Here is an 87,152-nt window from a genome sequence, read left to right as displayed (position 1 = left end):
CTGCGGACGCCTGTGCATGCACCGGAAGAAGATCAACATCTCCTCAGTCCTCGCCGGTCAACGCGTCGGCCTGAAGGAAGTCGATGACGGAATATGGCTCGTCTCGTTCATGCAATATGACCTCGGATATGTTGATCTCGAGGCAAGGACACTACAGACTGTAGACAACCCGTTCGGGGCGAAAGTGTAACCTATCTCTCCGGAACAGTCTGTTACCTATGTGTCCGGGCCGGACAAGGGAGAAGTGGCTCCGCGAGCAGGACTCGAACCTGCGACCGGGCGATTAACAGTCGCCTGCTCTACCAACTGAGCTATCGCGGAACAGCTGGAGACGGGGGAATAGCCAGACCGGCTTTCCGGTTCAAGAGGCAAATAGCGCCTTCTGCAGAAAATCCGCTGCGACAGGCTGCAGAATTGTGGATAGCGCCGCCCCGCCGGCAAACCTCACCCCAAAAGAAAAGAGGCGGGAGACAAGCTCCCGCCGAAGGCGTTGGGTGATGGTGGGTGTCTCCAAGAGAAGACATGCCCAAATTCGCCCGAAATGGTTAATGCCGGGTAAACGATTTGCAATAAATGCGCAAAGCGGCGTTCAGCATTGAATGCTGGCTGCAAGGTGGCTGGATTTTCAGGGAAAGTTGATGGAGGCCCCACCCGGAATCGAACCGGGGTGCACGGATTTGCAATCCGCTGCGTCACCACTCCGCCATAGGGCCTCAGGAGAAAGGCCCTCTAGCAGCGCTTGGGCGCGGAGACAATCGGCCTTTCATCACCTTTCACAGAAGAAGCATGTCGCGGCGATCCTGCGCATTGCGCGGCGCAGCCGCCGTGATACAGGGGGCATACCTATCCAGCGATTCAGAAACGGCGTTTTGAGATGGACTTCGACCTTGCGCGCGAAATCATGGTGGACAGCCAGATCCGCCCGAATGATGTGACCGATCCGGCGATTGTGGCCGCCTTCCTGCGCACCCCCCGCGAGGAGTTTGTGCCCAGCTCGCGCCGCTCTGTGGCTTATTCCGAGATGGAAATCGAAACAGCGCCCGGCCGGTCCCTATGGACGCCGCGCGATACGGCCAAGCTGATCAAGCTCGCCCAGATCAAGCCAACAGATGTGGTGCTGGTGATTGCGGCAGGCTCGGGCTACGAAGCTGCCCTCATCAGCCATCTGGCGGACACGGTTATCGCGCTGGAAGACAAGGCGGGCCTCGTGGACGCGATGGGTACCCGCTTTGCCGAGCTCGGCCTTGATCGCATTGCGCCGGTAGAAGGCCAGCTGGCCAGCGGCCTTGCCGAACAGGCGCCGTTTGACGTCATCTATGTATGCGGCATGGTTGAAACCCTGCCCGAAGCATGGGGCGCGCAGCTTTCCGAAGGGGGGCGCCTCGTTGCAGTGGTCGCCGATGATGGGCGCCTGGGCCGCGGCAAGGTCTTCACCAAGGCCGGAGATACCCTCTCCTCGCGCGATGGCTTCGATGCCTGCCCGCCACGCCTTGTGGAATTTGACCGCAAACCGGCCTTCACCTTCTGAAGGCGCCCTGCGTCCATATGTTTTGGTGAACAGCGTTCACCTTATTAAAAGAAAAGCTTATATACCCTGCTGACAGGACCAACAGGGTATTCCATCATGCGTAAGCTCACGCCCCGGCTGCTGATTGGCACCAGCCTTCTTTCTTTCTTCTTGGCGACACCGGCGCTCGCGGAGACCTTGCCGGAAGCGGTTGCCTCTGCGTTTGCGACCAACCCCCAGCTGGAAATCGAGCGCTACCGCACGGATATCGCCCGGCAGAACCTTGAGGCCGCGCGCGGCGCCGGACGGCCCACCGTCAACCTGACCGCCGGCGGCGGCTATGAATATATCGACACGACCAGCCCGTTCGCCTTCGGCGTGGGAGACCGCCCGGTCGCTTCCGCCCAGCTGCAAGCCATCCAGCCCCTCTACACGGGAGGGAAGATTTCCGCCGGCATCCGGCAGGCTGAAGCGGGCATCAGCTCTGCTGACCTCGGCTTTGCCGCCGCCCGCCAGGATCTGGTTCTCCAGGTGGTCACGTCATACATGGATGTCGTCCGCGATCGTGAGGCCGTTGCCATCCGCAAGAACAATGTGGAGGTCACCAGCGAACAGGTGCGCGCGGCGCAGGACCGGTTTGATGTCGGCGTTGTCACCCGGACGGATGTGGCACAGGCCCAAGCCCGGCTCGAAGGCGCCCGCGCGGCACTCGCCGGCGCTGAAGCCACGCTCCAGGCCAGTGAGGCCAATTATCAGTACCTGACCGGGCTGCGCCCCGGCGATCTGGCCCCGCCTCCACCTGTGCCGCCGCTTCCGGAAAGCCTCGAGACAGCGCTGGTGACGGCGATCAAGGACAATCCCAGCATCGCTGCGGCGCGTGAAGATCTCCGCGCGGCAGACGCCGCCGTCGATTCCGCAAGAGCCGACGGCCGCCCGCAGGTAAACCTCGTGGGCACTGCCTCCCTTCAGGAAACATTCGGCAGCAATGATCAGCGGGACACCAGCGTTTCCGCGCTCGCACAGGCGCGCATTCCCCTGCTCACCGGCGGGGTGGTGAAGGCACAGACCGAAGGCGCCAAGCTGCGCCGCGAACAGGCGCGCCGGTTTATCGATAATCTGGAAACCCAGGTGCGCGCCCAGGTCACTCAGGCGTGGTTTACCTATGAGGCCGCCCTGCGCTCAATCGAAGCCTCGCGCCGCCAGGTCGAAGCGGCGGAAATCGCCTATGAAGGTGCTCAGGAAGAACTCGCCGTTGGCGTGCGCTCGACCCTCGACGCCCTGGATCAGGAGCAACAGCTGTTCGAAGCACGCTTGGCACTAGTCGCGGCGGAAAGAGACGCCTATGTTGCTGCCCACAACCTGCTGCGCGCAACCGGCGCACTGGGCACTATTGGCTGATCCACTCGCCTCTCAGGCGTTAACAATGTCAAACGCTTGTTAACCCCGGCGGCCTAACGGTGGTATTCAGACATTGTGATTCCGCCAGCGAGGGGCTGAGATGGCCAACGAAGCACATAAAGAACCCACGATGGAGGAAATCCTCGCATCGATCCGGAAGATCATTGCCGATGACGGTCCTGCGCCTACCGCCGGGCGGCCCGTCATGCGCGAAGTGACAGCTGAGCCGTCCAGCAGCCGTCCCAACTTCTCGTACGACAATGATGCTGACGATCTCGGCATGTTCGAGGGCGACGAGTCGGATCTGGCAGACGAAATCGCCGGAGAAGTGGCTGAAGAGTTCACCACCCAGATCAAGGGCCCGGAATTTTCCTTCGAGGCAATTCTCGGCGCGTCGACGGCACGGGAAGCCGTTACGCCCGCCCCGATGCCGGAGCCGGAACCCGAGATCGACCCGCCTTTCCAGCCTACGCCCCGCCCCGCGCCCCGCGCTGTTCAACCCGCCCCTCAACCGGAGCCGAAAATGCCTGCCGCACCGCGTTATGCAAATGAGCCTCTGACGGACGCACAAACTGCCGAATCAGCTGCCGGCGCGCTCGGCAAGCTGATCTCCAAGATGGACCTTGGCAGCGACAACACGCTGGAAGGCCTGGTGCGCGAGCTTCTCAAGCCTATGGTCAAGGAATGGCTCGATGCCAACCTCGCCCGGATCGTCGAAGAGAAGGTGGAAGCCGAAGTACAGCGGATTGCCCGCATGGCGCGCTAGCCTCATCCCTCAAACTTGCTATAGGGAACGGCGCGCCTTAACCGGCGCGCTTTTCTTTTATGCCCTGCCCGCAAAGCCCACACGAAAACGATGCTTGATCAGAGATTTGACCCCGCCGAAGCCGAACCGAGGCTCTATAAAGCCTGGGAGGAAGCGGGTTGCTTCCATCCTTCGGGCGATACCAGCGCCCAGGCCTATTCCATCGTCATTCCGCCGCCGAACGTTACCGGCGTGCTGCATATGGGCCATGCGCTCAACAATACGCTTCAGGATGTGCTGATCCGGTTTGAGCGGATGCGCGGCAAGAATGTGCTCTGGCAGCCGGGCACGGACCATGCGGGCATCGCCACGCAGATGGTGGTTGAGCGCCAGCTGGCCCAGGAAGGCAATCAGGACCGCCGCACAATGGGCCGCGAAGCCTTCCTTGAGCGCGTCTGGAAATGGAAAGAACAATCGGGCGGCGCCATCACCGGCCAGCTCAAACGTCTCGGCGCCTCCTGTGACTGGAGCCGCGAGCGCTTCACCATGGATGAAGGCCTCTCCAAGGCTGTCACCAAGGTGTTCGTGGAGCTTTACCGCAAGGGCCTGCTCTACCGCGACAAGCGCCTTGTGAACTGGGACCCGCATTTCCAGACCGCGATTTCCGACCTCGAAGTCGAGCAGAAGGAAGTCGACGGGCATTACTGGCACCTGCGCTATCCCCTGGCTGATGGCGCTACCTATGAACATCCGATCAAGGATGAAGACGGCAATCCGGCTGGCACAGAGACGCGCAACTATATCGTGGTTGCCACCTCGCGTCCCGAAACGATGCTGGGTGATACCGGCGTTGCCGTTCACCCCGAAGACGAGCGCTATAAGGGCCTTATCGGCAAGTTTGTCGAGCTGCCCATCGTTGGCCGCCGCGTGCCGATTGTGGCGGATGAATACGCCAATCCGGAAAAAGGCTCCGGCGCGGTGAAGATCACCCCGGCACACGACTTCAACGACTTTGAAGTCGGCAAGCGCGCGGGCCATACGCCGTTGAATATTCTCACATCCGTTGCCGCCATCGTCAGCGGCGCCGAGGCTGATGCAGCTGGCATTCCGGAAGATTTCCGTGGACTCGACCGGTTGAAGGCGCGCGACAAGGTAGTTGAAACCTTCGAGGTCCTGGAACTCCTTGAGCGGATCGAAAAGCTGAAGATTGAGCAACCCTTCGGCGACCGCTCCGGCGTGGTCATCGAGCCGTGGCTGACGGATCAGTGGTATGTTGATGCGGGCACGCTGGCCAAGCCGGCGCGCAAGGCGGTTGAAGACGGGCTTACGCGCTTTGTGCCCGAAAACTGGACCAAGACTTATTACAACTGGATGGACAACATCCAACCCTGGTGCGTCTCCCGCCAGCTCTGGTGGGGCCACCGGATTCCTGCCTGGTATGATGAAGACGGAAATTGCTTTGTTGCCAACTCTGAAGCAGAGGCGCAGCTGGCTGCTGGGCCAGGCAAAAAGCTGGTTCAGGATGAAGACGTTCTCGACACCTGGTTCTCCTCCGCGTTGTGGCCCTTCTCCACGCAGGGCTGGCCGGAAGAGACCGAGGCGCTGAAAACCTACTACCCCACGGCCACGCTGGTCACCGCCTTTGACATCATCTTCTTCTGGGTCGCCCGGATGATGATGATGGGCATCGAATTCACCGGCCAGGCTCCGTTCAAGGACGTTTACATCCATGCCCTCGTCCTCGACGAGAAGGGCCAGAAGATGTCGAAGTCCAAAGGGAACGTCATGGACCCGCTGGACCTCATCAATGAGTATGGCGCCGACGCGCTGCGCTTCTCGATGAGCCGTCTGGCGGGACAAGGCCGCAACATTCGCCTGTCGAAACAGGTGGTCGAAACCAACCGGAACTTTTCCACCAAACTCTGGAACGCCGTGCGCTTTGCCGAGATGAACGAGTGCGGCGCGCCAGGTCAGATTGATCCGTCCACAATCGAACGCCCGGTCAACCGCTGGATTCTCAGCGAGCTCTCGGCCTGCGTGGAAGACGTTACGCGCGGACTTGAGGAATACCGCTTCAACGAAGCGGCTGGCGCGCTTTACCGCTTCATCTGGAACACGCTGTGCGACTGGTATCTGGAACTGATCAAACCCTTGCTCGCAGGCATGGATGACGGCGCAAAATACGAAACGCGCATGGTCTGCGGTTATGTTATCGATGAAGCGCTGAAACTGCTTCATCCCTTCATGCCCTTCGTGACCGAAGAGCTGTGGGAGCGCCGCGCCCCTGGGCGGGCAAACGATCAGGGTTTCCTGATGCTGCAGACCTGGCCGAAAGCCACCGGTTGGCGCGACGCGGCAGCTGCTGAAGAGATTACCTGGCTGATCGACCTCATCACCGAAATCCGTTCCCTGCGGAACGATCTCGGCGTGCCGGCCGGCGCCAAGGTGCCGCTTGCTTTCGTCAATGCCAGCAATGGCGATATCATGCGCGCCGAGGCGCATGGGGAAATCCTTCGCCGCATGGCGCGCGTGGAAGATGTGACGCTGCCAAATGAAATGCCGGCAGGCGCCGTTTCCGCCGTGGTCGGATCAACGGTGGCGGCCCTTGTCATCGCAGATCTGATTGATGTGGCCGAGGCACGCAAACGCCTCGACAAGGAAATCGCCACGCTGGACAAGGACATCACCAGCACCGAAAAGAAACTCGGCAATGCTGACTTCGTGGCCAAGGCGCCCGAAGAAATTGTCGAGGAAAACCGGGAGCGCATCCGTGATTGGACCGCGCGGCGGGAGAAACTGAGAGCGGCTCGCAAGAGCCTTGAAGGGATCTGAAAATGAAGACACTGACGCAGCTCGCCCTCGCCTTTGGAGGATTGATCATGACCGCCTGCGCCAGTGTCTCCGCCGAACCTGCCCCTACCCCGGAAGCGACAGCGCCTGAGTGGCGCCTCGTCATCCATGGCGGCGCAGGCGTGATCCTTCCGGGCAGCATGACGCCGGAACTGGAAGCCGCTTATATCGCCGCGCTGAATGTCTCGCTGGAAGCGGGCGCGGCCGTCCTCCGCGAGGGCGGCAGCGCGCTCGACGCGGTGGAGGCTGCCGTGCTGACGATGGAAGATGACGCGCTGTTCAATGCTGGCCATGGCGCAGTGTTCACCGCCGCGGGCACCCATGAACTCGACGCCGCGATTATGGACGGCCGCGACCGGAATGCCGGCGCCGTTGCGGGCGTGATGCGCGTGAAAAATCCGATCAAAGCCGCCCGGGCCGTCATGGAAAAGTCCGAGCACGTCATGTTCGCGGCCACGGGCGCCGATGAATTTGCCCAGGCACAGGGCCTCGAAATGGTCGAGAACAGCTATTTCGACACCGACCGGCGCCGCGATGCGCTGGAGCGTGTCCTTCAGGAACGCGCCCGCACCGCCGCCGACCGTCACGGTACCGTCGGCGCGGTCGCCATCGACGCCAACGGAGACCTCGCCGCCGCTACCACCACCGGCGGGATGACCGCAAAGGCCGCAGGCCGCGTCGGCGATACACCGCTGATCGGCGCGGCCACTTATGCCGAAAACGGTGTCTGCGCCGTCTCTGCCACCGGCCATGGCGAGTATTTCATCCGTGTGGCTGTCGCCAAGACGATCTGCGACCGTGTGAAACTGGCAGGCGAAGACGTGAAAATGGCAGCTGGCGTGGCGCTAGATGAAGTCGCCGCGCTCGGCGGCGATGGTGGCGTCATCGTGATTAGCGGCAATGGCGACTATGGCTTCGTTTTCAACTCCGCCGGCATGTATCGCGGCTGGATCGATGCCGCCGGTTCCGGCACCGCCATCTACGGCCAGAGCGATGCAGACTGACCATGCCGCTTCGCAACTGACGGTTCGCCACGCAGTTCCGGGCGATCTTTCGGCGCTGGTTGCCTTGTCCCAGAAAACCTTCACCGACAAATTCGGGCACCTCTACCACCCCGAAGACCTCGCCAGCTTTCTCGAAGACTCCCACGGAACGGCCGCCTATGCCGCCTGGCTCACCGATCCGCGCAACCTGATCCGCGTGGCGGAGACGGAAACCGGCGCGTTGGCGGCCTACCTTCTTTGCAGCCCGCTCTCGCTGCCTGCGGAAAATGCACAGCCCGGCGCTCTGGAACTCAAACGCCTCTATGTCGACACGCTGCTGCAGGGGCGCGGGCTCGGCTCGCGATTTGTAGACGAAGCCCTCTCCTGGGCCCGCGGCCAGCGCGCGCCGGAAATCTATCTCAGCGTCTATTCGGAGAATGAAGGCGCGCAGCGGCTCTACGCCCGCTATGGCTGGGAAAAGGTGGGAGATTTCATTTTTCCCGTCGGCCGGCACGAAGATCTCGAATATCTGCTGCGCCTCACCCTCTGATGCCGGAATCGGGGCCTTTCAGCCCCGGCCAACTCGCCCTAGACTTGACGGACCAATTGACAGTTCGGGACAGCTGGCATGACCGATACCTCCCCTTCCACGGACACTTCCGCAGGCAATCTCGCCATCCGTCAGGCGCTTGCGGGTCTTCCCAAGGAGTTTCAGGGCTTCGACCAGATCTTCGAGGAGCGCATCCGCCCCGCCCTGCTGGCGCGGGAGGAAGAGCGGATAAAGGTCACCAAGCGCGCCATCCTGATGCGTTGGATCACCGGAGGCGTGATCGCGGCGGGACTGGCGATTGCCTTCCTCTCGCAGATGCTCTGGATCGCCATCGTCGCGGGGTTTATCGGCATAATCCTCTTTGCCGGCGGCGAGCATGGGGTGAGCCAGCTTGCCAAGGAAGCCAAGGGCCTGATCGTCGTGCCGATCGCCGAACAGTTCGGCCTGAATTTCACTTCTGAACCTGGCCCTGTGGAGTCGATCTATCGCCACAAGGAAGTCGGCGTCGTTCCTGGCTGGGACCGTTCCAAGTATGAGGACTATATCACCGGCGTGCGCCGCGAGGTGAACTTCGAACTGTTCGAAGCCCATCTTGAGGAAAAGCGTACCACGACAGACTCCAAGGGCCGCACACGGACCACCTGGGTCACGGTGTTCAAGGGCCAATGCCTGCGCCTCGACTTCCACAAGACCTTCTACGGACGAACGCTGGTGACCCGCGATGCTGGCTTCTTCAACCGCTTCGGCGGGGGGAAAGGCATGCAGCGCGCAGGCCTTGAAGACCCGACCTTTGAAAAGATCTTCGAAGTCTACACTACTGACCAGGTTGAGAGCCGGTATCTGCTCACCCCCGATGTGATGCAGAAACTCGTAGACCTCGAACAAGTGTTCAAGGGCGGCAAGCTGAAAGCTTGCTTTGACGGCGGTGAAGTACTGATCACAGTCCAGGGCGGCAACCTGTTCGAACCCGGCAGCATGTTCAAACCGCTCGACAGCGCAGACCGCGTGCGCGAGCTTCTGGAAGACTTCAACGCCATCTTCAACATCATCGATGAAATCACCGCTGGCCGCATCCGGGTGGAACAGAACCACAGCTGAAATGCGGCGGTGAGGTGGCAGACCTGTTCAGCCTCGCTTCATCGCCGGCCCGGATAATCAGGCCGATTGCAAGGAGCCCTCAATGATCCTGTTTCGTCCCCTGTTTCTGGCCACACTGATGATTGCCGGCCCCGTGGCGGCCGCACAGGCCAATGGCACGGCGGACATGCAGGCCTGCAAGGCCATGGCTGCCACACTGCCGCCAAAGCAAGCCGAGATCACGCAGCTGACGACAGAGCGTGATGCGGCTGCAGAAGCCGTGGAATCCACCGGAGAGGCCTGGGAAGATACAGAAATTCACCGCCGCGCCTCTGCTGGCCATGCCGCAGCTGCCGACGCCGCTCGTACCGTTTATGACGAGGCAAAGAAGCGCCTTGCCCGCCATGAACTGGCGCTGCAGGCGAGCGTCCGCCAGTACAATGATGACATTACGGCCTTCAATAGCCGCTGCGCGACGAAATAGGCTTCTGAGACTACTGCGAGAACGAAAAAGGCCGGGCTCAAGACCCGGCCTTCTGCTTACGGCGTTACGATTTCGAAAGGTGGGCCGGTATCGGCCGGATCGAACACGGACATCAACGCCGCCGTGGCGCCCGGCTCGCCCTCCACCTTCATGATGCCCGCTTCCATCAGCGCGGCGGCGGTCTGCCCGGCAAACAGCATTGCCAGAAAAGCCGGGCGCGGAATGGTAACCGTTGCGTCCACGGGGCCTGCCGCACCGTCTTCATGGATCAGCACGGAATTGCGGATGGAAACACGGCGCGTCTCGCCCCGGTCCGGGAAGACAAATGCCACAGACGTTGCAATCCCCTCGGCCTTGGCCGGATCAACGCGAATGGCCAGCATGTCGAACACCTGCGGCGTTGTGATCGCGCCGATCATGTCCGGCGAAACGGTCGTGATCTGACGATCGGCCGGGGTTTCTCGCGCCTCGGCGGCGCCCGTAAGGTACATGTTCCGCCACAGTGACCCTTCCGCCTGATAGCCCATCTGCTCGAACGCCTTCGCCAGAAGTTCGCGAGCCTTCATGTTGGTGTCGTCGGAAAAGACAATATGGCTCGCCACCTGCGCCGCCCAGCGATAGTCGCCGCCATCATAGGCCTTCTGCGCCACCTTCAGCGCCTTTTTTGCCCCGCCCATCGCCGCCACATAGCGCTTGCCGGCTTCTTCCGGCGGCCAGGGGTTGAGGTTGGCCGGGTTGCCATCATACCAGCCAAGATAGCGCTGATAGACCGCCTTGGAATTGTGAGACATCGTGCCGTAATAGCCGCGATTGTACCATTTGCTTGCAAGGCTATTGGGCAGAGCAATCACCTCGGCAATCTCGCTGGCCACATAACCCTTGTTCATCAGACGGATGGTCTGATCGTGCAGGTATTTGTAGGCGTCGCGGTGATGCGACATGTATTCGGTGATCTCCGCCTGCCCCCAGCGTGGCCAGCCATGAGACACGAACATCACGTCGGTCTTGTCGGCATAGAGGGCGATCGACTCGGTCAGATAATCCGCCCACGCCTTGGAGTCGCGCACCAGCGCGCCGCGCGGCGGCAACACGTTGTGCATCGTCGCATTGGCATTCTCTGCCAGACAGAGCGCGCGGAGATGCGGAATATAGAAGTTCATTTCCGCCGGAGCCTCGGTGCCGGGCGTCAGCTGGAATTCGATCGCGATGCCATCGATAACCAGCGTCTCGCCGGTCTCCGTGATAGAATGCGTCGGCGGGATAAGGCTCATCGAACCGCGCGGAATGCCCGTGCCGATGCCCGCGCCGCCCTGCCCCGCCGGGCCGGGTTCGAGGCGTGACCCAAACTGGAAATTCGCCCGCCGGCTCATCGCTCCGCCTGCGATCAAGTTCTCGCTGACGGCATGCTCCATGAAGCCTTCCGGCGCGATGATCTGCACCTTACCGGCAGCCACATCCTCCACCGTCACAATGCCTTTGACGCCGCCAAAATGGTCGGCATGGCTATGGGTATAGATTACCGCATGGATAGGCTTGTCGCCCAGATGCTGCTTCACAAGTTCAAACGCCGCCGCCGCAGATTCGGTCACTGTCAGCGGATCGACGATGATATAGCCCGTCTCGCCTTCGATGATGCTCATCACCGAAATATCGAAGCCGCGGATCTGCCAGAGCCCGGGAGTCACTTCGAACAAGCCATGCTGCTTGAGCAGCCCCAAATGCCGCCAGAGGCTCGGGTTCATCGTTTCGGCAGTGGGGCCGTCGGTAAAATCATAGGCGCTGAGATCAAACACCTTCTCGCCGTCCGCGCCAAGGATCACCGGATCTTCCCGCGTTACCAGGAATCCGCGCGCGGCAAGTTCAGCCTCTGACGTATCGTCCCAGGGCAGCCCTTCGGCGAACGCCTTGTTGGCGTTGATTGTTGCCTCAGTGGCTTTACCAGGCTCAGCGATCGCGCCCAGCGCAGGAACCAGCAGGGCCGCAAAGCCTGCAACAAGATGACGGCGCATGTGTCTCTCCCCGGAATGCGTGTCATCTCTTTTGACACGTCTTGTGCAACATCTGCTATCGCCCGAAGGCGGAGTTGCCAAGTCCGGTATTCACCCCGTTTGCAGGATCAGGTTCCGGAGCGTCGCCACCGTATCGGCTTCGGCTGCCGGTTTATCCCAGCGGATACGGCTGATCCGGGGGAAGCGCATCGCCAGCCCGGATTTGTGCCGGCTGCTCGCCCCGATGGAATCAAACGCCACCTCCAGAACCAGTTCCTTGCGAACCTCCAGCACTGGCCCATAGCGCCCGGTAATGTTTCCGCGCACAAACTTATCGAGGCGCACCAGCTCTTCATCGGTAAAGCCGGAGTAAGCCTTCCCTACCGGCACTAATTGGCCATCCTCTGTCCAGCAGCCGAAGGTGTAATCAGAATAGAACGATGATCGTTTGCCTGATCCGCGCTGCGCGTACATCAACACACAATCCGCCGTATACGGATCTCGCTTCCACTTATACCACAGCCCCGAAATCCGCCCCGCCATATAGGCGCTGTCCCGCCGCTTCAGCATTACGCCCTCGATGGCCGGCGCGGGTGGCTCCCGGCGCATTGCCTCCAGCATGACGGCATCCGTCACCGGCACCAGCGGCGAAAGATCAAACCGGTCCGGCGGCAAACGCTGCACAAACATCTCCAGTATTCGCCGCCGCTCAACCCAGCTCTGAGGGCGCAGATCTTCACCCTCATGCTCCAGCAGGTCATACACCCGGATGAAGGCCGGGGAGGCTTCCAGCAGACTGCGCGGCGGCGCTTTGCGCCCGAGACGTTTCTGCAATTCCGAGAAGGACGCCGTCCGATACGGAACGTTTTCGTCCGCTACCAGAAGCTCGCCGTCCAATGCCGTGCCATGCGGGATCGCTCCGGCAAATTCCGGAAAGGCTTCGGAGATGTCCTCCCCGCCCCGGCTGTAGAGGCGCGCTTCGCCGCGGGCCCGCGCCAACTGCACGCGGATGCCATCCCATTTCCATTCTGTGGCAAAGTCCCGCAAGTCCGGCGGCGCGCCCTCCACCGGTACAGACAGCATGAATGGCCGGAACCGCACCACCGCGCTCACATCCGGCGCAGGCGCGGCGCCGGTTGCCCAGGCAAGAAGATCGTCATGCGGCGCCGGGCTCGCATGCCAGAATTCCTCCACATCCGCGAGCGCCAGGCCGAACGCTTCGGCAAAAGCGGTCTTCGCCAGCCGTTCGGAAACACCGATCCGGAAGTTCCCCAGCGCCAGCTTCAGCAGCGCGAACCGCTCCTCCACCGTGGACTGATCAAGCCACCTCGCCAACAGGCCTGGCGCCTCCCCCCGTCGCGCCGTCTGGAGCGCCGTCACGACCCCGCGCAGCGTCAGCGGCGCGGCCGCCCCGACGTCCTGGGCTGGCCAGATCAGCGCAACCGTCTCTGCGGTATCCCCCACAAACTCCCGGCTGAGGCGCAGCAATTCCTCGTCCACCCGCTCTGCCGCCATCTTGCGCACCACGCTGGAGGTCAGCTGCGGCAGGTCCAGCGATCCGCCCAGCGCCGCGAGCGCCCAGCCCCGGTCTTCGGGATCAGCCTCCCGCAGATAGCGCGCAATCAGGCTCAGCTTCTCATTGCGAGAGCGCGTGATGATCAGCCGGTCCAGCAGGCGGGCAAAGTCGGCAATCATGCCTCGCCCTCATCCGTTCGCCCCACCATATGCAGCGCCCGCGCGCGGATCTGATTGAGCTCACACCAGCGCAGCAGCCCCGCCTCGCTGCCATGCGTCACCCACACTTCCGAAGGCGCCACCTCGCGGATCGTCTGCGTCAGCTCTGCCCAGTCTGCATGATCAGAGATCACCAGCGGCAGATCGATATTGTTTTGCCGCACCCGCTGGCGCACCTGCAGCCAGCCGGATGCCATCGCGAGCACGGGGTCTGGCAGGCGCCGTGTCCATCGATCCCGCAGTGCGCTTGGCGGAGCCACCACCACATGTCCCGCCATTTCCTCTGCTTCCGCGCCAGTCGCCGAGCGCAGCTCTCCCAGCTTCACGCCATGGGCCTCATAGAGCGCGCAAAGCTTCTCCATCGCGCCGTGCAGGTAAACCGGCCGGTCATACCCCGCCTCGCGCAGATGGCAGATCACGCGCTGCGCCTTGCCCAGCGCATACGCGCCGATCAGCACGCTGCGCTCCGGTGCTTCAGCCAGACGCTCCATCACCTTGGCCACCTCACCCGCCGCCGGCGGATGCCGGAACACCGGCAGACCAAAGGTCGCCTCGGTAATCAGCACATCACAAGCAACGGGCACGAAGGGCGGGCAGGTCGGGTCCGCCGCCCGCTTGAAGTCGCCCGTCACGATCACCCGCTCGCCGCCCCGCTCCAACAACACCTGCGCCGAGCCCAGAACGTGCCCCGCCGGATAGAGCGTCACGCGCACATCCCCGATCTCCACCGTCTCGCCATAGGCCACCGCCCAGCCCGCCGTTGGCCCATACCGGGCCTCCATGATCGCCAGCGTCTCGGGCGTGGCGATGACGCGGCCATGCCCCGACCGCGCATGATCGGCATGGCCATGCGTCACGATTGCCAGCGGCCTCGGCAATGACGGGTCCACAAACGCCGCCCCGCCCGCCACCTCAATCCCGCCCGCGCCGGGCCTTATCCAGTCAATTGGCAAACTCATCCTCACCGTCAAACGCGCCGGCGCGCCGGAAGGTTCAATCTGGACTCTTCCGGCGCGGTGGCAAGCCGGACGCAGGAATCAATTGACGCGATGCATGTCATAATGTCAGATGGATGTAACGATAAGATGAGGGAGGGTTTCATCATGAGGCGCAGGCTGTTTGCTGCCTTGACTATCCTTGTGGCCGCCGCTGTGCCGGTATCGGCACAGGCCCAGAGCCAAAAACCCAACTTCGTGGTGATGGTGATCGATGATGCCGCCCTGATGGATCTCGGCATCTATGGCGGGGAAGCGGCCACACCCAATATTGATGCCCTCGCCACCTCCGGCGCGATGTTCACGCAATACCGCTCCTCCCCGCTCTGTTCACCCTCGCGCGCCATGCTGCTCACAGGGGTCGATAACCACCGCACCGGCATCTCCACCATCCCGGAAGTCCTGCCCCCAGAACATGTCGGCAAGCCCGGCTATACGATGCGCCTGGAACCTGGCGTCACCACGCTCGCTGCGCGCCTGAAGCCGCTGGGATACCGTACCCTGATGACCGGCAAATGGCACCTTGGCAGCGGCAAGGGAGACCTTCCCGATGGTCATGGCTTTGACCGGTCCTTCGCGCTCGATGCGTCGGGGGCGGACAATTGGGAAGACAAATCCTACATGCCCTTCTACGCGGATGCCCCGTGGTATGAAGATGGCGAGCCCGCTTCCCTGCCAGAGGATTTCTATTCCTCCACCTTCATCGTCGACAAGATGATCGACTATATGGACGAAGGAGACACGAGCGCGCCCTTCCTCGCTTATCTCGGCTTTCAGGCGCTCCACATCCCGGTTCAGGCCCCGCCGGAATTTACCGCCAACTATCTCGAAACCTACCGCGACGGCTGGGAAGCGCTGCAGACGCGCCGCTGGCAACGTGCCCAAGAACTCGGCCTTGTGCCTGCGGGTGCCGCCCAACCCGCCCTCCACCCGGACCTGCGCAAATGGAACGACCTTTCGGAAGACCAGCAGCGCCTCTTCGCAGCCCGCATGGCCGTCAATGCCGGCATGCTGGAAGCGATGGACCATCATGTCGGCCGTCTGATCCAGCATCTCAAGGAAACCGGAGACTACGACAACACGGTCTTCGTCATCACCTCGGATAACGGGCCTGAGCCTTCCACTGCAGAAGACCCGCGCTTCGGCCCCTGGCTGGCCGCCAATGGCTATCATATCGGCCTTGAGCGCATCGGCGAGAAAGGCAGCTACGGCTTCATCGGCCCGGAATTTGCCAGCGCAGCATCTTCCCCCAGCTACCTTTTCAAGTTCTACGTTTCCGAGGGCGGCCTTCGCGTACCGCTCATCATGTCCGGCCCCGGAATATCTCCCGGACGGGTGGACGCCTTCGCAATCGTCACTGACGTTGCGCCCACCCTGCTGGAAATGGCAGACGCCGGCCCTGCGCCAGAAGGCAGCATCTCTATTGATGGCCGCAGCCTGCTGCCCCTGCTGTCTGGCGATGCCACACATGTCTACGCGCCCGATGATGCCATTGGCATCGAGGTGTCCGGCAACGCAGCTCTTTATAGAGGCCCCTGGAAGATCGTCCGCAATCTCCAGCCCTGGGGCGATGGCAACTGGCGCCTGTTCAATCTGGAAAACGACCCGGGCGAGACTCAGGATCTCAGCGCCGACCATCCGGAAGTCTTCGAGCAGCTTCAGGCAGACTACGCCGCCTATGCAGACCGGGTGGGCGTGCTCGAAGTGCCCGCGGGCTACAATTCCGTTGCCCAGGTGGAAAAGAACATGACCGCCGCCGTGCTCAAGCGGAACATGCCGAAAATCATCACCTTCGGCATTATCGGCCTGCTGCTCCTTGGCGGCCTCATCTGGCTGATCATCAAAGTCCTCCGCAGCCGGAAAAAAGAGGCCTGATCCATGCTCCGCAAGATCCTTATTGCACTGGTCATACTGATCGCCGGCTTGGGCGCCTTGGCCTTCTTCAATCGCAAGGAAATCATCCTCCACCTCGTCACCCGCGCCGAGCGCCCGCCGATTGCCCCCAATCGGCCGGTCGAGTGGATGAAGGGCCCGGAAACGGCGGACACGACCGTTGCTGACCGCCCGCCCAACATCGTCTTCATCCTCGCCGACGATCTCGGCATCAATGACATCTCCACCTTTGGCGGCGGCGTCGCCGGCGGGCGTGTGCCCACGCCGAACATAGACCGTCTGGCCGCAGAAGGCGCCCTCTTCTCCACTGCCTATTCCGGCACCGGCACCTGCGCGCCCTCGCGCGCCATGCTAATGACGGGCCGCTATCCCACCCGCACAGGCTTTGAATACACACCGACTCCGCCCGGCATGTCCCGCATCGTGCCCATGTTCGCCAATGACATGCGCACAGGATTGCCGCCTACGGAGCATGTGAGGGAAAACGAAAAGATCATGCCCCCCTTCGCCGAGCAGGGCCTGCCGAGCGAAGAGATCACCATCGCCGAAGTGCTCAAACAGCGCGGCTATCACACCGTCCATATCGGCAAATGGCATCTGGGCAACGCCGCCCCTTTCCGCCCCAACGATCAGGGCTTTGACGAAAGCCTCGACATGGCGAGCGGCATGTTCCTCCCCCCCGGCGATCCGCGCGGTGTGGATGCAAGGCTGGATTTCGATCCCATCGACAAATTCCTCTGGGCACGCATGGATTTCGCCGCCAGCTATAATGGCAGCGACTGGTTCGAACCGGGCGGCTATCTCACCGATTACTGGACCGACGAATCCCTGAAAGTCATCGAAGCCAACCGCAACCGGCCCTTCTTCCTCTACCTTGCCCATTGGGGCGTCCACACGCCGCTCCAGGCCACCAAGGAAGACTATGAAGCCGTCGGTGATATCGAGCCCCACCGCCTGCGCGTCTACGCCGCCATGCTGCGCGCCGTGGATCGCAGCGTCGGCCGCATCATGGAAAAGCTCGAGGAAGAAGGCCTCGCCGACAACACCATCATCGTCTTCTCAAGCGACAATGGCGGCGCCGGCTATATCGGCATTCCGGAGGTCAATGAGCCTTATCGGGGCTGGAAGATCACCCTGTTTGAAGGCGGCATTCGCGTGCCCCTCTTCATGAAATGGCCTGCCGCCATCCAGCCGGGCACAGTCGTCGATGAGCCCGTCGCCCATATCGACATGATGCCGACGCTCGCCGCGGTTGCGGGCGCGCCTCTCCCCGCCGGCGTTGAAATCGACGGGCAAAATCTCTTGCCCCTGGCAATGGGAGCCGATGGCTTCTCTCGCCCAGGCGACGCCATCTTCTGGTCCAGCGGCTACTACAAGGTGGTTCGCGCCGGAGGCTGGAAGCTTCAGGTCAATGGCCGCCAGAACAAGTCCTGGCTGTTCGATTTGAACAATGACCCTACCGAACAGACGAACCTCGCCGCTTCCGAGCCGGAAAAACTGGCAGAACTGCAAGCCCTGATCGATGCGCACTGGAAAGATGCGCGCCCGCCGCTCTATCCGTATACGATTGAAAGCCCGATCAAGATCGACCACACCCTGGCCGACGACTACGTCGAGGGCGAGGAATACATCTACTGGCCCAACTGAACCCTGCTATTCGGCTTCCAGATCCTTCACGATCCGGAAGCCGATATGGTTTGAGGAGAAGTCCACCTCCTGCGGGTGGCGTGCGGCGGGTCGATACCGGCGGCAGAAATTATCGGCGCAAAGATAGCTGCCACCCTTGATCGTGTTGTTGCCGGGCGCAAACGGCGTATCCGTCCACTCCCACACATTCCCGATCATGTCGTAAAGGCCCAGCCTGTCCGCCGGGAAACAGCCCACCGGCGCAGCCCCTGCAAAACCGTCATCCCCGGTATTGGCGACCGGAAAAATGCCCTGCCATGTATTTGCGCGCGGCTTACCGTCATCGGTAAAAGCGCCGGAAGTGTCCCGCTCCGGGTCGGGCAGGCCGAGGCGCGCGGCATGCTCCCATTCCTCTTCGCTGGGGATACGCCCCCCTGCCCAGGCCGCATAAGCCATCGCATCCGCCAGCGACACATGGATCACCGGCCAGTTGCCCTTGCCTTCAATGTCTGTTCCCGGACCATCGGGCGCCTTCCAGCTTGCGCCGGAAATCAGATGCCAGCGCGCATTGCGAAATACCGCCGAGCCTGCCCCCGGCCGGTTCTCGATCAAGCCCCGCTCGGCATCGGTCACATAACCCGTCGCCGCCACAAAAGCCGCAAACTGATCATTCGTCACTTCATGCATCTGGATGCGGAAGCCGTCGACATGCAGTTCCATCTCTGGCCGCTCTTCCGGGTAGATCGCGTCACGCCCCTTCTGCAGCACGCCGCCAGGCACGGTCACAAACTGTCCCACCGCACTAGCTTCAAGCCCGCAGCTTCCCGCAGCCGGATCATCCGAAGGTGAAGCCCCACAAGCTGCCAGCGCGCACAGCGTCAGAAGGGCAAGGCGGGCGCGCATGGGATCAGATCAGACAGACGCCAGCAGCGCTTCAACCAGCTTGCGCACCGCTGCCCGCGCTTCCTCAACCGAAAGCCCGCGATCCTGACGCAGCCGCCGCCAGGTATCAAAGCCCAGAACGCTGTCGAACGCGGCCTCAAGCACCACATTCGAGCGTATCTCCTCCGGCAGCACCGAATCGAGGATCGACCGTTCCATCGCCACGAAATCCTGATGCCCCTGCATCAGATAGGCGGAGCGGAACCGCCGGATGCTGCCGCACACGCGGTAGGGCATGATCCGCTCGAACACTTCAGACCGGCGATCGACAAGTTCCAGTACCGTGTCGCGCCAGTTGGTGCTGCTGAACGGCGCCTTGACGATCGGCATCACCTCCTCTTTCACCCGGCGGTTCATCTCCTGGTAGAGGCCATCGACTTCTTCGAAGTGCCGGAACACCGTGCGCAGGCTGACATTTGCCACCTCTGCGATCCGCGCGGCGCCAGGATCAAGCTCGCCCTGGGCCACAAGCTCGAACATCGCTTCGATGATCTGCTCCCGGCTGCGCTCGGAGCGGCGTTTGCGGCCGTCTTCGCTTTCGGTTGCCGCGTCCACGAGTTCGGGCTCATTTTCGAGAAGGTCTGCCATTCCGCTTCCTTGCTAGGCCAGTTTTCTGGCGCTTTAATAGCGGTTAAGTCCGCGCCTGCCTATGCCTTGATGCCCATTTGTGACAGCATGACCTCCTTCATGCTCTCCTGAAGCACCGTTTCAATGTTCAACTGCCCTTTGAGGCCAGCGGTGCGGTGGACAGCCGCCGCCTGCCACTCGGTCGACATCGACATGCGTACCATATCGGCACGTTTGGGATACATGGCGATGGCCACCTCATCCCAAAGCTCCTCAGCCTTGCCCAGCGACAGGAAAGTCACGTCTGCGGCGAAGATCGCCTTGCCGCCAAACTTGGGCAGAATCTCGGTCACCGCCCGCCCATAGATCATGTAAGCATCTCGCCCGGAAAGGTCGCTCGCGCGCCCATCCTCATACTCGGCCTTCTCCTTGAACTTCAGGAGATTGACCATGAAGATCGGCCCATCCGGCCCCGGCTTCATCAGCTCCTGAACTACTGCGGGATCTGTCGGAAACACTTCATTGGTAACCTGCATTCATTCCTCCCTGTACGGATTTTCCTGTCTATTTCGCCAGCGCGTCTTCAATGATCCACATACGGTCCTGCCCCCAGGTGGCAACATCGCCCACCCGGAAACTCGGCACACCCCAGATGCCCAGGCCCATCATCTCCGCCCGGTTGGCCTCTGCCTCCGCGCGCCAATGGTCCCCGCCGATCAGGGCGCGTGCCTTACCCCAGTCCAGCCCCGCACGTTCAACAATCTGCCGCAGGCCGGCATCGCTTCCCGCATCAATCCCTTCAGCCCACACGCCTTTCAGGAATGATTGGCAATATTCAAACCCCACACCCGCCTCCATCGCCATCGGCAGGATGGCGTAGCCCCGCTCCACAGGCGTGCCGACCGGATCAGCAATCTTGCCGAACGGAATGCCCATCCGGCGCGCTTCCCGCGCCACATCCTTGGTGATGTACATGCCCTTCATCCGCGGCACCGGCAGGCCCCGCATCACCATCGGCAGCACAAAGCGCAGCTTCAGCTCTGCCCCATAGGCCTCCGCCAGCGCCCGGATGCGCTCGGCCGCAATGTAGGTGTAGGGACTGCGAAAGGAGAGATAGAAGTGAACCTCTTTGGCCGCCCCGCCAGGATTTGCGTCCGCCTGCGGACTATCAGGCTGAACAAACAGAAATGCTTCCGGCGCCCCCGCCTTCTTCGCGCCCAGCTCCCGCAGGCGCCGCTCCAGATAGTGCAGCCGGTCGACACCCCAATACCATTCACCCTCATAATGGAGCATCCCGCCCAGATAATGCCCCAGCGCCTCGCGCCGGGCCCCGCCCTCGGCCAGCACCGCCGCTGCTGTCTCGCCACCGGGAGGTAGCGGCGCGCCAGCCCACAGCGCCTCGCTGATCTCCAGCGCCCGCACGGCAAAGCCCGGCGCATCGAGGATGCCTGCCAGCGCCGCTTCGGCCTGCGCCAGCCGCGCAGCTGAAGGCTGCGCCCCCGGATCGGTAAAGCGCAGGCCCGCCTTTGCTGCCAGCCGCCCGGCATCTTCGCGTGAATAGTCCTCCAGCTTCGTCCGCTCCGGCGCGGCCCAATCGGGCGGCGGCGGCGCCAGCCTCGGCTTCACCTGGATTTCATAGCGCGCAGCCAGCAGCGGCAGAACTTGCAGCATCAGATGCGAATAGGGGTCACCCGCGACATGGAAATACTCTGCCTGATGCATCCGCCCGTCCCTCTGCCTCTTGCGCTCGGCGGCGGCGCGCAGCTTTGACTGGCGCGCCTCCCCTGTCACATATTGCGTCACCTGCGAGACCAGCTGCGTTTTCAATGACATTCTGGCCTCCCCCGGCGATGCCGCATGCCCCATACCGGCACGCGGCCAGGGCGGTTGTTATTCCGGAAACGGTATCTATTGACACTCGTGGTGTCAATTGGCCTGCCCACGCCCACCCGCCGCCGATTTTCCGTTAATTTTCGGCCCCGGAAAATTCACCAATGGCACGAAGATCGCCTGCCCAGGCTCGCGTTTCTGGCGCCGGACTTGCAACGCCAGGGCAGAAATCCTGCCGGTGCGCCCACCGGCCCTGCTGTATGTGAATGCTGGAAAGGACACGCCGTGCGTAATCAGATTGTGCCTCGCCTCAGCGGAGCCGCGCCCCGGCCGCTGCGCCACACGCTCGACCGGATCGCGATCCTCAACAATTCCGGCCATGCGCCCGGCCATCGCACACACCTCACAGACCTTCTGGCCGAACATTGGCGCGCCAGCGGTGTCGAAGTGATCGAGCTTTCGGGCACGCGCGGCTTCGTGGAGGCAGATCTCCTTTTTCTCAATCTCAGCCGGCCGGTCGTGCCGGAAGAGTACAACCGTTTTGCCGCGCAATACCCGGTCACCTTCAATGCCGGCGCGGGCGACCTGCGCAAGCATCGTTATTCCAGCGGCCTTCTGCAGGCAGGCGCCGCTTACAAGGGCGCTGTCATCGTCAAGTCAGACCAGGGCTATATCGGCCCGTCCACGTCCGAGCGCGCCAGCCTCCTGCGCCGCCTCACCGGCCTCACCCGCACCGCTGCCCCGCGTGAAGCCTTCGCCAACGACAATTATCGCATTTACCCCTCCATCAACGATGTTCCGGCCGAAAAGTTCGTCCCCGGATATATCGTCCAGAAATTCCTGCCGGAAGAAAACGCCGGTCGCTACGTCCTGCGCCAGTATCATTTCCTCGGCGACCAGCATTTCCTCAGCCTACAGACTTCCGGCGCCGCCATCATCCGCACATCCGTTCCGCAAAGCCTCGAAGAATGGACCCCGCCGCAAGAACTTCTCGACCTGCGCGCGCGTCTCGGGCTCGACTATGGCCGCATCGATTTTGTCGAGGCCGAGGGCAAGCCCTTCGTCATCAGCGTCGCCCGTTCGCCCGCCTTGCCGGTCAGTAAGGAACCCGGCTTCGTCCCACCCGCCTATTTCCGCCTCGCCGAAGCCTTCGCTGACGCCATGGTCGACATCTACAGCACCACGGAAAAAGCCGTCTTCTGAGGCCAGCCCCGGCCGTCGGCTTTGTGCTGCAGAATGAGGATTGCCCGCTGCCCGCCTGCCAGCCAGTCTGACAGGCGCGCCGCCAGCCGATCTGCCAGCGCCTTGTCCAGTCCAGCAAAAGGCTCGTCCAGGATCAGCAGTTCCGGCCCTGCCAGCAGCGCCCGCGCAAGCCCCAGCCGCCGCAGCTCGCCGCCCGAAAACCCTGCCCCGCCCTCGCCGATCAGGCTCTCCAGCCCCTCGGCCCGCGCAAATACAAATTCATCGGCCAACGCCGCTTCCAGCGCCGCGCGCATCTCCGCCTCGCTCGCCTCCGGCTTTGCCAGCCTCAACTGATCGGCCACCGTGCCCGGCAGGAAGGCCGGCATCTGCGGGCTCATGGAAATCCGCTCCAGCACCGAAGCAATCCGTACACCGCACGCGTCCACCCCGCCATAGCTCAGCATATCCGGTGCCACCGGATGCAGCCGCATCAGCGCCTCCGCCAGAGTAGACTTTCCCACGCCCGACGACCCGGCCAGCTGGGTCACGCTGCCTGCTTCAATGCGGAAACTCACCACCGGCGTCTGCGGCGCGCCCGGCGCGGCGGATACCGTCAGCCCACGCACTTCCAGTGGAAACACGCTGTCAATCGCCTGCGCCGTCTCGGGCGCCGCGTCCCACGCCGCTGCCCCGCCTTCCAGCCGGTCTGCCAGCCGGTCAGATGCTGCCTTAGTTTTCGGCGCGGCCTCCATCACCTTCAGCATGGCTGACGCGGCTTCAAACGCCGCCATCAGCGCCAGCGCCGCCCCGGCCGCCATAGGCAGGTCGCCCTGCGTCACGGCGGCCCGCCACAGAGCCAGCACGCCCATCCCCACGCCCACGGCGCTGAGAATGGCCGAAAGCCCCCGGAAAGGCCGCTCCAGCGCCTCGCTCTCTTTCTGCCAGTGCGCCAGGGTCGCTTCAGCCTCCCCGGCATAGCGCCTCAGCGCGCCATACACGTCCAGCTCCGTTGCATTCTCGATCAGGCGCGCCACGTCCCCGCGCGCGGCGTCCGCCTGAAGGCTCAGAACGGCCGCGCGCCGCTGCGCCGCCTGCACGGCCAGGAAGGGCAACGCCCCTGCCGCCAGGGCTGCGGCCAGCACCGCCAGAACAAACAGCACCACATCGCTCGCCAGCGCCAGGCCCAGCGCGACCACGAAGCCGGAAATCACCCCGATCCCCGGCAGCACCACTTTCAGGAACGCGCCCTCGGCTGCGTCCATGTCATCCACCAGCGCCGTCAGGTCTGCTGATGCCATCGGTGACAGCCCTCTGCGGCTGCGGGCCCCGGCCTCGAAGACGCGCGGGCGCAGCCGCGCTGACAGGCTGAGGATCGCGTCATGCCCGGTCAGTTGCTCGCCATATCGTCCCAGCACCCGGGTGAAGGCGGCCCCGCGCACACCCGCGCTCGGAAACAGGTGGTTGAAGCTGTGCCCCGCCCCCGCCACGCCGGCCAGCGCGCCGGCAACCAGGAACCAGCCCGACAGCCCCATCAGCACCACGCCGGCGATCGCGGCGACCGCCGCCAGCCCCATCGCCAGCCCGAACTGAAGACGCCCCGGCGCTCCAAGCGCTGACCAGAGCTTCATCATGGCGCCGCCTCCTGCCGATGGGCGGTCAGATCGACCACGTGGTCACACGCTGCGCGCAGATTGTCCGAATGTGTCCCCAGAATGACCGTCCTTGTCCGGGAAATGTCCCGAAGTGTCCGGATGAAGTCCTCTTCTGCCGCCTCATCAAGGTGCGCGGTCGGCTCATCCAGCAGCAGAAGGCCAGATCCTCGCAGGATCACTCTCGCCAGCCCGATCCTCTGCCGCTGTCCACCCGAAAGCCCGCTGCCGCCCCGCCCCAGCTGCCGCGCCAGCAGCGCATCTGCCTCTCCGGCTTCCGCCAGGCCCACCGCCACCAGCGCCGCGCGCAGGTCAGCGTCCCCTGCCTCCGGCGCCGCCAGCCGCAGATTGTCGGCAACACTGCCCTCAATCATCCAAGGCGTCTGGCTGATCCAGGTCGCGCTTTCGGCCAGGCTCGCCCCCGGCGCCAGCACTGCGCCATCCACCCGCACTGCGCCGCCGGTCACACCGCCTTGCCCCACCAGCAGTTTCAGCAGCGTCGTCTTGCCTGCGCCCGAGGGCCCAGTCAGCGCCACCATCTCCCCGGGCCGGGCCGTAAAATTCACGCCCTCCAGCCGCGCGCCATTGCCGAACGCCACCGCCACATCCTGAAACGCAATCTCCGGCGCCGCCCGGAGTGCGGGTAACCGCTCCGGCAGAGGCCGCGCCGCCGCCGCCTCCAGCCAGTCATCCAGAAACCCTGCCGCAGCCGTCCCGTCTGCCCGGTCATGGTGCAATGCCGACAGCTTGCGGATCGGGGCAAAGAATTCCGGCACCAGGATCAGGATCGTCATCCCTTCCGCCAGCGTCAGCGTCTCGCCGGTCGCAAACGGAAACACGCCGAGCAGCTTGAACCCCACATACACCGCCACCATCGCTACAGAGATCGAGGCAAAGAACTCCAGCACCGCTGTAGAGAGGAACGCCACCCGCAACACCTTCATCGTCCGGCCACGGAGGTCTGAGGAGGCTTCCGCCAGCGCCGCCGTTTCCCGCGTCACGGCCCGGAACGCCCGGATAATGCCCGCCTGCGCCGCCCGCGCCTGGAATGCGCCCGACAGCTGATCCAGCGATGTCTGCTGCGCCCGCGCCACCGCCGTCACCTCGCTCAGCGTCAGCCAGATGAACGCCGGCAACACCAGCACCGACACCAGCAACAGCGCCGCCGCCAGCCAGCTCTGCGTCGCCACCGCCACCAGCACGATCACCGGCCCGGCAAGTGCCATCCGCTGCCCCGGCACCCAGCGTGCGGCGTACCCGGCCAGCTTCCCTGTACGATCTATCACCTGTGACGTGCGCATGCCCGCCCCGGCGCCTTCCAGCATTCCGGCCCCGCGGGCTTTCAGTGTCTCGAATATCTCGCCGCGCGCTGCTGCCACGGTTACCAGCCCTGCGCGTGCCGCAGCGCCGTCATGCAACCATCCGGCAAGCGCGCGCACCATGGCGCACCCTGCGGCCAGAACCAGCAGCCCCCCAGCTGGCTCCCCATCGGACAAATTGTCCACCCCGTAGCCGATGCCGAACGCAATCCCCACCCAGGCCAGAAGCCCGAACATCTGCAGCAGGAATGCCTGCCCCGACGCCGCTTTTGCCGCGCCGCTCCAGCGCTTCAAGCGCGTCCTTTTCTGCAGTCCTGACGATGCCATGTACGTAGTTTTACTGTGGACGCTCCAAGTGACGCATGCGACTTATCGCGGCGTGACTTCACCCACGGATTACTTTAGAGATTCGTGAAATACGCAGCATGGAGCTGCCTCACAACGGAGCTGGGAAATGCCCGATCTCCTCGTAGCAGACCTGTCGCGCTGGCAGTTCGCTCTCACCGCAATGTACCACTTCCTCTTCGTGCCGCTCACGCTCGGCCTCTCGATGATCCTGGTGATCATGGAAGGCGCGTATGTGATGACCGGCAAGGAAGTCTGGAAGCGTATCACCAAATTCTGGGGAACGCTGTTCGGCATCAATTTCGTGCTCGGCGTCGCCACCGGTATCACGATGGAGTTCCAGTTCGGCATGAACTGGTCCTACTATTCCCATTATGTTGGCGACATTTTCGGCGCGCCCCTCGCCATCGAAGGCCTGATGGCCTTCTTCCTTGAAGCCACGCTCGTCGGCCTCATGTTCTTCGGCTGGGACAAGCTTTCCCGCCCGGTTCACTGGCTCGTTACCTTCCTAGTAGCGCTGGGGTCGAACCTCTCGGCGCTCTGGATTCTCGTCGCCAATGGCTGGATGCAGAACCCCGTCGGCTCGGAGTTCAATCCCGAGACGATGCGGATGGAAATCACCAACTTCATGGAAGTGATCTTCAACCCCGTCGCCCAGGCCAAATTCGTCCACACTGTCAGCGCCGGCTATGTCACCGCCTCGGTCTTCGTGCTCGGCGTTTCGGCCTGGTATGTCCTGAAGGGGCGCCATCTTGGCCTCGCCAAGCGCTCCATGGCGGTTGCCGCCAGCTTCGGCCTTCTCTCTGCCTTCTCGGTCGTCGTCCTCGGCGATGAAAGCGGCTACGCGCTCACCGATAACCAGAAGATGAAGCTCGCCGCGCTCGAAGCCATGTGGCACACGGAGGAAGCGCCCGCGCCCCTGACGCTGATCGGCATTCCGGACCAGAGAACCCACAAAACCCACTTCGAAGTGAAGTTCCCGTGGATCCTCGGCCTGATCTCCACCCGCTCGCTGGACGGTGAAGTCGAAGGCATCCTGCCGCTCGTCGCTATCGCCGAAAGCCGCATCGAGAATGGTCTCCACGCCTATGAAGCCGTGCAGCGCCTCAACGACAATCCGGAGGATATCGCTGCCCGCGAAACCTTCGAGCAGACCAAGCAGGATCTCGGCTACGCCCTCCTTCTGCTGCGCTATGTCGATGATCCGTTGACGGCAGACAAGGAAACCATCACCAAGGCCTCCTTCGATACGGTGCCGAATGTGATGATGGCCTTCTTCTCCTTCCGTATCATGGCAGGGCTGGGCTTCCTTTTCATCGGCATCTTCTCGCTCGCCTTCTTCTTTGTCAGCATGAAACGCAAGGTGCCCAGATGGTTCCTGCGGGTGGCGATCCTGGCGATCCCGCTGCCTTGGATCGCGGCAGAACTCGGCTGGGTCCTCGCCGAAGTTGGCCGCCAGCCCTGGGTGATCGACGGCGTGCTGCCCACCTTCCTGGGGGTCTCCAGCCTGTCGGCTTCGCAGGTCATCATGACGATGGTGGGCTTCACCCTCCTCTACGGCACACTCGCCGTGATCGAGATCAGCCTCATGCTCCGCGCCATCAAGGCCGGGCCTGGCGGGCGGATCCTTCCCGAGGGTGTGACCAGCGAAGGCCCCACCGGCGGGCGCTCTGTCCAGTTTGACGTCTGAGGGAGAACAACAATGGATATCCCACTCGACTATGCCACTCTGAAAGTCATCTGGTGGGCGCTCGTCGGCATCCTGCTGATCGGCTACGCCCTGACCGACGGGTACGACCTGGGCGTCGCCACCCTGCTGCCCTTCGTCGGCAAGACGGATGCGGAACGCCGCCTCGTGATCAACTCCATCGGCCCGATGTGGGAAGGTCACCAGGTCTGGCTGATCACCGGCGGCGGCGCGCTCTTCGCCGCCTGGCCCTTTGTCTATGCGGTCAGCTTTTCGGGCTTTTACCTGGCAATGTTTGTGGTGCTTGCCGCGCTCATCCTGCGTCCGGTCGGCTTCAAATACCGCTCCAAACGCGCCAGCAAGGAATGGCGGCGCAACTGGGACTGGGCGCTCTTCATCGGCGGCTTCGTCCCGGCACTGATCTTCGGTGTTGCGCTCGGAAATGTCCTTCAGGGCGTCCCGTTCGACATCGACCGCACCATGCGCGCCACTTATGACGGCGGCCTCTTCGGCCTGCTCAACCCCTTCGCCCTGCTGGCAGGTCTCGCCTCGGTCGCCATGCTGGTGGTGCACGGCGCGTCCTGGCTGGTGGTGAAGCTCGAGCATGGCCCGGTGATGGACCGCGCGGTAAAATATGGCCGCATTGCCGCCCTCGCCGTCATTGTCTTCTATGCGCTCGCCGGCATCTGGCTGTGGCAGTCGGGCATGGGCTACCGTATCGTGTCGGATATCGATCCCCACGGCCAGGCAAACCCGCTGCGCAAGGAAGTCCTCGTTGAGGCAGGCGCCTGGATGGGCAATTACGGAAGGTATCCCTTCCTCATCCTCGCCCCGCTCGCGGGCTTTGTGGGCAGCCTGCTCGCCTTCTGGGCGCTGGGCCGGAAGTCGCCGCTGGCGATGGCGGGCTCGGGCCTTGCCGCAACCGGCATTATTGCCTCTGTCGGCGCCTCGATGTTCCCTTTCATCCTGCCCAGCAGCGTCAATCCCACCGCCAGCCTCACTGTCTGGGACAGCTCGTCGAGCCATGTCACGCTGTTCATCATGCTGATCGCCACGGCGATCTTCCTGCCCATTGTGCTGGCTTACACGGCCTGGGTCTTCAAGGTGCTCTGGGGACGGCTGACCATCGAAGAAGCCACCAGCGAAGGCAAATACTGAGGAGTTTGAACAATGTGGTATTTCACCTGGATTCTCGGCCTCGGCTTCGCGCTGACCTTCGGCATCCTCAATGCGCTCTGGAACGAATTCTCCATGAGTGAGGCGGGCGAGAACGACCTGGAAATCGATCGCTGACGGAAATTTCCGCGGATAGGCGCCCCGCCTGTCCACGGGGCTTCTGCCTGCTTCCATCGGGGATCTGACGGCAAATCAGGCCTCCTTATCCGCCTGCCTTCCGTAGCGGGCAGACTTTGCGGCATGATCACCAGCCGCCCTTCCTCTGCGCCCCGGCGCCCCGCCCACCCGGCAAGGCCGTGTGGGTCGCAGCGCGCATGGTGCTCCTTATGCTGATGGCAACGGCGGCCTGGGCGCGGCAGATGGCGCCGGGCAAAACCCGTAACGGCGTCCTGCGTTTTGCCGCCGCGCGCACGCGCTGGCTGGAACATATCTTCCGCTGCCTGCTGATCGTGCTGCGCGCCCGCCCGGCGGCGGCCAACCCCGTCCCCTTTGTGGTAAGCCGCCCGCTAGCCCCCGGCGGCCGCACGCGCCGTCCGCGCCGCGCCTCAAAACAGCTTTCGCTCAGCCTCTGGAGCCTCGCCCGGGGCTTTGAGCAGGCCGGCAAGGCCGATCCCCTGCTGGAAGACTGGAAGGCACGCCAGGCTCGCGCGCGCCCTGCGGCGCGCCCCCTTCTGCCGCGTCCCGGCCCCGCCCTATGTCCGGCTGATCCCGCCGCCCTGCTCGAAGCGCGCCTCGCCGCGCTCAAGGCCGTGCTGGATGATCCTCACCCCCATGCCGCCCGTATGGCGGCCATTCTGAAGGCGGCCGGCCTCTGCGCGCGCCGCCTCAAGCCCGTCATCCCGAATGGCGAAATCTGGGCGTTCTTCAATCACACTTCTGCCCACGCGCCCGCCGCTCCGTCTTCGGGCCTGCGCGCGGATACATCCTGACGCCGCTGCAGCAAATCCGCAGTCAGTTGCATTTGCCGGCCACGCCACTCGCGTTTTCCGGGCAAAGCTGCTGGCCGCAACGCCCTTCCACCTTCCCTTGCGCCACCTCCGGCTAAACTCACAGAGGAGTTGACTGGATTAACCATCGCAGCGAAAGGACACCGCCAGAACCAAGGGGCGCGCTGTCTCTGCCGGAAAGCCCGGCAAAAGAGGCTGCACGGGTTAGAAAGTCTGGACGGGGAATGAACACCAAACAGTTAGCAAATGGCCCGGCGGAAACCCCGCAGGCCACTCAGCCGCAAGCGGTCCGGAAGCCGCGCGAAAAGGGCGCCCTGAAGGTTGCCCGCGAAATCGTCCGCCATATCCATGAGGAGCGTATCGCCGCTGGCCAGAAATACCTCTCGGAGGCCGAAGCGCTGGAGAAATACCGTGTCGCCCGCGGCACGCTGCGCGAAGCGCTCCGTTATCTCCAGATCCAGGGGGTTCTGGAAATCCGCACAGGCCCCAATGGCGGCCACTTTGTCGCCTTTCCTCATTGGGAAAGCCTCGCTTCCACGATGGCGCTGCTGCTGCAGTTTTCCGATGCCACCATCGAGTCGTTGATCGAGGCCCGGATCGCCATCGAGCCCGGCATGGCCGCCCTGGCCGCCCAGCGCGCCACCCCGCAGGACATCGCAGAGATGAATGCCCTGCTCGATGAGCTCAGAGCCAATCTTGGTGACTATGATGCCTATTACGGGCTCTATCTGGAGTTCTGGGAGCAGATGACGCTTTCCGCCCGCAACCCGTTGTTCCTGTTCCTGTTGCCCGCTTTGCGCCGCATCACCTGGACGGCCGGCATCCGCCCGAACGAAGCCCAGCGCGAAGCTGCGCTTGATGGCCTCTGCCTCATCCGGGATGCCATCGCAGCGGGCGATGAAGGGCTCGCCGCCAAAACCTTGCGCAGCCTGGAAAGGCTATACCTCACTACGATGCGCGCGGAATATCCCCGCGAAATCGCACGGCCCATCCTCTGGCACGAGCATCGCTGAAGGCCTCAGCGCCAGTTCTTGAGCCGGGATGTCTTGCCGATGCCGGGATTGAGCGAGTTGGTGGGATCCAGGTCGCGGTAAAACTCTGCCAGCGCGGGTTTGGCTTCGTAGAGATGCCCCACATTATGCTCCGCCGGGCATTCGGCCCCGCGTGAGGTGTAATGGCGCAACATCCCGCGCTTGAAGACTTCGGCATCTGCGTCCTTCTTCAGGATGAAATCCTGATGGAACACATGGCAGAAATAATGTCCGTAAACGAGGGTGCGGTCCACCATCTCCCGAAGGTGGTCGGGCAATACATACCACCAAACCTTGTCGTTCCGGCGTAGCGCCACATCCAGCGCAACCAGTCCGCCAGCGGAGCTTCCACGCAGCAGGGCATAACGGATGGCCGCGCCCGCCGCCACGAAGCGGTGCAGGAAAACCTTCCGCCCCTCGCGCGGACTGCATTCATTCACCTCGCCCCTTTCTGCGGGTAGCCTGGCAGCCAGAAGCTCGCGGACGGCATCCACCTGCTCCCCATCCACCCGGATCAGTAGATGATGCTCATAGCGCGCGCCCATCTGGCGAAACCGGTCCGGCAGATGCTGCGGCGCCAGCCGGCTCAGCCATTGCAGCGTCCGGTCGCTGACATGCAATCCGCCAAACCCCATCCGCACCGCCAGCCCGTCCACCGCTGCCTTCAGCCGGAAAAGCATCGGCAAACGGTCAACGCCCAGCATCCGCACCGCCAGGAATGTATCCTTCCCATAGCGCTCTGCCATACGGAACACATCGCGGTGCATGTATTCTGCCGCAATCGGAACCAGCGCCGCATCCTTCAGCATCCGCCGGCGAATATCGCTCAACACCGTCGGATCGTCCGTCGCCAGATGGAATGCCCTGCAGTCCACCGGCTTGGGAAATGTATCCAGCCGCACGGCAAACACCACGACCCTGCCCGCGCTTCCGCTTACGCCCTTGAGGAAGCGCGGATCGGCGTTGTACCGCGCAGGGCTGGCAGCATCCACTTCGCGCACATGGTCCACATAAGCCTTTGCCGAACAGGCGCGCTCATGCATATCACTCAGCACACGCGCAAAATTTCCGCGCTCCAGATTCTCCAGCTGTTTCTCCGGGTCCCGGCCCAGTTCGATACCGAGTTCGTTTACCAGCCGCAGGTCGCCTGTCTCGTCAACCCGCGCATAGATTGCTGCCTCGGTATAGGCAGGCCCCCGCCGCACCAAAGCGCCGCCGGAGCTGTTGCAAACCCCGCCCTGCACCGATGCGCCCAGGCAGGATGATCCGATCTCGGAATGTGGCTCCCGGTTAAGCGGTCTGAGTTCCCGCTCCAGTTCGAACAGCGTCGCGCCCGGAAGGCAGACAACCTGCGCCCCGGCATTGAGCATATGGATGCCCTTCAGCCGCATCGTGTTGATCACCACCACGCCGCGGTCATACACGCCGTCGGGCGTAGACCCGCCCGTCAGCCCTGTATTGGCGGCCTGCATGATGATGATCCGGCCTGCCCTTACGCAGGCCCGCGCTATGCGCCAGAGATCAACCAATGATCCGGGCAGCACGACCGCAACCGCCCGCCCCTCTCCATGCCGGTATCCCGTCACGAACCGCCGAATTCCCTGAGCGCCGGTATGCACATGCCCGGCACCAGCAATCGTCTTCAAATCTCGAATCAGGGCGGCATCTGAAATCATGCCGATTTGTTATCATCAATAATTGTACAGGCATCCACGAGACTGCAAAACTGCCAGTGCAATGACGCCGGATCAGCAGAATTCCCCAGAAAAACAACAGGCACCCGCGATGTACGGGTGCCTGCCGGGAATTCCGGAATGATGATGCTGAAGAAAGCGAAGCGCTTTTCCGCCCCCCTCAGAAGCTGAGATTGACGCTCACCCAGAAACTGCGGGCCTTGTCCTTGTTGTTGTAGTCGTCCTCGGTCGAAAGGCTCCAGCTGCCATCGCCATTGTCGGTGAAGCTATACTGATACGAGGTGAAATCCTCATCCAGCAGATTGTTGACACGCCCACTCACCGTGACCCGATCATTAAGACGATACTGCGCGCCCAGATTATAGACGACATAATCCTTGTAGTAGAGATGCTCGCCGGTAACGCTGCTGACGCCGCGATACCGTTTGGAGCGCAGCTCCGAGGAAAGCTGTGTACTGAACTTGTCGGTAACGCTCCAGTCCAGTGTGGCGTTGGCCATATGCTTGGCCGTGTTGGTCAGCGGTTGGCCGGCATTGGCGCCGCTTTTCTGCTCACTGTCGGTATAGGTGTAGTTGCCGCGTAGGCTCAGGCTGTCGAAGATCATGTACCGGCCGGCGATCTCCGCCCCTTCGATCACCACCTTGTCGATGTTCACCGTCTTGCTGCTGTTGGCATAGCCGAGATCGGCATAGTCGCCCGCGCTGACACAGCTGAGCGCAAGGCTGCCACCGCAGGGCTGGGAAGCGATCTTGTCCTCGAACTCATTGCGGAAGATCGTCGCGTTGAAATTGTGACCGCCAGAATGCTGCCAGTAGACAGCCAGTTCGGTGCTGGTGCTTGTTTCCGGCTTCAGGTCCGGGTTACCAAACATCGGTGAAGTGCCCTGCCCGCCGAAGCCGACGACACCGGCATAAAGCTGGGTCGTTTTCGGCGTTTTGAAACCCGTGCTCACACCGCCCTTCACCGTCAGGCTGGGGGAGACAGTGTAAACGCCGTAGAGGCGCGGGCTGACATGATCGCCGAACACCTCATGATCGTCATAGCGCACGCCGCCCGTGATCGCGAAGGGAGCAATCGGGGTCCAGGTGTCCTCGACGAAGAGGGAATACATATTGTGCTCCTGAGCAGCGCCCGAGCGGCCCTCCTCAAGGCCGAACACGCCATCTGTCAGTTCACCCTGGATCACCTGGGTGCCAACGACGACGATATGCTCCCCGGCATACTGGAACGGCATGTCGAGCTTGGCATCAAACGTGTACTGCGAGCTTTCCAGCGTCCGTTTCGAGCGCGGCAGGTTGGCGAGAAGCGCCGTATATTGATCTGCCGTCAGATTAGCCTGCATGAAAGCGAGTTTGGCTTCTTCAGACTGGTTGTTCCAGGCGTTGACATTGGCAAAGCCGGTGCCTGCGGTCGGGCAGAAACCATTGCCATTCACTGTGCCGCCGGCATTGGCGCAGGCCACGTTCCACAGGCCCTGCAGCGCCTGGCGCTCATCCACGCTGAAAGGCAGTGTACGGCCATTATTGTTCGTTTCGATATAGGCGAGCGAAACAAAGCTCTTGCCGAAACCCCAGCTGCCATTGTGCGTCAGAGCCCAGCTGTCGCGGGTAAACTCCTGCGTTTCGGAATAGCCTGCGCGCGGCTCAATCCGGCCGGTGCTGCCGATCCGGAGCATGGCGCCGTAATCATCCACAGTGCCGAGCGGGTATTCGAGAGCGCCCGAAGAAGTCACGGTGGGCGTGTTGTCATAGTCCTGCTTGGAGCCGTCAAAATCGAAGCTGAGGGTCTGGTTTTCAGCAATCAGCCAATCAAGCGTGAAGCCATAGCTGATATTGGTGTTGTCCACGGTCTTGCCGCCGCCGCCGAAACCGAGGGATCGGGTCTGCACCACTCCGGCGGGGTCGGTCACGGGTGCGTATTCCGGATTGGAGGCTTCCCGGTCATACCAGCTGCCCCGGCCGCTGAGGTTGAGCTTGCCAGGAACAAGCGGGCCAGAGACGAAAAGGTCGGCCGTCGTGTCATCGCCGAAATCGTCGTTCGACTGAAAACTGCGCCCCACCGTGGCCGAGCCGCTCCAGCGATCGAGCGTTTTCTTGGTGATGATGTTGATCACCCCGCCGAGGGCATCAGACCCATAAAGCGTGGACGCCGGACCGCGGATCACTTCGATCCGCTCAATCGTGTCGAGAGGCGGGATATGGTTGAACTGGTTACCGCTAAAGCTGTTTGGATAGATATCGCCATGATTGTTCTGGCGTTTGCCGTCAATCAGGACCAGGGTGTAGTCAGATCCCATACCCCGCATACTGATGGTTTTCTGTCCGGTCTTGTCGGAGGTTTCGCCAACATCCACCCCTTCCAGATCGCGGACCGCGTCGATCAGCGTCATATAGGGACGTTCTTTGAGTTCCTCGTCGGTGACGATGCTGATGCTGGCCGGAGCGTCGACGAGCTTCTGTTCGAAACCGGTCGCGGTAACAACGATTTCATTGAGGCGCATCAGGCGTTCGGCGCCTGCATCATCTTCGCCGGCCGCAACTTCTGTTTGGGCAATGGCAGTCTGGCCAGAGAGAACGGCAGCGAGGATAGCGCCGCTGAGAACGGCTTTCCGGGCGAGATAGGATTTCATGGCAGACCCCTGCAATTGAGAATTAGTCTCAATCTCCCTATAGGGGCGGGCCGGAAGACTCAAGTTTAAATGACTATCATTCTCAAATATTAAGTCCTATTTTTTCAACGCACTATGCTCAGTTTTGGATAATAGTGGATATTTGTCCATTTTGACGCAGGTAGGCTGGCCGCGCAAAATTGCCCTCCGGCCTTTGAAAGGCCCCTCGCCTCTTCAGTCTTGCCAATCCGCGAGACGGGCTGAAGCGCGCGCGGGAGCGTCGCGGTATTGAGCGAGAACGGCGAGCCCCAGACGGTCTGCCAAGACAAGGGCGGCCGCATCGCCCATGGCAAAGAGGGCCGTCGCCCAAGCATCCGCCAGAGCGCAGGTTTTGTCGATCACGGAGAGGCTGGCGAGGTCACCGAACCTGCAGGCTCGGGACACAGCGGGGACAATATGGGACAGCGTGTGACAATCCCGGACAATCTGCTGACGATAATCGCCAGACGTGGCTACGCCGTGGCTTACCAGGGCGAGCCGCCAGGGCGCCTCCCCCGGTGACGGGTTTTCCAGATCGACCCACCAGGGAGAGCGGTCCGGCTTGACGCCCCGGCCCACAAACTCACCGCCGATCTCGACAAGGTATTGGGTGATGCCGAAACGCTCCAGTGTGGCGGCCATCTGGTCGACCGCATATCCTTTGGCGACGGCGTTGAGATCGAGCGTCACGCCGCCCGGCTGGTAAAGGCGGGCAGGCTCCGGCAAGAGCTGATCCCAGATGACGGGGCCATGCGCCCTGCCCTCTTCTCCGGCGCCGATGCCGGCGGGCCCAAAGCCCCGGCGCATCACTTCGCCGCCCAGGCAGGGATCGAGCGCGCCGCCGCTGGCCCGCGCGACGTCCAGCGCAATGGCCATGACTTCCGTAAACGGAGCATCGATGGACAGGCTTTCACCGGGGGTGAGGCGATTGTAGCGGGAGATGAGAGAGAACGGCTCCCATGGGCTCATCGAAGCGATCATGCGGGCAAAGCCAGCCTCAAGCGCAGCCCTGACGGTTTCTTCCGGCAGGCCCGGCGCGGAGCACCAGCTGGCCGACCAGTTTGTGCCCATCGTCTGCCCCTGAAGGCGCAGGCCCATAAAAGCATCCGGCCGCGGCGTAATCTCGCCGCGGCCGAAATCGTCTGGGATCAGGAGGCGAACCTCACTCAAAGAGGCAGAGCCTCGAAGGTGAAGACGTAGCTGGAGCGAACCTGGATTTCCTTGCCGTTCAGCATGCCCTTGCCTTCGCTGTCGGTGCTGAGCCAGTAGGCGCCCGCTTCTTCCGGCGTGAATTTGATCGTGCCGGTGGCGTCGGTGGTGAGTTTCAGGCCGTCCTCGGAATTGCGGTAACGGTCGCTACCCCGGATGATGTCGACCTCGATGCCCGCAGCCGGCTTGCCATCCATCAGCAGCTGGAACGTCACTTCTTCGCCGGCGAACACGTCGTTGGGATGGGTGACCGGCTTCAGTTCAAGGCCGGTGCCTTCAGTAGCGAAGACCGTGGTGGTGGGAGAGCCGAGGGTCACGAAAGTTTCGATGCGGCGCACATTGCCCGACACCTGAACACCGGGCTTGGCTTCGATGGCTTCGGATTTCAGTGTCTCGGCATTGCCGCGCCAGCGCTTGCGCTCGCCGCCCTCTTCCCAGCTGGCCATGTAGCCGGCGCCGCCGGAGGAGATGCGGTAGGTGCCTTCCTTTTCCAGCGCCACATCGAACACCGAGCGGTATTTGCCAGACGCCTTGTTCTGCGCTTCCACCGGTTTGCCATCCGGGCCGAAGACGGTGACCGTATCGAGGTTCATCGCGTGGTGGTTGGGATAGAAGAGGTTGTTGGAGATGGCGCCATCCACCGTCACCCACTGGTTTTCGCCGGAAAGCGTGAAGGATGACGGCAGCATCCAGGCGCGGTGGGCGCTGGCAGAGCTGGCAATGGTGAGCGCCAGGGCGGCGACGGCGCAGGCTTTGAGAAAGGTCGGTTTCATTTCGTGACTCCCGTGATGGTGTTGCCCGGCTGGGCACTATTTGCCCGCAAGGCGGAGGGTGACTTTGCCGAGTTCGCGCTCGCCCGCGGCGGTCTGGGCAGCGCCTTTCAGCGGCCAGGTGAACGGCACGCTGACGAGTTCGCGGCCACCAACTTCGCGGGCGGCTTCCACGACAAGCTGGTAGTTTCCGGGTTTCAGGTCTCCGAAGGGGCCTTTGTCCGTTGGCAGAACGATTTCGTGGGTGCCTGGCGCCTTGGTGGGGCCGGACACGCCGTCGACCGGCATGGAAAGCTCGCGGCCCGTGCGGCGCCACCATTGGCGGATGTCCTTCAGCCAGGTTTCGCCCTTGCCCTCACCTGTTTCGCCGGCCTGATACCAGACGGCGATATTGGAGACGACCGAGTGATCGGGATTGGCAATCCAGATGGCGACATAGGGGCGGTGATATTCGGCCACATCAAGGCGGGGAATGCCGACTTCGATGGAGACATCCTCCGCCATCGCCTGCCCGGTAAGCAGGGAGAGACCGGCAATTGTCAGAACTGTACGCATACAGAGCACCTCATATGTGAAGGAAGAAGAGAAGGATGACGACGGGAATGGCGAGCCCGCCCAGAACGAGCGGCCATGTGGATCCGCGCCGCTGGGAATGGATCTGGAGAAGCCACAGGCCCGTCATGCAGAAAACGATACAGGCAACGGCAAACACATCGAGGAACAGCGACCAGATGGCCCCGGCGCTGCGCCCTTTGTGCAGGTCGTTCAGATAGGAGATCGGGCCGCGGGAGGTGACTTCGTAAAGCACGTCGCCGGTTTCCCGGTCGATGCTGAGCCAAGCATCACCGCCGGGGCGCGGCAGGCTGATATAGACGTCTATATCGGTCCATTCGCCCTTCTTGCCAGAGAGATCGGCGCCGAGCTGGCGCCGGATTTCGGCGGCGGCCTCAACGGGCACGGTGGCGCCGTCCGCGATGTCGATCTCAGACAGAAGCGCAGCGAGGGCAGCTTTGGAGAGGACCATCTCCACCTCCTCCACCTTCGGCTTGGCGGGGATCTGGTGGGCATGGTTGAGGGTGATGCCGGTGAGCGCAAACAGCAGCATGCCGATCAGGCAGATGGCGCCAGACATCCAGTGCCAGGTGCGCGCCTGCCGCTTCCAGAAGGCATAGGTGGACCACTTCTCCAGATGGCGGAGAGGTGACTTGCTCCAGGCGGAGGAAGAGCGTGCGGCGGCGATAATCTGTTTCAATGCGGAAGGCCCGAACCCTTGGTGATCTGAGACAGCCAGTGCCCGAGTTTATCCGCAATTGCAAGTCATTCTCATGTGCAAAATTGCATTTGTGCAGGGTGTCGCAGAGGATTTGGGCAGCCCTCGTCCCTACCCGCTCAGGCGCGCATCTGGCTGGGCCTTCCGGGGCGGAGCTGAGGGCTCAGTAGCCGCCGCCCACCGCGACGTAGAGGTTGATGGCGGCTGTCAGACGGTCGAGCCGGCCGAGGACATAGGTGTTGGCCGCATCGAAATAGTTCTGCTGAGCGTTCAGAAGGCTGGTGAGGTCGCCCGTGCCCGCCTGATACTGGATTTCAGCGGCGCGCAATGCTTCCTGGGCCGCATCCCGGGCGATGAGAAGCTGTTCCTCCCGCGCGGCATTCGCCTCTATCGCCTTGAGGCTGACATCGACGTCGCGCAGCGCGCTGAGGATCGACTGGCGATAGGCGGCGAGTTGAGCTTCGCGGCGGGCCTGCGCGCTTTCCAGCTGGGCATCGAGGCGGCCGCCGGAGAAGATCGTCTGCGCGACGGAGGCCGACAGCGAACCGATGAGATTGGTGCCGCCGGTCAGCGCGGTGGAGAGCCCTGCCCCGAGATCGATACTGGGGAAGAAGGCTGCGCGGGCGGCGTCAATGTTGGCATTGGCGGCGCGCAGGCTGGCTTCGGCCTGCATCAGGTCTGGCCGGCGCAGCAGCAGGTCTGACGGCAGGCCCGGATCGGCCGTGGGCAAATCAATGGTCAGCACATCGGACTGCGGCGCGGTATATCCCTGCGGGACGCGGCCGAGGAGGATAGCTAGGGCGGTTTCCTGGCTGGTGATCTGAGATTCCAGCTGCGGGATGCGCGCGCGGGCATTGGCCAGCTGGGCCGACTGGCTGGATACATCAAAGCCGGAGATCGTGCCGGCCTCGTACCGCACCCGGACGATTTCGAAGATGCGTTCGGAGATTTCGAGGTTGCGCCGGGCGACGGCGAGCTGTTCGCGGGCAGAGAGCAGGTTAAACCAGCCAGCGGCGACATCTGACTGGACCGTCAGCTCCAGCGCGCGCTGGGAGAAGACGGCGGCATCAAGGTTGGCGAGCGCGGCATTGCGGCTGGCTGCGTTGGCGCCGAACAGGTCGAGCTGGTAGCTGGCCGAGAGGCGGGCACTAGCATCCACATCATCGAGGCCTGCCTCGGTGTTGCTGCTGGATGAGAGACTGCCGCTGGCCTGCGGAAGGAAGGCGGCGTTGGCCGTCTTCAGCGATGCACGGGAGGCATCGACATTCGCAAGGCCCTGGGCCAACGAATTGTTGGCCGCGAGCGCCTCGGTGATGAGGGCATCGAGATCAGCGGAGTTGAAGCCTGCCCACCAGGCCTGTTCCGGCGCGCTGAGGGCGGCAACTTCGGCGGCATAATCATAGCCATCGGGCATGGTGACGCCGGCCTCCGTGGCAGTTTCCCGCTGGATGGGGTTGATGCTGGCGCAGCCTGCGAGGGTGAGCGCGGAAGCGGAGATGAGCAGCGTGCGGATCATGAAAACTACTCCGAAGCGAGCGCGGCGACAGGGTCGAGGCGCGATGCCTTTCGGGCTGGCAGAAGGCCGAAGACGAGGCCGGTGCCGAGCGCCGAGCTGAAGGCGAGGATGGCGGGAAGCGGGGTGACGGCGACGCTCATGCCGGACTGAGCCAAGATGAAGACAATGCCGAAGCCGATGGCGACGCCAGCGATGCCGCCGAGGCCGCCGACGACGAGGGATTCCACGATGAACTGGGTGAGGATATCTGACCGCCGGGCACCGGTGGCCATACGCACGCCGATCTCGCGGGTGCGTTCAGACACGCTGACCAGCATGATGTTCATCACACCGATGCCCCCGACCAGCAGCGAGATGGCCGCGACAGAGCCGAGCAGGATGGAAAAGGAGTTCTGCGTTTCCTCGACCGAGGCGAGGATGGAGGCGGTGTTGCGGATCTGGAAATCTTCCGTGCCGTGACGGGCAAGCAAGAGCGCCTGCGCTTCGGCTTCCGTTTCGGCGATGCGCTTCGTATCATCCACGGCAATGGTGATCGAGGAGAGGTAGCTCTGGCCGAAGAGGCGCATCATGCCTGTGGTGATCGGGATCAGGGCGATATCATCCTGATCCTGGCCCCAGGAGGAAGCGCCTTTGGATTCGAGGATGCCGGCTACCTCGAACGGCGCGCCGCCGAGGAACACATATTGGCCAACGGCGCTCTCGATATCGTCGAAGAGATTGCCCGCGGTGGTGGTGCCGAGGACGACAACGCCCATGCGGCGGTCAACGTCATCCTTCTCAAAGAAGGTGCCGTGGAGCATGTCGCGGTTCTGGGCGATGGGCCAGGTTTCCGAAACACCCTCGATGGAGCTGGAATAGTCCTTTCCGCCATTGCGGAGGGTGGCGCTGGTGGAACGCGAGGGCACGGCAGCAAGGATGTTTTCGAGTTCACCGAGGGCCTGGGCGTCTTCCAGTGTCAGCGTGGCAATCGCCCCGCCGCGCATCCGCGTGCCGGGGGCGCCGGGGCGGACGAACAGGAGGTTTGGCCCCATCGACTCAAACCGCGCCATCACATCTGCGCGGCTGCCCTCCCCGATGGCCAGCATGGCGACCACGGCCGAGACGCCGATCACCACACCGAGCAGCGTGAGCGCTGTGCGGAAGAGATTGGCCCGCAGTGAGCGGAACGCCATCTTGACCGACTCTACCACCTGAGCCAGCGGCGACGGGCCTTTCCTGTCGTAGCGATACTGGGGCGCTTCTTCGGCAGCGGCCTGATGATTGCCGGTATCGGAGACGATCTTGCCGTCGCGGATCTCGATCACCCGCTTGGCGCGGGCGGCAACTTTCTGATCGTGGGTGATCAGGATGATGGTGCGGCCGGAAGCGTGGAGTTCCTCCAGCAGATTCAGGAGATCGTTACTGGAGCCGGAATCGAGCGCGCCGGTGGGTTCATCGGCGAGGATGACTTCAGCATCATTGACCAGCGCACGAGCAACGGCGACGCGCTGCTGCTGACCACCGGAAAGCTGGCCGGGTTTGTGGTGGATCCGCTCGCCCAGGCCAAGCTTGGCGAGGAGGCCTGCGGCCTTCTCCCGCCGCTCAGAAAGCTTGAGGCCCGCATAGACAGCGGGGATTTCCACATTCTCCGATGCCGTGACGCTGGCGAGCAGGTTGTAACGCTGGAAGATGAAGCCGAAAGTCTGGCGGCGCAGGGCTGCGAGCCGGTCCGGATCAAGATCAGATACATTCTGTCCACGGATAGAATATACGCCGGTGGTTGGCCGGTCGAGACAGCCGAGCATGTTCATCAGCGTCGATTTGCCGGAGCCGGACTGGCCGACGATGGCGACGAACTCGCCCGTCTCGATGGTCAGCGAGACGCCGTCCAGTGCGCGGACTTCGGTATCGCCGGACCCGTAATAGCGGGTCACATCTTTCAGTTCGATCAGAGGAGGAGTCATCAGGATACCTGCTGCCTGCGGGTTACCGGGTTGGGCCTACATACGGCCCGGCGGCGGCCCCATCGGCCCCTGTTGCGCGCGCTGCTGCGATTGGCTGGTTGCGGCAGTGTTTCTGGCCGACACTTCGCCCGTCACAACCGTCTGCCCCGGCTCAAGCCCGAAAAGAATTTCGGCCTGGGTGCGGGTTTTCAAACCAACAAGCACAGGGCGCGGACGCGGCGTGCCGTCTGCCCCCATGATGAGGACAGTGGCGACTTCGGCATCCGGATACGCGTTGCGGGCTTCCATGAAGGCGCGGCGCTGGCTGTCATCCTGCGGCGGGCCACCGGCGCGCTCGCTGGCTTCAGCCTGCATCATGCCTCCGCCGGTACGGCCTTCCCGCGCGCCGCCCTCGGCACGCTCGCGGCCACCTTCACGGTTCTGCCCCTGCGGGCGCTGGCCGCGCTGGGGGGCGGACTGCAGCGCCGTTACCGGCACGAGCACGGCATCCCTGGCAGAGCCGGTGATGAAGAAGACCTGAGCGGTCATCTCCGGCTTCAGCAGATTGTCCGGATTGGCGATGTCGAGCATCGCCTTGTAGAGGACCACATCGTTCAGCACTTCCGGCGTGGGCAGGATCTGACGGACCGAGGTTTCCCAGCGGCGGGTAGAATCTCCCAGCGTCGAGAACCACGCCGCCTGCCCCGGCTTCACTCGCAGGACATCGGCTTCGGACACATCGGTCTCAACCGTCATGATTGTGAGGTCAGCCAGCGTCAGGATGGTGGGTGCGGTCTGGTTGGCGTTGAGCGTCTGACCCTCCACCGCTTCCAGAGACACGACTGTGCCGGAAATCGGGGCATAGATGTTTGTGAATTCCAGCGTGGCCTGCTGGGCGCGCAGGGTGGAACTCTGGCGGGTGATCTGGGCCTCGATTGCCTCGAGCCGGCCGATAGCGATGGTGTATTCGGCCTGCGCGCTTTCAAAGTCGGCACGGGCGATGGCGTCATTTTCGAACAACATCTTCGCACGGTCTGCATTTGCCTTTGAAAGCTCCAGGGAAGCTTGCTGCTGCCGGCGGCTGGCCCGCAGTTCCAGAAGCTGGGCCTGGCTGCCTTCCACATTCGTTTCGGCGATGGTGGCGTCGATGCGTGCCAGAAGCTGTCCCTGCTCCACAAGGTCGCCTGCTTCCACCAACAGTTCAGTCAACTGGCCGGAAACCTGCGCGCCGACGGCGACGGTATCTTTCGGGGCCACCTTGCCGGCTGAGGAGATCGACACCTCAATATCACCGCGCGTGACCTCGGCGGTCTGGTATTCGGGGGCTTTCTCACCGCCCCAGATGGCCTGCCAGGCCAGCCACGCAGCCAGCACGGCGACAGCGGCAATAATGATCCAGGTCCAGCGGGTTTTCAGCAGATGGGTCTTTGACATGGAGGCTCAGCTTCAAATGATTTCTCTGGGCTTTAACGCGGGCCCGGCGGTATTCCGTCGCGCGCAACTGCCAGAAGTCTGCAATTGTGTCGCTGGTGTTCGCGCCATAGCCGATTTCACCTGAGATTTTATTGTCACGAATGCGGGAATTCATGGCGAACACGCCATAAATGCCTGCATCTCCCCGTCTCTGGAGGGGAGATGCAGTAAACCGGAGGCTGGCTGAATGCGCCGCAACCGCTCGTTTCGAGCGGCGGCGCAGGATTATTCGGCCGGGCCGCCGCCAGCGGCTGCGGGAGACGGCGCGTTCGCCGGTTCGCGGCGCTGAGACAGGAACCAGCCCAAAACGAGCGGCACGAGAATGCCCGGCAGCCCTTCATAGATGCTCTCATGCCAGCCGAGGCCGAAGCGCCAGAAGAGTGCCACGCTGACCCCCAGCACAAGCATGAAGATCGCCGCCGGCTCCGACACCCGGCGGCGCAGGGCATAGAGCGCGAGGAGCGGCGCAAAGGCAGAGGCGAGCGTAGACCAGGCGAGGATGACCAGGCTGAAGACACTCTGATTGCCCGACAAAGCGAGGCCGAGCGCAATGAGAATGGAGGCCGCCGTTGCTGCCTTCAGCATGAAGGCCGTCTCCAGCCGCTTGGGCGCCAGATCGTGCGTGAAGGCGGCCGAGCAGGAAAGAACGAGGGAGTCGGCGGTCGACATTGTGGCCGCGAAGATGCCCGCCAGGATCAGCCCGACGAGGACCGGAGGCAGTAATTCCGTTGCCATCATTGGCAGGGCGAGTTCCGGGTCGATGTCAGCGAGGTCTGGCAGATAGAGGCGCGAGAGCATCCCGACGCCCGTAGCCAGCAGATAGAAGATCGTGAAGTAACCATAATACCAGGCGCGCGCACGGCCCATATTCCGGTCATCATCGAGCGCCATGAAGCGGACCATCACATGCGGCTGACCCACCACGGAGAAGCCGGCAAACAACCAGCCGACAATGAACAGCGCCATGCCGAGCGCGCCGGGGAAGAGAAGATCATCCGGGAACGGATTAAGAAAGCCGGGGATCGCGCGCCATAGCTCCATTGCGCCGCTGACCCCGCCCACGCCCGCGAAGGCAGCAATGAGCAACAGCGTCATGGCGGCCATCATGGTGATGGATTGAGCGCCATCAGTCCAGATCGACGCGCGGATGCCGCCGACGATGGAGTAAATCAGGACCATGGTGGCGACCATCACCGCGCCCGTCCACGGATTGATGCCGAGCACGCCTTCGAGCGCCTTGCCGCCCGCCGAAATCTGCGCGGCGGCATAGGCAATCAGGAAGATGACCATGATGACAGCAGCAATCTTCTGCCAGACACCGAATTTTTCCCCATACCAGCGGGCGATCACCGCGGCGAAGGACGCCTCGCCCGTCCGGGCGGTGGCCTGGCGCAGGCGGCGGTGAATGAAACTGGAACCGATGAAATCCCCCACGATCCAGCCGAACATCAGCCAGATGGCAGCAAGGCCGGTCTGGTAGGTGAACCCGATGACACCAATGAACATGTAGCCGGAATTGTTGGTGGCGACCGCGGAGAGCCCGGCGAGCCAGGGGGCAACGCTGCTGCTGGCGAGGTAGTAGTCCTTGCGCTTGCCGGTTGCCTTTCGGCCGGAGGCCAGACCGATTGCCACAAAGGAAAGCAGTATAAGGACGAAGCTGATGGCGGTGATCATGGGGCGGCCTCCTGTGGGCCGGAGGCGGGCCCGGAAAACAGATCCGGTTGCTCAGGCTCGCCGCGCGGATCGATCTCTGCGATGGCAAGGCTGGTGGCCGGGGATACGGAAAAGGGTTCGCGCGCCTGCGTGGGCACAGGCGGCGAAACGGCGGCGCGGGAGAGGCAAGCGATGGCCAAGCCCGCCAGCGCAAGGCCGGCAAACAGGAAGAGGCCGCCCCCACCTGGAATGATCTGGAGAAAGCCACCGGCAATCAGCGGGCCAATGACCGACCCAATACCCCAGACGACAAGGATGCCTGCCATCATCGGCGTGATTTCCTCCGGGGCCGCACGATCTGCCGCATTCGCCACGGCAACAGCGTAGTAGCTGAGCGAGCCGGCGCCGAAGATGGCGGCGAGGAGGAGCGTGATCTGTGGAATATTGATGGCTGCGGTGATGAAGAGGAAGATAGCCGCAACGGCCCCGATGCCGGCAGCCGCAGCGATGACGATGCGGCGATCAAACCTGTCGGAGACCAGACCGATCGGCCAGAGACCGATCATGGCGCCGGCAAGGATCGCGCCATTGAGCTGCGCGGAGAAGGCGGCGGCATCTTCAGGCCGGATGGCGGCGGCGAAAACGGGGTACAGCTGGGCGACGGAATTATTGACCGCGCCCGCACAGAAGGCCGCGAAAACCGAGGCGGGCGCAAGGGAGAGCAATCGTCTGGGCCCGAATGGTTTGGCGGCGACGAGTTCGGGCTGCGTGCGATTGGTCGCCGCGACGGGCAGCAGCGCGGCGATGAACAATCCCGCCACCACCATGAAGGCGCCAAGACCCGCGAGCGCGGCGGCAACAAGAAAAGGCGCCGCGATGGCGCCGGTCTTGGAGACCATATGATAGAAGCCGAGAATGGCGCCGCGTTTCTGAGGCGGAGCGGCATTGGCGATCCAGCTTTCGCCCGCCGTGAGCATCCCCGCAGCCCCTGCTCCGGCCAGCGCCAGCAGCAGCGCCCAGCCGGCAATTTCACGCCCCGCAATTGGCAGGATCAACGCGGCCAGCGCGCAGATGCCCGCCAGGAGGGTGAAGGTGCGGATATGCCCGATGCGGCGAATTTCGTGGGGCGCAATCAGCGTTCCCCCCAAAAACCCGGCGGAATAGGCCGAGGCGACGAGGCCGATGCCCGCCCCGGCGACGCCGGCTGCAAGCAGTTTCAGCGACATCACCATCGCCAGCGCCGCCATGGCGCCCTGAAGCAGCGTCAGCGCGGCCACCAGAACAAGGATGTTCCGGTAAGCCGCAAAGCTGCCGTGTCCCGACAGGACCAGCCCCGGCCTGCCGAGGAATTGCATCACGCCGCCGGGCGCAGCGGCGCGGCCGGCCTGACAGAAACGCCCGCCCGCTCCACAAGCGTCTCATGCAGCGCGCAGATGGCGGTGTCAAAATCCTCCTCCTGGATGACGGCCTGAATGTCCGTTTTCCGGGAGACCTGCTGCAAGCCGATGAGCGGCACGCCAGCGTCATGCAAGGAGGTGAGCGCCCGCGCCGTGATGCCGGGCACGTTTATGTCCGCGCCGATGACGGAAACGATCGCCACGCGGCTGGTAGAGACGGCCGCCCCTGTGAGGCGGGCTTCAATGTCAGCGGCGGCGCGCTTGAGGGCCTTGCGGCTGCCTTCGACATAGTGGGTGATCGTGTTGGCGTTGGAACATTTCGACACGATACGGATGGAATGACGGGTCAGCGCTTCCAGTACGGCCGCGTCATAGCCCTTCTCCCCCACCATATCCTGATCGAACACTTCCAGAGCGAACACGCCTTTGAGGCCAGTGACGATTTCCGCCCGCGGCTTCTCCGGCGCATAGTCTGCGCAGATGACCGTGCCGTCATCCTTGGGATCGAAGGTGTTCTTCACCCGCAGGGGAATGCCCGCCTGACGCAGGATCTTGGCCGCTTTAGGATGGACTGCTTCCATACCCATGTTGGAAAGCTGGTCGGCCACGTCAAAATTCGTCAAGCCGATCTTGCAAACCTTGTCGCTGCCGACGAGGTTTGGATCAGCGCTGGAGAGGTGGAACTCCTTGTGGATGATCGCTTCATCCGCGCCGATCAAGGCGGCAAGGCGGGAAAAGGTTACTTCCGTATACCCCCGGCCAAACTGGCGGACAAGACCGTCGCGGCAGCTAGCATAGCCAGTGACGATGGGCAGTTCTGTTTCCAAGTCAATCTTGTCGAGCGCGTCCTGCATCCGCTCTTCCATGGTGAGATTGCGCTCGTCCCGCCAGGCGGTGAGATCTACAGCCTTTGCATTTACACCATGCTTCTGAAGCAGAAGGGCCGTGTTGAAGGCCGAATGCGCTTCCCCCAGTGAGGAGAGCACTTCCTTCACGGTGGCGAGGTTTTCATCCAGCCGGAATTGGCCGTAGGAACAGAGACGGTGCAGATCAATCAGGCAGTTACGGACGTCTTCAATCCGTTCCCGCACGAAATTGTCCGCAACGGCCTGCTCGGGCTCGCCGCCGAACATTTCGGCGTTCTTCTCTTCCATGGCAGCGGCTACCGCGCCGAGCGCCTCGGTCCACGCCCATTTGTTGCCAGCGCCGGAGAACAGGCTGAACACGCCCGCCTCACCGGATTTTTTGTGTTCAAGCAGCCGGTTTGTCATGCCCGAATAGGCCGAGACGACGAAGATGCGGTTATAAAGCTCTGCGCCCTTGCGGCCACCGATCAGCACATTTTCCAGCACGGCCTGCGTATTGGAGATCGACGTGCCGCCGATCTTTTCCACGGTACGTTTCATGTTAGCGGCCTCCCACGGGGAATGGCGGCAAGGTCTTCAGGGCTCGGATGGGCTCCTTGACCTGACGGTGGGCCACGAATTCCGGACGCGGCTGTGTATTCCCGAACGGATCGCGAAGGCGGTTACTCCAGGCATTGAACACGAAGAAGGCATTGATGCGTTCATAGGGCGTGATGTTGCTGTTGGAGCCGTGCATTGTATTGCAGTCGAACACGACGACAGAGCCAGCCTTGGGCGCCGGGCCCTCGATACCGCCGAGCTTTGCCAGACGGGCGAGACTATCCCCATCAGGCACACCATATTCCTGTTTCTTCAGGGACTCGCGGTAATGCTCGTCCGGCGTTTCGCCCACGCAGGTCACATAATTCATATGGCTGCCCGGCATGAACATCGTCGGACCGGAATGGGGGTGATTGTCCGTCAGCATCACCGACATCGAGATCGCCCGCATGCGCGGCATACCGTCTTCCGTGTGCCAGGTTTCAAAATCCGAATGCCAGTAGAAATCCTTGCCGCGGAAGGCGGGCTTATAATTGATGCGCGATTGATGGATGTAGACATCATCGCCGAGGATAAACTGGGCAAGACCTGACAATCGCTCGTCCGCCGCCAGACGCTCGAAGACGTCTGACTGGCGATGCGGCGCGAAGACAGAGCGCACAGCGTCTACCCCCTCCATTCCGCGTTCACTGATCCGGCTTTCGGGGATCAGGCCGCCACGCTCGCGCAGGGCGTTGGCTTCGCGCGTCAGGGCTTTCACCTCTTCGGGCGAAAAAACGTCTTCCAGCACGACAAAGCCATCCCGCACGAACTGATCAATCAGCTCACGGTCTACCGGTGGCTCCTGCCCCGGCTGACCGTGCACCACGGGGTCGCGGCGCTCCAGCCATTCGGGCCGGGGTTTCTGGCGGGAAGGATATAGATCCTGTTCTGTGTCCGTCATCATGGAATATCTCCCTTCAGGCAGAGTTTTCGAGGGCGGCATCGGCAGGATAGGCGCCATCTGCGCCATGCACTTCCTTGCCTGTGACCGGCGGATTGAACACGCACGCCATCATCATCGGCGCGCCGGCATCAGCCCGCAGGATGTGCTTGTCGTTCTTGTTCAGGGCGTACATCACGCCGGGGCGAATGGTGTGCGTCTCACCGGTCGCGATGTCGGTGATCGACCCTGTGCCTTCCATGCAGAACACGCTCTCAAGATGGTTCTTGTAGTGCATGTGGAGCTCGGCACCGGCATGGATGGTGGTGATGTGGAACGAAAATCCCATACGATCATCTTTCAGCAGCAGGCGGACGGAAGACCAGCCATCGCTGTCGACGCGGCGTTCTGTGAGGATTTCCTTTGCGAGGTCTCTTACAATCATTTTTGTCTCCTTCAGGCTGCGGATTTCTGCTGACGCGCATTCACTGCGCGCACGGCATCCGCGAGAATTTTGAGGCCGGCATCGAGTTGCGCATCACTGATGGTGAGGGGCGCCAGCACCTTGACCACCTCATCCCGGCTGCCGCTGGTCTCAATGATGAGCCCATTGGCAAAGCAGGCCGCGCAGATTTCTGCGGCAACTTCGCCGCTTTCCATCTCGATGCCCGACATCATGCCCCGGCCCTTGAGATGGCCGGCAAACGGCGCCGATGCAGCAATTTTTTCCAGCCCTGCGCGCAGACGCGCTGCCTTGCGGGCCGTTTCCTTCTCGAAAGCGTCATCGGCCCAGAAGAGCTCCAGCGCTTTGGTGGCCGTCACGAAGGCGTGGTTGTTGCCCCGGAAGGTGCCGTTATGTTCGCCCGGCTTCCATTGGTCATGCTGGGGACGGATGAGTGTCAGCGCCATCGGCAAGCCAAGCCCGGAAAGGGATTTGGCCAGAGTCACGATGTCCGGCGTGACGCCCGCCTTCTCGAAACTGAAGAAGCCGCCCGTACGGCCAATGCCGGCCTGGATGTCATCGATGATGAAGAGCGCGCCATGCTTGCGGGCGATCTTCTCGATCTTCCGCAGCCAGGCATCCGAGGCGACATTCAGCCCACCTTCGCCCTGCACCGTTTCCACGATGATGGCTGCTGGCTTGTCCAGACCCGAAGAGGGGTCCGACAGGCGCCGGTCCAGCTGTTCCGCCGTATCGGTGTCTTGGCCGAAATAGCCGTCATAGGCTTCGTGCGTTACGCCGGTCAGCGGGACGCCTGCTCCGCCGCGCTTGCCGGAATTACCGGTGGCGGCCAGCGCGCCCAGCGTCATTCCATGGAAGCCATTGGTGAAGGCGATCACATTCGTCCGTCCCGTGACTTTCCGTGCCGTCTTCAGCGCCGCCTCAACTGCGTTGGCACCGGTCGGCCCCGGAAACAGCGCGCGATAGTCCATACCGCGAGGCTTCAGAATGCAGCGCTCGAAAGTCTCAAGGAAGCGCGCCTTTGCGCGGGTATGCATGTCGAGACCGTGGGCCACGCCATCCGCCTCGATATAATCGAGCAGCGCACGCTTCAGTTCCGGATGGTTGTGCCCGTAGTTCAACGTGGAGCAGCCAGCCAGAAAATCGATATAGCGGGTGTCATCTTCGGCGATCAATTCTGCGCCACGCGCAGAGCGGAACACCGCCGGGAATGAGCGGCAATAGCTGCGCACGCGGGACTCGCGGCGTTCAAAAATATTCGAGGGTGCAGATGCATGTTCATAGGCCATTGATGGCTCCTTTTTGCTCTGATTTGACAGGGGGCTGACGGTCAGCCCGAAGCCTTCGGCGCCTGGAATGGGCCAATGGTGACGAGAAATTCGGTATCGTGCTGGCCAGCGAAGTGCCGGTTACGATCGAACCAGGGCTCTTCTCGCAGCGGCGCCGACAGCCAGCCCGCGACGCTGCGGAACAATCCCCAGGAGGCCTCATTGGCGCGCGTGATGGAGGTTTCGATCTGCGAGACGCCCGCCTGCGCGCGGCGGGAGAGAATGTCCGCCAGCATCCGGCGGGGCAGCTGTTGACCGCGGGCATCCGCGTGTACAGCGACCTGCCAGAGGAAGTAGGTGTGATCCTTGCCGGGCGGGCGATGGCCGGAAATCCAGCCCACAACTTTGCCATTCAGGCGCGCAACAGCGGAAGATGCAGCAAAGTGGGTACACTGGATCAGGTTCGCATAAAGCGAATTGGTGTCGAGTGGCGGACAGGCGGCAATCAGCGCATGAATTTCAGCCGCATCTTCCGGCACCGGTGATCCGATCTGGATCACGGCACCTGCGGTCTGACTTCGGTCCGGGACGGAATCATTTCCATCCATTGTGGTGGCCTCATCGGGCATGACGGCTCCCATTGGTTTATTATTTTGTTTGTCAAATTATTATCCTGACAGGAATGTCAACCCTGAAGCCCGCGATTGGCTGCATTGTTAACGAGCATAATCGCTGGAAATGACAGGGTATCTGGCAGATATTTAGATGTACAAATTATTTGTTGATCAATGGAATTGACTTAGATTGAACCTCATGATCGCCGCAGATGACTCCCTCGAATCGACCCATCCCGCCTCCGAAATGGCGCTGATTTCCCTCCGCCGGATTCTCAAGGCCGTGGAGGCACAATCACGCTCCCTCGCGCGCGACACCAGCCTTACCCCCTCCCAGCTGGTTGTGCTGAAAGAACTGGCGCAGCGAGATGGCGCGCAGCCGGGCGAACTCGCCCGGGCGGCGGGACTGAAACAGGCGACCATCTCCATCCTGCTCGACAAGCTTCAGGCACGCGGTCTTGTTCTGCGCAATCGGGGAGATGCCGACCGCCGCACCGTAAGAGTCCAGATCACGCCAGAAGGCCGCCAGGTTCTGAAGGCGGCGCCGGATCTTCTGCAGGCGGAGTTTGGCACACGGTTTGCGCAGCTGCCCGATTGGGAACAGGCTTATGTCAACGCGGCGCTGACGCGGCTTGTCTCATTGCTTGGCGCCGCTGACATTGACGCCTCCCCCGTTCTGGATGTGGGCCCGGTGACAGATCTGCCCGCCGGCCCGGCTGAGCCGCGCTGACCCGATCAGCCCGTCTGTAACAAGCGCGGCTGGCTTCTGCTTACGCGGTTACTTTCCGCGCAAGCGATCCCTGAAGTCGCGCTTGGCTGTTTCCAGATTGCTGTTGAGCTGACTGCGCAGGCCTGTTCGCAGGCTCTCCAGTTTGCGGGCCCGGGCTTCGAGCAGTTCGGATGACACACCCACGCCTTTCATGGACTCGGTGAGACTTGGTCCCATCAGGGTGAACCCTTTCGCATCCTCGATAGCACCGATCGTCCAGAAATCTTCTTCCATCGACCAGGCATCCATCGTTTCGAACGGGATCCAGCAATAGCCCTGCTCTGCCCAACCAGCGCTCCAGCTATTGCGGACGAGATAGGCGCGCTCATTCATGTCGTAGCCGACGATGAGCATCGCATGGCCTGATGGCGGACGCTGAGGCACCACCTGGTCCGGGCGCGGCATACGGCCACTTTTTGCGGCAGCATCGTAGTATTCCCCCGGCACAAAGATGCCGAACACGATGGGCAGACCATGCGCCAAGGCGGTGAGCGCGGGGACGCCGCGCGGCGTGCGGGCATATTGGACCGCTTCATAGTTGCGGGCGTTCTGATAGCAGGTTTCCGGCGGCAGGGCCGTAACCATCGTTTCATTGAAGGGCCAGAGCGCCGCCTCGCACGCGCCATAAGCCAGCACGGCGGCCATGCCATGATGAATGAAGCTGCCCTGGTCAAGATGTGTCGAGTCCGACAGCTTCCGGGCATTGTAGTAGACGAACAGGCGGGAAAGATCCGTCAGTGAACGGCCGGCTTTGAGATGGTGATATTCCAGCGCGCCGATAACGGCATTGGCAACGCAGGAGTTCGTCTGCAGCTGATTTTCGACCGGCGAGCAATGGACGCGCAGGTCAACCCGGTCCGGCAGGCGGACGGTGGGCGCGGCGAGGGTCGGCGCGGCAGACGGCTTGGGCTCGAAGCGGCAGCCATTGAGGCTGAAACCAGACCAGTTACCAGACATTGGACTTCTCCGTTCAGGATTTGAGTGGCTAGGCAAAGGGGTAGCGCTGACGGCAACCCCGGCTTTCAGTGTGCAGAGTTGCGATGATCATCAGGGGCATGGCGCGCCCGGAGGGTGATTTACGTGGATCTGGCCCTGCGCGGCGAACGAGCCGGACATGTCATAGGTCTGGTAGCTGATGTGGCAGCCCTGATCCCAATGCATCCGCCCTTGATAGTTCAACCCGGCCCCTGGCGCGCTGAGCGTGAAGTCCCCGGCTGTGCCGTTCAGCTTGCCAGTGATCTGGAGGTTGTAGCCATAACTGCTCTGGCCGGTTCCGGAGAAGGCACCGTTGCCGGAAACGCTGACATTGTAGATGTTTCCGGCGCCATCGTCCCAGCGGCCACTGAGGCTGGCATAGGGAGAGTTGGCGCCGCCTTCGCCGCCATTCCCACCGCCGCCATTTTCATTTCCAATTGCGCCCGCGACTGCGATCAGCAGGAACAGGGCGAAGGCCGCCGCGCTGCTGATACCGATCCATTTGAACATACCGCCGCTTCCGCCCGTTACCGGCGTTCGTTCGGGTTTAGTTTCCGGGACATAGGCCGGGCCCACATTGACCGCATCGACAAGCTGCTTGCGGTATTCTTTTGCCGTCTGCGGACGATTTGCCGGGCGGTTGGAAAGGCCGCGCTCGATCAGCGCGTCGATGGTCTTGGGCACATCTGACCGCCCGCCCGATGGCGGCTGCCAATGTCCCTGGGGCAGAACATCCACGAGCAGTTCGTAGAAGATCACCGACAGGGAATAGATGTCGGCGGAAGGCCCGGCACTATCAGCAGCGGTGACTTGTTCAGGCGCCATATAGCGCGGGGTTCCAAGGCCAGTTCCGGTGCCCGAGTCCATGGCGCCGGATGTTGCGCGGGCAATCCCGAAATCCAGAATTTTCAACGGTGAGGCGGCCTCGGCCGGCTCGTCAATGAGCATGATGTTTTCAGGCTTCAGATCCCGGTGCACCACACCTGCGCCATGCGCCGCGGCAAGACCATCAAGCACCTCTGCGATGATGCGTGCAGCGACCCGCAGCGGTATGTCCTGACGCTGACGGATCTTGTCCCGGTGCCAGTCGCGCAGGGACTGCCCTTTGATGAACTCCATGGATACAAAGGGTTGCCCTTCTGTCTCGCCCACATCGTAGACCGCCACGATATTGTGATGGCGAATATCCCGCGCGGTGATGCCTTCCGAGATCAAGCGCTTGATGGCCCCCTGCCCGGCGAGGCGATCAGGCCGGATGAGCTTCAGCGCAACTGCCTTGTCGGCCAACTTGTCATGCGCGCGATAGACGACACCCATTCCGCCCTTCCCGACGATACTCTCGATGATGTACCGCCCGGCAAATTCCGTACCGGGAGAAAGATCGCGCATGCCTTCGCGCTCAGTGGGGCGCGCCTGGGATGGATCCATCGTTTCCAGGCCGCCAATGGTCATCAGCGCCTCAAGGCTGCTCCCCTGCTGATCGGCGCCGCACTCCGGGCAGAACCGGTCACCGGAATTGAGTTGCGCGCCGCAATTTCTGCATTTTGTCATGGGGTGCCCCTACTTCCGGACTTGAGAAAGGCGCTGAAAAATTATCTGCCGGGCGCTGCCATGCTCGACACGGAAGCTGACCCGCAGACCGAGCCTCTCCGGCGAGGACACCAGGGGCGCAATCACATCGCCGTCGGCGAGCCGGACGATCTTGCCTTCGCCGTAAGCATTGGCATTGACGCGCAGCCCGCTGCCGGCGGTTACGCGCAGGATCAGGCGGTCAGACTCGATATAAAGTTCAAAATGGCGGCGCGAGATGAGCAGGCTGGCGGATTCGTCCAGTTCGTCTGAGGCCCCGAAGACCAGCAGGCGCACATCGCCGTCCCCGCCCTGGCGGCGGGTGCGGCTGCGGCCGATGGCGAGCATGCCGTCCTGTGTCATGATCGGTCCGTTGAAGGGCGCGTCGCCCTCGCCAAAGCCGAGCCAAGAAAATTCGGCGTTTCTCGGCACCCAGTTATCGGCGTCGATACCACGCAAGCCCAGGCGGCGCTCTTCCCGCTCCGCTCTTACCAGAGGCAGCGCGACAGCCTGATCCGTCTGCTGAATGGCCGGCCGAGCATCGTTCTTTCCGGATATGTAGACGAGGTTTCCATGCCCGGCGCTTTCGCCCCCAATATTGACGACCGGCCCCTTTTCAGAGTTCGGGTCTTCCACCATCAGGGTGAGGTTTGCGGTGAAGGCAAAGTTTTCCTGGCGCCAGCGCCAGCGGCTGGCCATCGCGACCAGCAATTGAAGGCCGTGGGCTCCGGCCCGCTCGATCTGGTTTGCAACGATGCTGAGGGGGCGGGATTCGCCGGCATCCAGCCGCTCCCAGCCGAGACTTTCCTCCCGCCACGGACCGGAGGCCTCACGGCTCCAGAGGCCTGTGACGAAAAGAGGCCGCTGCACGCCAGACAGATTGCCGATGGACATGGGAAGCGCCACCGCGCCGCCGACCTTTGCGACAGTCAGCGCGCCGGCATCCACTTGCAGATAGGGCGCGACACAGACCGTGCAGAGGCCCCGATCATCCAGAAGGCCCGCGCACTCCTCGGCTGCCATGCATCGCATCAGCGGCTTTCCGCAATCTCCGCAGAAAGTCGCGTCACGGTCCAGCGCCGAAGTGTAGCAACACTCCGCCTGTGTCCGTTGCGGCCCAGTGTTGCGGGAGGTGACGATGGACATGGGATCAAGTCCGCATCTTGTGGCCACAGCCGGTGCAGAAATTCGCCTTTGCGGGCAGCGACCTGCCGCATTTCGGGCAATCGACATTGGCTGCATTCTCGCCAAAGCTTTCGGGCGTTGTACCGGTTTTGCCTCCGGCGCCATGGGCGACACCGGTGGCGCCGGTCATGCCGGCCTTGAGGATGTCCAGCTCATGCTGACGGCTGACGGCACGCTCTTCCGAAGCGCCCTTGATCAGTTCCCGCATGATTTCCATGGATTCCTGGCTGTTGCCGGCCTGGGCCCGCGCCTGCTCCTTGAGGACTTCGGCCACCTGGGGCGACAGACCGGCATTGATCGCCAGGATCTGTTCCGGCGTCATTTTCGAGCCCGCCATCAGCTGCGCGGTGCGCGCGTCAGCCTCAGCTTTCATAAGGGCGACCTTATTTTCCGTATCGGATTTCGAAACGAGGATGCCGCGCTGGGCAGTCCGGTCGTCGCCGGCCGCCTCCAGCTTCATCATGGTCTCGAGATTTCGCGCCGCCTGTTCCTGAGCGAGGCGGGCGATGTCCAGTTCCATACGCTGACGGCGCTCGTTCAACTCGAGATCGGTCATTACCCCCATTTTCTTGAGGTTCTGAACATGGCGGGCATCGAGCTCTTCAATCTCGATTTCGGTTTTCCGCAGGCGGGCCGCTTCCCTGGTCAGATCTATGAGATGGCCGGCATCGGCGATTTCTATCTCCACCTTGGCCGCACGTTCAGTACGCAGAACTTCCACCTCATGAGCGAGGGCTTCCATCTCGTGACGGCGCGTGACAGCCTCGCGGGCGTCGACGAAGCGCACCTCACTGTCGAGGACCATATGGGCGAGTTCGTCATCCGTCGCGGCCTGGATCTTTGCGAGGTCTGCGGAGGATTCGAGCTTGAATTGGGTGGCTTCAGCCTCGCGGGACATCTCGCGCTTGAGAAGCTGGAGCTGATAATCCAGCGCTTCCTGATCCCGGTCGATCTGGGCGCGCTTGAAGGCTTCCATCTCGACACTGTTGAGCGCCCACTCGACGGAGACAGCGCGGACCAGCACGCCGAGATCGCCCAGCACGCGCTCAGCTTCCTGCATCATGTCGGCCTGAATCTTGTCCTGCAATCCGGTATTGCCGCGCATGTCACCAGCGTCAGTCCGGCTGATCACAGCCTCCAGCACGCGGTCGGACACATGGGGCGCGAGACGCTCCAGAATGTCGAGCGTGGTGAGCGCCTTGCGGCCGGGAAGTTCGCTTTCCTTCTCCGAACCCCGCTCATTGCGCGCGACGCCGCGCATCAGGCCGAGGATGTTGGACGGCTTGTCGGGGTTGAGTTGCAACTCGAATGTGCAGAGCCCGCCGACTTCCACATTGTCCCGCGAAACGCCCTGGAAGCTCATATTGACGCTGAAGGGTTTCAGGTCTGCCAGCAGGATGGCGATATGCGTTGATCCGCCGACCACACCCTTGATGGCATTCGCCAGGCCACCGACGGAGAAGTGGGCGCCGACGAAGCTGTCGATAAGCTGGCCATTCTTGAACAGCAGGGCGGCAAGATCTGGCGGAGTGGCAAAGCGCTTCTCGAAGAAGGTCTTGAATTCAGCTTCCCGCACGAATTCGGCAAGAAGGTTCGGGTCAGTCAGGACAAGAGGCATCGAGGCCATGGATTAGCCCTCCTTCTTAGCGGTCATGAAAAACTGGGTGTAAACGCGGGCGAAGATGATCAGCACGCAGACCGCCACCGGGATCGGATGCGCCATGACGATCGAAACCATGCGATCTACCGCCGACATTTCCCCGACCATGTCTCCCATGCGGGAGACGGTAAAAATCGAGGTTGTGACGATCGAAAACAGGGTGAATACGGACATCACGAAGGTTACGAGGCCGGCGATCCGCCGAGCGAACGTCAAAGGCTCACGGCGAGGCGCGGAATTGGCTTTGACCTCTGCCCTGGCTTCTTCCGCGTCTCGCCGGTCAAGCGCTCTTTCGTGTAGGTCCCCGCGCTTGATCGCCTCGGCCCTGGCTTTCTGGTCCACCTTCAGAAAGTCGGGCTGAGCCTTGTTGTTCTTGCTGGTGGCATTGACGGGCGTCAGATTCGACGCATGCCGTCTCCAGATGACGAAGACTGTCAGGGCAAGCCAGATGCCTGCTGCCGCCATCGTGACATTGAAAAGGATTTCAATGATTGGCCACGCTTCGGGGGGGATCTGTTGCAATGTCTCTTGGAGGGTCTGTTCCATCTGAGGCGCCTTCAGCTAATTCGCTTCTGATGTTGAAGGCGCGAGATCACGGGATTTCCGGTCACAATCTCCGAAAAATATTTCCAGAGCAGGCGCTGCGCCTTGTCGCGGCACGGAATTTGCGACAGTTTCGCAGCGGGAGGTGGCGATGAGCCAACCGGGTGACATATCGGCCAAGCAATTGCTGGATGCCTGGCGGGCGGGCGACCTTACCGCGCGCGACCGGCTGTTCACCGAGCTTTACTCCGAACTCCGGCAGATTTCGGCGGGCCTGATCCGCTCTGAACGCAACCTGTCCCTTTCGACCGGAGACCTGGTGAACGAAGCCGTCATTCGCCTGATGCGGGTGGACCAGATCGAATGGGCCGACAAGGTTCACTTCCTGGCGCTGGCGGCCAGGGCCATGCGGCGGGTACTGATCGACCATGCCCGCAAGAAAAGGTCCGACAAGCGCCACCATCAGAAAGTGACCCTGGTGTCCCGCCTCTCCGATGGCAGTGCCGACCGGATCGAGATGGATGTGCTGGAGAAGGCCCTTATCCGGCTCAGCGTCATCGACGAAGAGAAGGCCGAAATCGTCGAGTTGCGCTATTTCGGGGGGATGACGCTGGAAGATATCGCCGCCATCAAGGGCGTTTCTGAAGCCACGGTGAAACGCAACTGGCGGGCGGCGCGTGCCTGGCTGCTGGATTGCCTCAATGAAGCAAAGCAGGATGAGCACCGGATCGACTGAACGCCGCGCCCTCGAACTCCTCTCGCAGGCTCTCGACATGCCCTCCGATCAACGGGAGGCTTGGGTACGCAGCCAATGTGCCGGAGACGCGGCGCTGGAAAAGCGTGTGCTGGGCCTGCTGGCGACCGAGCGCGCCCATCCGGGCGCCCTGAAGACCGGCGGCGCCCGCCAGGATACGGTTGAGCCGGAAGCGCCCGAACAGGTCGGCGCCTACCGCATTATCGAGACGATCGGCCAGGGCGGCATGGGCGCGGTTTACAAGGGCGAGCGGGCGAGCGGCAATTTCGATCATACCGTCGCCATCAAGATCATCCGGCCCGGCGTTCTCTCCGAGGCCCTCATTGAGCGGTTTGAGCGGGAACGGCAGATCCTTGCGGCGCTGAACCATCCCAACATCGCGCGCCTCTATGATGGCGGGGAGATGGCCGACGGCTCCCCCTACATGATCATGGAATATGTGGACGGCGAGCCTCTGCTGGTCTGGGCAGAGCGAACCGGCGCTTCCCTCCGTGAACGGCTGGATCTGTTTCAGAGCCTTTGCGGCGCTGTGCAGTTTGCCCACCAGAACCTGGTCATTCACAGGGACATAACCCCCTCCAACGTGCTGGTGAACAAGGCCGGCCTGGTCAAGCTGATCGACTTTGGAATTTCCAAATCTCCCGACGGATCGCCCCCTGCCCGGTTCAACCCGCCCGGCAGCAAGGACGCGATGAGCTATACGCCGGGCTATGCCGCGCCGGAACGTACGCGCGGGGCGGCTGCCAATACGCTGTCTGACATCTATTCGCTGGGCAAACTGCTGGCGGACCTGTTGAAACCGGAAGAGCGATCACCCGAGCTGACGGCGATTATCAAGCGCGCCACGGCGCAAGAGCCTATAGACCGCTATGCTTCCGTCGACGCCCTCAATGAAGACATCAGTGCCCTGCGTTCCGGCAAGCCGGTGGCGGCTTACAGCGGGAGCCGTGTTTACCGGTTCAGGAAATTCGTGGCCCGCCACCGCATCACTGTGGCATCGATTGCGGCGGTGATCATCGGGCTTAGCGCGGCGCTGGCCACGACCGTGGTACAGTACAACCGCGCTGAAACCGCGCTCGCCATCGCGAACAAGCGCTTTACCCAGGCGCGGGAACTCAGCCGCACGCTGGTTTTCGACGTGTACGACCAGACAGAAAAGATCTCAGGATCAATGGAAGCGCGCAAAGCGCTTGCCGGCGTGGTGAAGGATTACATCGACAGCCTCCAACTCGATAAGGATGCGCCAGAGCAAGTTCTGATCGAGGTGGGCATCATTACGTCCCGGCTGGCCGACCTTTATGGCGGCATCGGCATCGCAAACCTGGGCGAAAACGAAGTGTCCATGCAGCTGTTCCTGGATGCGCAGAAGGCTCTGAACAGCGCGCTGGAGCAGAACCCCAATGATAAAACGGCCATTGCCGAACTTCTGATGGTCGAGCGTATGCTGACGATGCAGTATCTCTACCACAAGAACGATCTGGTGACGGCGCATCAGGCCAATGACCGGGCCCGGAATCTCGCCGAACGCGGCCTTACGCTCGGCAGCGAAGGGGAAGGCCCTATTCTTCGCCACTTCTGGAGCATCCGGACTGATGAACTTCAGTTGCTGACTGCCGAGAAGCGTACGGAAGAGGCGTTGACCAAGGTTCGCCAGTGGCGATCGGAGCTGACGCTGGAGATGGTGGCGCGCATCGGCAGCGGAGAGGAGATGCAGGCCTATTTCGCCATGCAGGAAGCGATGCTGCTAACCGGCGCAGAGCGCGGCGCGGAGGCGCTCGAACCGCTGGACACAGCCATAACATTGCGTGCGGCGCAGCTGGCCGAGAAACCGGAAAACTATTATTTCAAAACGCAGCTGATGGTCGCCCATGGCGAGATGGCCACTGCTTCGCGCCTGGCGGGGGATATGGCAAGGAGCCGCGCGAGCGCCGAGCAGGCCGTTGCCCTTGCGCGGGAAATCATGGCCGATGATCCAGAGGATGCCGGCGGCCCGGAAGGGCTGTCTGCGATGTTGCAGAAGCTCGCGACCGCTGAGTTCAGGTCTGGGAATATCAGTGCGGCACACATGGCCGCGGATGAGGCAGCCCGTCTCATGGAAGGGCTGGCGCAGCAGTTTCCGGAAGACAAGTTCTACCAGGTCCGCCTGCTGAACGTTCTTTCGCAAGGCGCGGAGATTGATGCGGACGATCCGGCGCGGGCCTGGTCTTGCGGGCTGGTCAGGCGGGCGGAAGGATATTTCGACGTGAAAGCCGTGCTGGAAGATACGACCGCGGGATGGGAGGAAGAGAAAATTGCCCCCCTTCGAGCACTGTCCTGCAAGAACTGAGACCTAGCCGCCGACATTTTCCCCGATTCCGAAATCGCGGCGGGCGGCAACGATGCTGACGATGGGCCCGGCGACGACATCCAGCAAGGTCATGACCATCAGCAGAAAGAAGACTGACGTTCCAAAGCCCGGAAATGCCAAGAACCCGATCACACTGAACAACAGCAAAACCATCGAAAGGGAATGATTGACGATGGCGTCTCCCTTCGTGCGCGCTGCCTTGAGGATTTCGACAAACAGGAAGATGAGCCCGATCAGAAGGACAAGGTCGCCCAAAGCGAACACAAACCGGCCACCGGACATCATGGGTAGACTGAACAATGCGCCGTCCAGTCTTGCTTGCGTCCCCCCCTGTCCTGCTGTCAGCGAGACAAGAAGGTAGAGGCACACCGGAATAATCAGAAGCGGGGCAACGATCAGCGCACGCAGCATGGCAAGTCTCTCCTGACGTGCCCCTTGCCCGGCATGGGCACAAGGCAGAGCTGAGGGCACATTTGCCCTCATCCCTTAAGGCGCAGAGACGGGCGTTTTCGGGTCACCATTTTTTCCAAGATGTTCAGGGAACGCCGTAAGGCTCGATCTTGGTGAGCGTCAGCGTGTAAGCGGCAGCGGCCAGGTCACTTTCCTGCGTCTGCGCCGTCAGCGTCCCTTCCAGCCAATAGGCGGTCCATATGTCATCGATCTTCACGGCAGGATCGGCCTCGACATAGATGATCTGATTGGGAGGCGGCGGAGGGGTATGGATGCAAGCCCCCATATAGGGAGCGAGCAGGAAGGCCGCCTGCCTGTTCTTCAGGTTGAAATCAAAGGGCACCACATAGCCGGGTATGCGGATCAGCATGCCGTCCAGTTCGGGAACGGTGTCGAAACCGCCCAGTTGCGGCATGTAATCAAGCTCCGATCCTTCCTCGATCATCTCCATTGGCTGGCTGGCATACCGAGCCTCCAGCGCCTTGTAGAATTCGGCATACTCCTGCTCCAGCGCTTCGCCGGCCCCTTGGGGCATCAGGTCTTCCCAAATGATGGGAAGCGCCTCTCCTTCCCGGACGCCCCAATAACCGTTCTCGCCACCCGATTCGGGGGCTGCCTGCTCCGGCACGCTGACGTAGGCGGAGGGAGATGGCCGCTCGAAGGTTTCACTGACGGCGCCTTCTGGCATCGGAGGAGGTTCGCTTGGGGCGCCATCCTGACCGTCAGGCGCGCCGCCGCCACACGCAGCAAGCAGGAAAACCAGAACCGCCGCCGCAAAAGACCTGACCACACAACACCTCATTCCACCTAATACTGAATTGACCACAAATGTAATAAAGTAACATTCGCCTGTCCATCGGGCTTGTATTCAGATTCTACCGGTTTGGGCCGCCTGGCCAGTCTTTCAGTTCATCCTCGTGACGGACTTTCCCGCGGCTCTTGCATGGGCGGCGCTTCCGGGATAATCGGCACGCGTCATCTGGGGAGTAGCCAGCCACCGCAAGGTGGGCTTCCGCGTCAACATACTTGGTCGAGAGGCCATGGTGCGGAAGGAGCGGTCATACCGTTCGGGCGAGACCAATGACATTGCCTCCTGCCTTGCCGGGCGAGGATGCGATGTCGTTGGAATCAACAACTGCCCGGCCCGGAGACTATCCTCGTGGAAGCACTCTTCACCTCGACCGCGGTGGTCGCGCTCGCCGAGATTGGCGACAAGACCCAGCTGCTGGCCATTGTTCTGGCAACTCGATTCAAGCGCCCCGTCCCCATCATTCTCGGTATTCTGGTGGCCACGCTTGCCAACCACTTCCTGGCGGCCTTTGTCGGGGCGCAGGCTGCTGCCATTCTGGAAGGCGACTGGTTCCGGTATCTGATCGCGGCGTCGTTCATCGCCATGGGCGCCTGGACGCTGATCCCCGACAAACTCGACGATATCGAGGAAAAACCCGCCCGCTTTGGCGCCTTCGTGACGACAGTGATTGCCTTCTTCCTCGTGGAAATGGGCGACAAGACCCAGCTGGCAACTGTTGCCCTCAGTGCCCGGTTCAATGACCTCCTGATGGTGACCATGGGCACGACGCTGGGCATGATGCTGGCCAACGTGCCTGCGGTCTTCCTGGGGAATGAGCTGATCCGGCGTGTCCCCCTGAAGGTTGTGCGGATGATCGCCGCGCTTCTATTCCTCGTCATCGGATTGTGGCTGGCTGCGCAAACTGCTGGCCTGGCCTGAGTTTTCCCATCTGGCGGGCTGGACAGGTGCGCAGAAGCGCCCCACCTCGTCTACGCACCAGTCTGGTCCTTCCGAGGAGAACATTTGATGGCAATTGCCAAGCGCAAAAGGGCGAGCAGCGTTGCCGTGGTCACCGAAAGGGTTCACGAAGCGGCTGGCGTCCTGAAGGCAATGGCCAGCGAAACCCGGCTGAAAATCATGTGTGCGCTGAGCGAGGGGGAACTGCCCGTCAACCAACTCGCGGAGATGACGGGGCAATCCCAGTCTGCAGTCTCCCAGCACCTGGCCAAATTGCGCGCGGCCGGGCTGGTGGAAAGCCGCCGCGACGCCCAGACGATTTATTACCGGTGCCGTCCGGGCATCTCTCAAGCCCTGATCGATACGCTCTGCGATTATTACGGGACCAAATGAAACAGGCCGGGACGCGCCCGGCCTGTTCATTCATGTCCTGAGGCCGGGCGGGCCGGGTCAGTGGCTGTTGGCCAGCACGGCGCTGGAGGCTGCGACCGTGATTGCCGAGAGATCCGCGTTCAGTTCAGCCTGAGGGGCCGCATCCGGATATGCCTTGGCGAGCTCGGCAAAAGCCTCGTTCAGGGCTGCGGCGCCTGCCGGGTTTGCGGCGGTGATCTGGGTTTCCTGATCTTTGAAGAGGGAAAGGCCCGCCTTGTAGAAGCCGTAACCGTCCAGATAGGGCTCGTAGGTGCCAGCTTCTCTGGCGATGCGGTACATGGCGGCGGCGCGGTCTGCCTGATCCGCCGCGATGGCAGCGCGGATGGAAACCGGGCTGCGCGAAGATTCCGGCGCCTTGGTGCCCGCTGCGCGTAGCGCCGCAATGATCGCATCGGTGCGCGCGCTGATCTGCTCAGCGCTTTCGCCCGCCATCACGGCTTGAGAGGCCTCCAGCAGCAGATTGTCGAACAGCGTCACGCCGCGCGCCTTGAACAGGTCTTCCAGCTCGATCAGCACTTCGCTGACCGGGTGGGCAAACATCTCGGCGGCAGCGTCTTTTTCGCCCAGCGCGAAGGCGTCGCGCGCCGCGATGACGTGAGCTTCCGTCACGCCCAGGGCTGCCCCATAGATGACCGGGTCGGTCGCGGCCTGATCAAGCGAAATGCCGCCTTCGCCTTCCCCGCCGGAGGCCACCGCCTCGACCGCTTCCTCAAAGGAGGGCGCCGGAGCCGTTGCAGCAGACTGTTCCGCAGCCGCTTCGGGCGCATCCGCCGCAGGGGGCGTGGCCTTTCCGCAGGCGCCAAGCCCGGTAGAAATAAGGGCGAGGCCAAGGCCAAGACCGGTCCAGGCTCTGTACGACTTGCTCATTCATGCGCTCCGCATATGTTGTTTGTGATTGAGAATGAGTTGCAGTTAAAGCAAATGGAGCTGCGCCGCAAGACCAGAGGCGCCGAAGGCCTGAGATGATTGTCGTTGAAAACGTACTGAGCCCTGAGGTGCTGTCGGAGGCTACAAAAGCGCTCGCCGAGCTGCGATGGGAAGATGGCCGCAAGACCGCAGGAGCGACCGCGCGCCGCGTGAAGCAGAACCAGCAGGCAGACCTCACCAGCCGGACGGGCACCAAAGCGCGCGACATGCTGCTGGACACCGTAAAGCGTCATCCGGTGGTGGAAGCCTATGCCCGCCCGCTGAAATTTGCGCCGCCCCTGATCAGCCGCACCGGCGCTGGCGACACTTATGGCCTGCACATCGACAATCCCGTTATGGGCAAAGGCGACGCGCGGTTACGCACAGACCTTTCCTTCACCTTGTTTCTTTCGCCCCCCGAAGCCTATGAGGGCGGCGAACTTGAAATCGAGACTGTGTTCAGGACAGAGTCAGTGAAGCTGCCTGCGGGCAGCATGGTTATTTATCCGTCTACGGAGTTACATCGCGTCGCTCCGGTGATCTCCGGAGAGCGATATGTATTTGTCAGCTGGATTCAGAGCGCCATCCGGGATGCAACCCAACGCGCGATCCTCTTTGACATCGCAAACCTGAAAGTGGGCCTGGCGCGCGCCTTTCCGGCTGGTTCTGCAGAATTGCTGACGCTGGCCAAGACTGAAGCCAACCTCATCAGAATGTGGGCAGACGCGTGAGGAATGGCCGCCCGCTTCACAATCCTGTGAGGTGGGAACAATCGGGCCCCGGATGCGATTTTCCAAGGCAGTTGACTGACTACAGGCTGACGTTTCGTAATTTGAACCGTGACCTCGATGCCTGCGTGCCCCATATGGGCGGGGTGCATATATTGCGCCGCGTTATTTTCACGAACTGCTTTCAGATCAGGGAGAAGATCACATGTTGAGAACACTCGCCATCGCCACCGCAGCCCTGGGGGCCGTCGCCTGCACCAGCATGGGCACCACGGCTCTCGCGAGCGAGCCTGCGGCGCCCGCCGCTTCGCAAACGGCCGTTACATACACCCTGCCCGATCTGCCTTATGGCTATGACGCGCTGGAAGGCGCCGTTGATGCCAAGACCATGGAAATCCATCATGGCAAGCACCACGCCGCTTATGTGAACAACCTGAATGCGGCGCTGGCCTCCGAGCCGGCACTGGCGGCCGAGCCGCTGGAAGCGCTGCTGGCAAAAATCTCGACGCTTTCCCCTGCGATCCGCAACAATGGCGGCGGCCATTACAATCACAGCCTCTTCTGGAAACTCATGGCGCCTGCGGGCCAAGGCGGCACACCGTCTGCCGAGCTTGCTGCCGATATCGACGCCACTTTCGGATCGATGGACGCGTTCAAGGCGGAGTTCAACAAGGCAGCGACGGGTCAATTCGGGTCAGGCTGGGCCTGGCTCGTCGTGACCGATGAGGGGCTGAAGATCACCTCTACCCCCAATCAGGACAATCCGTTGATGGATGTCGCCGCCGTGAAGGGCGCGCCCGTGCTGGCGGTCGATGTGTGGGAACACGCCTACTATCTGCAATATCAGAACCGCCGCGCCGATTATCTGAAGTCCTGGTGGGATGTTGTGAACTGGAACGAGGTGAACAGCCTCTACGCCGACGCAAAATAAGCCGCAAAAAGATCGGGAGGGCCGAACCGGCCCTTCCGTTTCTTCTTTGGGCTTGCCTGCGCCTGCACGTTCCAGCGCCGTTCATCTCCCGGTAGGCAAAACTATCCGGGTTGCTATAAAGCCCAGACATGACGCCAACTCAGATTGAACAACTTCGGTTTGCGCTGTCACAGCCCCGCTATGAGGGCTGGACCGCGCCGCCGATCATTCCTGGCAACTGGCGCAATCTTTCCGGGGATATGGCCCTAAGTACCATCATGGCCATCTGCGAATGGCTGGAAGACGAACGCGATATCAGAAACCTGGCCATCGACTGGAGCGTTGACCGGGCGCGAGTTCGCAACCTTGCCTGCTATGAAGACACCGTTTTGGTCGAACTGGCAGCACATGCCGGTTACGGGCGTCCGGGGCTGATCAATGTTATCGTGCATGAAGATGGCATGGCCCTGCTCAACGGCACGTCCGCAGTCATTCATGAGCTCAATATGGATCTGCCGCCGCTGCTAGAAACACATCATCAGCGGCTGGACTATCTGCATCTCTTCATGAACTGGGTACATGCCAGCGAAGGACGGTTTCAGCCGGTCGCCGCGCAGGAAGAGTTGCAGGCACGCCTGCTACCTGAAGGCATAGAGGTCGCTGCCCACGCTGATCTCAGCCCATTTATCGAGATAGAGCCGGAAGAAGAGACCAAGGCACTGGCGCACTATACCGGCACAGTCCTTTATGGTTGCAGCCTGTTCCGGGCTGTAATGGCAGTCTTTCCACAGGGAATTGTGGAAATGATCGATGATGACGTGCTGCTGGCAGAATTACCGGTCCGGGAGGAAGGCCTCATCGGACCCATGATCGTCAGCCGAAACTGACCCTGGGGGGAAAATGCTGGATCTGGTGCCTGTTCAGTCAAAACTCGAATTGCCGTCAGAGGTTGGGGGCAACAGACTGCTCGTCGGCTGGTCGATGGAACTTGAGCACAAGAAAACGCCGATCGGCTTTTCTTTCGGTGATCCGGAATGCACGCCTGCGACGGGATATATCGACCCGATCCTGATGGAGATGGAGGGGCATCTGATGACCATTGCCCCGACCGGTGCGGGCAAAGGCGTCGGCTGCATCGTCCCTGCGCTTCTGCGGTTTGACGGGCCCTTGATCGTGATCGATCCGAAGGGTGAAAACGCCCTGATTACCGCCCGGCGCCGGAAGGAGCTTGGCCATACGGTGGCGATCGTAGATCCCATCGGCGTGACCGGTCTTCCCTCCACGCCGATCAACCCGCTGGATCTGCTGGACCCGTCCGGGCCGACGCTGGTGGACGATGCCATGGCCATCATTGCCACGATGATCGACAACCGGATGGGCCGCAACACCAATGACGGCGACTATTGGTCCGAACGCGGAGCAACCTTTGTTCTTGGCGTGATGCTGCATGTTGTGTCTGATCTGCCGCCAGCCCGCCGGCATCTCGGGACCGTCCGCGAACTCGTGGCGCAGGCGATGGGCGAGGCGGGCATCTACTCTCAGATGGCGGAAAATCCTGCCTCCACGCTTTCCAGCGCCACGACGGTGCTGGGCGCGCTCGAGCGGTCGCGCAATTCCGAGGCGGTCCGGATCGGGCAGATGCTACGGCTGGGCGCTGTGTCTACGCTGGGCGGGATCCTTTCCTTTGCGCAGTCCATTGTCGAGGTGGCGCGAGGCGACGCAATCACGAAGAGCCTAGCTTCGACCGGCTTCGAACTGGACGCGGTAACGAGGGGCGATCCGCTGTCGATCTATCTGGTATTGCCGCCGCATATGCTCGACAGCCACGGAAAGCTGCTGCGCCTGTGGGTGCATACGCTGATGACCCTGATCACACGGCGGAATGCGCGACCGGAAAAATCCACATTGTTCCTCCTGGACGAGGCCGCGCAGCTGGGAACTTTCACGCCGCTGCGCCGGGCGGTGACGCTGATGCGAGGCTATGGCCTGCAGACCTGGAGTTTCTGGCAGGACCCAAGCCAGCTTCGCAATCTTTATCCCGATGACTGGCAGACGATGGTGAACAATTGCCGGGCCGTGCAGTGTTTCGGGGCCAACACCATGCTGGCGGCAGAATCGATGGCCGCGATAGTCGGCTTCCGTCCTGCCGAAAGGCTGCTGGATCTGGCCGATCACGAGATGCTGCTGCAGCTTTCAGGCGATGCGCCGGTGCTCGCGCGCCTGCCGAGCTATCTGACGGATCCCGCGTTTGACGGCATGTATGATGCCAACCCGTTCCATGATCCGGCGAGGCCTGTGATGCGGCCGCCCCCCGCAGTTGAGCGCGTGGTGGTGCGCCGCCCGGCTGGCCAGGGCGAGCCTGAAACGCTGTCGCCGGCAGGCCTTCTGAAGATTCTCAAGGATCCGCCGGAAACGCCGGCGGCGCCCGACTGACGCCGTTTTCACACGCACAAAAAAGCCGGGCAGCAGAAATGCGCGCCCGGCTTTCTTTCCAATTACAATGCCCTACCGCGATCAGAGGATGCGGGCGCGGGCCTGCTCGTATTGCTTCATGATGTTGCTGACGAGTTCCTGGCAGGTCGGAATGTCATGGATCAGCGCCTGGCTCTGGCCGGTGGTCCAGATGCCACCGTCCATATCCCCGTCGCGCAGCACGTTTTCGCGGCCCCGGACACCGGCCATCAGTTCCTTCACGTCCGCGAAGGTCTTGGTCGGATCCCTCTGGATTTCAGCAACCTGAACGGAGATGTCGTTCTTTGCGACGCGCGCCGTGTTCCGCAGCGAGCGGCCAACGAGAACCGTGTCGAGCTCGTTGTTCTCAACGATCTTTTTCTTCACGTTTTCATGGATCTTGGCTTCCACGGTGGCGCAGAAGCGGGTGCCCATATTGACGCCGTCTGCGCCCAGCACGATGGCCGCCGCCAGACCGCGGCCGTCTGCCATACCGCCCGAGGCGATGACGGGCACGTCCACCGCATCAACGGTAGCGGGCAGCAGAACGATCAGGCCGACATCATCCTCACCAGGATGGCCAGCGCACTCGAAACCGTCGATGGAGATGACATCAACACCTTTATTTACTGCGGAAACCGCGTGGCGAACCGAGGTGCATTTGTGGATGACCTTGACGCCGTTTTCCTTGAAGCGCGGCAGGTGGTCGGTGGGCGCGCGACCAGCCGTTTCGACGATTTTGACGCCGCTGTGGATGATCGCTTCGCGGTATTCGTCATAGGGAATCGGGTTGATCGAGGGCAGCAGCGTGAGGTTTACGCCGAAAGGCTTGTTGGTGAGCTTCTTGGTTTTCTCGATCTCGGCGAGGAGTTCTTCGCCGGACTTGAACATGTGAGCCGTGATGAAGCCGAGAGCGCCTGCATTTGCAACAGCAGCCACGAGTTCGCCGTAGCCCACGCCGGTCATGCCGCCCATGCAGATCGGTGTTTCTACGCCGAACATTTCGGTCAGACGTGTCTTGAGTTTTGCCATGTCACTCCCCTGTCTCTGGCTGCAGCGCGGGTTGAGGGCCGCAGCATCTTGGTTTCACAGATGAGACATGGCACAGGCTGGAAGGCGTTTGGAAGGCGTCACCCAGCGGCAATCCGGGGCTGTTTCGGCCTTTTGGCAGGCAGACTGGGACACCAGATGGACAAATCCGGACACTTTCGGACAGTTTCGGACACATGCACGACGCCCCTGGCCCACCCGGCGCCCGCCGGGACAGATTGGAGACTTATTCATGACGGGGACGCCCTTTTTCTCGGAGACCACCCTGCCCGCCCGGCACACTTCCGCCGAAGCCTGCGCGCGGGCGGTGATCGAACGGGTAGGCAAGGATGTGCGCTTGGCCCTGCCCCTTGGCCTCGGCAAGGCGAACCGTCTGACCAATGCTCTCTATGACATCGCCCAGGCTGATCCTTCGGTGAAGCTGACGATCTTCACGGCACTGACGCTGGTGCGGCCGAAGCTGGGCGCGGGACTGCCGGCGCAGTTTGGGGGGCCGGTGGTCGAGCGGTTGTTCGGGGACTATCCGGATCTGACCTACGCTGTGGACCGGGCGCGGGGCGCCCTGCCCCCGAATGTGCAGGTGGAGGAGTTTTTCCTGGCGACCGGCACACTGCTGAACAACGCCTATGCCCAGCGCCATTACAACAGCGTCAACTACACCCATGCGATGCGCCGCATCGTTTCGGCGCGGGTCAACGTGATCGGCCAGATGATCGCGGCGCAGGACGGGCGCTACAGCCTCTCCTGCAATACCGACATCACGCTGGACCTCATCCCCGAGCTTCAGCGCCAGACGGGGCGGGAGAGCTTTGTGGTGGTTGGCGAAATCAATGATCGCCTGCCTTTCATGACCAATGATGCCGAGGTGCCCGCCAGCGAGTTTGACATGCTGCTGGACGGGGGCGGGTATGACCTCGCGGGGCTGCCGGCCGCGCAGGTGGACCTGTTGAGCCATGCCATCGGCCTGCGGGCGGCGCGGCTGGTGAAGGATGGCGGAACCCTGCAGATCGGCATCGGATCCCTGGGAGATGGGGCGGCGCAATCCGTCCGCCTACGGCATTTGGACCCGCCTGCCTTCAACGCCGTTCTCGGCGCCCTGCCCGGCCCGGCCGGGCCGGTGGAGGAAGGCGGCGACGGGGCGTTTGAGCAGGGCCTCTATGGCTGCACGGAAATGTTCACCCAAGGCATGCTGGAGCTGCTGCGTGCGGGCATCTTCACGCGGCGGGTGCGCGAGGGCAGCGCGGTGACGATTGATGGCGGGTTCTATCTTGGCCCGCAGAGCTTCTATCAGGCCCTGCGCGAGGCGGGGCCGGACCTGCTCGCCGCGATCAACATGACCAGCGTGGCGGATGTGAACGCGCTCTATGGCAATGAAGCCGCCCGCCGCCGCGAGCGCGTCCATGCGCGCTTCATCAACATAGCCATGAAGGCGACCTGCCTCGGTGCCGTGATCTCCGACGCGCTGGAAGACGGGCGGGTGGTGAGCGGTGTTGGCGGACAATACAATTTCGTGGCGCAGGCGCATGAGCTGGAAGGTGCCCGGTCGATTATCCTTGTGAAAGCCGTGCGCGAGGCGGGCGGCAAGGTGGAGTCCAACATCGTCTGGTCTTACGGCCACACAACTGTGCCGCGCCATCTGCGCGACATCATCATCACCGAATATGGCGTGGCCGATTTGCGCGGGAAGACGGACGAAGAATGCGTGCGCGCCATGCTGGCAATTACCGATGCGCGCTTCCTCGACGGCCTTGTGCGCGAGGCCATCGCCGCAAAGAAACTGCCAGCGAATTTCACCGTGCCCGCCGCCTGGCGCGGCAACACACCGGAGACCGTTCGCCGCACGCTGGCGCCTCACGCCGCAAACCTGCCCGCCTATCCGTTTGGAAGCGAGCTGACGGAGGTTGAACGCGAGCTTGCGCCTGCGCTGACCTACCTGAGCGCGCAGATGGCGGCGCCGATGAAGCGCGCCAGGTTCATTCTGGGCGCGTTGTTTGCTGGCCCCGAAAAGACGGCGGAGGCCGCCTTCCGGCCTCACCTTGAGCGCCTGTCGCTGGCGGCGCCGGCCAGTTGGAAGGAGCGGCTGACGCAGAAGCTCGTGCTGCAGGCACTGGCGAAGACGCGATGAAAAACGGCCCTCGGCGCAGCTAGACCGGCGCGCCCCTGGCGAGCACGGGCGGGGCGTGAATGATCATGTCCTGCAGTACGGCTTTCAGGCTTGCTGACAGAGGGCTTGAGCCAGCGGGGGTCGCCTGAACGAAGGTGGTGGTGCAGATACCGACGCAGCGGCCATCCTGATACATCGCCTGGCCGATCTCGTAGGACGCTGTCCCGATGCGGAGGATGCCTGTGCAGACCTCCACGTCGTCCTTGTGGAAAACTTCAGCGAGATAGGTGACGCGGCTGTCTGCAGTGACGATGCGGGTCATTTCGTCCGGATCCACCTTCGCGAAGACATGGCGGGAAAATCTCGACCGCGCCTCATCATAATAAGCAGCGACAGAAATGTTGTTGATATGACCGAGACTGTCTTCATCCATATAGCGGGTTTGAATGGCGCAGGAGAACGGATAGACGGCGCGGTCCTGGCGCCAGGCGGGAGGTTTCATATGCAAGGGCCCTGTTTGACTGCGATCAGTTTGGGCCGCTGTTCAGAGACATGACTTAACGGCAGTCAAGCCGGAGAGGCCGCGCGCGGCCCCCCTTCCCTCCCGAGGGGCAAACCGCGCCGAACTTCAGGCCACAGCCCATTTGCCGCGCACGCGATCAATGATCTCTTCTTCAGTGCCGCAGAGTTTGTAGACACCCACAAGCCGCACCTCATCCCCATGCGCTTCGTCCGCGGCGATTTCCAGTTCGAGCGCCGCGTCATCCTCACAGAAGTCGCAGAAGTCTACAAAGTCCACCATGTCGGAAAACACCAGAAGCCATTTGGCATTGCGCGTGATGCCGGCCCGGATCCAGGAACGAAACTCTTCAGAAATACCCGGATAATTCATCATCGGCGCCACCTTCCCAACTCGCTGCGTTAATGTTCTCTTAATGTTCTTTTCCCGCTCATAAGTCAAGCCCTATTGTTGCAGCACGGAGGGATGGGACAGGCCAGCGTCCCGATGGAGAGAGCATTCCCTTGCCTGAGCGCAACCCCCGCGCCTATGCGGGACTGGCGGCTACCGCTGTTCCGGCACCCGACTACAGCAGTTTGCTGGCAGCATTCTGCAGGCAACCGGATAGCGACAGCAAGCTCGCGGCGAGGGGCGAGGTCTCCCGCCAGATGAGCGCTATGTCTCTCCGCGCCATTGGGTGATCGATGAGGCGGATGTGAAGCCCGCGGTCCCGCCGCGCCTCGGAAAGCGCATAGAGGCTGGGAAGAATGGCGATACCCGCGCCCAGTTCCGACATGAGACGGATCGCATCGAGGGACGTGCCTTCATATTCGGAACTGACGGTAGCCCCGGCCGCCGTGGCCAGGTCTTGGGTAATCTCGCTCAACCTGTGCCCCTGACCGAGGGTCAGCAGCTGCCGTCCCCTGAGATGTTCAAGCCGGAGCGGACCTTCGCCTTGCGTCAGTTCATCATCCGGAGGGCCGCACGCATAAAGCCTCTCGGTAAACAGATGCGCATAGTCTGTATCGGGATGATCCTCCGGCGTGGATATGACGGTATCGAAAAGACCGGCCTGCAGATGCTCGTCCAGATCGACTGTGCGTTCCTCCCGGACGCTCAGGCGCAATGCCGGAAAACGGGCACGCAGGTCGCCGGTGGTTTGCGGCAGAAGATAGGGCCCGATTGTTGGCAGAACGCCTAGCCGCAGACGGCCGGAAAGCTCTGTCCGGCCCAGCTTCGCTACGGCTTTCAGGTCTTCGACGTCGCGGAGTATGACCCTGGCGCGCCGGACCATTTCTTCTCCCGCCGGGGTCAGCAAAGCGCCGCGGCGCGACCGCTCTACCAGCGCAACGCCAAGCCCGGCTTCCATTTCGGCTACCTGCGCCGAAAGGCTTGGCTGGCTGACATTGACGGCCCGGGCCGCATCCCCGAACTTGCCGGTGTCGGCGATGGCGATGAGATATTGCATCTGTCGTAGTGTGGGGCGCACTTGATAGTTTTCTCCTATCGGATCGAGAGAATAGTTAGATTGGCGCTATTTAAATTCAATCCCATCTCCCGGGCAGACCAAGAGTGGTTTGCTAGAAAGGAGAAAAAAATGTTCCCCTCATTCCCTGTCTCAGGTCCCCTGACTGACGACAGGACCTTGAGTTCCGCTGTGTCCTCCGCGCCCGGCAATACTTCTGCGCCGCCACGTTTCAGCGCGCACGACCGCCGCGCCTGGCGCCGCCGCCGCCGGCTTCGGGACCTGCGCAAGGCGCTTGTCAGAGCCGAATAGAAACCTGACCCGATCTGATTTGCGAAGTGGCCGCAAATGCCACCGCCAGAGTGGCCGGCGCCGCCTCATCTGCGAGGTGGCGCCGGTCACTTGTGTTCAGAACCGGTCTGGACGAAGCACTTTCACCTCACAGATGCTCAGTACACCGATGTGATTACTCAGCAGGCTCTCTATCTCCTTCAGCGCCGCCTCGATCTGCTCCTGCGCGCCGATCGACACGACAACCACCATATCGCTGGAGGCAGAAATATCCGAATCCCTGTTCCAGCGGGTTTGCCGCCCGAGGCCGGAAATGGCCGGCAAGACCGTATAGCCGGTCAGGCCCGCCTCTTCGAGGATCCGGCAGGCACGCGGAGCCGCCATCCGCTCAATGATGAGTTCACAGCGATAACGCACATGCATGATCAGGCCACTCCGGCGGACACCATTTTCGCCAGCCATATATATAGCGGCAGTCCAAGGATGAGATTGAACGGGAAGGTTATTCCCAGCGACAATGTAAGATATATTGATGGCCTGGCCTTTGGCATCGCAAGACGCATTGCAGCAGGGACGGCGATGTAGGACGCCGAGGCAGCAAGCGTTATCAGCAGCGCGGCATCGCCTGCGGGCATGCCATTGAGCGCTGCCACCCCGGCGGCGAGAAGCGCTGAAACCAGCGGCATATATACACCAAACGCAATTGTTCCGGGGCCAAGCTGCCGCCAGCCATTCCGCAGGCCGCGCCCGGCAGAGAGACCCATATCCAGCAGGAAGAGACAAAGGACACCCTGAAACGGCGTCACGAAGAACGGGACAACAGCTTGCATCCCGGCTTCCCCGGTTATCCACCCGATCACAAGCGCGCCGAGAAGAACGACCACCGACGCGTTCAGCAGGACCTCCCGCGCCAACTCGCCTTTGTCAGACCCTGCCACCGCCTCCGATCTGGCGCCGCCGCGATTGGCTATCACGAGCGCCGAGATGATGGCTGGCACTTCCATCAAGGCTGCCACTGCCACCAGATAACCTGCCGCTTCGAGCCCCGCAGCCGCGACGGCCTGCCCCGCCGCCACGAAGGTCACAATCGAGATCGAACCATAGTGCGCAGCAGCGGCGGCGGCGTCGATCCGGTCCAGCCGAGTGGTCAGGCGTAACAGCGCAAAAGCTATTACCGGCAAAAGGAAAGACAATCCGACGGCTGACATCATGACCAGCCCTGCATCCCAGCCGAGTTGGCCCTTGGATATTTCGACGCCGCCCTTGAGGCCTATCGACATCATCAGATAAATTGCCAGGCCTTTGGCGAAGGCTTCCGGTATTGTCATCTGCGACCGCAGCAGCGCCGCGCCGAGCCCCAGGAGGAAAAACAGGACGATGGGTGAGAGGAGCGTGGCGAGGGCTATGTCCATGCGTCTGGCTCCCGAGAATGATCCCGGGCCGAGCGTCTAGCGCTGCAGCCATCCCGGCCGCCAATCGCATTATGCGGGCGGATCGAGAGGAAAAAACTATAATAGAGCTTGGCAGCATTGCCGCTGCTTGCAGCTAAGAGGCCATCCAGCGGCAGCAGAATCCAGCTCCTCGGGGCTTCCGATCCCCTGTCTCCTGCCTGATACGGAATTCAGTACCTTCCAGCTGCGTTGTAACTGCTACACTTGCCGGAAAGGAAAAACCTCGTGAGTTCCGAATGGATTCATGCGATATTTGCAACGCACAACACAGCCGCCCCCTGCTAGACGTTCATAGGCAGAAAGCTACCAAACCGGGGCCTAATGGCAGACAACAGAACTCTGTACGACAAGCTGGTCGATAGCCACACCATCCGCCCGCTGGATACCGGCAGTGACGAAGTGCTGCTCTACGTGGACCGTACCGTGCTCAATGAATACACGAGTCCGCAGGCTTTCACTGGTCTGCGGGAAGCCGGGCGCCCGGTGTTCCGTCCGGAATCCGCACTCGCCGTGATCGACCATGTGAATTCGACGCGGCCAGAACGCATCGCTTCCCCGCAGGCGCAGGCAGATGACCTGCAGATGTCGTATTTTGTCCGCAACTGCAGAGATTTCGGTATTGAGCTGTTTGACCTTTATCACCGCCAGCAAGGTATTGAGCATGTCGTGATGCCTGAACTTGGCCTTGCCCTGCCCGGTCTCGTAATCGCTGCCGGGGACAGCCACACGACCACATATGGAGCCTTCGGGGCTCTGGGCTTTGGCATCGGTACGTCCGACATCGAACATTTTCTGGCGACTCAGACACTGGTTTACCGGCGGCTGCGGAATATGGAGATCGCCGTGAACGGCGACCTGCCTCGGGGCGTGACCGCGAAAGACCTGATCATGGCCGTGATCCGCAAGATCGGGGCTGACGGGGCACAGGGGCACGCGGTAGAATTTACAGGCGCAGCGATCCGCAGCCTGTCGATCGAAGGGCGGATGACGATCTGCAATATGGCAGTGGAGTGCGGCGCCCGCGGCGCGCTGGTCGCCCCGGACGAAAAGACCTTTGCATACCTCACGGGTAAGCCCCGCGCGCCCAGGGGGGATGCCCTTGATGCAGCCCTAGAAAACTGGCGCACGCTGCGCACCGATGAGGGCGCGGTGTTTGACGCGCGCGTGGAGATCGCCGCCGGGGATATCGAGCCGATGGTGACCTGGGGTACGAGCCCGGATCAGGCAGCGCCGATTTCAGACGTTATCCCCGACCCTGCCCGTGAGGCCAGCCCTGCCCGGCGCAAGGATGCCGAGCGCGCGCTCGGCTATATGGGCCTATCACCGGGAACCCGCTTGAACGAAATTCGCATAGACCATGCCTTCATCGGTTCGTGCACCAACGCGCGGATTGAAGACCTGCGGGCCGCCGCCGCTGTGCTGAAAGGCCGCCACGCCGCCCCCGGGGTCAGCGCGATTGTCGTACCCGGTTCCCGCGAGGTGCGCCGCATGGCCGAGGCCGAAGGGCTCGACCGGATATTCCGCCAGGCGGGCTTTGAATGGCGCGAGCCGGGATGCTCGATGTGCCTCGCTATGAATGATGACGTCATCGCGCCGGGTGAGCGCTGCGCGTCGAGCACCAACCGGAATTTCGAAGGGCGCCAGGGTGCAGGAAGCCGCACTCATCTGATGAGCCCGGCTATGGTCGCGGCGGCGGCCGTTTGCGGTCATCTCTGCGATGTGCGCACACTGGAGCCCCGCCATGCCGATTGAACGGTTCGGGCGCGCCTCAGGTGTTATTGCCGCTCTGCCCGCTGCCAATATCGACACCGATGTGATCATGCCGAAGATCTTTCTGAAGGGCATCGACCGCAGCGGCCTCGACCGCGGCGTGTTCCATGACCTGCGCTTCGACGAAGATGGCAGCCCCCGTCCCGGTTTCGTGCTGAACAAGCCTCCCTGGACCAAAGCGGCGTTTCTGGTTGCCGGCGCCAATTTCGGCTGCGGGTCATCGCGGGAACATGCTGTCTGGGGGCTGCGGCAATTCGGGATCCGGGCCATCATCGCGCCCTCCTTTGCTGGCATCTTCTTCGACAACTGCGCCCGCAACGGCCTGCTGGCGATTGAGTCAGACGACTCAACCGTTCGCCTGCTGACAGACCACGCCGCCACCGGCGAAAACATCACCATCGATCTGGACGCCCAGACGATGGAAGCGGGAACCGCCACGGTCCGGTTCGACATCAGCGAACGGCGCAAACACATGCTGCTGAAGGGGCTCGACGGGATCGGCATGACGCTTCAGTGGCGCAACGAGATCGAAACATTCCAATCACGCTATCTGGGCGAACGCGCCTGGCTGGCCTGAAGACACTCAAGGACACGCTGCATGAGCAACCCGCCCCGGAAGGTGGTCGTCACCCAGAAATTTTTCGATGACGCCGCCATCGGTTATCTTCAGGACAGGAACATTGAGGTCGTGATCGCAACCCTGCCCCCCGGCAAGGGCGAAGGCGATCTGGATGTGGAGGACATCCGCACCCTGCTGGCCGGGGCCGGCGGATGGATTGTGGGACATGCCCGCATCACTCGCGAAGTATTTCAGGCACTTCCCGATCTGGCCGTCATTTCACGCCGCGGGGTGGGCTATGAAAAGGTTGATGTGCAGGCCGCCAAAGAGCTTGGCCGGGTTGTGGCCATTGCTGCGGGCGGGAATGATGCCTCGGTGGCGGATCAGGTGATCGGCATGATGATCTCGATCGGCCGCCGCTTCCAGGAAGCCCAGCGCGCGATGAATGCCGGCAAGTGGAACATCCTTGTCGGGACAGAACTCTACAGGCGCAAGGTCGGTATTGTCGGATTCGGCCGCATCGGGCGCAGCCTTGCCAAACGCCTCAGCGGATTTGAAGCCGAAATCCTGGTCTGCGCCCCGCGCCTCGCCCAGGAAGACGTGGAAACATTCGGCCTGCGCCATGTCGACTTTGAAACCCTGCTGAAGGAGGCCGACTATATCTCCGTACACGCCCCCCTTACGCCTGAGACGCGGCATATGTTCAATGCCGGAGCATTTAGTATGATGAAGTCTTCCGCTGTACTCATCAATACGGCCCGCGGCGGGCTGGTCGACGATTCCGCGCTGCTGGCGGCTCTGGAAAGCGGACAGATCCTTGGCGCGGGGCTGGATGTCTACGAGAGCGAAAGCGATCCTTCAAAACAGCCTGTGACCGACGCCCTGATCGCCCGGCAGGATGTGATTGCCGCACCACATGCTGGCGCTTCAACCTATGAAGCGCTGGCGCGCACCAACATGATTGCTGCGCTGTGTGCGGCAGAAGTGATTGACGGGAAAAGCCCTCCGGCCGCCTGCATTGTAACGGATGGGCGATAAGGCAGAGCAGCGCAAAACGGCCAGTTTGAACTGGTCGTTTTGCTCCGGCGACAGATTTAAAACTTGAACCGCAAGCCAACTCCGAAACGTTGCTGGGCTTCATCGCCCTCAATCGCAACAACCGGGCTGTCGGCTGCGTCCCCAAGGAGATGCTTGTGGCTCGCTATACCAACGATACCCCAGTTCTGAGTCAGCATGTATTCAGCCGAAATCTGAAAATCGACATCCTTGATGCCGCTGCCCGCTTGATAGAGTGGCAAGCCTGATCGCAGAGCATTGTCCGCATCAATACTGAAATATGTGTTCATATAATCTTCGCTTGCATAACGGCTTTTGATATCTAGTCCGATCCCGAACCTGTCTGTCATTTGCCGATCGTAACCCACACCGAATGTTGCGACATAGCCGTCATGCGTGCCGGACGTATCAGCGAGAAACTCTGCGCCAAAGGAAAGCTGATCTCTCAGCGTAAATACGCTCTGATATGTGAGCTTGCCAAAGACGCCGGCTTCCAGCGCATCATCAATCTGCCTCAGACGACCGACTGTGACATTTTCAACGTCATCGCCGCGACCGCTGCGAAAGGACGCAATCGGTCCGAATTCCAGCGATTCATAAGGGGAAATGTCCAGCTCAACATCATCGCCAAATGCCCGTAGGCTGAGGAACTTGTAATTCACCTCGGCCGCAAAGAGCGGCACTGGTTCGGGATCGGAGGAGCCCTCATAATCAGGCCGGGAGGCTGCGCCCCCTACAACAAAGCCGGAAACTCTATCTTCGGCCGCCGCCTGAGGGTGGCCCCAGCAAGGCCAGATCAAGGAAACGGCCAATATGGATATTGTGCATTTGTAACCTGTCACGTTGACTTCCTTTGGGTGAGCTTAAACAGCGTTTGCTGCAGTGCAAATTATTAGTAAGGATCCTTACTAATGGCAACGGGAGACAACACGATGGTTCATGAAACTTTGTTAGAGATTGAGGATGCCTTCAAATTGTTGGCGGACATGAACGTCATCCAGAACCATGTCGCGGCGCGGTTCACCGCAGATGTTCCACTGGACCTCAGCATTGCTCAGTTCGCCATTCTGCAATTCTTCTTCAGAAGACCAGGACTGCGCACAAGCATCAATCAGCTGGCGGACCACTTGTCGCTCAGCAAGGCCAGCGTGGGCGACAGTGTCGAGAAGCTCAAGAAGAAGCACTACCTGCTCGTTGAGCCTAACAAGGAAGATAGAAGAAGCCGGCTGGTATCGATCACGGAAGAAGGTCTGAAGGCCCACAGTACAGCGCTGGCCGCCATTCGGCCCTTCCTCATGGAAATGCGTGACGGCGTTGGCGCAACAACCTTCACGCGCGCAATCGCCCTGCTGCAGCCACTTCGGGAATGGCTGCGCATGAACAAGCAGGAATAATCGTCGTGCCTTTTGAGGTGATCACCTTCCCGGCAGAATGCTGATCACCCCGGGCTTCAGATCATCCGGCGGTGACGGGCGCCTCTGCTTCGCCGTTCTTCAGCGCCGCGCGCGCGCGCAATGTTTCCCGGTCCTGGGCATGGGCTTCGCGCGTAAGAGGGTAGTTCCGGCACATCAGAATGCACAGTGCAAAGATTACCACGGGCACAAGCGTAAAGACCAAGATCAGCCCCATTCTGTGATCAGGGTTTTCAGGCATTTCCGGGTTGAAACCGATCAGCGCGAGCAGCAGGAAGCTGACCCCGATGGCAGTGGCCTGCCCGATCTTATAAGACGTGCCCATGAAGGCAAAATAGAAACCCGCCTTGTTGAGATCGGTGCGGACTTCCTCGCGATCCACCTGATCGGCGATCATGGCACGGAGCAAAGCCTGCGGGGCGCCGAAGCTGAGGCCGAGAAGCGCCACCAAGGCAATGAACAGCCAGAGATTACCCCACATGAGCGCCGGGATCAGAACAAGGTTGCACACCAGCGAGTAAAGGCAGACGATCTGCAGCGCTGTATGCTTCTCCAGCCGCTTACTGACCCATAGCCAGAGCGGAATGCCGATGATGGAGAAGATGAAAAAGATGAGCAGGATACTGCTCGCCCCGCTCTCCATACCAATCACCCCCCTTGCGACGAACAGGAAGGTCGACGCCGTGATTCCGACACCAATTCCCACGCAGATTTCCACCGCGAGGATCCGCCAGATCGCCCGATCCTTCATGCCGGACAGGATCTGCGAGAGCGTCATCTTCGGGCGATCGGGGATGACCGGTGTGATCGACTTGTCGGGAACGAGCGCGAAAGCAACCAGGATCGTCAGCGGGAGGACCAGCGCAAGGAACCAACCCATCGAGGCAACTTCGCCATATTCGTCGAACGAGAACCAGCTACCCAATAGCGCCGGCAGGGAGAGGATGAGCAAGGTTCCACCCGCGCTCATCATTTCGCGGTAGCCAAAAAGTTTCGATCGCTCGTCATAATCCGGGGTCAGATCAGCACCCCAAGCCTGATGAGTCGTCTGTAAAAATGTCCACCCTGTATAAAGCACCAGAAGCTGAAATAGCAGCGCCCAGGCGCTGGCAGGCTCTCCCCTTGCAGGCATGAACAGAAAGAATGCCGTTACGCACAACAGAGGCACGCTGAGCGCAATCCAGACCTTGCGGCGACCGTGGCGCCACTGAAACCGATCCACCAGGACGCCCACGATCGGATCAGTGACGACGTCCCATATCCGGGCAATCATGAAGATAAAGCCGATCGTGGCCAGCCCCAAGCCTCCCTGCCCAGCATAGAGGGGCGGGAGGTAGGTGGTCACCGGCATGCCAACCGCCGTGATCGGGATCGTCAGACTACAATAGGCCAACAGCTGATGTAACGGCAGTCGGAAACTTTTCTTGGAGGGGGCAGACATTCTTCTTCCGATCCTGAAACGCGTATTCTGAGGATATCGTTATCCCACCGAGCGGAAGGAGGTCGCTTATGAATCAAAGCCGGGATTGATCCGGTTGAGGCGGCGCAGCAAGGCTGGCCAGACGAGCATGTCAGCGGCGTGCGACATACTCTTCGACTGCGACTCAACAACAGACTGAACGTCTTCCTGCGGCATACGGAGCGTCCCGCCCCCCTGAGCTGCGATCTGGATGGAACAGGCCCGCTCCAGGAAATACATGAACGAGAACGCCGCGGCGACCGAATGGCCAACTGACAACGTGCCATGATTGCGCAGGATCATTACGTTGCTTGTGCCAAGGTCCGCCGTGAGACGCGGGCGCTCATCATGATTAAGCGCGATACCTTCATAATCATGGTATGCAAGCTGGCCGTTCAGCAGCATGGCCGTCTGGTTGACGGGCAACAGCCCCTCTTCCTGACAGGATACCGCTACGCCATCCACAGTGTGAAGATGCAGCACGCACTGAGCGTCCTCGCGTGCCTCATGAACGGCAGAGTGAATCGTAAAGCCCGCCGGATTAACCCAGGCATCGGACTCTCCGATCTTTTGGCCATCCAGATCCACCTTGACGAGCGACGAAGCCGTGATTTCTTCAAATAGCCAGCCATATGGATTGATCAGAAAGTGGTGTTCCGGACCCGGAACACGCGCAGAGATGTGCGTGAAGACCAGATCATCCCATCCGAACATTGCGACAAGCCTATAAGCAGCGGCCAGATCACAGCGGACCTTCCACTCGGCATCTGAGCAGGACATCTGAGTTGACCGGGCTGTCGCATTCATACTGGAGTACTTTCTGTCTGGCGTCTGACGGTTTTGACTGAACAGCTATGCGGGATGGGCTAATCGAGCTCAATATCCAGAAGACGCACATATTGTTGCCCAGAATGCATATCACGCTCGACCATGCCGCCTTGCGGCGTTGCCCGGGGATAGGAAATTTTCACAAGATTGAGGTCGGGCACCGGAATATGCTTCACGAGCGCCGGGTTCGTGCCAAAAAGGTGGCCAAATACTTCTGGTGACAGTGCCGGGCTCGCGCTATAACGTTCAAAACTGCCTGGGCCATCGAACCAGATATCAATCGTGACCCAGAACGGGCCGGCCTGCTTCGAGCGCACATGCCGGGAAACTTCACCGAGCCTGGCCATTATGCTTTCCCCTTCCACGACGTTATTCTGTATACGATCACAAGTTCACCCATTTTGTTCGCACCAGTTCGAGGGGATCGCTAACCTCGACAACATGGTTCAGTTTGAACTCGTAGACCTGTCCGCGCGGCACATCTGCCGGGGAGAAGGCAAACCCGTAGCTGGGCAATTCCTTGTCCATCACGGCGGGGTAATGGAAGAAATACGGGTTGCAGGCATGGGTAATGGCATTTGCAATTTCCTGCGTGCGCGCTGTCGCGATGAACAACACACCCAGTTCCCGCGGCGCCGGCGTGCCTGCTGGCACAGGCCTGCCATCGACCGCGTTCCAGCCATACATCCGGATTGAAATGTGGAAATCGTCGTGCTCTTCCGGCGGCAGTGTCTGGCGTGCGCGCAGATACAGCGCGTCGAGGAAGCGGTCATGAAATCCGGATACATCCCGCAAAACGTCCGGATCCTGAATACCCACGAGCATGATTGTCTGGAATTTGCCTCCACCGGCGCCTTCCAGTTTCATCGTGTAGGGACGCGGCTTCCATACAGCCCCGGTCACGCGCACGCTGCGCCTGTCGTCAAGCTCTTCATACGTCACCTGTGTGACGTCCAGCTGCCCACCGGGTTCAGTGAGGATGTAGGGATCTGTGTTTTCGTATAGCATATGGGCCGAAACCCCCTCGCGTGCGCAGTAATTGTCTCGCGCCAGAGGTTCGACATCAAAACTGTCCTTGCCGATGCTCAGCAGCACACCGGCAGAATCCCGCTTCTCCGTACACTGCGCGCCGCACTCGCCCACTTTCCCCGCATGCCAGGAAGCCCCCCAGCCAGCGCCCTTCCAGATGGGGAAGCTCGCGAGCACTGCCGGATCGGTTGAACGTCCACCCAGGATGACATCTGCACCCTGCTCCAGCGCCGCAATGTAAGGCTCCACGCCCATGAGCGCGACGATATGATCGCACGCGTCTACTGTCGCGTTCTCCAGCGCTCCAAGAGGAGGCAGCGGCCGGATACGGCCAGCGGTATTGAACGTCTTGATATCGTCACGTGTCTGCTCACTGTAAAGCAGCGCAATCCTGGGCGAAATACCCAGTTCAGCGACGATTTCAAGCAGGATATCCCGCGTCCAGTCCACATTCAGATCGCCGCCTGCCTGGCCGGATGTCCCGATGATAACAGGGATACCCGTGCGCGCATGCGCTTTCATCAGGATCATAAGATCCCGCTTCACGGCGCCGCGGCTGTTTTTTGATTTTCCGGTGGCAAGATAGGCTGCACCGCTGTCTGTGGAGCCGGCATCAGTAGCAATCGCGTGCGCGCCCCGGGACAGTCCGTACTCAACTTCATCTTCACGCACTCCAGCGCCCAAAGACCCGCAGGGCACAAGCAGTTTAATGTGCAGTGTCAGTTCTTCACTCATATCAAACCTGAATTCATCGGAAAGAAACGGGAGGCGCGCCAGGCGCCTCCCGCTGGAGGTCAGTAGTCCCAGGAGAGGGTAACACCATAGGTGCGGGGAGGATTGAAGGCACCGAAGTTGGCCCCGAGAAAACCGCCCTGGAACGTCCGTGTCCGCTCGTCTGTGAGGTTTTTACCCCAGAGCGATACGCTCATCCCGTTGCCGAGCCCTTCAAGCACGACCCGGGCATCCACGAAGCTCGTTGCGTCCCGAGTTTCGGGAGGCTGGTTGCTGTTGTCGTCGAAAATCTTGCTGGTGTACTGATAATCGACTGCGAAAGTCAGATCCGGCCCGTTCGCCAGCGTCAAGGTGTAGGAAGGCGACACGGTCACCTTGTGCTTGGGCGAACGAGAAATCCGGTTTCCCGAATAATCCACGCCATCTTCCACAAACTCGTCAAACACGGCGTCAGTATAGGCATAGGCCATGGCCAGATTGAAATTCGAGTAAGGGTTAAGCTGGAGCTGGGTTTCATAACCCTGGATATGCGCCTCGCCGGCATTGGTGATAATGCGGACTCCATTGTCCGTCTGGGTCGTCTGAAGATCGGTATAGTCGACATAGAACAGCGAATTGTTCCAGATCATCGCGCCGTCGAGGAACAGGCTTTTATGCCCAATCTCATACTGTACCGCCACTTCCGGATCGAAAGGCGTAACGGCAGCAGCGGCGTCTGACGGCTCGCTGTTGAACCCGCCGCTCTTGAAACCGCGCGATACGCTGGCATACGCCATATGGTCCGATGTAAGCTGGTATTCCAGGCCCGCACGATAGGTCAGATCATCAAAATCGGCTGACGCTGTCGCATCGAACAGGTCATCCGCCCGCAACGGCACATTGCTGTCTGTATTGAACACACGCTGCGTCTTCTCGTCTTTCGAATAGCGCAGGCCGCCAAACACCGTCAGCTTGTCCGTAACCGGAACAGACACATCGCCAAACACGGCATGGCTGTTGAGTTCGGCATCAGCCACGAACGCATCGAACAGCTCAATTGGCGCAATCATGGCCGCATTCAGAACCAGGCTATCGGTCCGCAGCACATTCTGATTGTAGCGATACAGGCCCACAACCCATGTGACCGGGCTGTCGGGAAGTGATGACAACCGGAGCTCCTGGCTGGAAAGCTCTGCCGTTTCCTCGTTTCCGCCGCTGATATTGATGGCATTAAAGCCGGGCGAGGAAGGATCCGGATTACCGCCGTCAAAGTCGTAGCCGAAGCCATAGTCAAGATCACGGTAGGAAACCAGCGCTGTCAGCGTTGCAAAACTGAAGTCATAGGAAACTTCCCCACGCGCGCCCCAGGTGTCGCGCTCCAGGAAGCCCGGATCAGACCCATAGGTTACATCCGGATCGAAATTCTGTGTGTAGAAGTTCGACAGCGGATTAGTTTCGTCGAGTTCCAGAACATGGTTCGCGGTACCTGCAGCCCGGTCCCGTGTCCCATCCAGGGTGAAATGTAGCCGCAGGCTGTCGGTCGGCTCCGCGTAATATTGCAAACGGCCACTGATCGTCTCCTGATCGTCAACATCCCTGCCCAGGAAAGGGTTTTCCACGTAGCCGTCATTGGAGCGATAGGAGCCACTCATCCGCAGGGCGGCGGTGTTTCCGGCCAGAGGTACGTTGAGGAAGCCCGCCCCGTCCAGCCGGCCGTAATTGCCGACTGTTGCGTTTGCTCCTGCGCCGAAGCTGTCGGTCACCGGCCTCTTCGAGATCACATTGATCGCGCCGCCCACAACATTTCGCCCATAAAGGGTGCCCTGCGGCCCTTTGAGAACCTCGATCCGCTCGACATCGAAAGCGTCAAAGGCGACCGCTGATGGTCTGCCCAGATACACCTCGTCCAGGAATACGGCCGAGCTCGGATCCCCCGAGGCGCCGCGGTCGCCAGAGCCGATGCCGCGAATGTAAAGGCGCGGCTGGGAGGCGGGAAACGCATCAAAGCTGAGGCCCGGCGTACGCGTGACGATATCATCAATCTGCTGGATGCGCGCGGCGGCGACCTCATCGGCGCCGAAAACGGTAATCATGACCGGAACGTCCTGCAGGCTTTCGCTTCTGCGCTGCGCGGTCACGGTCACCGTTCCCAGCGTTCTGGCGCTCTCCTGAATCTCTTCAGATGGCGCAGCAGCTTGCACGCCGGATTGTTCTGCGCTCTCCTGCGCCTGGGCCGTGGCGGCGCAGAATGCCAGCACGCCGAGGGAACAGGCGCCCGCCGCAAGGCGGATCGAAAGTGACTTCATAAGGTACTCCTCCCAATACGTTTCATACGGCGTGTTGCCCGCCATCCTGGTCGGCTTAGGACATGGAACCGTCTTTCACGTGGCAAGGATTTTACATTTTTGGATAAAAAGCGTTCTGTCCGGATATGCCGAAGGGGGTTTGCCATCGCCGCCGCCCCGAGTCAGATCGTACTCAGGAGGACGCTATGCATATTGCAGGTCAGCTTAACTGGATAAATGAACTCCCCGCCCCGGCGCGGGCAGCCATCCGTGAGCGGTTCGTTTACCGTGATATCGAGACCGGAGAGACCATCAAAGAAAGCGGTCAGCCCGCAGACGGCATGTACCAGGTCCAGTCCGGCTTCGTTAAACTGCTGGCAGACCGGCCGGATGGGGAAAGATCCCTGCTGATGATCTACATCCGCGGCAACAGTTTCGGGGAATCGCCGATGGTCGCCCGCCGCCCGCACCACCACACCACCGTCGCCGCCAGCCCTGCCCGCATAGGCTTCCTGAAGCAGGACGACTTTGACGAGCTTTACCGCACCTATCCCTCCATTCCTGAAGCCCTTTGTCGCAAGTTTGCAGCAGGTCTCAGCTCGATGTTCGCTTTCCGCGAAAAGCAGACCGAAACAACAGTCGCCCAAAGGGTTGCGCTGGTGCTTCACAATCTGGCCGAGATGAGCGAAACGCCCCGGATCGGCAACCAGCGCGCCATTGATATCCCGATAACCATTGCCGAGCTGTCCAGTTTCCTCGGCCTCACGCGCCAGACCGTGCAGAAGGAGATATCGCTTCTGAAGCGCCGCAACCTGATCTCGAAATCACACGGCGCCTGGGCGGTGCGGGACATGGAGGCGCTCAGGGCGCTCGCGCCAACCGCAGAAGCGCCGGATCCCGCCGCCTGAAACGTCAGGCGGGAGAATCAGACTTCTGACTTTTCAGGATTTTGGACCAGAGCGTCTCCGCCGCCGGAGACTGGCGGGCCGCCGGCCGCCATAGCCGGATCTCGATGGGCACGTCCTGCT

The 87,152-nt window shown here is 61.8% G+C and carries 76 protein-coding genes, 2 tRNA genes, 2 pseudogenes and 1 riboswitch (1 of these 81 cut by a window edge); of the genes and pseudogenes, 32 read left to right on the top strand and 48 right to left on the bottom strand.

Annotation, left to right across the window (positions count from 1 at the left end; genetic code table 11):
- Positions 1 to 190, top strand: a pseudogene (locus BBF93_RS07590) (IS481 family transposase); the annotation flags it as partial.
- Between the two features lie 55 nt (positions 191 to 245).
- Here the strand turns inward: BBF93_RS07590 and BBF93_RS07585 are convergent.
- Positions 246 to 321, bottom strand: a tRNA-Asn gene (locus tag BBF93_RS07585).
- Positions 322 to 639: 318 nt separating this feature from the next.
- Positions 640 to 713, bottom strand: a tRNA-Cys gene (locus BBF93_RS07580).
- A 161-nt stretch (positions 714 to 874) separates the two neighbouring features.
- Between BBF93_RS07580 and BBF93_RS07575 the strand changes: the two genes are divergently transcribed.
- From BBF93_RS07575 to BBF93_RS07540, 8 genes are all read left to right on the top strand, one after another.
- On the top strand, positions 875 to 1,528 hold the full coding sequence (locus BBF93_RS07575) for a protein-L-isoaspartate O-methyltransferase (protein ID WP_035595541.1): 654 nt from the start codon (positions 875 to 877) through the stop codon (positions 1,526 to 1,528).
- Between the two features lie 96 nt (positions 1,529 to 1,624).
- The gene (locus tag BBF93_RS07570; RefSeq protein ID WP_051612321.1) at positions 1,625 to 2,905 is read left to right on the top strand and encodes a TolC family outer membrane protein; all 1,281 of its coding nucleotides are present in this window, start codon (positions 1,625 to 1,627) and stop codon (positions 2,903 to 2,905) included.
- A 100-nt stretch (positions 2,906 to 3,005) separates the two neighbouring features.
- Positions 3,006 to 3,671, top strand: a complete 666-nt coding sequence (locus tag BBF93_RS19975) for a PopZ family protein (protein WP_051612322.1) — start codon at positions 3,006 to 3,008, stop codon at positions 3,669 to 3,671.
- Between the two features lie 90 nt (positions 3,672 to 3,761).
- Positions 3,762 to 6,482: a valine--tRNA ligase gene (locus tag BBF93_RS07560; protein ID WP_114105508.1), complete on the top strand. Its 2,721-nt coding sequence runs from the start codon at positions 3,762 to 3,764 to the stop codon at positions 6,480 to 6,482.
- 2 nt (positions 6,483 to 6,484) lie between these two features.
- A complete protein-coding gene (locus tag BBF93_RS07555; protein WP_199288439.1) occupies positions 6,485 to 7,504 on the top strand; it encodes an isoaspartyl peptidase/L-asparaginase family protein in 1,020 nt (339 codons plus the stop codon).
- Complete coding sequence (locus tag BBF93_RS07550) at positions 7,494 to 8,033, top strand: GNAT family N-acetyltransferase (protein ID WP_114105507.1); 540 nt, start codon at positions 7,494 to 7,496, stop codon at positions 8,031 to 8,033. Before BBF93_RS07555 ends, BBF93_RS07550 begins: the two co-directional genes overlap by 11 nt.
- A 78-nt stretch (positions 8,034 to 8,111) precedes the next feature.
- Entirely contained in the window at positions 8,112 to 9,131 is a 1,020-nt protein-coding gene (locus tag BBF93_RS07545; RefSeq protein ID WP_114105506.1) for a DUF3137 domain-containing protein, read from the top strand.
- An 82-nt stretch (positions 9,132 to 9,213) separates the two neighbouring features.
- Positions 9,214 to 9,594, top strand: a complete 381-nt coding sequence (locus BBF93_RS07540; RefSeq protein WP_114105505.1) for a hypothetical protein — start codon at positions 9,214 to 9,216, stop codon at positions 9,592 to 9,594.
- Positions 9,595 to 9,650: 56 nt separating this feature from the next.
- Here BBF93_RS07540 and BBF93_RS07535 read toward each other — a convergent pair whose 3' ends face one another.
- From BBF93_RS07535 to BBF93_RS07525, 3 genes are all read right to left on the bottom strand, one after another.
- Positions 9,651 to 11,603: an alkyl/aryl-sulfatase gene (locus BBF93_RS07535; RefSeq protein ID WP_114105504.1), complete on the bottom strand. Its 1,953-nt coding sequence runs from the start codon at positions 11,601 to 11,603 to the stop codon at positions 9,651 to 9,653.
- A gap of 90 nt (positions 11,604 to 11,693) precedes the next feature.
- A complete protein-coding gene (locus BBF93_RS07530; protein ID WP_233349312.1) occupies positions 11,694 to 13,277 on the bottom strand; it encodes a cisplatin damage response ATP-dependent DNA ligase in 1,584 nt (527 codons plus the stop codon).
- Entirely contained in the window at positions 13,274 to 14,275 is a 1,002-nt protein-coding gene (locus tag BBF93_RS07525; protein ID WP_114105503.1) for a ligase-associated DNA damage response exonuclease, read from the bottom strand. Before BBF93_RS07525 ends, BBF93_RS07530 begins: the two co-directional genes overlap by 4 nt.
- A 144-nt stretch (positions 14,276 to 14,419) precedes the next feature.
- Here BBF93_RS07525 and BBF93_RS07520 point away from each other — a divergent pair, with 144 nt between their 5' ends.
- On the top strand, positions 14,420 to 16,186 hold the full coding sequence (locus BBF93_RS07520; protein WP_114105502.1) for an arylsulfatase: 1,767 nt from the start codon (positions 14,420 to 14,422) through the stop codon (positions 16,184 to 16,186).
- 3 nt (positions 16,187 to 16,189) lie between these two features.
- A complete protein-coding gene (locus BBF93_RS07515; protein ID WP_114105501.1) occupies positions 16,190 to 17,851 on the top strand; it encodes a sulfatase in 1,662 nt (553 codons plus the stop codon).
- 6 nt (positions 17,852 to 17,857) lie between these two features.
- Here BBF93_RS07515 and BBF93_RS07510 read toward each other — a convergent pair whose 3' ends face one another.
- Genes BBF93_RS07510 through BBF93_RS07495 form a run of 4 tightly spaced genes read right to left on the bottom strand, consistent with a single transcriptional unit; the run spans position 17,858 to position 21,172 of the window.
- Positions 17,858 to 18,733: an SUMF1/EgtB/PvdO family nonheme iron enzyme gene (locus BBF93_RS07510; RefSeq protein ID WP_035595557.1), complete on the bottom strand. Its 876-nt coding sequence runs from the start codon at positions 18,731 to 18,733 to the stop codon at positions 17,858 to 17,860.
- 9 nt (positions 18,734 to 18,742) lie between these two features.
- Positions 18,743 to 19,360 (bottom strand): TetR/AcrR family transcriptional regulator, encoded by a 618-nt coding sequence (locus BBF93_RS07505; RefSeq protein WP_035595560.1) that lies wholly within the window; start codon positions 19,358 to 19,360, stop codon positions 18,743 to 18,745.
- Between the two features lie 59 nt (positions 19,361 to 19,419).
- Positions 19,420 to 19,875, bottom strand: a complete 456-nt coding sequence (locus BBF93_RS07500; RefSeq protein WP_035595561.1) for a DUF1330 domain-containing protein — start codon at positions 19,873 to 19,875, stop codon at positions 19,420 to 19,422.
- Between the two features lie 28 nt (positions 19,876 to 19,903).
- Positions 19,904 to 21,172: a DsbA family protein gene (locus BBF93_RS07495; RefSeq protein ID WP_035595563.1), complete on the bottom strand. Its 1,269-nt coding sequence runs from the start codon at positions 21,170 to 21,172 to the stop codon at positions 19,904 to 19,906.
- 282 nt (positions 21,173 to 21,454) lie between these two features.
- Here BBF93_RS07495 and BBF93_RS07490 point away from each other — a divergent pair, with 282 nt between their 5' ends.
- Positions 21,455 to 22,372: a hypothetical protein gene (locus BBF93_RS07490; RefSeq protein WP_035595566.1), complete on the top strand. Its 918-nt coding sequence runs from the start codon at positions 21,455 to 21,457 to the stop codon at positions 22,370 to 22,372.
- Here BBF93_RS07490 and BBF93_RS07485 read toward each other — a convergent pair.
- Entirely contained in the window at positions 22,342 to 23,982 is a 1,641-nt protein-coding gene (locus tag BBF93_RS07485) for an ATP-binding cassette domain-containing protein (protein ID WP_035595569.1), read from the bottom strand. The two genes, BBF93_RS07490 and BBF93_RS07485, sit on opposite strands and share 31 nt — an antisense overlap.
- Positions 23,979 to 25,613: a thiol reductant ABC exporter subunit CydD gene (cydD, locus tag BBF93_RS07480; protein WP_162786469.1), complete on the bottom strand. Its 1,635-nt coding sequence runs from the start codon at positions 25,611 to 25,613 to the stop codon at positions 23,979 to 23,981. The genes BBF93_RS07485 and cydD overlap by 4 nt, the downstream gene beginning before the upstream one ends.
- Before the next feature lie 160 nt (positions 25,614 to 25,773).
- Between cydD and BBF93_RS07475 the strand changes: the two genes are divergently transcribed.
- The 5 genes from BBF93_RS07475 to BBF93_RS07455 all read left to right on the top strand — a co-directional run bounded on the left by BBF93_RS07475 (position 25,774) and on the right by BBF93_RS07455 (position 30,487).
- A complete protein-coding gene (locus tag BBF93_RS07475; protein WP_114105499.1) occupies positions 25,774 to 27,354 on the top strand; it encodes a cytochrome ubiquinol oxidase subunit I in 1,581 nt (526 codons plus the stop codon).
- A gap of 12 nt (positions 27,355 to 27,366) precedes the next feature.
- Positions 27,367 to 28,509: a cytochrome d ubiquinol oxidase subunit II gene (gene cydB / locus BBF93_RS07470; RefSeq protein WP_114105498.1), complete on the top strand. Its 1,143-nt coding sequence runs from the start codon at positions 27,367 to 27,369 to the stop codon at positions 28,507 to 28,509.
- A 12-nt stretch (positions 28,510 to 28,521) separates the two neighbouring features.
- Positions 28,522 to 28,644 (top strand): cytochrome bd-I oxidase subunit CydX, encoded by a 123-nt coding sequence (gene cydX, locus BBF93_RS07465; protein WP_035595576.1) that lies wholly within the window; start codon positions 28,522 to 28,524, stop codon positions 28,642 to 28,644.
- Positions 28,645 to 28,841: 197 nt separating this feature from the next.
- Positions 28,842 to 29,456 (top strand): hypothetical protein, encoded by a 615-nt coding sequence (locus tag BBF93_RS07460; protein ID WP_114105497.1) that lies wholly within the window; start codon positions 28,842 to 28,844, stop codon positions 29,454 to 29,456.
- A 242-nt stretch (positions 29,457 to 29,698) separates the two neighbouring features.
- Positions 29,699 to 30,487 (top strand): FadR/GntR family transcriptional regulator, encoded by a 789-nt coding sequence (locus BBF93_RS07455; protein WP_051612326.1) that lies wholly within the window; start codon positions 29,699 to 29,701, stop codon positions 30,485 to 30,487.
- Between the two features lie 5 nt (positions 30,488 to 30,492).
- On the opposite strand, the gene dld is transcribed toward BBF93_RS07455, so the two are convergent.
- The 16 genes from dld to ectA form a co-directional block, all read right to left on the bottom strand.
- The gene (gene dld, locus BBF93_RS07450) at positions 30,493 to 32,181 is read right to left on the bottom strand and encodes a D-lactate dehydrogenase (RefSeq protein WP_114105496.1); all 1,689 of its coding nucleotides are present in this window, start codon (positions 32,179 to 32,181) and stop codon (positions 30,493 to 30,495) included.
- Between the two features lie 178 nt (positions 32,182 to 32,359).
- Positions 32,360 to 34,828, bottom strand: coding sequence for a TonB-dependent receptor domain-containing protein (locus tag BBF93_RS07445; RefSeq protein ID WP_114105495.1), 2,469 nt, complete (start codon positions 34,826 to 34,828; stop codon positions 32,360 to 32,362).
- 213 nt (positions 34,829 to 35,041) lie between these two features.
- On the bottom strand, positions 35,042 to 35,944 hold the full coding sequence (locus BBF93_RS07440; RefSeq protein ID WP_157532688.1) for an FAD:protein FMN transferase: 903 nt from the start codon (positions 35,942 to 35,944) through the stop codon (positions 35,042 to 35,044).
- 68 nt (positions 35,945 to 36,012) lie between these two features.
- Positions 36,013 to 36,828 carry a DUF4198 domain-containing protein gene (locus BBF93_RS07435; protein WP_035595584.1) on the bottom strand — a complete coding sequence of 272 codons (816 nt, stop codon included), beginning with the start codon at positions 36,826 to 36,828 and terminating at the stop codon, positions 36,013 to 36,015.
- Between the two features lie 36 nt (positions 36,829 to 36,864).
- Positions 36,865 to 37,380: a DUF2271 domain-containing protein gene (locus BBF93_RS07430; RefSeq protein WP_035595586.1), complete on the bottom strand. Its 516-nt coding sequence runs from the start codon at positions 37,378 to 37,380 to the stop codon at positions 36,865 to 36,867.
- Between the two features lie 10 nt (positions 37,381 to 37,390).
- Positions 37,391 to 37,957 (bottom strand): PepSY-associated TM helix domain-containing protein, encoded by a 567-nt coding sequence (locus BBF93_RS07425; protein WP_370454421.1) that lies wholly within the window; start codon positions 37,955 to 37,957, stop codon positions 37,391 to 37,393.
- Positions 37,958 to 38,258: 301 nt separating this feature from the next.
- Positions 38,259 to 39,611: an efflux transporter outer membrane subunit gene (locus tag BBF93_RS07420; protein ID WP_035595588.1), complete on the bottom strand. Its 1,353-nt coding sequence runs from the start codon at positions 39,609 to 39,611 to the stop codon at positions 38,259 to 38,261.
- Between the two features lie 5 nt (positions 39,612 to 39,616).
- Complete coding sequence (locus BBF93_RS07415) at positions 39,617 to 41,554, bottom strand: MacB family efflux pump subunit (RefSeq protein ID WP_035595590.1); 1,938 nt, start codon at positions 41,552 to 41,554, stop codon at positions 39,617 to 39,619.
- Between the two features lie 36 nt (positions 41,555 to 41,590).
- Positions 41,591 to 42,967 (bottom strand): efflux RND transporter periplasmic adaptor subunit, encoded by a 1,377-nt coding sequence (locus tag BBF93_RS07410; protein WP_233349311.1) that lies wholly within the window; start codon positions 42,965 to 42,967, stop codon positions 41,591 to 41,593.
- 264 nt (positions 42,968 to 43,231) lie between these two features.
- The gene (locus tag BBF93_RS07405) at positions 43,232 to 44,680 is read right to left on the bottom strand and encodes a sodium/proline symporter (RefSeq protein ID WP_114105493.1); all 1,449 of its coding nucleotides are present in this window, start codon (positions 44,678 to 44,680) and stop codon (positions 43,232 to 43,234) included.
- Entirely contained in the window at positions 44,677 to 46,014 is a 1,338-nt protein-coding gene (locus tag BBF93_RS07400; RefSeq protein ID WP_114105492.1) for an MFS transporter, read from the bottom strand. Before BBF93_RS07400 ends, BBF93_RS07405 begins: the two co-directional genes overlap by 4 nt.
- A complete protein-coding gene (locus BBF93_RS07395; protein ID WP_114105491.1) occupies positions 46,014 to 47,462 on the bottom strand; it encodes an aspartate kinase in 1,449 nt (482 codons plus the stop codon). Before BBF93_RS07395 ends, BBF93_RS07400 begins: the two co-directional genes overlap by 1 nt.
- Position 47,463: 1 nt before the next feature.
- Positions 47,464 to 48,405 carry an ectoine hydroxylase gene (gene thpD / locus BBF93_RS07390; RefSeq protein ID WP_114107025.1) on the bottom strand — a complete coding sequence of 314 codons (942 nt, stop codon included), beginning with the start codon at positions 48,403 to 48,405 and terminating at the stop codon, positions 47,464 to 47,466.
- 16 nt (positions 48,406 to 48,421) lie between these two features.
- Positions 48,422 to 48,829 (bottom strand): ectoine synthase, encoded by a 408-nt coding sequence (locus tag BBF93_RS07385; RefSeq protein WP_114105490.1) that lies wholly within the window; start codon positions 48,827 to 48,829, stop codon positions 48,422 to 48,424.
- A gap of 11 nt (positions 48,830 to 48,840) precedes the next feature.
- Positions 48,841 to 50,136 carry a diaminobutyrate--2-oxoglutarate transaminase gene (gene ectB, locus BBF93_RS07380; protein WP_114105489.1) on the bottom strand — a complete coding sequence of 432 codons (1,296 nt, stop codon included), beginning with the start codon at positions 50,134 to 50,136 and terminating at the stop codon, positions 48,841 to 48,843.
- A 41-nt stretch (positions 50,137 to 50,177) separates the two neighbouring features.
- Positions 50,178 to 50,744: a diaminobutyrate acetyltransferase gene (gene ectA, locus BBF93_RS07375; protein WP_084324178.1), complete on the bottom strand. Its 567-nt coding sequence runs from the start codon at positions 50,742 to 50,744 to the stop codon at positions 50,178 to 50,180.
- 184 nt (positions 50,745 to 50,928) lie between these two features.
- Between ectA and BBF93_RS07370 the strand changes: the two genes are divergently transcribed.
- Positions 50,929 to 51,459 carry a MarR family winged helix-turn-helix transcriptional regulator gene (locus tag BBF93_RS07370; RefSeq protein WP_114105488.1) on the top strand — a complete coding sequence of 177 codons (531 nt, stop codon included), beginning with the start codon at positions 50,929 to 50,931 and terminating at the stop codon, positions 51,457 to 51,459.
- Positions 51,460 to 51,507: 48 nt separating this feature from the next.
- Here the strand turns inward: BBF93_RS07370 and BBF93_RS07365 are convergent, their stop codons facing one another.
- From BBF93_RS07365 to BBF93_RS07345, 5 genes are all read right to left on the bottom strand, one after another.
- Entirely contained in the window at positions 51,508 to 52,455 is a 948-nt protein-coding gene (locus BBF93_RS07365) for a C1 family peptidase (protein ID WP_035595604.1), read from the bottom strand.
- Positions 52,456 to 52,545: 90 nt separating this feature from the next.
- Positions 52,546 to 54,024 carry a serine/threonine-protein kinase gene (locus BBF93_RS07360; RefSeq protein WP_114107024.1) on the bottom strand — a complete coding sequence of 493 codons (1,479 nt, stop codon included), beginning with the start codon at positions 54,022 to 54,024 and terminating at the stop codon, positions 52,546 to 52,548.
- Between the two features lie 9 nt (positions 54,025 to 54,033).
- Complete coding sequence (locus BBF93_RS07355; RefSeq protein WP_162174012.1) at positions 54,034 to 55,188, bottom strand: FHA domain-containing protein; 1,155 nt, start codon at positions 55,186 to 55,188, stop codon at positions 54,034 to 54,036.
- A 4-nt stretch (positions 55,189 to 55,192) separates the two neighbouring features.
- Positions 55,193 to 56,854 (bottom strand): zinc ribbon domain-containing protein, encoded by a 1,662-nt coding sequence (locus BBF93_RS07350; protein WP_035595612.1) that lies wholly within the window; start codon positions 56,852 to 56,854, stop codon positions 55,193 to 55,195.
- Positions 56,855 to 56,857: 3 nt separating this feature from the next.
- On the bottom strand, positions 56,858 to 57,433 hold the full coding sequence (locus BBF93_RS07345; RefSeq protein ID WP_114105486.1) for a hypothetical protein: 576 nt from the start codon (positions 57,431 to 57,433) through the stop codon (positions 56,858 to 56,860).
- Positions 57,434 to 57,581: 148 nt separating this feature from the next.
- Here BBF93_RS07345 and BBF93_RS07340 point away from each other — a divergent pair, with 148 nt between their 5' ends.
- Both BBF93_RS07340 and BBF93_RS07335 read left to right on the top strand, forming a co-directional pair.
- Entirely contained in the window at positions 57,582 to 58,166 is a 585-nt protein-coding gene (locus tag BBF93_RS07340; protein ID WP_035595617.1) for a sigma-70 family RNA polymerase sigma factor, read from the top strand.
- Complete coding sequence (locus BBF93_RS07335; RefSeq protein ID WP_162786468.1) at positions 58,147 to 60,510, top strand: serine/threonine-protein kinase; 2,364 nt, start codon at positions 58,147 to 58,149, stop codon at positions 60,508 to 60,510. Before BBF93_RS07340 ends, BBF93_RS07335 begins: the two co-directional genes overlap by 20 nt.
- Positions 60,511 to 60,513: 3 nt before the next feature.
- On the opposite strand, the gene BBF93_RS07330 is transcribed toward BBF93_RS07335, so the two are convergent.
- Positions 60,514 to 60,942 (bottom strand): hypothetical protein, encoded by a 429-nt coding sequence (locus BBF93_RS07330; RefSeq protein WP_051612329.1) that lies wholly within the window; start codon positions 60,940 to 60,942, stop codon positions 60,514 to 60,516.
- A 124-nt stretch (positions 60,943 to 61,066) separates the two neighbouring features.
- Positions 61,067 to 61,771, bottom strand: a complete 705-nt coding sequence (locus BBF93_RS07325; protein ID WP_051612330.1) for a DUF3299 domain-containing protein — start codon at positions 61,769 to 61,771, stop codon at positions 61,067 to 61,069.
- 178 nt (positions 61,772 to 61,949) lie between these two features.
- Positions 61,950 to 62,050: riboswitch (yybP-ykoY riboswitch) on the top strand.
- A gap of 90 nt (positions 62,051 to 62,140) precedes the next feature.
- On the opposite strand from BBF93_RS07325, the gene BBF93_RS07320 reads away from it, so the two are divergent.
- Both BBF93_RS07320 and BBF93_RS07315 read left to right on the top strand, forming a co-directional pair.
- A complete protein-coding gene (locus BBF93_RS07320; protein WP_114105484.1) occupies positions 62,141 to 62,710 on the top strand; it encodes a TMEM165/GDT1 family protein in 570 nt (189 codons plus the stop codon).
- 87 nt (positions 62,711 to 62,797) lie between these two features.
- A complete protein-coding gene (locus BBF93_RS07315) occupies positions 62,798 to 63,121 on the top strand; it encodes a helix-turn-helix transcriptional regulator (protein ID WP_051612331.1) in 324 nt (107 codons plus the stop codon).
- 57 nt (positions 63,122 to 63,178) lie between these two features.
- Here BBF93_RS07315 and BBF93_RS07310 read toward each other — a convergent pair whose 3' ends face one another.
- On the bottom strand, positions 63,179 to 64,027 hold the full coding sequence (locus BBF93_RS07310) for a hypothetical protein (RefSeq protein WP_114105483.1): 849 nt from the start codon (positions 64,025 to 64,027) through the stop codon (positions 63,179 to 63,181).
- Positions 64,028 to 64,122: 95 nt separating this feature from the next.
- Here BBF93_RS07310 and BBF93_RS07305 point away from each other — a divergent pair, with 95 nt between their 5' ends.
- From BBF93_RS07305 to BBF93_RS07290, 4 genes are all read left to right on the top strand, one after another.
- Positions 64,123 to 64,797, top strand: coding sequence for a Fe2+-dependent dioxygenase (locus tag BBF93_RS07305; protein WP_114105482.1), 675 nt, complete (start codon positions 64,123 to 64,125; stop codon positions 64,795 to 64,797).
- A 259-nt stretch (positions 64,798 to 65,056) separates the two neighbouring features.
- Positions 65,057 to 65,725, top strand: a complete 669-nt coding sequence (locus tag BBF93_RS07300) for a superoxide dismutase (RefSeq protein ID WP_233349342.1) — start codon at positions 65,057 to 65,059, stop codon at positions 65,723 to 65,725.
- 128 nt (positions 65,726 to 65,853) lie between these two features.
- On the top strand, positions 65,854 to 66,591 hold the full coding sequence (locus BBF93_RS07295) for a hypothetical protein (protein ID WP_035595630.1): 738 nt from the start codon (positions 65,854 to 65,856) through the stop codon (positions 66,589 to 66,591).
- Positions 66,592 to 66,604: 13 nt separating this feature from the next.
- Positions 66,605 to 68,137 (top strand): type IV secretory system conjugative DNA transfer family protein, encoded by a 1,533-nt coding sequence (locus tag BBF93_RS07290; protein ID WP_035595632.1) that lies wholly within the window; start codon positions 66,605 to 66,607, stop codon positions 68,135 to 68,137.
- Positions 68,138 to 68,218: 81 nt separating this feature from the next.
- On the opposite strand, the pseudogene BBF93_RS07285 reads toward BBF93_RS07290, so the two are convergent.
- A pseudogene (locus BBF93_RS07285) lies at positions 68,219 to 69,214 on the bottom strand (NAD(P)H-dependent flavin oxidoreductase); the annotation flags it as partial.
- Between the two features lie 223 nt (positions 69,215 to 69,437).
- Between BBF93_RS07285 and BBF93_RS07280 the strand changes: the two are divergent.
- Entirely contained in the window at positions 69,438 to 71,330 is a 1,893-nt protein-coding gene (locus tag BBF93_RS07280; protein ID WP_114105480.1) for an acetyl-CoA hydrolase/transferase C-terminal domain-containing protein, read from the top strand.
- Between the two features lie 19 nt (positions 71,331 to 71,349).
- On the opposite strand, the gene BBF93_RS07275 is transcribed toward BBF93_RS07280, so the two are convergent.
- The 5 genes from BBF93_RS07275 to BBF93_RS07255 all read right to left on the bottom strand — a co-directional run bounded on the left by BBF93_RS07275 (position 71,350) and on the right by BBF93_RS07255 (position 74,976).
- Positions 71,350 to 71,811, bottom strand: coding sequence for a thioesterase family protein (locus BBF93_RS07275; protein WP_114105479.1), 462 nt, complete (start codon positions 71,809 to 71,811; stop codon positions 71,350 to 71,352).
- A 126-nt stretch (positions 71,812 to 71,937) separates the two neighbouring features.
- Entirely contained in the window at positions 71,938 to 72,204 is a 267-nt protein-coding gene (locus BBF93_RS07270) for a hypothetical protein (RefSeq protein ID WP_114105478.1), read from the bottom strand.
- Positions 72,205 to 72,394: 190 nt separating this feature from the next.
- Complete coding sequence (locus tag BBF93_RS07265) at positions 72,395 to 73,297, bottom strand: hydrogen peroxide-inducible genes activator (protein WP_114105477.1); 903 nt, start codon at positions 73,295 to 73,297, stop codon at positions 72,395 to 72,397.
- Positions 73,298 to 73,681: 384 nt separating this feature from the next.
- On the bottom strand, positions 73,682 to 73,987 hold the full coding sequence (locus tag BBF93_RS07260; protein ID WP_162786467.1) for a DUF190 domain-containing protein: 306 nt from the start codon (positions 73,985 to 73,987) through the stop codon (positions 73,682 to 73,684).
- A gap of 2 nt (positions 73,988 to 73,989) precedes the next feature.
- Entirely contained in the window at positions 73,990 to 74,976 is a 987-nt protein-coding gene (locus BBF93_RS07255) for a sodium-dependent bicarbonate transport family permease (protein WP_114105475.1), read from the bottom strand.
- A gap of 360 nt (positions 74,977 to 75,336) precedes the next feature.
- Here BBF93_RS07255 and leuC point away from each other — a divergent pair, with 360 nt between their 5' ends.
- From leuC to BBF93_RS07240, 3 genes are read left to right on the top strand one after another with little or no spacing between them, the layout of a single operon-like run.
- Positions 75,337 to 76,767 (top strand): 3-isopropylmalate dehydratase large subunit, encoded by a 1,431-nt coding sequence (gene leuC, locus BBF93_RS07250; protein ID WP_114105474.1) that lies wholly within the window; start codon positions 75,337 to 75,339, stop codon positions 76,765 to 76,767.
- Entirely contained in the window at positions 76,757 to 77,362 is a 606-nt protein-coding gene (leuD, locus tag BBF93_RS07245; protein ID WP_114105473.1) for a 3-isopropylmalate dehydratase small subunit, read from the top strand. Before leuC ends, leuD begins: the two co-directional genes overlap by 11 nt.
- Before the next feature lie 21 nt (positions 77,363 to 77,383).
- Entirely contained in the window at positions 77,384 to 78,382 is a 999-nt protein-coding gene (locus tag BBF93_RS07240) for a phosphoglycerate dehydrogenase (protein WP_035595650.1), read from the top strand.
- A 56-nt stretch (positions 78,383 to 78,438) separates the two neighbouring features.
- Here the strand turns inward: BBF93_RS07240 and BBF93_RS07235 are convergent, their stop codons facing one another.
- Complete coding sequence (locus BBF93_RS07235; RefSeq protein WP_084324182.1) at positions 78,439 to 79,242, bottom strand: MipA/OmpV family protein; 804 nt, start codon at positions 79,240 to 79,242, stop codon at positions 78,439 to 78,441.
- Between the two features lie 69 nt (positions 79,243 to 79,311).
- Here BBF93_RS07235 and BBF93_RS07230 point away from each other — a divergent pair, with 69 nt between their 5' ends.
- Complete coding sequence (locus BBF93_RS07230; RefSeq protein ID WP_114105472.1) at positions 79,312 to 79,794, top strand: MarR family winged helix-turn-helix transcriptional regulator; 483 nt, start codon at positions 79,312 to 79,314, stop codon at positions 79,792 to 79,794.
- 61 nt (positions 79,795 to 79,855) lie between these two features.
- Here BBF93_RS07230 and BBF93_RS07225 read toward each other — a convergent pair whose 3' ends face one another.
- The 5 genes from BBF93_RS07225 to BBF93_RS07205 form a co-directional block, all read right to left on the bottom strand.
- A complete protein-coding gene (locus BBF93_RS07225; protein WP_114105471.1) occupies positions 79,856 to 81,253 on the bottom strand; it encodes an MFS transporter in 1,398 nt (465 codons plus the stop codon).
- A 66-nt stretch (positions 81,254 to 81,319) separates the two neighbouring features.
- The gene (locus tag BBF93_RS07220) at positions 81,320 to 82,078 is read right to left on the bottom strand and encodes a class II aldolase/adducin family protein (RefSeq protein ID WP_114105470.1); all 759 of its coding nucleotides are present in this window, start codon (positions 82,076 to 82,078) and stop codon (positions 81,320 to 81,322) included.
- Between the two features lie 59 nt (positions 82,079 to 82,137).
- Complete coding sequence (locus BBF93_RS07215; RefSeq protein WP_035595661.1) at positions 82,138 to 82,446, bottom strand: DUF4387 domain-containing protein; 309 nt, start codon at positions 82,444 to 82,446, stop codon at positions 82,138 to 82,140.
- Between the two features lie 37 nt (positions 82,447 to 82,483).
- Positions 82,484 to 83,863, bottom strand: coding sequence for an acyclic terpene utilization AtuA family protein (locus BBF93_RS07210; protein WP_114105469.1), 1,380 nt, complete (start codon positions 83,861 to 83,863; stop codon positions 82,484 to 82,486).
- Positions 83,864 to 83,922: 59 nt separating this feature from the next.
- Positions 83,923 to 86,145, bottom strand: coding sequence for a TonB-dependent receptor (locus BBF93_RS07205; RefSeq protein WP_114105468.1), 2,223 nt, complete (start codon positions 86,143 to 86,145; stop codon positions 83,923 to 83,925).
- A gap of 185 nt (positions 86,146 to 86,330) precedes the next feature.
- On the opposite strand from BBF93_RS07205, the gene BBF93_RS07200 reads away from it, so the two are divergent.
- Positions 86,331 to 87,032: a Crp/Fnr family transcriptional regulator gene (locus BBF93_RS07200; RefSeq protein WP_035595668.1), complete on the top strand. Its 702-nt coding sequence runs from the start codon at positions 86,331 to 86,333 to the stop codon at positions 87,030 to 87,032.
- A gap of 4 nt (positions 87,033 to 87,036) precedes the next feature.
- Here the strand turns inward: BBF93_RS07200 and BBF93_RS07195 are convergent, their stop codons facing one another.
- Positions 87,037 to 87,152: the end of a LysR family transcriptional regulator gene (locus BBF93_RS07195; RefSeq protein WP_114105467.1), read on the bottom strand. 784 nt of this gene lie beyond the right edge of the window; 116 of the gene's 900 nt are visible here — the last part of the coding sequence; its start codon lies off the right edge, out of view; it ends in the stop codon at positions 87,037 to 87,039.

This window comes from Hyphomonas sp. CACIAM 19H1, from assembly GCF_003325995.1.
GTDB classification, from domain to species: domain Bacteria; phylum Pseudomonadota; class Alphaproteobacteria; order Caulobacterales; family Hyphomonadaceae; genus Hyphomonas; species Hyphomonas polymorpha.
Note: the sequence above shows the minus strand (reverse complement) of the source record. Positions and strands in the feature narration are given on the sequence as shown.

What these genes read in the sequence shown, in the direction of transcription:
- BBF93_RS07575 (WP_035595541.1), top strand. Translation starts at nt 875, where the DNA reads ATGGACTTCGACCTTGCGCGCGAAATCATGGTGGACAGCCAGATCCGC.
- BBF93_RS07570 (WP_051612321.1), top strand. Translation starts at nt 1,625, where the DNA reads ATGCGTAAGCTCACGCCCCGGCTGCTGATTGGCACCAGCCTTCTTTCT.
- BBF93_RS19975 (WP_051612322.1), top strand. Translation starts at nt 3,006, where the DNA reads ATGGCCAACGAAGCACATAAAGAACCCACGATGGAGGAAATCCTCGCA.
- BBF93_RS07560 (WP_114105508.1), top strand. Translation starts at nt 3,762, where the DNA reads ATGCTTGATCAGAGATTTGACCCCGCCGAAGCCGAACCGAGGCTCTAT.
- BBF93_RS07555 (WP_199288439.1), top strand. Translation starts at nt 6,485, where the DNA reads ATGAAGACACTGACGCAGCTCGCCCTCGCCTTTGGAGGATTGATCATG.
- BBF93_RS07550 (WP_114105507.1), top strand. Translation starts at nt 7,494, where the DNA reads ATGCAGACTGACCATGCCGCTTCGCAACTGACGGTTCGCCACGCAGTT.
- BBF93_RS07545 (WP_114105506.1), top strand. Translation starts at nt 8,112, where the DNA reads ATGACCGATACCTCCCCTTCCACGGACACTTCCGCAGGCAATCTCGCC.
- BBF93_RS07540 (WP_114105505.1), top strand. Translation starts at nt 9,214, where the DNA reads ATGATCCTGTTTCGTCCCCTGTTTCTGGCCACACTGATGATTGCCGGC.
- BBF93_RS07535 (WP_114105504.1), bottom strand. Translation starts at nt 11,603, where the DNA reads ATGCGCCGTCATCTTGTTGCAGGCTTTGCGGCCCTGCTGGTTCCTGCG.
- BBF93_RS07530 (WP_233349312.1), bottom strand. Translation starts at nt 13,277, where the DNA reads ATGATTGCCGACTTTGCCCGCCTGCTGGACCGGCTGATCATCACGCGC.
- BBF93_RS07525 (WP_114105503.1), bottom strand. Translation starts at nt 14,275, where the DNA reads ATGAGTTTGCCAATTGACTGGATAAGGCCCGGCGCGGGCGGGATTGAG.
- BBF93_RS07520 (WP_114105502.1), top strand. Translation starts at nt 14,420, where the DNA reads ATGAGGCGCAGGCTGTTTGCTGCCTTGACTATCCTTGTGGCCGCCGCT.
- BBF93_RS07515 (WP_114105501.1), top strand. Translation starts at nt 16,190, where the DNA reads ATGCTCCGCAAGATCCTTATTGCACTGGTCATACTGATCGCCGGCTTG.
- BBF93_RS07510 (WP_035595557.1), bottom strand. Translation starts at nt 18,733, where the DNA reads ATGCGCGCCCGCCTTGCCCTTCTGACGCTGTGCGCGCTGGCAGCTTGT.
- BBF93_RS07505 (WP_035595560.1), bottom strand. Translation starts at nt 19,360, where the DNA reads ATGGCAGACCTTCTCGAAAATGAGCCCGAACTCGTGGACGCGGCAACC.
- BBF93_RS07500 (WP_035595561.1), bottom strand. Translation starts at nt 19,875, where the DNA reads ATGCAGGTTACCAATGAAGTGTTTCCGACAGATCCCGCAGTAGTTCAG.
- BBF93_RS07495 (WP_035595563.1), bottom strand. Translation starts at nt 21,172, where the DNA reads ATGTCATTGAAAACGCAGCTGGTCTCGCAGGTGACGCAATATGTGACA.
- BBF93_RS07485 (WP_035595569.1), bottom strand. Translation starts at nt 23,982, where the DNA reads ATGATGAAGCTCTGGTCAGCGCTTGGAGCGCCGGGGCGTCTTCAGTTC.
- BBF93_RS07475 (WP_114105499.1), top strand. Translation starts at nt 25,774, where the DNA reads ATGCCCGATCTCCTCGTAGCAGACCTGTCGCGCTGGCAGTTCGCTCTC.
- cydB (WP_114105498.1), top strand. Translation starts at nt 27,367, where the DNA reads ATGGATATCCCACTCGACTATGCCACTCTGAAAGTCATCTGGTGGGCG.
- cydX (WP_035595576.1), top strand. Translation starts at nt 28,522, where the DNA reads ATGTGGTATTTCACCTGGATTCTCGGCCTCGGCTTCGCGCTGACCTTC.
- BBF93_RS07460 (WP_114105497.1), top strand. Translation starts at nt 28,842, where the DNA reads ATGGTGCTCCTTATGCTGATGGCAACGGCGGCCTGGGCGCGGCAGATG.
- BBF93_RS07455 (WP_051612326.1), top strand. Translation starts at nt 29,699, where the DNA reads ATGAACACCAAACAGTTAGCAAATGGCCCGGCGGAAACCCCGCAGGCC.
- dld (WP_114105496.1), bottom strand. Translation starts at nt 32,181, where the DNA reads ATGATTTCAGATGCCGCCCTGATTCGAGATTTGAAGACGATTGCTGGT.
- BBF93_RS07445 (WP_114105495.1), bottom strand. Translation starts at nt 34,828, where the DNA reads ATGAAATCCTATCTCGCCCGGAAAGCCGTTCTCAGCGGCGCTATCCTC.
- BBF93_RS07440 (WP_157532688.1), bottom strand. Translation starts at nt 35,944, where the DNA reads ATGGGCCTGCGCCTTCAGGGGCAGACGATGGGCACAAACTGGTCGGCC.
- BBF93_RS07435 (WP_035595584.1), bottom strand. Translation starts at nt 36,828, where the DNA reads ATGAAACCGACCTTTCTCAAAGCCTGCGCCGTCGCCGCCCTGGCGCTC.
- BBF93_RS07430 (WP_035595586.1), bottom strand. Translation starts at nt 37,380, where the DNA reads ATGCGTACAGTTCTGACAATTGCCGGTCTCTCCCTGCTTACCGGGCAG.
- BBF93_RS07425 (WP_370454421.1), bottom strand. Translation starts at nt 37,957, where the DNA reads ATGTCTGGCGCCATCTGCCTGATCGGCATGCTGCTGTTTGCGCTCACC.
- BBF93_RS07420 (WP_035595588.1), bottom strand. Translation starts at nt 39,611, where the DNA reads ATGATCCGCACGCTGCTCATCTCCGCTTCCGCGCTCACCCTCGCAGGC.
- BBF93_RS07415 (WP_035595590.1), bottom strand. Translation starts at nt 41,554, where the DNA reads ATGACTCCTCCTCTGATCGAACTGAAAGATGTGACCCGCTATTACGGG.
- BBF93_RS07410 (WP_233349311.1), bottom strand. Translation starts at nt 42,967, where the DNA reads ATGTCAAAGACCCATCTGCTGAAAACCCGCTGGACCTGGATCATTATT.
- BBF93_RS07405 (WP_114105493.1), bottom strand. Translation starts at nt 44,680, where the DNA reads ATGATCACCGCCATCAGCTTCGTCCTTATACTGCTTTCCTTTGTGGCA.
- BBF93_RS07400 (WP_114105492.1), bottom strand. Translation starts at nt 46,014, where the DNA reads ATGCAATTCCTCGGCAGGCCGGGGCTGGTCCTGTCGGGACACGGCAGC.
- BBF93_RS07395 (WP_114105491.1), bottom strand. Translation starts at nt 47,462, where the DNA reads ATGAAACGTACCGTGGAAAAGATCGGCGGCACGTCGATCTCCAATACG.
- thpD (WP_114107025.1), bottom strand. Translation starts at nt 48,405, where the DNA reads ATGACGGACACAGAACAGGATCTATATCCTTCCCGCCAGAAACCCCGG.
- BBF93_RS07385 (WP_114105490.1), bottom strand. Translation starts at nt 48,829, where the DNA reads ATGATTGTAAGAGACCTCGCAAAGGAAATCCTCACAGAACGCCGCGTC.
- ectB (WP_114105489.1), bottom strand. Translation starts at nt 50,136, where the DNA reads ATGGCCTATGAACATGCATCTGCACCCTCGAATATTTTTGAACGCCGC.
- ectA (WP_084324178.1), bottom strand. Translation starts at nt 50,744, where the DNA reads ATGCCCGATGAGGCCACCACAATGGATGGAAATGATTCCGTCCCGGAC.
- BBF93_RS07370 (WP_114105488.1), top strand. Translation starts at nt 50,929, where the DNA reads ATGATCGCCGCAGATGACTCCCTCGAATCGACCCATCCCGCCTCCGAA.
- BBF93_RS07365 (WP_035595604.1), bottom strand. Translation starts at nt 52,455, where the DNA reads ATGTCTGGTAACTGGTCTGGTTTCAGCCTCAATGGCTGCCGCTTCGAG.
- BBF93_RS07360 (WP_114107024.1), bottom strand. Translation starts at nt 54,024, where the DNA reads ATGACAAAATGCAGAAATTGCGGCGCGCAACTCAATTCCGGTGACCGG.
- BBF93_RS07355 (WP_162174012.1), bottom strand. Translation starts at nt 55,188, where the DNA reads ATGTCCATCGTCACCTCCCGCAACACTGGGCCGCAACGGACACAGGCG.
- BBF93_RS07350 (WP_035595612.1), bottom strand. Translation starts at nt 56,854, where the DNA reads ATGGCCTCGATGCCTCTTGTCCTGACTGACCCGAACCTTCTTGCCGAA.
- BBF93_RS07345 (WP_114105486.1), bottom strand. Translation starts at nt 57,433, where the DNA reads ATGGAACAGACCCTCCAAGAGACATTGCAACAGATCCCCCCCGAAGCG.
- BBF93_RS07340 (WP_035595617.1), top strand. Translation starts at nt 57,582, where the DNA reads ATGAGCCAACCGGGTGACATATCGGCCAAGCAATTGCTGGATGCCTGG.
- BBF93_RS07335 (WP_162786468.1), top strand. Translation starts at nt 58,147, where the DNA reads ATGAGCACCGGATCGACTGAACGCCGCGCCCTCGAACTCCTCTCGCAG.
- BBF93_RS07330 (WP_051612329.1), bottom strand. Translation starts at nt 60,942, where the DNA reads ATGCTGCGTGCGCTGATCGTTGCCCCGCTTCTGATTATTCCGGTGTGC.
- BBF93_RS07315 (WP_051612331.1), top strand. Translation starts at nt 62,798, where the DNA reads ATGGCAATTGCCAAGCGCAAAAGGGCGAGCAGCGTTGCCGTGGTCACC.
- BBF93_RS07310 (WP_114105483.1), bottom strand. Translation starts at nt 64,027, where the DNA reads ATGAGCAAGTCGTACAGAGCCTGGACCGGTCTTGGCCTTGGCCTCGCC.
- BBF93_RS07305 (WP_114105482.1), top strand. Translation starts at nt 64,123, where the DNA reads ATGATTGTCGTTGAAAACGTACTGAGCCCTGAGGTGCTGTCGGAGGCT.
- BBF93_RS07300 (WP_233349342.1), top strand. Translation starts at nt 65,057, where the DNA reads ATGGGCACCACGGCTCTCGCGAGCGAGCCTGCGGCGCCCGCCGCTTCG.
- BBF93_RS07295 (WP_035595630.1), top strand. Translation starts at nt 65,854, where the DNA reads ATGACGCCAACTCAGATTGAACAACTTCGGTTTGCGCTGTCACAGCCC.
- BBF93_RS07290 (WP_035595632.1), top strand. Translation starts at nt 66,605, where the DNA reads ATGCTGGATCTGGTGCCTGTTCAGTCAAAACTCGAATTGCCGTCAGAG.
- BBF93_RS07280 (WP_114105480.1), top strand. Translation starts at nt 69,438, where the DNA reads ATGACGGGGACGCCCTTTTTCTCGGAGACCACCCTGCCCGCCCGGCAC.
- BBF93_RS07275 (WP_114105479.1), bottom strand. Translation starts at nt 71,811, where the DNA reads ATGAAACCTCCCGCCTGGCGCCAGGACCGCGCCGTCTATCCGTTCTCC.
- BBF93_RS07270 (WP_114105478.1), bottom strand. Translation starts at nt 72,204, where the DNA reads ATGATGAATTATCCGGGTATTTCTGAAGAGTTTCGTTCCTGGATCCGG.
- BBF93_RS07260 (WP_162786467.1), bottom strand. Translation starts at nt 73,987, where the DNA reads ATGCATGTGCGTTATCGCTGTGAACTCATCATTGAGCGGATGGCGGCT.
- BBF93_RS07255 (WP_114105475.1), bottom strand. Translation starts at nt 74,976, where the DNA reads ATGGACATAGCCCTCGCCACGCTCCTCTCACCCATCGTCCTGTTTTTC.
- leuC (WP_114105474.1), top strand. Translation starts at nt 75,337, where the DNA reads ATGGCAGACAACAGAACTCTGTACGACAAGCTGGTCGATAGCCACACC.
- leuD (WP_114105473.1), top strand. Translation starts at nt 76,757, where the DNA reads ATGCCGATTGAACGGTTCGGGCGCGCCTCAGGTGTTATTGCCGCTCTG.
- BBF93_RS07240 (WP_035595650.1), top strand. Translation starts at nt 77,384, where the DNA reads ATGAGCAACCCGCCCCGGAAGGTGGTCGTCACCCAGAAATTTTTCGAT.
- BBF93_RS07230 (WP_114105472.1), top strand. Translation starts at nt 79,312, where the DNA reads ATGGCAACGGGAGACAACACGATGGTTCATGAAACTTTGTTAGAGATT.
- BBF93_RS07225 (WP_114105471.1), bottom strand. Translation starts at nt 81,253, where the DNA reads ATGTCTGCCCCCTCCAAGAAAAGTTTCCGACTGCCGTTACATCAGCTG.
- BBF93_RS07220 (WP_114105470.1), bottom strand. Translation starts at nt 82,078, where the DNA reads ATGAATGCGACAGCCCGGTCAACTCAGATGTCCTGCTCAGATGCCGAG.
- BBF93_RS07215 (WP_035595661.1), bottom strand. Translation starts at nt 82,446, where the DNA reads ATGGCCAGGCTCGGTGAAGTTTCCCGGCATGTGCGCTCGAAGCAGGCC.
- BBF93_RS07210 (WP_114105469.1), bottom strand. Translation starts at nt 83,863, where the DNA reads ATGAGTGAAGAACTGACACTGCACATTAAACTGCTTGTGCCCTGCGGG.
- BBF93_RS07205 (WP_114105468.1), bottom strand. Translation starts at nt 86,145, where the DNA reads ATGAAGTCACTTTCGATCCGCCTTGCGGCGGGCGCCTGTTCCCTCGGC.
- BBF93_RS07200 (WP_035595668.1), top strand. Translation starts at nt 86,331, where the DNA reads ATGCATATTGCAGGTCAGCTTAACTGGATAAATGAACTCCCCGCCCCG.